We start from the raw sequence: 114,615 nt of genomic DNA, 5'->3' as shown, positions 1-114,615 counted from the left end.
TGGTGCCCGTCGACCGGGTCGGCGTCGGGTGGGCGGTGGCGGCGGGCGCGGTGGTGGTGGCTGTTGTGGTGCTGGGACGGGGCGGTGTCGTGCGGTGGGGCTGGCTGGCGCTCGGCCTGGCGCTGATGGCGACGAGTGCCGTGCGGGCCGCGCCGTGGCTTTTCGCGCTGTGCCACCTCGGAGCCGTCGTGTGCCTGTCGCTGTCCGTCACAGGTGGGTCGGTCACAGGTGGGTCGGTCGCGGGTGGACGGTCGCTCCGCGGGCTCGCGGTGGGCGCGGGCGCGGTGCTCACCGCCGGTGTGCGCGCCGTGCCGTGGCTGGTGTCCGGGGCGTGGGTGGCGGCGCGGAGCAGGCGCGGCGGGCCGCGGATCGGGCGCTCGCTCGTGATCGGGGCCGGGCTGCTGGCGCTGTTCGGGTCGCTGTTCGCGGCGGCGGACGCGGCGTTCGCGGAGCTGGTCGAGGACGTCGCGCCGGACATCACCGGGGTGGCCGCCGGGCCGGGTCTCGTGGTGTTCGGCGTGGCCGCGCTCCTGGTCGGCGGGGTGGCCTTCCTCCGCGAGGCGCCGCTCCCGGCGGACCGCGCGCCGACGGCGTGGCCGCGGGTGGCGCTGGTGGAGTGGGCGCTGCCGGTCGCCGTGCTGGTGGCGCTGTTCGCGGTGTTCATCGGGGTGCAGGTGGCGGCCCTGTTCGGCGGTGACGCGCACGTGGCGCGCACCGCGGAGCTGACCTACGCGGTGTACGCGCGCTCGGGGTTCTGGCAGCTGCTCGTGGTCACCGCGCTCACCCTGGCCGTCATCGCGGTGACCGCCCGGGTCGCGCCGACCGGCACGGTCCTGGAGAGGGTGTGGCTGCGGGGGCTGCTCGGCGCGCTGACCGTCGCGACGCTGGTCATCGTCGCCTCGGCACTCGGGCGCCTGTGGCTCTACCAGCAGACCTACGGCTTCACCGTGCTGCGGCTGCTGGTGGGCGTCGCCGAACTCTGGCTCGGCGTGGTGTGTCTGATGATCTTGGCGGCCGGGCGGCGGCTGCGGGCGGGCCTGCTGCCGCGCGCGGTGCTCGGCAGCGGTCTCGGCGTGCTGCTCGGACTGGCCGTCCTCAGCCCGGAGGGCTTCGTCGCCGAGTGGAACGTCCAGCGCCACGCCGAGACCGGCCGCGTCGACGCCGACTACCTCGCCGGGCTCTCCGCCGACGCCGTACCCGCCCTGGCCGGGCTGCCCGACCCGGTCCGCGGCGACGTCCTCGCCGAGCACGCCGCGAGGATGACCGGCGACGGCCCCGCCGAGTGGAACTGGGGCCGGGCGCGGGCCCGCGCCATCCTCGCCGCACGGGAATTCACCGGGTAGCGGCCTTTCCCGGTCGAAACAACCGTTCTGCGCGCGCGGTGGGCGCCACGTACGATCGCCGGCAACCACCCAGGGGCCCTGACGTGACGACGATGGCGATTGTCGGCTCCGGTTCGGTGGGCACGATCTTCGCCCACGCCGCCCACGCCGCCGGTCTGGACACAGTGGTCTGCGCACGACGCGCGACACCCGGTTTGGCGCTGCGCGTGGACAATGTCCGCCGAGAGATCCCCGTCCCGGTGCTCACCGACCCACGCCACGCCTTCGGCGAACTTCTCGGCGGCTCCGGCCTCGCCGTGCGCCAGGTCGCCGACTTCCCCACCGCGGCCTGGCGGAAGCTGCTCGGCAACGCCGCCGCCAACCCGATCACCGCGCTCACCCTGCGCCGCATGGAGGTCATGGGGTCCGCGGGGATACCGGACCTGACCGAGGCCCTGCTGCGCGAGGTCGTCGCCGTCGGCCGCGCCGCGGGCGCCGACCTCGGCCCCGCCGACATCACCGCCACCCTGGACTTCTACCGCGGCTTCGACGGCGCGGACGGCACGTCCATGCTCTACGACCGGCTCGCGGGCAGGCCGATGGAAACCGACCTGATCACCGGCGTGGTCGTCCGCCTCGGCCGCGCGCACGGCGTCCCCACCCCGGCCACCACCCTGGTCCACACCCTCCTGGACGCCTGCGCCGCCGGTTGACGGTTGACACGGCAACCGAACGGGGCCAATCTGGGAGCGCTCCCAGAGAAGGCAGGAGTACGACATGCGACGAGGCATGCGCGCGGCGGCCCTGACGGCCGTCCTCATCGGCACCGCGGCGGTGGCCGCCCCCCAGGCGGGCGCCGCGCAAGTGGGCGCCACCCAGGCAGGCGCCACTCAGGCGGGCACCACGCAGGCGGACCTGGCGAACCTGGCCGTGGAGACGACGCAGGTCGCGTTCGGACTCAACCGGCCGACCGCGATCGCCGCCCCGGACGACGGCAGCGGCAGGCTGTTCATCACCGAGAAGGTCGGCACCATCCGGGTGTACCACCCCGACACCGGCCTGGCCGCGCAGCCACTGGCCGACATCACCGCCGCGGTCAGCATCAGCGGCAACGAGCGCGGCCTGCTCGGCATCGCCCCCTCCCCCGACTTCCGCACCGACCAGGCGCTGTACCTGGCGTACACCAGGATCAGGGACAACGCCGTCACCCTGGCGCGCTACACCCTCGGCAACCGCGTCCTGACCGAGCTGCTCAGCCAGGACCACGCCACCTATTCCAACCACAACGGCGGGCAGCTCGCCTTCGACAACGACGGCCTGCTGTACTGGGGCATCGGCGACGGCGGCAGCGCGGGCGACCCGTTCAATGCGGGCCAGCGGGTGGACACGCTGCTCGGCAAGATCCTGCGCCTGGACGTGAGCTGCCCGACCTACTGCGTCCCCCAGGACAACCCGCTGGTCGGCGTCGCGGGCGCGCGCCCGGAGATCTGGGCCCACGGCCTGCGCAACCCCTGGCGCTTCTCCTTCGACCCGGCGGACAACTCGCTGTGGATCGCCGACGTCGGCCAGGGCACCCTGGAGGAGGTCGACCACCTGCGCGCCGACCAGGGCGGCGCCAACCTGGGCTGGTCCTGCCGCGAGGGCACCGCGGTGTTCAACGCCAGCCGGTGCGACGCCACCAAGTCCTATGTGGACCCGGTGTTCACCTACCAGACCTCGGTCGAGGGCTGCGCGGTCATCGGCGGGCACGTCTACCGGGGCGCCCGGTTCGCCGACATCGCCGCGGGCGTCTACATCGCCTCGGACTACTGCACCAACCCCGCCTTCGCCATCCGCGCCAACGCCGACGGCACCCACACCAGCGCCCGCGTCGGCGAGTTCCCCATCCAGGTGACCAGCTTCGGCACCGACGCGGCGGGCGAGATCTACCTCGTCAACGACCTGCCGGGCCAGCTGCACAAGGTGTCCTTCCGGTCCACCGCGCCGCAGGCGGCGTGCACGGTCACCTACCGGGTGTTCAGCCAGTGGGGCACCGGTTTCCAGGCCGAGGCCACGCTCACCAACACCGGCGCCACCCCGGTCGCGGGCTGGTCGGTGGGCTGGACCTACGCCGACGGCCAGCGGGTCACCCAGGCGTGGAACGCGACGATCACCCAGCAGGGCGCCGCGGTCACCGCGACCAACGCCGACTGGAACCGCGTGATCGCCCCGGGCGCCTCGGTCCAGTTCGGCTTCCTGGGCGCCAAGGGCGCGGCGAACACCGCGCCCACGGCCTTCACCCTCAACGGCCGGGCCTGCCGCTGACTCCGTGCTCGGCGGGCACACCCGCCACCACGTCGGCCCCTCGACGATGGCGCGCCCGCCGAGCACGGCGAACCCGAGATCAGGACCCTCCTCAATCAATTGTTGAACAATCCTACGGCGATGGTTCGTAGGATTGTTCAACACGCCGAAGGCGGAGCATCCGACCTTCGGCGCACGAGGGTGGGCGCGGGCATGTCAAGATCTCTCTGATGAGCGCCACCGACAACCGCACCGAACGCGCCCTCGCCGCCGCCACCGCGGCCGGGCGCGCGCTGGGCATCGAGTCCACCGACCCGACCGTGCTGCACGACGTCTTCTCCGTCGTGGTGCACCTGGCGCCCGCCCCCGTGGTGGTCCGGGTGCCGACGGTGCTGGCGCCGTCGAGCCGGCCCCACGTCCAGGCCGAGCGCCAGCGCGCGGAGCTGGCGGTGGCGGCGTGGCTGGCGGAGATCGGGTTCCCGGTGGTGCCGCCGAGCCCGCTGGTGCCGAGGGAGCCGGTGGCGCGCGACGGGTTCATGATGACGTTCTGGCAGTGGGTGCCGACCCTGGCCACCGAGCCGGACTACCTGGCCCAGTGCGCCGAGTCCGCTCGCCTGCACGCCGCGCTGCGCGACTACCCGGGCGAGCTGCCGTTCATGACGTCGATGGACGAGTCGGTGACCGACAGCCTCGACCGGGTGGCCGAGCGCCCCGACCTGCTGCCCGCCGACGACCTGGCCAGGGCCCGCGCGGAGTGGGCGGCGCTGCGCCCGGTCCTGACCGACCGGGCCGCCTTCGCCGAGGCGTTCCCGGAGGCGTCGGTGCAGCCGATCCACGGCGACTCCCCGGCCTACAACCTGCTCCACACCGCCGACGGCCCGCTGTTCTCCGACTTCGAGCTGGTCACCGCCGGTCCGGTCGAGTGGGACCTGGCGCTGATGCCGCCCGACCACATCGCCGCCTACGACGAGCGCGCCACGGCCCTGGGCCTGCGCGCCACCGACCCGCGCGCGCAGAAGGTGATGGACGCCGCCCGAATGCTGCAGGTGGTCTCCTGCCTGGCGCTCGTCCCGCAACTGCCGGTGCTCACCGAGGGCCTGGCGCCGTCGCTGGCGCACTGGCGCACCATGCCGTTCGCGGGCGACCTGGTCTAGCGGGTCCGGTAGTGCGCGTAGACCAGTCCGCTGGCGAAGGCGCGCTCCTCGACCAGGTCGAGGTCCAGGCGCACGCCGTCGGGGAAGAACCGCTTGCCGCCGCCGACCACGCTCGTGGTGATGAATAGGTGGTACTCGTCCACCAGGCCAGCCGCGATGGCCTGCGCCGCGAGGGTGGGGCCGTCGACGGTGAGGTCGTGATCGGCCTCGGCCTTGAGCGCGCGCACCGCGTCCGGGTCGAAGGTCCGCTCGATCCTGGTCTTCGCGCTGGACACCGACTCCAGCGTCGTGGAGTACACGACCTTCTCCGCGGCCTGCCAGTCGCGGGCGTACTGCAGGATGTGCGGCGGCTGGTCGGGCTCGGTGTGCGCGGTCTCCCAGTAGAGCATGGTCTCGTACATCCGCCTGCCGTAGAGGTACGTGCCGACGGGGCGGAAGAGGTCGTTGATGAAGGTGTGCACCTCCGGGTCGTCGGCCCCGGTGCCGAGGCCGCCCTCCGCCGCCTCGGCGTAGCCGTCGAGCGAGGTGACCATCGAGTAGATGAGCTTTGCCATGCGTCTCCTTGTGCGTGTGCCCGCCCGGCGCTCAGGTGAACCGGACCCCGACGTCCTCGATCGAACCGTGGCGGAGCATGGCCACGTCGCGGGGGTAGTTCTGGTGCAGCCGCCAGGGCGCCGCGTGGCCCTGGCGGGGCAGCTTGTCGAGGTCGCGCGTGACGTAGCCGGACTTGAGGTCGATGAACGGCTCGGTCGGCAGGGCCGGGTCCGGGGCCAGCGGGGTCACCTGGCGCAGCCCGCGCGAGCGCATGTGCCGCAGGAGCCTGCACACGTACTCGGCGACGAGGTCGCACTTGAGCGTCCAGGAGGCGTTGGTGTACCCGATGGCGACGGCCAGGTTGGGGACGCCGCTGAGCATCATCCCCTTGTACGCCACGGTGTCGGCGAGGTCGACCTTGGTCCCGTCGACGGTCAGCTCCAGGCCGCCGAAGGCGAGCACCGCCAGCCCGGTCGCGGTGACGACGATGTCGGCGTCGACCCGCGCCCCGGACTCCAGTGCCAGCCCGGTCTCGGTGAACCCCGCCACCGCGTCGGTCACCACCTCCGCGCCGCCCTCCTTGAGCACGCGGAACAGGTCCCCGTCCGGCACGAAGCACAGGCGCTGGTCCCAGGGGTCATAGCGCGGCCGGAAGTGGGTGTCGACCGGGTAGCCCGCCGGCAGCCTGCGCCGGGCGTCCCAGCGGATCAGCCCGCGCACGGCGTTGGGCCGCCGCCGCGAGAGCTGGAACAACGCGGTGGCGATCAGGGCGTTCTTCCAGCGGATCAGCGGGTAGGCGACGCGGGCGGGCAGGAACCGCCGGGCGAGGTCGGCGATGGGGTCGCGCGAGCCGAGGGACAGGACGTAGCTCGGCGAGCGCTGCACCATCGTCACGTGCGCGGCCTTCTCGGCCAGCGCCGGGACGAGCGTGACGGCTGTGGCCCCGCTGCCCACGACCGCGACGCGCTTGCCGGTCCAGTCCAGGTCCTCGGGCCAGTGCTGGGGGTGCACGACGGTCCCGGCGTAGCGGTCCCGGCCGGGGAAGTCGGGGGTGTGGCCCTTGTCGTAGCGGTAGTAGCCGGTGCAGGCGAAGAGGAAGCCGCAGGTCAGCTCGACGGCCTCCCCGTCGCGGTCGACGGAGACCGTCCAGCGGGCCCGCTCGGAGTCCCACGCGGCGGCGGTGACGCGGTGGTTGAACCGCACCTGCCGGTCGACGCCGTGCTCGCGGGCGGTGTCGCGGATGTAGTCGCGGATGGCGGGCCCGTCGGCGATCGTCCTGGCCTGGGTCCAGGGGCGGAAGGAGTAGCCGAGGGTGAACATGTCGGAGTCGGAGCGCACCCCGGGGTAGCGGAACAGGTCCCAGGTCCCGCCGATCGCCGAGCGCGCCTCCAGGATGGCGAGCCGCACCCCCGGCACCCGCTCGCGCAGGTGGCAGGCGGCCCCGATGCCGGACAGACCGGCGCCGACGATCAGGACGTCCACGTGCTCCACCGGCGTACCCACCCTCCCGAGATCCTTGCCGGACGGTACCAAGCCGGGGCACGGCCCCGGGCCAGGCGACAGCCCTCATCACCACCAGGACGGGGGCGCGTCACGTCAGGCGGCACACAGTGTTTCCGTGGCGGGCGCGGTGTTTTCGTGGCGGGCGCGGGCGTCCTGAGTCAGGTCATCGGGGGTCGGGGCGGTTGACCCAGGAGTCGAAGACCAGCACGAGCAGGGCCAGGAAGATCAGGACGAGGGCCACGGGCAGCAGGCCGCCGACGATCATGATGACCGCGGCCAGCGTCATCGGGACCACCGCGAACAGGCAGAACAGATCGATCCGGCCGAAGGCGAAGGCAGGCCGGGCGGCCGCGCGGTCATGGGGGTCTTGGCTGCGCACGACCGGAGCGTAGCCGGTGCGGGTCCGCCGGTTCCGGCCACCGGGGACGCGCGCGAGCCTACCGGTGAGTAGATTGCCGGGGTGAGCACCGACCCCACCCGCGTACCGTTCGGCTCACGGCTGCTCGGGCCCCTGGGCGAGGACCGCAGGGCACTGCGCACCCGGGTGCAGGTCCTGCTGACGGTGACCCTGGTGGTGGCCAACCTGATCGGCGCCGCGGTGGTCGCCGTGCTGTCCACGGTGGTGATCCCCGGGCCGGGGCTGAGCGGCCGGGCCTGGGTGGTGACGGTGGTCGCGGTGCCCGCCTACGTCGTCGTGGCGGTCGCCGTGGGCGGGGTGTGGGGCACCCGGTGGGCGCTGCGCGACCTGCGCTGGGCGCTCGACGGCGCCCCCGAGCACGACCCGCGCGACGACGAGCGGGCCCGCCGGGCCGCGCTGCGGGTGCCGATGAACCTCACTCTGATGCAGGCGTTCCTCTGGGGACTGGCCACGGTGCTGTTCACCGCGCTGTTCGCCGTGCTCCAGCCCGAGCAGGTGACCACCGTCGGGTTCACCGCCGGGTTCGCGGGCATCGTGGTGTGCGCCAACGCCTACCTGCTCAGCGAGTTCGCGCTGCGCCCGGTCGCGGCGCGGGCGCTGTCGGGGCACCCGCCCGCCAGGGTCACGGGCGCCGGGGTGCTGGTGCGGACGCTGCTGTTCTGGGCGCTGGGCACCGGGGTGCCGGTCGCGGGGCTGGTCGTGGTGGCCATCTTCGCCATGGTCCGGGGGTACTCCACCGCGCAGCTGGCGGTGACGGTGCTCGTCCTGGGCGCGGTCGCGCTGGTGACCGGGCTGCTGGTGATGGTCTTCAGCGCCCGCAACACCGTCGCCCCGATCCGCTCGGTCCGCGCGGGCATGGAGCGGGTGCGGCGCGGCGACCTCGACGCCGAGGTGCCGGTGTACGACGGCACCGAGCTGGGGATGCTCCAGGCCGGGTTCAACCAGATGGCGGTGGGGCTGCGCGAGCGCGAACGCCTCCGCGAGCTGTTCGGCCGCCACGTCGGCCAGGAGGTCGCCGAGGTCGCGATGGCGGGCGGGGACCGCCTCGGCGGCGAGGTCCGCCCGGTCGCGGTGGTCTTCGTCGACATCGTCGGCTCCACCACGCTGGCCGCGACCCGCCCGCCCACCGAGGTCGTCGACCTGCTCAACCGCTTCTTCGCCGTCGTGGTGGACGAGGTCGACACCCACGGCGGGTTCGTCAACAAGTTCGTCGGCGACGCCGCCCTCGCCGTCTTCGGCGCCCCGGTCGAGCTCCCCGACGCCCCCGGCGGCGCGCTCGCCGCCGCCCGCGCCATCGCCGCGCGCCTGCCCGTCGAGGTGCCCGAGTGCCGGGCGGGCATCGGCGTGGCCGCTGGCCCCGCGGTGGCGGGCAACGTCGGCGCCGCCCGCCGCTTCGAGTACACCGTCATCGGCGACCCGGTGAACGAGGCCGCCCGGCTGACCGAGCTGGCCAAGTCCGTGCCCGGCAACCTGGCCGCCTCCGCGGACGCCGTCGCCGGGGCCTCCCCCGGCGAGCGCGCGCACTGGCGGCCCCACCAGTCGGTCGTCCTGCGAGGACGCACGGCCGAGACCACGGTCCACGTCCACATCCCCTGATGGAACCATGGCGCGGTGCGCACCTTCTTGGATCGGCACGGACGCCAGGTCACCCTTGTGGCGTCACTCGGCGCGGTGTTCCTGGCAGGCTGCTGGGCCGCCTGGTTCTTCACCATCGACGACGCGTTCATCACCTTCCGGTACTCCGAGAACCTCGCCGAGGGCAGCGGCCCGGTGTGGAACCTCGGCGAGGACCCGGTCGAGGGCTTCACCAATTTCGCGTGGATGCTCTGGCACACGCCGTTCGCGTGGCTCGGCCTGCCGCTGGAGACGGTGGCCAAGGTGACCTCGCTGCTCATCGGGCTCGCGGTGGTCGCCCTGCTGGCGACCCAGCCGGGCGGCAGGCTCGGCCGGCTGGTCGCCGCGGGCGCCTTCCTGCTGTTCGTGCCGACGTACTTCCACGTCACCGGCGGCCTGGAGACCGTCGCGTTCGCCGCGGTGCTGCTGCGCGCGGTCGTGGTGGGGCTGCGGGTGCTCGACGGACGGCCGGTGCGCGTGTGGGAGCCGCCCGCGCTCCTGCTGTTGGCGGGCATGCTGCGCCCGGAAGGGGCGGTGGCCGCGCTGCCCGCGCTCGCGGTGTGGCTGTGGCACAACAGGCGTGAGCGGGCCGCGTGGGTGTGGACGGCCGCGGCGGCCGTGGTCGGCGGCGCGTACTTCGCCTGGCGGTGGTCGTTCTACGGGCACCCGTTCCCGAACACGTTCTACGTCAAGTTCGGCAACGTGGCCGCGGGCGGGCTCTGGCTGTGGGCGACCGCGATCGCGCTCGCCCCGCTGCTCGTGCTCACCCTGTCCCTGCTCGCCCGCTCCAGCACCCGCCGGGCGGGCGCGCTGATCGTCTCGACCGTCGCGGCGGCGTACCTGACGTACGCGGTGTCCGGCCCGACCATGGACTACGTGCACCGCTTCGCCTTCCACGCGTTCCCGGTGCTGTGCCTTGGCGCGGGCCTGGCCGTCTCGGGGTGGCGGCCCCGGTGGCTCGCGGCGGTGGCGGGCGTGGCCGCCGTCGTCGGGGTGGCGGCCGCGGGCGTGCGGGTGCCGGACCTATCGGTGATCGCGGTCTACGGCCCGGACTTGCAGCGCGCGCACGTCGCCATCGGCCGCGGGCTGGCCCAGGCCGGCGTGCCCGCCGAGGCGAGGACGATCGCGGTGAGCGACGCGGGCGCCATCCCCTACTACAGCGACTGGACCACGATCGACTACATAGGACTGAACTCCGAACCGATCGCGCACGGCGCCAACCCCACCGACGTGGTCACCGCCGCCCGCCCCACGGTCGTCGTGGTCACCAACCACAGCCCGAACGTCCGCGGGAACGCCTACGGCCTGAACATCGCCCAGGCCACCGACGGCTACGTGCGGATCGCCAACGTGCGCATGCGCGAGAACTACTGGCAGGCCGTGTTCGCCCTGCCCCAGTACGCCGACCGCATCGCCGGACCCCTCGCCGCGAGCGTCGCCACCGCCCAGGCGACCTACGACCCCGACCGCTGGGACATCAGCCTCGACCGCTGGCTGGACCGCCTGCGGACCCAGCTCCCGTTCTGAGCGGGGGCGGGAAACGGCGACGGCCGCCGGTGGGATCGCCACCGGCGGCCGTACCTGTGCGGAGGGACATCTATCCGCAGGCTGAACCATTCACCGTGAAGGCGGTCGGCGACGGGTTGGCCCCCGAGTGCGAGCCGTTGAAGCCGATGCTCGTCGACGAGCCCGGGGCGAGGGCGCCGTTCCACGACAGGTTCTTCGCGGCGACGGTCTTCCCGGACTGGGTCCAGGTGGCCGACCAGCCCTGGGTGACCTTCTGGTCACCGGGGAAGGCGAACCCGAGGTTCCAGCCCGACCACGCGGTCGTGCCGGTGTTGGTCAGCGTCACCGTGGCGGTGAAGCCGTTGTTCCACGAGGAGGCCGTGTAGACGACCTTGCAGCCCGCCGCGGAGACCGGCTTGGTGCGCAGGGTGACCGGCGCCGACATCGGCGATGACTGCCCGATGGTGTCCTTGGCCCGCACCCGGTACGTGTAGGACGTGTCCGGGGTCAGGTTGGTCAGGGTCGCGGTCGGCTGGGTGACGGTGGCCACGACCGAGAAGGCGTCGCCCTGCACGCGCAGGACCTCGTACCCGGCGACGCCCTTGTCGTCGGTGGACGCGGGCCAGGTCAGGGTCGCGCCGGTGGTGGTCACCGCGGAGGCGACCGGCGTGCCGGGAGCGGTCGGCGGGGTGTCCCCACCGGGGGTGCCCCCGGCGTGCTCGGCCGACCAGCCCGCCAGCCAGGCGAACGCGGAGTTCCAGTTGACCGTGACCTCGTTGAGCGAGTACGCCTCGATGTGGTCGACGAAGCACTTCTGCGGCGCGCAGCCGGGCAGCAGCCGGGCCGCGATCGGGTCCTGCAGCCCGCTGTTCGGCCCGCCCGACATCACGCCGGGGGGCGCGATCGGGGTGGAGGCGTCGAGCTGGTTGGCCCAGTGCCGGTGGTGCACGTTGCGCACCGGGCGCTCGCCGTAGCCGGTCACGTAGGAGTAGTCCATCGGGTTGCGGCCCAGCAGGTAGCCCAGCGTCTCGAAGACCCCGTCGCGGTACTTGGCGTTCTTGGTGAAGTCGTACGCCAGGCCCAGGATCACGGCGTTGTTCGCGATGAGGCCGTTGGAGCCCCACACGTACTCGCCGTTGCCCTCGCGGTACGGCGCCGGGTAGCCCATCTCGGCCATCTGGGTCAGGTGGGCGTCGGCGGTGCGGGTGATCACCGACCTGATCGCGGTGATGTCCGCGGCGGGCAGGCCGTTGGGCACCAGCGCGAGGGTGAGGTCACCGGCGGGGGCGGTGGCGCCCCAGTCGAAGCCGCGGGCGGTGATGCTCGCGCCCTTGAAGTGCGTCGAGGAGGTGACATCCGTGCGGTACCCGGCCTCGCCGGTGGTGGCGAACAGCTCCGCGGCCGCCCAGTAGAACTCGTCGGACACCGTGGCGTCGCTGTAGGAGCCGCCGCCGGTGCCGTCGTCCGGGCTGGCGATGCGGACCGGGTTGTTCTTCGCCGTGGCGTACGCGGTGCGGGCCGCGCTCAGCGCCTGCGCGGAGAACGCCGGGTCGATGCCCGCCCAGATGCGGGCGGCCTGCGCCGCGACGGCGGCCATGTTCAGCGTGGCGGCCGTGCTCGGCGGGGCCAGGTGGCGGGCCTTGTCGTCCAGGTGCGGCATGGTCGGCAGGGCGGTCCACGCGTTGTCGTGCATCTTGTGGTGCACCCAGCCCGCGTTCACGCTGCCCGCGGGGGCCTGCATGCTCAGCAGGAACTCGACCTCCCAGCGCGCCTCGTCGAGCAGGTCGGAGACCCCGTTGGCGTTCTCCGGGATCGCCAGGCTGCCGTCGGCGAAGGCGCCGATGTCGCCCTGGGTCTTGGTGCGCTCGTAGAGGTTGAGCAGCTGCCAGGCCGAGATGCCGCCGTTGACCACGTACTTGCCGTGGTCGCCCGCGTCGTACCAGCCGCCGCTGACGTCGAGGCTGTAGGAGCAGCCGGTGTTCGGGCGGCACGGGACCGAGGTGTCGCCCTTGTTGGGCGCGACGCCGATGTGGCCCGCGGGCCTGGCGTGCTCCGCGCCGACGTACTGCGCCTTGATCTCGATGCCGCTGCGGTTGTGGTAGAAGAAGGCCAGCGACGCCTCGCGCAGGGACTCGATGTCCTCGGTGCCGATGTCGAAGGGCTTGCTCACGTCCGCGCCCACGGCGAGGGTGTAGCCGGCGCCCGGGGTGGTGTAGGTGGAGAAGTCGATGATGTGCGTCGACTCGCCCGCCAGCGCGTCGGCGCCCTTGGGCCTGGTCTGGCCGGTGGCCACCGACGTGCCCGCCGCGTTGCGCAGCGTCCACGGCAGCGCGGTGGCGGAGTCGGAGGTCAGGGTGGCCCGCTTGGCCGCGGTGGGCACGTAGGCGACCTGGTTGACCTTGATCGGCGGCGCGGGCTCGGGGCCGGGGCCGCCGGGCGGGATGACGCCGCCGACGAGGGAGACGTTGTCCAGGCAGACGGTGTTCGCCGCGGCCTGTCCGCCCAGGTGGAAGGACACCTGGCCGCTGCCCGCCTCCGGGAAGTCCAAAGTGGAGTCGAACGTGAAGGTGAAGGTCTGCTTCACCGACGTCACGTTGAAGCTCTGGCGCGCGATCTCGCGGTAGGGCGCCACGCCCTCACCGGCGCCCGCGCCCACCGGCTGCGGGTTGGTGGCGTGGGCGTCGAAGGTCAGGGTGTAGGACTGGCCCGCCTCGAACGGCACGCCGTTCTGCCCGACCAGGGCGTCCCACGGGTTCGCGGTGCCACCGGGGACGTTCGTGCAGAACTCGCCGTTGACGACGCGGCCGGTGGTGCCGGTGCCGTTCCAGAACGGGTCGGGGGTGCTGCCGGTGAACTGCCCGCCCACGACGCGCTCGTAGGGCGGGTCGGCGAACGCGGACGGGGTGGTCACCACGGTGCCCGCGACCAGCGTCGCCGCCGCGGCCACGCCCACCCGCAGGGCCTGCCTGCGTGGTCTGTGCCTCTGGCTCGAAACCATCGACGAAACTCCTTGCCTAACGACACGTCAGCGTGCCGTGCCGTCCACTCCGACGGCTTGGGACTTGGCGTTGGGAGCGCTCTCAGTTTCGAGAGCATAGGGGCACTGACACGCGAATGTATAGGGGGTGTTACCGCCCGGAGTCGTCGATCCGCCTGCCCAGCAGCGCCGCGACCTGCCGAATCCGCGGGTCGAGCATCAGCTCCCCGATTGTCGGCCGCACCCGGATGCGCCAGTTCGGGTACTCCTTCACCGTCCCGGGCAGGTTGGGCTGGCGGACGTCGCCGAGCACGTCGGTCGGCGCCGCCAGGACGAGGTCGCACGGCGTGCGGGCGAGCAGCCGGTGCAGGGCGAGGACGGGGTCGTCACCGGGCTCCAGCAGCCCCTCCGCCGACAGCAGCCCCAGCAGCGCCGCGCGGTCGGCCGCGGCGGCGCGCGCCTCGGCGGCCGCGTCGTCGAGCAGGCCGAGGTCCGCCCGCACCCGGACGTGTTCCCCCGACAGGAAGCCCGAAGCGGTCGGCAGGTCGTGAGTGGACAGCGTCGCCACCGCGCGCGCGGGCCACTGTCGCGGCGGGACGGGCGCGCCCTGGGCGTCGCGCTCGAACCACGCCACCGCGCAGCCCAGCGCGCCGCGCTCGCGCAGCTCGTCGGAGACCTCCTCGGGCACGGTGCCCAGGTCCTCCCCCACGACCACCGCCCCGGCCCGCTGCGCCTCCAGGGCCAGGACGCCGAGCATCGCCGCGCCGTCGTAGCGGACGTAGGTGCCCCGGTCGGCGGACTCGCCCGGCGGAATCCACCACAGCCGCCACAGCCCGGCCACGTGGTCGACCCTGATGCCGTCGCCGTGGGCGAGCACGGCGCGGATCATGTCGCGGAACGGGGTGTACCCGCTCTGGGCCAGGCGGTCGGGGCGCAGCGGCGGCAGCGCCCAGTCCTGGCCCTTGGGGCTGAACGCGTCGGGGGGCGCGCCCACGGTGACGTCGGCGGCGAGGACGTCCTGCAGCGCCCAGGCGTCCGCGCCGCCGGGGCCCACGCCGACCGGCAGGTCGTGCAGGATGCCGACGGCCATCTCGGCGGCGCCCGCGTGCGCGTCGGCGAGCTGCCGCGCGCACTCGCGCTGCACCCAGGCGTGGAAGGCGACCCGGTCGGCCAGCTCGCGGCGGGCGGCGGCGACGTCCGGGGAGTCGGGCCTGCGCAGCCCAGCGGGCCACCTCCGCCAGTCCCGGCCGTGGCGCTCGGCGAGGGCGCAGAAGGTCGCGAACTCGGCCAGGGACCCCTCGGGTTCGGGGATGTCGTCGGGCGTGAGCAGGGCCAGGGCCCTGGACTTGGCGTGCCAGACGGCGTCGTAGTCGATCAGCTCGGCGGTGTCGTCGGGGCGCAGGGCCAGCACTTCGGCGCGCAGGCCGGGGGACGCGGCGCGGAAAGCCTCGGTCTCGGTAACGGCGAGCAGCAGGGGGTTGTGGAAGCGCCTGCTGGACGGGGAGTAGGGCGAGGGCTCGACCGGGTCGACGGGGGTGATCGCGCCGACCGGGCTGACCAGCAGCGCGCCCGCGCCGTGCGCGGCGGTGCCCGCGGCGAACGCGCGCAGGTCGGCGTAGTCGCCGATGCCCCAGGACGTCGCCGAGCGCAGGGCGTAGAGCTGGACCATCCAGCCCCAGGTCCTGGGCACCGGGGCGAGGCGGGCCGGGGTGACGGCCAGCGGGGACTCGGTCCCGCCGCGGCGGAACCGGTGCCAGCCCAGCGGGGTGTCGGGGGGCAGGACGCCGTCGACCGCCACGGTGCCGCCGTCCTCCAGCAGCAACTCGCCCGCGCCCAGGTCGACCGGGTCCCCCTGGCGGACCACCGTGGGCAGCACCTGCCCCGGGACCGCCGCCAGGCTCGCCCGCACCTCCTCTGCGGTGGCGGCGGACACACCGAGCTGCGCCAACACCGCGACGACGACCTCGGCGTCGACGTCCTTCCACCTCCCGGCACCGTCCTCATAGCCCACTGCGACGCCGTAGGCTGAGGCGAGAGCGGCCAGCTCACTAGTGATCACGTTGTCACCGTAGGGACTCCACGGTCGATCCGCACTCGCACGAAGGGGGGCACATGCGCGTCACCATCGCCGAGATCGCTCGGCGCGCGCGGGTCAGCAAGACGACTGTCTCCCGGGTGCTCAACAACAAGGAAGACGTCGACGCCGCCACCGCCATCCGGGTGCGCGAGGTCATCGCCGCCACCGGCTACACCCCCAGCGCCCGCGCGGTGGGCCTGGCCCGCGGCCGCACGCAGACCGTGGGCATGTTCGTGCCCGGCCTCACCTGGCCGTGGATGGGCGACGTGCTCCAGGGCGTCGCCGACGTCCTGGAGGCCCGCGGCTACGGGCTGCTGCTGAACACCATGAACCGGGGCGAGGCGTCGCTGACCCAGTTCGCCCGGCACGTCTCGGCCAGGGCGTTCGACGGGCTGCTGCTGATCGCCCCGCCCGGCACCCTGGACTACATCACCGGCCTGCACGAGTCCGGCCTCCCGGTGGTGATGATCGACGACCGCGGCGACAACCCCGGCTTCCCGTCGGTGGCGACCAGCAACCGCGACGGCGCCGCCGAGGCCGCCCGCCACCTGCTGTCACTGGGCCGCACCCGGCTGGCCCTGCTCACCGGCCCCCCGGAGTTCGGCTGCACCCGCGACCGCGTGGACGGCTTCTGCGCCACCCTGGCCGAGCACGGCGTCGCCTTCGACAAGGCCCTCTGCGCCGAGGGCGACTTCACCCGCGAGGGCGGGCGCGCCGCGGTGGAGTCCCTGCTGTCCGATGGCAAGGTCTTCGACGGCGTCTTCGCCCACAACGACCTCATGGCCGTCGGCGTCCTCGACGGCCTGCGCGGCGCGGGCCGGGCCGTCCCGGCCGACGTCGCCGTGGTCGGCTTCGACGACATCACCATCGCGGGCCACACCCGCCCCACGCTGACCACCGTCCGCCAGCCGTCCCACGAGATGGGGGAGGAAGCCGCCCGCCTCCTGCTGGCCCTCCTCGACGGCGAACCCGCCCCGCCCGGCCCGCTCGTCGTGCCCACCTCCCTCGTGGTCCGCGAGTCCGCCCCCGCCTTCTCCTGAGACGCCCTCCCGTCCGTGCTTTTGTTCAGTCCCACCGAATAGTTCGATATCCGGTTCCCGTCGACCCCGGTTGTTTCGACTGTTTCTTGTTATCTTGATAGTCGATAAATTATAGCTAGTTGAAAGATGAACGCAGTGGGGTTTCCGGCGGCCGGCCGTGCAACTGGCCCTTGACGTGGGCGTTTCAGCTCAGTTAAATCCAACCCAACCGCTCCGGAACCGGTTCCGGCACCGGTTCCGGAGCGGGAACCAGCCACATCCCCGGAACCCGGCTGACCTGTTCGTCCCAGCCCCGTCGTCCCACTCCCGACAGGCAGGACCATGACACCCCACCCTGTGCGATCCCGTCCCCGCCGCTGGCGCGCGCTGCTCGCGGTCACCGCTGTGGCACTCAGCTCCGTCACCGCCCTCACCGCCGTCCCGGCGCAGGCCGCGCCCACCCTGCTGTCCCAGGGCAAGCCCGCCACCGCCTCCTCCGCCGAGAACGTCGACCTCAACGCCGCCGCCGCGGTGGACGGCAACCCGAGCACCCGCTGGGCCAGCACCGCCGCCGACCCGCAGTGGCTGCGGGTCGACCTCGGCGCCACGTCCGCCATCACCCAGGTCGTGCTGCGCTGGGAAGCCGCCGCCGCGCGCGCCTTCCAGATCCAGGTCTCCCCCGACGGCGCCGCCTGGACCACCATCCACTCCACCGTCGACGGCGCCGGCGGCACGCAGACGCTGAACGTCAGCGGCACCGGCCGCTACGTCCGGATGTACGGCACCACCCGCACCACCACCTACGGCTACTCCCTCTGGGAGTTCCAGGTGATCGGCGAGGGCGCCGCGGCCGCCTGCGGCACGACCAACGTCGCCCAGGGCAAGCCCGCCACCGCCTCGTCGCAGGAGAACGCCGGGACCCCGGCGAGCGCCGCGGTCGACGGCAACGCGGGCACCCGCTGGGCCAGCGCGTTCAGCGACCCCCAGTGGCTGCGCGTCGACCTCGGCAGCAGCCAGTCCATCTGCCAGGTCGTCCTGCAGTGGGAGGGCGCCTACGCCCGCGCGTTCCAGGTCCAGGTCTCGGCCAACGGCGTCGACGGCTGGACCACGCTGTACTCGACCGCCGCGGGCACCGGCGGCACGCAGACGCTGAACGTCAGCGGCACCGGCCGGTACCTGCGGGTGTACGGGACCCAGCGGGCCACCGGCTACGGCTACTCGCTCTGGGAGGCGCGCGTGTACAGCGGGACGAGCGGCCCGACCGACCCGGTCCCGCCGACCGACCCGCGCAACCCGGACCTAGGCCCGAACACCTACGTCTTCAGCCCGTCGACCCCCCAGGCCGAGATCCAGTCCAGGGTCAACGCCATCGCCGCGCAGATGAAGACCAACCAGTTCGGCACCGAGCGCCACGCGGTGCTGTTCAAGCCGGGCAACTACACCGCCGACATCGACCTGCGCTTCTACACCCAGGTCGCCGGGCTGGGCCGCCTCCCGGGCGAGGTCAACATCAACGGCCACGTCCGCGTCGAGGCCGACTGGCTGCAGCAGGGCGACAACCCCGACAACAAGGGCAACGCCACGCAGAACTTCTGGCGCACGGCCGAGAACATGGCCGTCACCCTGCCCGCGGGCCAGGTCGAGCGGTGGGCGGTCTCGCAGGCGGCGCCGTACCGCCGGATGCACCTGCGCGGCAGCCAGATCCAGCTGTGGAACGGCGGTGACGGCTGGGCCTCCGGCGGTCTGATCGCCGACTCCCGGATCGACGGGCTGACCGTCTCCGGCTCGCAGCAGCAGTTCCTGACCCGCAACAGCGAGCTGGCGGGCGGCTGGGCGGGCTCGGTGTGGAACATGATGTTCACCGGCACCACCGGCGCGCCCGCCAACAACTTCCCGAACCCCTCGCACACGGTGGTCCCCCAGACGCCGAAGATGCGGGAGAAGCCGTTCCTGTACTTCGACGCCTCGGGCAACTACAACGTGTTCGTCCCGGCGCTGCGCACCAACAGCGTGGGCACGAGCTGGGGCTCGGGCAACCCGGCGGGCCAGTCCATCTCGCTGAGCCAGTTCTACGTGGCCAAGCCGTCATCGCCGGTGTCGACGATCAACGCCGCGCTGGCGCAGGGCAAGCACATCCTGTTCACCCCGGGCGTCTACCGCCTCAACGACAGCATCAACGTCACCAACCCGAACACCGTCCTGCTGGGCCTCGGCCTGGCGACGCTGATCCCGGAGACCGGCAGGCCCGCGGTGCGGGTGGCCGATGTGGACGGCGTGAAGCTGGCCGGGTTCCTGGTGGACGCGGGCGCGGTCAACTCCCCGTCGCTGATCGAGGTCGGCCCCGCGGGCTCCTCGGCCGACCACGCCGCCAACCCGACGTCGCTGCACGACGTGTTCTTCCGCATCGGCGGGGCGCACGCGGGCAAGGCGACGGTCAGCCTGCTGGTGAACAGCGACGACGTCATCGGCGACCACATGTGGCTCTGGCGCGGCGACCACGGCGCGGGCATCGGCTGGACGGTCAACACCGCCGCGAACGGCCTGGTGGTCAACGGCGACGACGTGACGATGCACGGGCTGTTCGTCGAGCACTACCAGGAGTACAACACGATCTGGAACGGCGAGCGCGGCAAGACGTTCTTCTACCAGAACGAGATGCCCTACGACCCGCCGAGCAACGCGGCGTGGTCCTCCGGCGGGGGCAACCTCGGCTGGGCCTCGTACAAGGTGAACGACGCCGTCACCGACCACGAGGGCGTGGGGATGGGCGTGTACTGCTTCTTCAACGTCAACCCCGCGGTCACCGCGGCCCGCGGCTTCGAGGTCCCGAACCGCCCGGGGGTGCGCTTCCGCAGCCTGGTCACGGTTTCCCTCGGCGGCGTGGGCACCATCAACCGCGTCATCAACAACACCGGCGGCACGGTGAACATGGCCACCCAGCAGGCCTACGTGCCGTCCTACCCCTAAGACCACGGGTGGGCCCGGGTACGCCGAACCCCGGGCCCGCCCGTGCTTCACAGCTGGTCCTATGAGGAAGCGCGCACCACCAGGGTCGGGTCGAAGATGACCGAGGTGGGGCGCTGACCGGGATCGTCGATGTGCTCCAGCAGGAGGCGGGCCATCTCCGCGGCCATGTCCTCCACCGGCTGCCGGACCGTGCTCAGGGTCGGCCGGGCGGAGCGGGCGGCGCCGCTGTCGTCGAAGCCGACGACGGAGACGTCGCCGGGCACCGAGCGGCCGTGGTGGCCCAGGGCGAGCAAGGCGCCCTGGGCCATCAGGTCGTTCGCGGCGAAGACCCCGTCGAGGTCGGGGTGCTCGGCGAGCAGGCGGGTCATGGCGGCCTCGCCGCTGTCGAAGGTGAAGTTGCCCTCGGCGATGGGGATGTAGGGGTGGCCGCCGCGGGCCATGCCGTCGCGGAAGCCGGTGAGGCGGTCCTGGCCCGCGGGGACGTCCAGGGGCCCGCAGATGGTCGCGACGCGGCGCCTGCCCCGGGCCAGGAGGTGCTCGGCGGCCAGGGCGCCGCCCGCGGTGTGCGCGAGGTCGACGTAGCTGATCGGGAGGGGGCGCGCCGGGCGGGCGAACCGCACGGCGGGCACGCCCGCGGCGACGAGGTCGGCGGCGAGGGTGTCCTCGGCGTGGGTGGAGACCAGCAGGGCGCCGTCGGCGTCGCCTTGGCGCAGGTGGTTCACCACGTCGCGGTGGGCGTCGGCGCTGTCGGCGAGCATCAGCAGCGGGTGGGTGCCCCGCCCGCGCAGGTGCCCGACGACGCCGTCGGTGACCCGGCCGAAGAACGGGTCGGCGAACACCGGCCCCTCGCCCGCGCCGCAGACGACGAGCGCGACCGTGCCCGTGCGGCGGGTCACCAGTGAGCGGGCGGCGCGGTTGGGGGCGTAGCCGGTGGCGGCGACGGCGTCCCGGACGGCCTTCTGGATGTCGGCGTCGACGTTGCGGACCCCGTTGATCACCCGCGAGACGGTCGCCCGGGACACGCCCGCGGCCCTGGCCACGTCCTCCAGGGTGGGCATGCGCGCGCGCTCGACGGTCATGCGCGCGATGATACTGACCGGAGAGCGCTCTCTCACGGGCCCGGCCAGGAGTCGGGCAGCGTGACCTCGCCCCACACCTCACCCGCGGACGGCCCGGCGGTCACCGTGACCGGTCCGGGGACCGGCCGCCAGCCTCGGGCCGTCCACCGCCGCTGGCCCGCCACCGGGACCACCGCGGTCGCGGTCTCCCCCGGGCCCGCGGTCACTGCGGCGTGCCCGGCCAGCCGCCGGGTCTCGCCGGGGCCCGCGGCGTAGAGCTGGACGACGTGCCTGCCCTCCCGGGCGCCCGTGTTCCGCAGGTCGACCCGCACACCGCCGTCGGCGAGGGAGACCGACCGGCATTCCCAGGTCGTGTACCCGAGGCCGTGGCCGAACCAGTACGCCGGGGTCCGGCCCGCCGCCGCCCAGGCGCGGTAGCCGATGTCGGTGCCCTCGGCGTAGACCAGGGCGCCGTCGACCGGGGTCGTGTCCAGGACGGGCACGTCCGCCTGGTGGGCGGGCCAGGTCGTCGGCAGCCTGCCGCCGGGCTCGACCGCGCCGAGGAGCACGTCGGCCAGCCCGTGCCCGGCCTCCTGGCCGGGGAACCAGGCCAGGAGCACCGCGGCGACCTCGTCCCGCCAGGGCAGCAGCACCGGCCCGCCGGAGTTCACGACCACGGCGACCCGGGGGTTGGCCGCGGCGACGGCGCGCACCAGGTCGTCCTGCCGTCCGGGCAGGGCGAGCGAGACCCGGTCGACGCCCTCGCCCTCGGCCTCCTCGGTGGTGCCCACCACGACGACAACGGCGTCGCACTCGCCCGCGACCCGGGCCGCCTCGGCGATCAGCGCGTCGTCGTCGGCCCGGGGCGCGTCGGCGGCCAGCACGACGGCCCGCCCGTCGCCGGGCCCCAGCGCCCGCGTCGCGGTGACCCGCACGTCCACCCCCGCCTCCAGCGCCACGTCGACGCACCGGTACGGCGGCGACAAGTGCACCGTGGCCGGGTCGTCGGTGTCGCGCTCCACCACGTCGGACAACACGACCCGCCCGTCCACCGCCAGCCGCACCGCGCCCCAGCCCGCCACCGCCAGCCGCCACCGCCCCCCGACAGCGGGCCGCAGCACCGCCTCGACCTCCACCGCCACCGCGTCAGGCACCACGGCGGGCTCCGGCAGCCACCCGGTCAGCCGGTGCTCGGACACCAGCACCGCCCCCTCGGACGAGAGCGCCCGAACCCGCACCCCCGACGCCCCGGACTCCGGATCACACCCGAAGTCCACCGCCGTGGGCCGCTCCCCGACACGGCAGCCAACGGCGTGCCGGACCTCCCCCGCGAACCCCGCGACGATCCCCGCCAACGGGGTGACCACCCGCTCGGGGTACACCCCCGCACTCCCCCCACCCTGCACCCGCACCCCCACCGCACCCGGCCCCACCACCGCGAGCCGACCCACCCCGGCAAGCGGAAGCAACCCGTCGTTGCGCAAGAGCACCGACCCCGCCGCCACCGCCCGCCGCAACAACAACCGCCCCACCTCCCGATGCGCCCCAGCCCCCTCCCCGCCCACCAGTTCCTCCCCCACAACCGCATCGATCCCCACAGCACCACCCACCCCCTGTGCCCCAGGCCATCCCTCCCCCGCCGCCTCAGACGCGCCTTGCGGGCCGCTCTGGGTCGGCTGGTTGGGTTCGCCGGTGTCCGCGTGAGGTGTCTCGGGCCCCAGGTGGCTCGGCCACACCCGTCTCGCCAGGCGCAGGAGGCGGTGGACCTTGTCCGTCACCGCGGGCTCCGGCACCTCGCCCGCCTCGACCGCGGCCACCAGGGCCGCGCCCCACGGGCCGTCCGGGCCCGGCATCGCCAGGTCCTGGCCCGAGCACGCCGCAGGTGCGGTGGAGCGGACGGCGCCCCAGTCGGACAGGACCAGGCCGGTGAAGCCCCATTCGGTCTTCAGCGGGGTCTCCAGCAGCGGGTTCTCGGTCATGGTCGCGCCGTTGACGCCGCCGTAGGCCGACATCACCACCCACACCCCAGCCCGCACCGCGGCCTCGAACGGGGCCAGGTAGACCTCGCGCAGGGTGCGCTCGTCGACGCGGACGTCGACGGTGAGGCGCTCGGTCTCGGCGTCGTTGGCGACGTAGTGCTTGGCGGTGGCGGCCACCCCGCGGGACTGGATGCCCGCCACCATCGCCGCGCCGAGCTGGGCGGTGAGCAGCGGGTCCTCGCTGAAGCACTCGAAGTGCCTGCCGCCCAGCGGCGAGCGGTGCAGGTTCAGCGTCGGGGCCAGCACCACGGCCACCCCGCGGGCCCGGGCCTCCTCGGCCAGCAGCTCCCCCAGCTCCCGGGCCAGGTCCAGGTCCCACGCGGCGGCCACGGCGGTCGGCGACGGCAGGGTGAGCGAGGTGCGCCGCTCGTCCCAGTCCGGCCCGCGAACCCCCGCCGGTCCGTCGGAGAACACCAGGGACGGCAGCCCGACCTCCGGCGCCGCCCGCGACGACCAGACGGTCGCGCCGGTCAGCAACGCCACTTTCGCGGGCAGGTCGAGCTTGTCGGCCAGCCGGGCGATCTCGTCGTCCCGATCATCGGGAGAGCGCTCTCTCACCGTCTCAGCGTCGAGCCCGGCGGCCCTGGCTGTCAAGGATCAGCCCGCGCGGCCGACCGGGCGGGGCGCACGGACGGGGTCGGCGCCCTCGTGCAGGAGGTCGGCGACCGGGAGGGTCGCGGCGCCGACGGCCACGGCGTCCGGGCCGAGGCGGCACAGCTCGATGGAGGTCTGGTCGAACGGGTGGCGCAGGGCGTTGGCGGCGGTGGCGGAGCGGATCTCCGGGAGCAGCCGGGCGCCGAGGGCCAGGCCCGCCCAGCCGCCGAGCACGATGCGCTCGGGGTTGAACAGGTTGACCAGGTTGGCGATGCCCGCCCCGAGGTAGCCGACGGTCTCCGCCACCACGCGGGCAGCGGCGCCCGGCCGCTCGGCCGCGGAGAGCAGGAAGTCCAGTTGGGACTGCTCGTCCGGGCGGGGGATCGACTTCCCGCCGCGGGCGCGGCGGTAGCGGTCCAAAATGCCCTCCGCGCCCACGTAGGCCTCCAGACAGCCGCGGGCGCCGCAGCGGCAGAGGCGGTCGTTGTAGATCAGGGTGGTGTGCCCCCACTCCCCCGCGCTGCTGGTCGCCCCGCGATAGGTCACCCCGTCGGTCACAACGGTGGCGCCGACCCCGGACCCGATCAGCGCGACCACCACGTGCCCGGCGCCGCGCCCCGCGCCGAACCACATCTCGGCCTGCCCGAGGGTCTTGGCGCCGTTCTCCACGTACAGCGGCACGGTGACCCCGGCGGCGCGCAGCAGGTCGGCCAGCGGGACAGCGTCCCAGCCGATGGTCTGGGCGTGCACCCGGACCACCTCGGTCTGCTCCACGGTGCCCGGCACGCCGATCCCCACCCCGAGCACCGACTCCGGGGCCACCCCCGCCTCGGCGGTCACGGCGGTCAGCCCGAGCACCACCAGGTCCACGACCTGCGACGGCGCGGGGTGCGCCGAGGGCAGCGGGAGGTCCACCGCGGACAGCCGCTGCAGGGCGAGGTCGAACAGCTCGACCTTCACCCCGGTCTCCCCGACGTCGACGCCCACGACCGCGCCGTAGTGCGGGTCGACCCGCAGCAGCACGCGGGGGCGGCCGCCGTCGGACTCGACCTGGCCCGCCTCGACCACCAGGCGCTCCTCGACGAGTTCGCCGGTCAGCGTGCTGACGGTGGCCCCGGAGAGCCCGGTCCGCCCGCCCAGCGCCTGCCTGCTGAGCGGGCCGTCGAAGAACAGCGTGGTCAGCAGCGCCGACCGGTTGCGCCGCCGCAGGTCGCGGACGGTGGCGCGCTTGGGCTCCATGTGCTCTCTCCCCGGCCCGCTCGATCAGGCCGCTGTCACTCTACTTCCGGGGACGCGGAGCCGATCGTACCCATATTTCGAGACTTAAACTAAGACTAAATTCGTTACCTGCGTGTTATTGACCTCAGTCGGCGCACAGGGCTTGACTCAGCCCCCAACAGCCCGCTCCCTTCGAGAAGCTCCCCACTGTCGAGGAGGACAGATGCGCGTCCGACGTCCCGTCGCACTCGTCATCGCAGCCTTACTGACCCTGACCGCCTGTGGCGGCGGCGCCCCAGCCGAGCAGGGCAACCCCCAGGCCGTACTGAACGTCGGCATGCCCAACGGACCGCAGACGGAGAACCACAACCCGCTGCTGACCTCGTCCGCGGCGTCCTCGCTCGGCTACCGCTTCATGATCTACGAGCCACTGGTGATGACCAACGAGGTCAAGCCCGCCGAGGACGGCAAGCCCTGGCTGGCCACCGAGTGGGAGTGGGCCGACAACTACAAGACCCTCACCCTGACCGTGCGCGACGGCGTGAAGTGGTCCGACGGCACCGCGATGACCGCCAAGGACGTCGCCTACACCTTCACCCTGCTCAAGGACACCCCGGCGCTGAACATCAACGCCATCCCGTTCACGTCCGCCACCGCCGAGGGCGCCAAGGTCACCCTGACCTTCGACACCCCGCAGTTCGTCAACCAGGTGAAGATCCTGCGCCAGGTCGTGGTGCCCGAGCACATCTGGTCCACGTTCGCCGACCCGGCGACCGAGACCAACAAGACCCCGGTCGGCACGGGCCCCTACCAGCTCAAGACGTTCACCCCGCAGACGACGACGCTGACCCTGCGCGAGAGCTACTGGCAGGACCTGCCGAAGGTCAAGGAACTGCGCTACACCTCCTACAACGACAACAACTCCCAGACCACCGCGCTGGCCAACGGCTCGTCGGAGTGGAGCTTCGTCTTCATCCCGAACTACAAGGCCGTCTTCGTCGACAAGGACCCGGCGAACCACAAGATCTGGTTCCCGCCGACGCTGGCGGTCCACGGCCTGTTCCTCAACACCGAGCTCAAGCCCTTCGACAACCCGGCGCTGCGCAGGGCGATGAGCAAGGTGGTCAACCGCGAGGACATCTTCATGCAGGCCGAGGCGGGGTACTTCTACCCCAAGCTGGAGAACGTCACCGGCATCCCGACCCCGGCCGGTGAGGAGTTCATCGCCGAGGAGTTCAAGGGCAAGAACTTCGCCGTCGACGTCGACGCCGCCAAGAGCGAGCTGACCGCGGCGGGCTTCACCCTCGACGGCACCACCCTGAAGGACCCGGCGGGCAAGCCGGTGAAGATCACCCTGTCGAACCCGTCCGGCTGGTCCGACTACATCACCACGCTGGAGATCCTCAAGGACAACCTGTCCCAGATCGGCATCGCGGTCACCGTGGACAAGGCCAACGCCGACACCTGGACCGAGAACGTCGACACCGGGCAGTTCGAGGGCGCCATGCACTGGACCAACTCCGGCGCGACCCCGTACGACCTGTACGCGTCCATGATGGACGGAGCGCTCTACAAGCCGGTCGGCACCGGCGGCGTCAACGGCAACTGGGGCCGGTTCAAGAACGACAAGGCCACCGCCGCGCTGAAGGCGTACGCCACCGCGGAGGACGAGTCCGCCCGCACCGCGGCGATGGACGAGCTCCAGCGGATCATGGTCGAGCAGATGCCGATCATCCCGACCGGCGCCGCCAACGCGGGCGGGGCGTTCAGCAGCAAGAACTGGACCGGCTGGCCCAGCGCCGACGACCAGTACGCCCCGGCCCAGCCCACCCTGCACAACTCCCTCGACATCGTGCTGCACCTGCGGCCCGCCTAGCCATGACGACGACAGACGACCCCGCCGCCTCCGACATCGTGCTGGAGGCGGCGGGCCTCGCCAAGCACTTCCCGGTGCGCCGCACGGGCCGCGACCTGCTCAGGGGCACGCGACGCGTGGTGCACGCCGTCGACGGCGTCGACCTGGTCCTGCGCCGCGGGAAGGTCACCGCCATGGTCGGTGAGTCCGGCTCGGGCAAGTCCACGGTGGCCCGGCTGCTCGCGCAGCTCTACCCGCACACCGCCGGGGAGATCCGGCTGCACGGCAAGCCGGTCGCCGTGCACGGCGGCAGGCGCTTCCGGGCGTACTGCAGGCGGGTCCAGATGGTCTTCCAGGACCCGTTCTCCTCCCTCAACCCGGTGCACACCATCGAGTACCACCTCACGCGCGCGCTGAAGGTGCACGGGCGCAAGGGGTCGGCCGGGGAACTGGCCGAACTGCTCACCCGGGTGCAGCTGACCCCGCCGGAGCGCTACCTGCCGAAGTTCCCGCACGAGCTCTCCGGCGGCCAGCGCCAGCGGGTGGCCATCGCCCGCGCCCTGGCCGCCGACCCCGAGGCGCTGCTGGCCGACGAGCCGGTGTCCATGTTGGACGTCTCCATCCGGCTCGGCGTGCTGAACCTGCTGCGGGACCTGCGAACCCGGCTCAACCTGGCCATCCTCTACATCACCCACGACATCGCCTCGGCGCGCTACTTCGCCGACGACGTCCAGGTGATGTACGCGGGCCGGGTGGTCGAGGGCGGCGACGCCGAGACCGTCACCCAGAACGCCGCGCACCCCTACACCCAGCTGCTCATCGACTCCGCGCCCGACCCCGACCGGCTCGCCGACGGCGGCCAGGGCGGGCGGGGCGAGCCGCCGAGCCTGCTCGACCCGCCGTCGGGCTGCCGGTTCCACCCGCGCTGCCCGCACGCCATGGCGCGCTGCTCCACCGACACCCCGGTCCCCCTCGACGTGGGCGACGTGCCGGGGCACTGGGCGGCGTGCTGGCTGTTCGACCGGGAGGACGCGCGGTGAACTACCTCCTCAAGCGGATCGCCTTCTACCTGTTCACCGCCTGGGCCGCGGTCACGATCAACTTCTTCGTGCCGAGGATGATGCCCGGCGACCCGGTGCAGGCGCTGATCAACCGCACCCAGGGCCGGGTCAGCACCGAGGCCACGCAGTCGCTCTACGTGCTGTTCGGGCTGGACCAGGACGAGTCGCTGCTGTCGCAGTACGGCGACTACTGGGGCAACCTGCTCAGCGGCGACCTCGGCCTGTCGTTCAGCTTCTTCCCCACCCCGGTGCTGGACGTGCTCACCGACAGCCTGCCGTGGACCCTGCTGCTGGTCGGCGTCACCACCGTCGTCAGCTTCCTGCTCGGCACCGCGCTGGGCATGGTCGCGGGCTGGCGGCGGGGCACGTGGGCGGACCTGGCGCTGCCGGTGACCACGTTCCTCTCGGCCATCCCGTACTTCTGGCTCGGGCTCATCGCCATCGCGCTGTTCGCCGGGCCGGGCGGGGCGTTCCCCGCCTCCGGCGGGTTCGATCCCGGCGTCACGCCGTCGTGGGACTGGGCCTTCATCACCAGCGCGGTCGAGCACAGCCTGCTGCCCGCCATCACCATCCTCATCTCGTCGATGAGCGGCTGGGTGCTGGGAATGCGCAACATGATGGTGACCGTCTCCGCCGAGGACTACGTCACCGTCGCGCACGCCAAGGGCCTGTCCGAGCGGCGGGTGATGTTCTCCTACGCCGCCCGCAACGCCCTGCTGCCCAGCGTGTCCGGCTTCGCGCTGTCGCTGGGCCTCATCGTCGGCGGCACCCTGCTCGTGGAGATCGTCTTCTCCTACCCCGGCGTCGGGTTCCAGCTGTTCCAGGCCGTCGGCGCGAAGGACTACCCGCTGCTGCAGGGGATCTTCCTCGTCATCACGCTGTCGGTGCTGGTGGCCAACCTGCTCGCCGACGTCGCCTACCTCGCGCTCGACCCACGAACCAGGAGGGAGGGCTGATGGCCGTCACCACAGCCGACGCCACACCGGTCGCGGCGCCCGTCGTGACCCGGCGCCGCAGGCGGTTCCGGTTCCTCAGCGGCTGGAAGTCCAGCACCGGCCTGGTCATCTTCAGCGCCTTCGGCGTCCTGGCCGTGATCGGGCCGTGGATCGCGCCCTACGACCCGTCCGCGCGCAGCAGCGACCTGCTGATGGGCCCTTCCGGCGCGCACTGGTTCGGCACGACCCACCTCGGCCAGGACATCTTCAGCCAGGTCCTGGTCGGCACCCGCGGCGTGCTGCTCGTCGGGCTGGTCGCGGGCATCGTGGCGACCGTGCTGGCGGTGCTGGTCGGGGTCACCTCCGGGTACCTCGCCGGACCGGCGGCCGAAGGGCTCTCGGCGCTGTCCAACGTGTTCCTGGTGATCCCGGCGCTGCCGCTGATCATCATCGTGGCGTCGATCCTGCCCGAGACCACCGACCTGACCGTCGCGCTGCTCATCGGGTTCACCGCGTGGGCGTGGGGCGCGCGGGTGCTGCGCGCGCAGACGCTGTCGCTGCGGCGGCGCGACTACGTCGAGGCCGCGCGCGCGACCGGCGAGCCGACCTGGCGGATCATCGGGTTCGAGATCCTGCCCAACCTCAGCGCGGTCATCGCCGCGGGGTTCGTCGGCACGGTCGTCTTCGCCGTCCTCACCGAGATCACCCTGGCGTTCATCGGCGTCACCGGTGTCTCGGAGTGGAACTGGGGCACCATCCTGTTCTGGGCGCAGAGCCAGCAGGCGCTGGCCCAGAACGCCTGGTGGTGGTTCGTCCCGGCGGGCCTGGCGATCGCGCTGCTGGGCACCGCCCTGGCCCTGCTCAACTTCGGCATCGACGAGTTCGTCAACCCCCGGCTGCGCGGCGGTGGCGGCACCGTGCGCGACGCCCGGGGCCGCAAGGTGCGCATGCGGGTCGGCTTCACGCCGGTCATGCGCGGGGAGGAGTCACCGTGAGCGCGCAGCCCGTCCTGGAGATCCGCGGCCTGACCGTGGACTACGGCGTCGGCGATGAATCAGTCAGCGCCGTCCGCGACGTCGACCTGACCCTGCACCGCGGCGAGGTCCTCGGGCTGGCCGGGGAGAGCGGCAGCGGCAAGTCGACCCTGGCCTACGGGATGCTGCGGCTGCTGCCCCCGCCCGGGGTGATCCGCGGCGGCAGCGTGCTCTACCACCCGCGCGACGGCGAGCCGGTCGACGTGCTCTCGCTCAGACCCCGGCAGCTGCGGGCGTTCCGCTGGGCCGAGGTGGCGATCGTGTTCCAGGGCGCGATGAACTCGCTCAACCCGGTGCACACCGTCGCCGCGCAGCTGTGCGACGTGATCGCCGCGCACGAGCCGCGCACCCGTCCCGCGGCCCGCCGCGCGCGGGCCAGGGAGCTGCTGGCCCTCGTCGGCATCAACGCCGAGCGGCTCGACGCCTACCCGCACCAGCTCTCCGGCGGGATGCGCCAGCGCGTCATGATCGCCATGGCGCTGGCGCTGGAGCCCAAGGTGGTGGTGCTCGACGAGCCGACCACCGCGCTGGACGTGGTGATGCAGCGCCAGATCCTGACCCAGCTGGTGGCGCTGCGCGAGCGGATCGGCTTCTCGGTGCTGTTCATCACCCACGACCTGTCGCTGCTGGTCGAGTTCGCCGACCGCGTCGCGATCATGTACGGCGGGCGCGTGGTGGAGACCGCGGCGGCCAAGGACATCCACCGCGACGCCCTGCACCCCTACAGCGTGGGCCTGCTGTCGTCGTTCCCCTCGCTGCGCGGGCCCAAGCGCGAGCTGACGGGCATCCCCGGCTCCCCGCCGGACCTGCGCGCCATGCCCACCGGCTGCGCCTTCCACCCGCGCTGCCCCCGCCGGTTCGAGCCCTGCGCCGACCTCGTCCCCCGCTTCGGACCCCCGGACGGGCGCTCCGACGCCGACCGGGGTGTGGCCTGCTGGCTGCACTCCCCGGCCTGACCGATCCATCACACACTGGAGGAACGATCTTGGACACCACTGCCGCACTGGCGGGACCGGAACCGGATGTGGACCCGATCGCGGGTCTGCCGTCGACGTTCCGGTGGGGGGTGGCGACCTCGGCCTACCAGATCGAGGGGGCGATCGAGGAGGACGGCCGCGGCAAGTCCATCTGGGACACCTACAGCCACACCCCCGGCATGGTCGACAACGACGACCACGGCGACGTCGCCTGCGACCACTACCACCGGATGCCCGAGGACGTCGCGCTGCTGGCCGAGCTCGGGGTGGACACCTACCGGTTCTCGGTGGCGTGGCCGAGGGTGCAGCCGGGCGGGCGCGGCCCGGCCAACGAGGCGGGTCTGGGCTTCTACGACCGGCTGGTCGACGAGCTGCTCGGCAAGGGCGTCGACCCGTGGGTGACGCTGTACCACTGGGACCTCCCCCAGGAGCTGGAGGACGCGGGCGGCTGGCCCAACCGCGACACCGCCTACCGATTCGCCGACTACTCGGCGCTGGTCTTCGACCGGCTCGGGGACCGGGTGCGCAGCTGGACCACGCTCAACGAGCCGTGGTGCTCGGCCATCCTCGGCTACCACATCGGCCGCCAGGCCCCGGGCCGCCAGCACTTCCCGGACGCCACCAAGGCCATCCACCACCTGCTGCTCGGCCACGGCCTGGCCGCGCGGCGGCTGCGGGAGGCGGCGACGACGCCGATCGACATCGGCATCACGCTGAACATGGCCACCACCCTGCCCGCGACCGACAGCGAGCCCGACCACGACGCCGCCCGGCACGCCGACGGGCTGGCCGTGCGGGTGTGGCTCGACCCGCTGCGCAAGGGCGCCTACCCGGCCGACCTGCTCGCCGACTTCGACGCCCGCGGGGCGTCGATCCCGGTCGAGGACGGCGACCTGGAGATCATCGGCACGCCGATCGACGTCCTCGGGGTGAACTACTACTTCGGCAACCTCGTCTCGGGTGTGGACGAGGCGGGCCGCACCCACGACGACGACGGCGTCCCGGTGGTCCGCGAGGTGCGGCGCCCCGACCGCCCCACGACGTACATGGACTGGGAGATCGACGCCGCGGGCTTCACCGACCTGCTGGTCCGCCTCGGCAACGACTACCCGAACCTGCCCATGGTCATCACCGAGAACGGCTCCGCCTTCGTCGACGTCCCCGACGAGGACGGCTTCGTCGAGGACACCGAGCGCGTGCGCTACTTCGCCGACCACATCGGCGCGGTGGCCATCGCCAGGGAGATGGGCGCCGACGTCCGCGGCTACATCGCCTGGTCGTTCCTGGACAACTTCGAGTGGTCCTACGGCTACGACAAGCGCTTCGGGCTCATCCGGGTGGACTACGAGACCCAGAAGCGCACGATGAAGCGCTCCGCCGTGTGGTACCGGGACACGATCCGCCGGGTGCGCGGGTCCTGATCGGACGAAAAGAGCGGGGAGTGGGCTTTCGCGCCCACTCCCCGCTCTTTGTCGTGCTACCGGCGATAGACGCCGAACTCGTAGAGCGCGTAGCCCCAGCCGGTGCCGCGCTGGGTGCCGGTGATCCGGACGTAGCGGCCGGAGCCGGTGACCGGGATGTCGTCCACGCCGCCGTCGGCGGTGGTGGTGGCGTAGACCTGGCGCCAGGTGGTGCCGTCGTCGGAGGCCTCGACGCGGTAGGCGCGGCCGAAGGCGGCCTCCCAGACCAGCTGGACGTGCTGGAAGGGCTGGACCGAGCCCAGGTCGACCCGCAGCCACTGCGGGTCGCTCCAGTCACTGGCCCAGCGGGTGGCGTTGTTGCCGTCGGTGGCGTTGGCGGGCGGGAACGGGGCGCCGTCGCCGACCTGCTGGTGGGACGAGGCCGTGGTGGGCCTGCCGCGGGCGATGTTGGTGCCCGCCACCGGGGGCGGGACGACCCGGACCGACCTGCTCTCGATGCCGATGTTGCCGCGGCCGTCGCGGACCAGGACGTAGACCTTCCACACGCCGAGCCTGCCCGGCGCGGTGACGGTCAGGGTGCCCGCGCCGGAGAACTGGGCCGGGACGAGGGCGCCGTTGTTGTCGATGTGCTTGCTGCTGTGGCGGACGTCGTAGGTCAGCGGGTCGCCGTCGGGGTCGGTCACGTCGACGGCGATGGTGTACTGCCCGCCCGCGGGGACGTCGGCGGTGCGGCTGGGGCGCATCCCGGTGATGACCGGCGGCTGGTTGCCGGTGGTCTGCCCGCTGTAGGCACGCCGGACCGCGTAGTACGACAGGCGCTTGTCGCCGCCGGGGCGCAGGTTGAACCAGACGCCGCCGAAGTCGTTCTCCAGCCCGTAGTGGAACAGGGTGGCGCCCAGGCCGACGCCGGTGTGCCCGACGACGCAGTTCCACGCCGCGGTGTACCCGTCGCGCTTGGCCACGTCGGAGGGCTCGGCGGGCACGCCGTTGGCGTCGTTGGGGACCTCCCACTCCCCCGCGGGACCGGCCTCGGTCACGATGTAGGGCTTGGTGTAGCCGCCATCGATCCACCGCTGCCGGATTCCGCACGCGTCGTTGTAGGCGTTGACGGCGAGCAGGTCGAGGTCCGGGGAGTTGGCCTTGTAGTACGGCCAGGCGCCGGTCCACGCGTCGGTGGAGGTCACCGGGTGGTTGGGGTCGATGGCGTGGATGGCGCGGGCGGCGTCGTTGACGTAGCGGGTGTAGGCGTTGCGCTGGGTCTCCAGTTCCGCGCCGGAGTAGCAGTTCTGCAGGCCCAGCACGGACTCGTTGCCGACGTTCCACATCAGGACCGCGGGGTGGGTCTTGTAGGTGTTCACCCACCGCTGGATCTCGCTGAGCATGGTGTTCTTGTACGTGGCGTCGGTGACGTAGTTGACGCAGCCGCCGCTGCCGGGTCCGCCGCCGGGTTGCAGCCAGAACCCGTTGATCACCTTGACGCCGTGCGCCGCGGCGGCGTCGAGCAGCGGCAGCGAGTTGGCGTCGGTGCCCCAGGTGCGCACGGTGTTGACGCCCATCGACGCCACGTCGGGCATGTACTGGGCGGCCTGGTTCAGCGGCGGGCCCCAGGTCAGGCCCTTGACGGTGAACGGCTGCCCGTCCACGGTCAGCCGCCAGTTGCCCTGGGTGCCGGTGACCTTGGTGACGCCCGGCCCGCCGGGGTTGCCGCCGCCCATGGTGCCCAGCACCTGGAACTCCCACAGGGAGTAGCCGTAGCCGTTGGCCCGGGCGGTGCCGTGCACGCGGACGTAGCGGCCGGTGCCGGACACCGGCAGCGTCTGGACGCCGCCCGCCGACGTCGTGGTGCTGTAGGCGGTGCGCCAGTCCGTGCCGTTGTCGGAGAGCTGGATCTGGAACGCGGTGGCGTAGGCGGCCTCCCAGCGCAGCACGACCTGCTCGACGGTGGCGGTGGCGCCGAGGTCGACGCGCAGCCACTGCGGGTCGCTGAAGGCGCTGGACCAGCGGGTGTTGGGGTTGCCGTCGACCGCGGCCGCGGCGGGCTTGCCGACATCCTCGACGGAGGACGCGGTGACGGGCTTGCCCTGGGACAGCAGCTCGGCCGCGTGCGCGGGCGCGGCGCCGAGCGTGGCGGCGAGCCCGGCCAGCAGCGCGGCGGCCGCGGCGAGGGCAGGGGCCCGCCGGGGGGAGCGAGTGGATCGCATGGGTTCATCTCCTGCGAGTGGGACAGGACCGGAGAGCGCTCTCCCACCACCGGAGTGTTACGAGTGCGTGGCGGGACTGTCAAGCGATCCGCCGACGCGGTCCTTGACAGCGGGTCCACTCGGGGACCACGCTGAATGGGAGAGCGCTCTCCCACGGCCGTCCCCACCGTCGAGGAGGCAAACCCTGTGCCCCGAAACCTCACCCCACTGCTAGCCGTCGCCACCATGCTCGCCGCCACCACCGTCGTCGCGCTGGGCCAGATCAGCGCCCAGGCCGACGACTACGTCAGCCACCGCGAGTTCCAGGCGAACTGCTCGGTCACCCACAACCGCGGCGACGACCCGATCGTCTTCCCCAGGCTGCCCGGCGCGTCACACGACCACACCTTCACCGGCAACCCGAGCACCAACGCCCACACCACGCTGGCGTCGCTGCGCGCGACCGGGGTCGGCGGCACGTCCTGCACCGCGCCGGACGACCTGTCGGCGTACTGGTTCCCGACCATCTACAAGGACAACCAGCCGAAGTTCCCGACCGGCAGGCAGGTCATCTACTACAAGTCCGGCATCCTGGACCACAGGCAGGTCCGGCCGTTCCCGCCGGGGCTGCGCTTCGTCGTGGGCAGCCCGTCCGCCACCGCCGACCAGTTCCGCACCGCGCCCGGCGCGGTCGAGGGCTGGGAGTGCGGCAACAGCTACCGGAACTGGGACTTCCCGGCCACCTGCCCGTCCGGCAGCCAGCTGAACATCCGCTACCAGGCGCCGAGCTGCTGGGACGGCGTCAACCTGGACTCGGCCAACCACCAGTCGCACATGGCGTACCCGGTCAGCGGGGTCTGCCCCGCGAGCCACCCGCGCCCGGTGCCGATGCTGGAGTTCAAGATCGCCTTCCCGGTGGACGGCAACATGTCGACGGTGCGCCTCTCCAGCGGGCGCGGCCACTCCTGGCACTACGACTTCTTCAACGCCTGGGACGAGCCCACCCTCGCCGCCCTGGTCTCGCACTGCATCAACGGCGGCCTGCAGTGCGACAGCCGCGGCTACGACCAGTACAAACCCCACCGCGGCGCCGCCCTGGGCGCGAACCACCGCCTCCCCGGCCGCCCCTGACCCCGCCCGCGCGGCCGTCCGGGGACCTCGGACGGCCGCGCGGCCCCCTGACGCCACTTTCCGGACCAGTGCGGGCTGTTTCCTGTTTGGGCCTCCCCGGACGGGAGCCTTGCCCACCTCCTCCCGGTGTGCCGATCATGGTGGGAACCGCCGCCCGCGGTTCACGGCCTGGCCGCCGACGAACTCCGACCCGGCTGTCGGGGTCACGCCGTTCACCAGTGGAACGGAAAAGGGGCACGCTGTGCGCACAACCCGGGGGATCGCCGCGGTGATCGGACTCGTGCTGGCCACCGCGGGCCTCGCGCGGGCGGAGGTCGCTCCCACCATCGTCGGCGGGCGGGACGCGACCGGGCCGTACCCGTTCATGGCCAGCATCCAGAACTCCGGCGCGCACCTGTGCGGTGGCGCGCTCATCGCGCGGCAGTGGTTGGTGACAGCCGCGCACTGCGCTCCCCATATCCACCCGGGCGGGTCAACAGCTCGGGTGGGCTCACTCGACCGCACCGCGGGCGGGAGCGTGACGGGCATCGATCTCGTCGTCCCCCACCCGCGCTACGACGTGGACAGGCCCGGGTACGACATCGCCCTCGCCCGCCTGTCGAGCCCGGTGCCGCAGACCCCGATCCGCGTCGCCGCCCGCGCGGGCGGCCCCGGGACCGCCACCCGCGTCCTCGGCTGGGGCATGACCTGCGACCGCAGCCTCACCGACCCGGCCTGCCTCCAGCGTCCCGCGCACCTGCAGGAGCTGGACACCGTCCTCGTTCCCGACCACCGCTGCGGGTTCTTCGACCCGGCCCGCGAACTGTGCGTCGTCTCCCGCGACGGGCACCCCCGGATGGCCTGCTACGGCGACTCCGGCGGCCCCCAGATCCGGCGCGCGCACGGCGAATGGCAGCTGGTCGGCTCGACGACCGGCGACGGCGACGACTACCAGTGGCGCCCGCACAACTGCTCCACCGCCCCGGACGGCAGCCCTGGCACCGGTATCTGGCAGGACGTCCCCACCTACCGCGGGTGGATCAACGCCGTCGTCCACTCGCGAGGCGCCTAGATCGGGCAATCTAGGGGCGCTTCTCCGCCAGGTGGGCGCGCAGTGCGTTCAGGGCGTGGTGCTGGGCGAGGCGGACGCCGGAGGGGGACATGCCGACCTCGGCCGCGACCTCCTCGGCGGAGAGGCCGTCGATGAGCCGCAGGCGCAGGATGAGCCGCTGGGCGTCGGGGAGGACGGCGATGGCCGCGCGCACGTCGGGACGGGTCTCGTCCGCCGGGTGCGAGCGGGGTCCTGGGATCGCGGCGCGCCCGCTCCGCGACAGTCGGCTCTTCCGCATGTGATCGAGACGTCCGACGTCCGTCCCCATGACGGGGGATGCGCGGCTTCTGTTCGAAGAGTTTCCCGCCATACCGGGGCGGGCGGGTCACGGGTGGCCCGGCGGTAGGGTTGGCCCGTGAGCGGACCCCTCGTGTTGCTTGACTCGGCCAGCCTGTACTTCCGGGCGTTCTACGCCGTCCCCGAGTCGATGACCTCCCCCGACGGGGTACCGGTCAACGCGGTGCGGGGGTTCGCCGGGATGGTCGCGCAGATCATCGCCGAGCGGCGGCCGTCGCGGCTCGTGGCGTGCCTGGACGCCGACTGGCGGCCCGCCTTCCGGGTGGCGGCGATCCCGAGCTACAAGGCCCAGCGCCTGGCCGACCCGGCCAACAACGTCGAGGAAGTGCCCGACACCCTCACCCCGCAGGTGCCGATCATCATGGACCTGCTCGCCGCCGCCGGGATCTGCGCCGCCGAGTCGGCGGGGCACGAGGCCGACGACGTCATCGGCACGCTCGCCGCCCGGGAGGATGCCGACCCGGTGGAGATCATCACCGGCGACCGCGACCTGTTCCAGTGCGTCCGCGACGAGCCCACTCCCGTCCGCGTGGTCTACGTCGGCGCGGGCTGGCGCAAGGCCACCGTCGTCGGGCCCGCCGAACTGGGGGCCAAGTACGGGCTGCCGCCCGTCGGCTCCGCCTACGCCGACATGTCCGTGCTGCGGGGCGACCCCTCCGACGGGCTGCCGGGCATCGCCGGGATCGGCGAGAAGACCGCGGCCAAGCTGATCACCAAGTTCGGCTCCCTGCAGGCCCTCCTCGACGCCGCGGCCGCGGGCTCGGCCGAGGTCCCCCTGCGAGTGCGCACCGCCTTCGAGCACGACGCCGACTACCTGGCCAAGGCCCCGCTCGTGGTCAAGGTCAACGAGGACGCGCCGATCGTCGCCAGCGGGCCCGACGCCCTCCCCGGCGACATCGACGTCGACCGCATGCGGGAGCTGCAGGCCCGCTGGGACCTCGGCTCCTCGGTCGACCGGCTGATCGAGGCCCTGCGGCCCACTCAGTGAGAACGGCCCAACTGGTGAGCGGCTAGAAGAACGTCCCGGTGAACGCCGCCCGGTCCACGGCGAACAACCGGTCCAACCGCGGCAGCGCGGCCGGGTCGCGCACCCGGACCCGGCCCGTCTCCGCCAGGGCCGACCACGACCACGAGCCCAGGTAGAGCATCGAGAGCACGTCCACGGGCAGCGACACCGCCGCCGGGCCGTCGCAGCGCGCGGCGGAGTCCGGGCCGATGCGGTAGTGCCCGGAGTTGGCGGGCAGGAACGGGTCGGCGACCTCGACCACCACCGGGTCACCGTCCTGATAGGACCGGCAGGCCAGCGCGGCGGGCACGTCGACGAGGCGGACCCACAGGTCGTCGGTCAGCGCCTCCACCGTGATCGCGCGCGGGTCGACGACGGCGGCCGAGAGCGGGTCGTCTACCGGGCGCAGCCAGGAGCGCACGCACTCGACCAGGTCCGCGCCGAACAGGAAGCGCCACAGGGCGAACGCCGCCGACGGGGTCGCGGCGACGAAGTCGTCCACCGCCAGCGTGACACCCGCGCCGGGGTCCTCGACCGCCGACGGACGCCAGGCCACGAAGCCGTCATCGCCGTCGGGTCCGGTGTGGACGGCCACGACGAGGTTCTCGCCGACACCCAGCGAGCGCTCGTAGAAGGTCGCCCACCACGCCCGCGGCCGGGCCATCGAGCCGAGCCTGCCCGCGCGCGCCCTGGCGTACACCTCCGGCAGCGACACCTCGTCCGCGTCGACGATCCGCACCGAGCCGGTGGCGGGCACCTCCGCGCGCAGCAGGGCGCGCCGGGCGGCGACCCGGTGGGCCCTGGTCCCGATCCCGTAGCCGAAACGGCCGTAGATCCCGGGTTCACTGGCGTGCAGACCGGCCAGCACGTCGCCGCGGGCGGCCAGGTCGTCCAGCTGCGCGCGCATCAGCGACCTCAGCACACCGCGGCGGCGGTGGTCGGCGCGCACGCCGACCCGGGTCACGGCGGCCATCGGCAGCACCGCGCCGCCCGGCACCACCAGGTCCGATGACCACGCCAGCGCCGTGCCGACCATCCGGGCGCCGTCGAAGGCGCCCAGGGTCCGCCCCGGCTCGAAGGAGTGCCGGGTGAACTCCCACTGGTCGGCCGACATCGGACCGCGGTGCAGGGAGGCGCGGAACAGCGTGTGCGCCGCCCTGACCTCGTCGTCGGTGAGGGCGCGTACCTCGGGGGACAGCGTCAGCTCGGCAGGTTCGGGTTGGCCACCTCGTACTGGCCGTTGGACTCGTCCCGGACGGTGATGTCGACCTTGAACTCCTGGCCGTCGTACTTGAGCTGGCAGGTGAAGCGGTGGTCCTTGGTGACCGGCTCGCCCTCGGGGCAGGTCACCGACTCGATCTTGGCCGAGTCCGCCTTGTAGTCGTTGACCAGGACGCGCTGCACGCCGTCCTGCACCGCGGTGTGGTCGAAGACCCGCTTGGTGAACCAGCCGGGGGTGACGAAGCCGAGCACGAGCACCGCGCCGACGGCCAGCACCAGGACCGCCACCACGGCCCAGAGCAGTCCGCTGGACTTCTTCTTCTGCGGCGGCGCCTGACCGGGATAGGGCTGCTGCTGCTGGCCGTAGCCAGGGTAGGGCTGCTGCTGGTGCTGCTGCGAGGGGTCGCCGTAAGGGTTGTGGTGCTGCTGCTGCGACGGGTCGCCGTACTGCTGGGGGTAGCCGCTGGGGTACTGCTGGGTCGGCTGCGGCTGCTGCGGGTAGCCGTAGGGCGGCTGGCCCGGCTGCTGGTGCGGGTACCCCTGGGCCGGGAACCCGCCGGACGGCGGACCGGGGACCTGGCCGCCACCGTAGGGCTGCTGCCCCCACGGCTGCTGCGGGTCCTGTCCGCCGGACGGCCCGTAAGGGCTGCTCATCGTTCGCCTCCGCCTGGTGTCGCGCGCGACCGCCCGGGACTCCACCGCCCAGACCTCGCCGCGATCAAACCACAGCGCCGACCTCCCGCGCCTGGCGACCCGCGCTCATGTCGAGGCGAGTGCGATGACCCCGCGCCTGATCGCCTTCACCGCCGCCGCGGCGGCCGCCCCGACGGGCTCCTCGCGGCCCACGACGTCGCGGATCTGGTCGAGCAGGTCGACGACCTGCCTGCACCAGCGCACGAAGTCCCCCGCGGAGAGCTCCTGCCCCGCCGACTCGGCCGCGGTGATCACCCGCTCCAGCGTCTCCCCGCGCACCCAGCGGTAGACCGTCCAGGCGAACCCGGCGTCGGGCTCGCGCGTGCGGTCCAGGCGGTGGTGGCGCTCGTCGGCCTCCAACTCCGCCCACAGCCGCGCGGTCGCGGTCAGCGCGTCGGTCACCGCGCCACCGGGCACCCGCGCCTCCATCGGGCCGTCCCGGCGCGCTTCGTACACCAGCGCCGAGACCACCGCGGCCAGCTCGGCGGCGTCCAGGCCGTCCCACACCCCGTGCCGCAGGCACTCCGCGGCCACCAGGTCGGACTCGCTGTAGAGGCGGGCCAGGCGCTTGCCGTGCTCGGTCACCACCTGCTCGCCCGGCTGCTCCGGGTCGGGGGCCAGGTAGCCGCGCTCGCCCAGCAGCGCCCGGATGCGGTCGAACTGGCGGGCCAGCGAGTGCGTCGTGGCCGCGACCTTGCGCGAGACCTGGTCGGTCTCCGAGCGCAACCGGTGGTAGCGCTCCGCCCAGCGGGCGTGCGCCTCCCGGTCGTCGCAGCCGTGGCAGGGGTGCGCGCGCAGCGCCCGGCGCAGCGACAGCAGCTCGCTGTCCTCATCGGCCCCGGAGCGCCGCCGTCCGCGACCGGGCGCCTCGATCCCGGTCTCCCGCAGCGCGGCGGCGAGGTCGCGGCGCGACTTCGGCGAGCGGGTGTCGACCTGCTTGGGCAGCCGCACCCGGCCCAGCGCCTCCACCGGCGCGGGGAAGTCGGCCACCGACAGCCGCCCGGCCCAGCGGTCCTCGGTCACCACCAGCGGCCGCGGCTCCCCCATCGGGTCGAGGCCGGGGTCGATCACGATGGCCAGCCCGGAGCGCCTGCCCGCGGGCACCGCGATGACGTCGCCCTTGCGCAGCGCCTCGAGCGACTGGGCCGTCTCCGAGCGCCGCGCGGCGCTGTTCTGCCTGGCCAGCAGCTTCTCCCGATCGGTGATCCGCTTGCGCAGCTCGGCGTACTCGGCGAAGTCGCCCAGGTGGCAGACCATCGACTCGGCGTAGCCCGCCAGCGCCTCCTCGTTGCGGTCGACCCGCCTGGAGAGCCCCACCACCGAGCGGTCGGCCTGGAACTGGGCGAAGGACTGCTCCAGGATGTCGCGCGCCTGCGCCACCCCGAGCCGGTCCACGAGGTTGATCGCCATGTTGTAGCCGGGCTTGAACGACGAGCGCAGCGGATAGGTCCTGGTGGAGGCCAGCCCGCCGACCGCCTTCGGGTCCATCCCCGGCTGCCACAGCACAACCGCGTGGCCCTCGACGTCGATGCCGCGCCGCCCCGCCCGCCCGGTGAGCTGGGTGTACTCCCCCGGGGTCAGGTCGACGTGGGCCTCGCCGTTGTACTTGACCAGCCGCTCCAGCACGACGGTGCGGGCGGGCATGTTGATGCCCAGCGCCAGCGTCTCGGTGGCGAAGACGGCCTTGACCAGGCCGTGCACGAACAGCTCCTCCACCGTCTCCTTGAAGGCGGGCAGCAGCCCGGCGTGGTGGCCCGCGAACCCGCGCTCCAGCGCCTCGCGCCACTCCCAGAACCCCAGCACGGTCAGGTCGGCGTCGGGCAGGTCCTTCGTGCGCCGCTCGACGATCCGGCGCACCTCGGCGACCTCGGCCTCGTCGTTGAGCCGCAGCCCCGAGCGCACGCACTGGGTCACCGCGGCCTCGCACCCCGCCCGGCTGAACACGAACACGATCGCGGGCAGCAGCCCGGCCGCGTCCAGCCGCCCGACCACCTCCACCCGCGACGGCGGCCGGAACCGCGAGCGCGGCGCCCGCTCCGGGCGCCCGCCCCGCTGGCGGGGGCCGCGCCACGGCGCGTGCTGGCGGCTGACCTCCTCCACCCGGCGCAGCAGCTGCGCGTTGATCCGCGCGTCACCGCCGGGCTCGCCGTCGGCGAAGATGTCGAGCATCCGGTTGCCGACCAGCATGTGCTGCCACAGCGGCACCGGCCGGTGCTCGTCGACCACGACCGCGGTGTCGCCGCGCACCTCCACCAGCCACTCGCCGAACTCCTCGGCGTTGCTGACCGTCGCCGACAGGCTGACCAGGGTGACCCACTCCGGCAGGTGCAGGATCACCTCCTCCCACACCGCGCCGCGGAACCGGTCGGCGAGGTAGTGCACCTCGTCCATGACCACGTACCCGAGGCCGTCGAGGGCGGAGGACTCCGCGTAGAGCATGTTGCGCAGCACCTCGGTCGTCATGACGACGATGGGCGCGCTGCCGTTGATCGCGGTGTCCCCTGTCAGCAGGCCGACCGACTTGGCCCCGTAGCGGGCGGTGAAGTCGGCGAACTTCTGGTTCGACAGGGCCTTGATCGGGGTGGTGTAGAAGCACTTGCGGCCCTCGGAGAGCGCCAGGTGCACCGCGAACTCGCCGACCACCGTCTTGCCCGCGCCGGTCGGCGCGCACACCAGCACCCCGTGCCCGTCCTCCAGGGAGGCGCACGCCTGGTACTGGAAGGGGTCGAGCTCGAAGGACAGCTCACCGGTGAAATCGGTGAGCTTGGGGTGGCTCGCGCGGCGCCGGGATGCGGCGTACGCCTCGGCCGGGGAGGGGGTTGCACCAGCGGACACCCCGCAAGGCTTTCACACCTGGCCGACGTCCGTCGTGTCCGTGCTACCCGACCACGGACAACGCCCCTGGCACGCACTCCACCGTGACCGGCAGCGGCGCCATCGGCTCCCCGTCGGCGTAGGCCATCCACCCGGTGTCCCCGCCGAGGGCCACCCGCCGCGCCCGCAGAGTCCGCACCGCCGGGTGGGCCACGTGCCTGCCGGTGCGCAGGCTGGGCAGGATGCGCAGCAGGTCCAGCCGCGACACCCGGCCCACGACGGTGATGTCCAGCAGCCCGTCGGCCGGGTCGGCGTTCGGGCACACCGGGATGCCGCCGCCGTAGTACGCCGTGTTGCCCACCGCGACCAGCACGGCGTCCAGCTCCACCCGGCCGGTGTCGGTGTCGGCGACGAGGCGCCGGGGCCGCAGCGCCGCCAGCTCGGCCACGATCGCCAGGTCGTAGCGGCGGCGCCCGTGCGGCCACCGCATCCGGTTCACCCGCTCGTTGACCGCCGAGTCGAACCCCGCGCACAGCACGGTCGCGAACCACGGCCCGCCCTCGACGCGGCCCAGGTCCAGCTTGCGCACCGCGCCCGTGCCGATGGCGGCGACCAGCGCGTCCGCGGCGGCCAGCGGCTCGCCCGGCCCGCCCAGCGCCCGCGCCAGGTCGTTGCCGGTGCCCGCCGGGACGACCGCCAAGGCGACGTCGTGCTCGGCGCAGAACTGCACGCCCTGGTGCGCCGACCCGTCGCCGCCGAGGACCACGACCAGGTCCAGACCGGCGTCGCGGGCGCGCAGCATCAGAACGCGCGACTCCTCGACGCTCGCCGCCGAGACCACGGTCAGATCGTCCACGACCGCGCGCAGTCTGCCCGCGACCGCATCGGCCACCCGACCGGCGACCCCGTGCCCGGACGCCGGATGCACGGCCAAAGCCACCCGCATGAGCCCTCCCTCTACCGGAGGGGCAACTCCAGCAGACCGGCCGGGAAGACTCAAGGGGCTCAGGTGACGTCGTCGAGGTTCCGCACGGGCTCCACCGGCTCGGGCGCCAGGTCCAGCCGCGACGGCGCGTCCACGTCGGTGGCGTTGGCCTCGTCTTCCAGCGCCTCCCGCTTGGCCTTGCGCTTGTCGTGGAACCGGGCGATCTGCACGGCGACCTCGAACAGCACCGTCATCGCGACGCCCAGCGCGATCATCGACACCGGGTCGGTGCCCGGCGTGGCGAACGCGGCGAAGATGAACAGCGCGAAGATGATGTAGCGCCGCCAGCGCCTGAGGTTCTCGTAGGGCAGGACGCCGACCATGTTGAGCATCGTGATCAGCAGCGGCAGCAGGAAGCTCACGCCGAAGATCATCAGCATGACCAGGACGAACGAGATGTACTCCGTGGCGTTCAGCGCGGTGATGAACACCCCGCCGCCGAAGCTCATCAGGACTTCCAGGCCCTGCGGGATGACGAAGAACGCCAGGAAGCCACCGGCGGCGAACAGCACCGACCCGATCATCACGAACATCAGCGCCAGGCGGCGCTCGCGGAGGTAGAGACCAGGGGTGATGAAGGCCCACACCTGGTACAGCCAGGCAGGCGCCATCACGACCATGCCGACGGCGATGCCCACCTTGAACTGCACCATGAACGCCTCGAACGGCTTCGTCTGGAGCAGCTGGCAGTCCCCGGGCACCGGTTCGAACCGGATGTCGGTGGGCAGCGCGCAGTACGGCTTGAGCAGGATGTCGCCCAGCGAGGGCACCGGGCCGATCGGGATCAGGAACCAGACGAAGCCGAATACCGCGCCCAGCATGACGAACAGGACGGCCAGGCCGAGCCGGTGCCGCAGCTCGTAGAGGTGCTCGCGCAGCGACATCGTGCCGTCGGGGTTGTGCCGACGGCTGCGCAGCTTCTTCTTCTCGCGGCGACCGGACCGGCGGGGCGGATCTTGCACCACCGTATCCGCCCGCTCAGCTGGCGTTCTTGCGCGCGGCGTCCGCGTCCTGCTGCTCCACCTTGCGCTGCAGCTCGTCGAGCCTGCGCTGCAGCTCCTCCGGCGTCTGCTCCGCCTTGGCGGGAGCCAGCTGCTGCGGCGGCACCGGGGCGGGGGTCTCCGCCTTCGCCTGCGCCACCGTCTCGGGGTCCTCGTCCTTCATGACCTTGGTCTCGGCCTTCAGGATGCGCATGGACTGCCCGAGCGACCTCGCCATCTGCGGCATCTTGCGCGCCCCGAAGAGCAGCACGATCACCACCGCGATGATGAGGATCTCCCACGGTCCCAGGTTCACGGCCGTCCTCCTGTCTCGCCTCGCTGCATCGATTCTACGTGCCCGGCTGACATCTTTCTGTCGCCGATCGCCACGCGAAGCGCCGCGGCCCTGGCTCGCAACAGGCCCGACCGGTCGGCCAAGCCCGAACTCACCGCGCCCAGCGCGGCCCGTGCGCGGCCTGCCCGGCGGAGCACTCCGACCCCGACCACGGCGAACAGCACCAGCACGACTAGCACGGCGGCGCTGAGCAGGAACGGCACAGCCCGAACTCTACCGGTGCGCGGATGACCGGGAAACCAACCGGGGCGGACCGACCACGTTGCGCAGAGGTGACCGTCCGGCGTCAGGGCTGGACCAGGTCGATCCGGCGCACCGCTGCGGCCGCCCGCGCCCGCAGCGCGGCGGCCAGGCCCTCGGGCTCCTCCACGCGCACGTCGCCGCCGAGGCCGAGCAGCATCCTGGTCATCCACGACTCGTCGGCGTAGCGCATGACGACCCGCTGACGTGCGCCGGGAAGCTCCTGGACGTCGTCGACGGGGTAGTACTCCGACACCCAGCGGGCGTCGGGCTCCAGCACCAGCCGGGCGACGCGCTGGTTCGGCTCGGGCTGGAAGAACCCCTCGGTCAGGTCGGTGGGCCGCGCGTGCGGGGGCGGAGCGGAGGGCTCATCGAGCACGACCACGTCGTCGATGCGGTCCAGCCGGAACAGCCGCACCGCCTCGGCGCGCCTGCACCACGCCTCCAGGTACCCGCGGCCCTGCACGATCATCACCCGCATCGGGTCGACGACGCGCTCGGTCATCTCGTCCTTCGAGGCGGTGTAGTACGACATGCGCACCGCCCGACCGCGCAGCAGCGCCGACTGGACGACCTCGCGGACCCCGGCCGTCGCCGCGCCCTCCCGCACCCCGAGGCCCACGGCCACGCCCGCGGGCTCGGCCTGCCCCGCGGCGGCCTCGATCTTGGCCAGCGCCCGCCGGATCGCGTCGGCGTCGGCCACCCCCGGGGTGTCGACCAGGGCGCGCAGGGCCACCACCAGCGCGGTCGCCTCCGCGCCGGTGAGCCGCAGCGGCCTGCGCATCCCGGCGTCGAAGGTGACCGTGACGGTGTCCTCGTCGAAGGAGATGTCGATGAGGTCGCCGGGGCCGTAGCCCGGCAGCCCGCACATCCACAGCAGCTCCAGGTCCTTGCGCAGCTGCTTGGCCGTGACCCCGAAGTCGGCCGCCGCCTCGTCGATCTGGATGCCGGGGCGGGCGATCAGGTAGGGCACCAGCGCCAGCAGCCGGGGCAGGCGCTCCTGCGCGGCGGTCACCGCGCGTCCTCGGCGACGGCGAGCAGCCGCTCGCGCACGCCCTTGGCGAGCACGTCCGGCGACAGCACCACCACGTCCGGCCCGTACCCGGCCAGCCACTTGGCCGCCGAGTCCGGGTAGGCCAGGTCCAGCTCCACCACGTCCCCCGGTGTCCCATCGATCTCGCGGGCGCCGATCACGGTGGCCCGCCTGCGCACCCCGGCCGCGCGCCCCTCGGCGACCCACAGCCGCACGGGGGTGCCGGGCCGCTGCTCGTGGTCGAAGGAGGCGACGAACGCCATCAGGTTCACGCCCTCGGGCCTGCGCACCTGCCCCGCCCTGCCCACCTTGCGCACCTCGCCGACGACGCGCGAGAGCCGGAAGCACCGCGGCGCGCCCCGGTCGCGGTCCTGCCCGACGACGTACCAGCGCCCGCGCCAGGACACCACGCCCCACGGCTCCAGGGTCCGGGCGCGCAGTTCCGCGGAGGACGGCCTGCGGTAGTCGAAGGCCACCGCCTGTCCGGTTTGGACGGCGCCGAGCAGTGGCGCGAACGCCGGTTCGGTCGTGCGCACCTTCGGCTCGACGATCGCGGGCGCGCCCTGGTCGACGTCCACCCCGGCCGCGCGCAGCTTCAGCAGCGCCCCGTGCGCCGCGCCGGTCAGCTCGGGGGAGTCCCACAGCCGCACGGCCAGCGCGACGGCCGCGGCCTCGTCGGGTTCGAGGTCGATCTCGCCGAGTTCGTAGTCGCGGCGGGCGATGCGGTAGCCGTCCACTGTGTCGAACATCGAGTTGCGCCCGACCTCCAGCGGAATCCCGAGTTCGCGCAGCTCGGTCTTGTCGCGCTCGAAGGTCCGGAAGAACGCCTCGTCGGAGGGCGCGTCGTTGTACCCCGGCACGATCCCCCGGACGCGGTCCGCACTGAGGAACTGCCGGGTGGACAGCAGGCACAGCACCAGGTTCACCAAGCGCTCTGCGCGGGCAACGGACACCAGCGCACCCTAACGCCCCCGCCACCGGCCCCGACACCCAACACACCGAACATGTGTGCGAACGCGGGGCGTAGGCTGGCCGGTCGCGTGGCCTCTCCCCCAGGCCCTCACGTCGCTGCGCTTGTCACCGAGCCCCGGAGTCGCGAGTCGCTTCCACCCGCTGGGTGCGCCCTCACTCGCGCGCTCTCCTCGGCAGCACTCTTCTCTAATATCTTGATAGCGCATAGCTGATAGCACGGTCCTGTTGTCGGTGCTGTCGCGCGTGGACAACGCGGAGCCTGGAGCGGCGTGGCGCGTCGGCACGCGCGCCAATGACCACAAAGGGCCGGGCCCTGTGCGAGGAGTCCTCGCACAGGGCCCGGCCCTGATCTCACATCCGGAGTCTCACCGGGAGCCTCGCTGGGAGCCTCACAGGGAGGCGATCAGCCGCTCCACCCGCTCGTCGACGGCCCGGAACGGGTCCTTGCACAGGACCGTGCGCTGGGCCTGGTCGTTCAGCTTGAGGTGCACCCAGTCGACGGTGAAGTCGCGGCCCGCCTGCTGCGCCGCGGCGATGAAGTCGCCGCGCAGCTTCGCGCGGGTGGTCTGCGGCGGGGTGTCCTTGGCGGCCTCGATCTCGCCGTCGTCGGTCACCCTGACCACCAGGTCCTTGCGCTGGAGCAGGTCGAAGATGCCCCGGCCGCGGCGGATGTCGTGGTAGGCCAGGTCCAGCTGGGCGATGCGCGGGCTGGACAGGTCCAGGTCGTGCTTGCCGCGGTACCGCTCGATCAGGCGGTGCTTGATCGCCCAGTCGATCTCCCGGTCGATGCGGCTGAGGTCCTGGGCCTCGACGGCGTCGAGCACCCGGCCCCACAGCTCGATCACCCGGTCGGCCAGCGGGTCGGGCGAGCGGCGGGCGACGTGCTCGACGGCCTTGCTGTAGTACTCGCGCTGGATGTCCAGGGCGCTGGCCTCGCGCCCGCCCGCGAGCCGGACCAGGCGCTTGCCGGTCAGGTCGTGGCTGATCTCGCGGATGGCGCGGATGGGGTTGTCGAGGCTGAAGTCGCGGAACTGCACGCCCTCCTCGATCATCTCCAGCACCAGGTTGGCGGTGCCGACCTTGAGCAGGGTGGTCGGCTCGGCCATGTTCGAGTCGCCGACGATGACGTGCAGGCGCCGGTAGCGCTCGGCGTCGGCGTGCGGCTCGTCGCGGGTGTTGATGATCGGGCGCGAGCGGGTGGTCGCGCTGGAGACGCCCTCCCAGATGTGCTCGGCGCGCTGGGACAGGCAGTACACCGCGCCGCGCGGGGTCTGCAGGACCTTGCCCGCGCCGCAGATCAGCTGGCGGGTGACCAGGAACGGCAGCAGCACGTCGGCGATCCTGGAGAACTCCCCGGCCCGGGTGACCAGGAAGTTCTCGTGGCAGCCGTAGGAGTTGCCCGCCGAGTCGGTGTTGTTCTTGAACAGGTAGATGTCGCCGCCGATGCCCTCGTCGGCCAGCCGCCGCTCGGCGTCGACGAGCAGGTCCTCCAGGATCCGCTCGCCCGCCTTGTCGTGGGTGACCAGCTGGACGAGGTCGTCGCACTCGGCCGTGGCGTACTCCGGGTGGGAGCCGACGTCGAGGTAGAGACGCGAGCCATTGCGCAGGAACACGTTGGAGGAACGCCCCCACGACACCACCCGCCGGAACAGGTAGCGCGCGACCTCGTCCGGAGACAGCCTGCGCTGTCCGTGGAACGTACAGGTCACGCCGAATTCGGTCTCGATGCCGAAGATCCGCCGCTGCATTCCCACAGCCTAGGTGCTGGGACCGACTAAAGCCGTGCGCCGTTCGGGGATGTGGCGATCCGTGACCATTTCACGAGGGCTGCTTCGGCGTGTCCACCCGTGGTCGGGTTCAATCGGCGATCGTGATGCGACACGTTCGACGCTCGGCGCGCCAGGTCAACCGGGTCGACCGGGAGCTGGTGGTGCGCAGTGGCGCGCTGCGCCCGACCGTGGCGGACTCGTGGCTGATGGCGCTGTCGCGCTCGGCGAACAAGGGCAGGCTGTGGTTCGCCCTGGCCGCGCTGCTGGCGGTGCGGAAGGGGCCGACCCGGCGGGCGGCGGTGCGCGGGGTCGGCGCGATCGCCTTCGCCAGCACCTCGGCGAACCTCGTCGCCAAGAACCTGTTCCCGCGCAGGCGCCCGGCCGCCGAGCTGTTGCCGCTGGCCAGGCGCCTGGCGCGGCGGCCGACGAGCTCGTCCTTCCCCTCCGGGCACGCGGCCTCGGCCGCGGCGTTCGCCACCGCGGTCGCGCTGGAGCACCGCGGCCTGGGCAAGGCCATCGCGCCGCTGGCGGGCGCGGTGGCGTACTCCCGCGTGCACAACGGGGTGCACTGGCCCACTGACGTCATCGCGGGCGCGGCGATCGGGGTGGGTGCCGCCTACGCGACGCTGCACTGGTGGCCGGGCACCCCCGAGGGCCCCGCGCGCACCGCGCACGCCGCCGAGGTCGCCGCGCTCGAGGCGGGTGACGGCCTGCTCGTGCTGGTCAACCCCAACGCCGGGATCGCGGGCGAGGACGCCACCGACCTGGTCAAGCAGCGCTGGCCGCGGGCGACGGTCGTCCACCCGCGCCCCGGCGCCGACCTGGTCGAGCAGCTGTCCGACGAGCTGTCGGCGGGGCCCGCGGACATCCGCGCCATCGGCGTCGCGGGCGGGGACGGCACGGTGGCCGCGGTCGCCGCGGTGGCGGCGGAGTTCCGCCTGCCCCTGGTCGTGGTGCCCGCCGGGACGCTCAACCACTTCGCCCGCGACATCGGTGTCGACGGCATCGACGCCGCCGCCGCGGCGGTCACCGCGGGTGAGGGCGTGATCGTGGACCTGGCCGAGGTGGACATCGACGGGGAGAGCCACCGCTGGTTCGTCAACACCGCGAGTCTGGGCGGCTACCCGGAGATGGTCCGCCTCCGCGAGCGCCTGGAGGCCCGCGGCTGGCCCCGGTGGCCCGCCGCCGCGGTCGCCCTGCACCGCAGCCTCCGCAGCGCGACCCCGATCCGGATGTCGGTGAACGGCAAGCCGCACCTGGTGTGGTGGCTGTTCGTCGGCAACGGGACGTACTCCCCGAAGGGCTTCGCCCCCACCCACCGCCCCGCCCTGGACTCCGGCCTGCTCGACGTCCGCTACCTCCGCGCCGACGTCTCCCACTCCCGCCTGCGCTTCGTCCTGGCGACGATCACCCGCACCCTGCACACCAGCCACGTCTACCGGCAGTGCGACATCGCGGACCTGGAGATCCGCCTGCTCGACGGCATGGAGCGCCGGGTGGCCACCGATGGCGAGGTCGGCCCCGTGGGGCACCACTTCCGCTTCCGCTCCCGGCCCCACGCCCTGTCGATCTACCGCCCCGCCGAGGACGTCACCGGGGCTGGGTGACCTCGGGTTCCACCGGGCTGTCCTTGTTCTCCGCCCACCAGGCCGCGAACAGGGGGTTGGTGTCGGTCAGCTGGCCGTAGGCGGCCAGCAGCGATTCCGGGGCCTCCTTCGCCGCGCCCGCGAGGGTGCTGTCCTCGTGCCACACCAGCACGATCTCCTGGCGCATCGGGTTGCCCGCGAGGCTGCGGATCACCAGGCCGTTGCCCTCGCGGGCCACGGGTTTCGCCAGGGTGACCGCGCCCGCCTGCACCAGGGCGCGGGTGGTGGTGGAGTCCGACATCTGGTGCTTGATGCGGGGGGTGAACCCCCGGGCGGCGCAGGCCCGGACGAAGGCCAGTTGCTCGGTGCCCTCGGCCACCGGCGGCATCACCCAGTTCTCGTCGGCCAGCTCCGCCAGGTCGATGTCGTCGCGCTGGGCCAGTCGGTGGTCCTCCGCGAGGGCGACGAACAGCGGGGCGCGGAGCATGACCCGGGCGTAGAGGTGCGAGGGCAGCGGGGTGCGGAAGCCGGGGTTCTCCTCCAGCACCGCGAAGTCGAGTTTGCGGTCGGCGAGCTTGCGCAGCAGCTCGGTGGGCTGGGTCTCGATGTCGATGGCGGCCTCCGCGCCGCCGAGGCGGTCGGCGATGGCGGTGGCGAACAGCGGGACGATCAGGCCGGGCGGGCCGCCGATGCGGACGACGCCCGCGGCGGTGGTCGTCTGGGTGCGCTGCTTGATGCCCGCCATCAGGTCGTCCACCTCGCCCAGCAGGAGCCGGGCGGTGGTGAGGACGTAGCTGCCCAGGTCGGTGGGGACGACCCCGGTCCCGGTGCGGGCGAAGAGCAGGCCGCCGACGCGGCGTTCGAGGCGTTGGAGCTGGGCGGTCAGCGCGGGCTGGGACACCCCGAGCTGCACGGCGGCCTTGGACAGGCTCCCGGCGTCGGCGACGGCGCAGATGACTCGGAGATGACGCAACTCCAGCTCGTTCACACCAGTGTTATGCCCCCTTCGCCGACGTTATGCAAATCCCGGTCGCCCTTTGGGAACAGCGCCACATTTCGGCGCGGCGGCGTGTCGAAACGGCTCCGGGGGCGTCGTATGGGGACGACGCCCCCGGAGCACGGGGTGGATACCGCGACGCGAGGCCCGCTCGCGCCGCGGCGCTCTGTTACGACACCGTCACCAGCGAGGTGTCGTCGACGGCGAAGGTCGTCTGCAGCGAGCTGTCCTCGGTCGCCACCCAGGCCAGCCGGATCGTGCGGCCCTTGTAGGCGAGCAGGCTGTACGTCTTCTGGACGTAGCCGGTGCCCGCGTCGAGGTTGGAGACCGTGCCGAGGGTGCCCAGCACGGCGCCGTTGGTGTCGAGGACCCGCAGGCGCAGGGTGTCGTAGGCGCGGGTGGCGCTCTGCTCGGCGGTGTCCACCCGCACCCAGTACGACGCCGTCGCCGCCGTCGCCGTGGCCGGGACGGCCACCTGCTGGTACAGCGTCTCGGTGGCCGCCCTGCCGGTGCCGCCCAGGTGCGCCCACCACGCCCCGCCGCGCGCCGGGCGCGCCGTGCCGCTGGTGATCACCGAGGTCGCGCCGCTCCAGTTGGCGGCGCCGGACTCGAAGCCCGGGTTCCGCACCAGCTGCTGCGGCACGGTGACCGTCCAGGTGAACGCCACCGTGGCCGACCCGCCGCGGCCGTCGGCGACGGTCACGCTGACCGATGACGCGCCGCCGCCGGTGGGCGTGCCCGAGACCAGGCCGGTGCCCGCGTTGATCGACAGCCCGGCGGGGAGCCCGGTGGCCGCGTAGGCCAGCGGGTCGCCGTCGGCGTCGGTGGCCTGGATCTGCAGGCCCACCGCGGCGCCGCGCTCGGTGGAGCGGTTGCCGGGGTTGGTCACGACGGGGTTGGCGTTGCCGGGCACGCCGAACGCGGCGTCGGTCACCAGGGCGTAGCGCTGCGGGCCCGCGGGGACGTTGTGGCCGCGCACCCGCACGGTCCACTCCCCCGCCGCCGGGTTCCGGAGGTGGACGTTCTCCAGGTTGTTGCGCCGGTCCGCGGCGCCGCCGGCCGCCGACCAGCCGCCTGAGAACACGTTGCCGCGGTAGAGCACGCCGCTGGGCGAGACCACCTCGAGGTCGAGGTCGTTGACCAGGCTGACCGCCGAGGTGGTGGCGGCCTCCTTGTCGGAGTACGCCAGCGTGATCTTCAGCGGGCTCCCCGGGACGACGTTGTGACGCGTCTCGGACACCCCGCCGGTGGCCAGGCCCGCGGCCTCGTCGGCGAAGCGGGCGGTGCCCGCGGTCGCCTTGTCCAGGTTCACCAGGCCCCAGCCCTCGTGGGCGTTGGGCACCGGCAGGTCGTTGTCGTCGGCGCCGTCGCCGTTCTCGTCGAGCAGGTCGGTCGCGCTGTTGACGAGGGTGCCCTTCACCAGCGCGGCCGAGGCGTCGGTGGAGTGGTGCTCCTTGTAGAAGTCCCGCACCACCGCGGCCCCGCCCGCCGCGAGCGGGTTCGACATCGACGTGCCGCTGAAGTACTTGTAGTCGTCGTTCAGCGGGAAGCCGTAGCCGTCGTGCTGCGCCACGCCGGTCGTCGGGTTGACCGTGCCGTCGTACTGCTGCTGGTGCGCGTCGGAGTAGCCGGACACGATCCAGGAGCCGGGCGCGACGACGTCGGGCTTGATGCGCCCGTCGTCGGTCGGGCCGCGGCTGGAGAAGGCGGCCACCTGCTGCGGGTTGCCCGTCTGCGGGTCGGACCGGATCGGGTTGGCCGGGTAGTCCGACGACCACCAGTCACCCCAGGTGGGGATGACGTTGGCGCCGCCCGCCTGCAGGCACGACCGGTTGCCCATGGTGGTGCGCTCGTTCGCGCCCTGCGCCTGGTAGGTCAGCGACGGGTCGCAGGGCGATGTGGCCTTGCCGTTCTCCGACGCGCCGACGGACAGCACGTTCTTCGCGGTGGCGGGGGCGCCGGTGGAGTCGGTGTCGATGACCCCGTCGCCGTTGGCGTCGGCGCCCGCGTTGCCCGCGGAGAAGGTGATGAGCATGTCGCGGTGCTCGTTGACGAACTTGTCGGCATAGCGGGAGTCCTCGGTGTAGACGCCCGCCATGTCCGAGCCCCACGAGTTCGCGTGGATGCGCGCGCCCCCGTCGTAGGCCTGCTGGAACAGCTGCCCGAGGTCGGTCGGGATGCCGAGCAGGTAGTAGCCGTCGCTGTACTGCCACGCGCAGTCGCCGACGAAGTCGACGTAGTCCTCGATCGCCTGGAACACCAGGCGGGCCGAGGACGCCGCCGCCCTGCCCCGGCCGTCGGCCATGCCGTCGCCGACCGCTGAGACCGCCACGTGGGTGCCGTGGCCGCTGTCGACGTCCTGGGCGCCATCGGGCCGCACGTCGTAGCAGCCGGTGGCGTCCGCGCCCGCCCAGGCGTGGATGGCCTGGACGCGGGCGGTGGGGATGTCCGGGTGCCCGGTGGCGGCTGTTCCGCCGCCGAGCCCGGTGTCGGCGACCGCGACGACCTGGGTGGAGCCGTCGTAGCCGCGCGCGTTGGCCTGTCCGCCGCGCATGATGGTGCCCGCGGCGTGCTCGTTGTGCTTCTCGTGGACGCGGAACCGGTCGATGACGGCCACGCCCTCGATCCCCGCCACGCTCGTGGCCTGGTCGGGGGTGGCGGCCAGCAGCAGGGTGGCCTCGCCCGCCAGGCTGACCACGGCGCCGGTCGCCGTCGCGGCCTCGCGGACCTCGGCGAGGTCGGCGTCCTTCTCGGCGCGGACCTCGTAGACGGCGGGCTCACCCTGGGCGATCTCGGCCCTGGCCGCCGCCGTCACCTTCCAGGCCGCCTGGTAGCGGCCGACCCAGCGCACACCGGGCAGGGTCGCCGCCCGCCGCGCCTGGCCCGGGTTCATCCGGACCTTGAACGCGAGGTCGGGCACGTACTCGACGAGCCGCGCGCCCAGCGCGGTCAGCCCCGCCTTCCAGTCCTCGCGGACCGGTCCGGCGAACTGCACCAGCCAGGAGCCGCGCTCGGTGGCGCCGAGGCCGTTGGCCTGGTTGGCGGACACCGTGCTCGGGTGGAACTCCCCGCTCACGAGGCGGATCGGCGCCTCGGCGGGCTCCGCGGCCTGGCCCGCGGCACTGCCGCCCGCCAGGGCGGCGCCGACGAGCGCGGGGACAACGGCGAGAACGGCGAGCCGTCTCGGCCTGGAACGCGGCATGGTGCTTCCTCGGGTTACGCAGGGTGGTCCGGACACCCGATATATCACCCGATCGAGCGAATCCGTTGACGGGCACTATGGCCCGTCCGCACCCCGCCGATCCCATCCCGGATGCCCATAACATCTACGCGACCTGCGGAAACAACAGCTTTCTTGATCCAGACGTAACGTAGCGCCAGTGAGCGGCACCACTGCTTGCCCCTACTCCTCCGGAGCAGGCGGGAGCTCCACGTCCTCGATCGGCTTGGCCGGGGACTCGGCGGCGCCCTCCACCGGTGTGTCCGTGGGCAGCAGGGCGGTCAGGGCCGCGCCGGTAATCCGCCGGAAGGCGCGCGTCGGGCGGTGGCGGTCCAGGACCGCGACCTCCAGCTTGTCCACCGCGAGCGGGGTGCCCTGGCCGTTGGCCCCGCCCGCGCTGAAGGCCTTGATCGCCGTGGCGACGGCGTCGCCGAGGGCGATGCCGTCGGTGAAGGTCTCCTTCAGCGACGCGATGATCGGGTCGGTCTGGCCGCCCATCACCAGGAACTGGGGCTCGTCGACGATGGAGCCGTCGTAGGTGAGGCGGTAGAGCTGGTCCTGGGCCGGGGTCGTGCCGACCTCGGCCACGCACAGCTCGACCTCGAGCGGCTTGACCTGCTCGGTGAAGAAGGTGCCGAGGGTCTGGGCGTAGACGTTGGCCAGCTGCCGGGCGGAGACGTCGCGGCGGTCGTAGGAGTAGCCCCACAGGTCCACGTGCCGGATGCCGCCGCGGCGCAGGCTCTCGTACTCGCTGTAGCGGCCCGCGGCGGCGAAGCCGATGCGGTCGTAGATCTCGGAGACCTTGTGCAGCGTGGCCGAGGGGTTCTCGGCCACGAACAGCACGCCGTCGGAGTACTTGAGCGCGACGACACTGCGGCCTCGGGCGATGCCCTTGCGGGCGTACTCCGAGCGGTCGCGCATCAGCTGCTCGGGGGAGGCGTACAGCGGCATCGTCACGACAGTGGGCTCCTTGTCTTACGGGAGAAGGGTCTTACAGGAGAAGGGGAACGATCGGGTCAGCCGCGCGGGCGGTCGGACCGCTCGGTGACCACGGCCTGGGCGACCGCGGCCGTCTCGGCCTCGGCCAGGCGCACCGCGCCCTGCTCGGCGGTGATGGTGACGATGCTGGGGTAGATCCGCCGGGCCAGGTCCGGGCCGCCGGTGGCGGAGTCGTCGTCGGCGGCGTCGAACAGGGCCTCGACGGCGATGCGCACGGCCCGCTCGCGGTCGCTGTCGGGGTCGTAGAGCTTCTTCAGCGCCGACTTGGCGAAGTTCGAGCCCGAGCCGACGGCGTGGAAGCCCGCCCGCTCCTCGTACCGGCCGCCGGTGACGTCGAAGGACACGATCCGGCCCGCGTGCGCCGGGTCGGCGGCGTCGACGTCGTAGCCGACGAACAGCGGGACGACGGCCAGGCCCTGCAGGGCGACGGGGAGGTTGTTGCGGACCATGCTGGCCAGCTTGTTCGTCTTGCCGTCCAGGGACAGCGAGACGCCCTCGATCTTCTCGTAGTGCTGCAGCTCGACGGCGTAGAGGCGGACCATCTCCACCGCCAGGCCCGCCGTGCCCGCGATGCCGACCGACGAGTAGGCGTCGGTGACGTACACCTTCTCGATGTCCCGCTGCGCGATCAGGTTGCCCGCGGTGGCCCGCCGGTCACCGGCGATGAGGACGCCGCCGGAGAAGGCGACGGCGACGATCGTGGTGCCGTGCGGGATGTCCGGCGGGGCGGTCCCGACCGCGCGGTTGCCGGGCAGCAGCTCCGGGGCCTGGACGCGCAGGAAGTCGGTGAACGACGACGTGCCTGCCGAGAGGTACGCGGCGGGCAGTGCCGTGCCGGACTGCCCTCGGGACGAGGTGTGATCCATGCCTGCTTTCGTTTCGGTCGCGGGGCGGGGCCTGGCGGGGAGCGGCTACTGGCCGCCCTTCTGGACGTACGCGCGGACGAAGTCCTCGGCGTTCTCCTCGAGGACGTCGTCGATCTCGTCCAGGATCGCGTCGGTGTCGTCGCTGAGCTTTTCCCGGCGCTCCTGGCCCGCCGCGGTGGTGTCGTCGGCACCCTCGTCGCCGTCGCCGCCGCCCTGGCGCTGCGTCTGCTCCTGGGACATCTCGCCTCCCGGTCATCTGGCCTATACCGAACAGTACCCAGCAGGACCGACTTTCGTCGCGGTCCCCGGCGGGACCGAGATCGAAATTCGCCCTCAGTGAACGCCGCTAGCGACGCGCTCCGGTGAGCGCGTCGACCAGTTCCTCGGCGGTGTTGGCCGCGTCGAGCAGAGCCCCGACGTGGGCCTTGGTCCCGCGCAGGGGCTCCAGGGTCGGGATGCGGACCAGGGACTCGCGGCCGAGGTCGAAGATGACCGAGTCCCACGACGCCGCCGCGATCGCGTTCGGGTAGCGCTCCAGGCAGCGGCCGCGGAAGTAGGCGCGGGTGTCCGAGGGCGGGGTGGTGATCGCCGCGCGCACCTCCTCCTCGCTGACCAGGCGCTTCATCGAGCCGCGGGCCACCAGGCGGTTGTAGAGGCCCTTGTCCAGGCGCACGTCGGAGTACTGCAGGTCGACCAGGTGCAGCCGGGGCGAGGACCAGGCCAGGCCGTCGCGCGAGCGGTAGCCCTCCAGCAGGCGCAGCTTGGCGGGCCAGTCCAGCCGGTCGGCGCACTCCAGGGGGTCGCGGGCCAGCGCGTCGAGGATCTTGCCCCAGTTGTCGAGGACGTCGAGGGACACCCGGTCGATGTCGGCGCGGCCCAGCTTCTCGGCGACCAGCTCGTGGTAGGCGAACTGGATGTCCAGGCCGGAGTACTTGCGGCCGTTGGCCAGCTCGACCTTGGTCTTGAGGGTGGGGTCGTGGCTGATCTGGTGGACCGCGCGCACCGGGTCGGCGAGCTTGAGGTGGTCGAAGCGCACGCCCGCCTCGATGAGGTCGAGCACCAGCGCGGCCGTGCCCACCTTGAGGTAGGTCGACATCTCGGCCAGGTTCGCGTCGCCGATGATCACGTGCAGGCGGCGGTACTTGTCGGCGTCGGCGTGCGGCTCGTCGCGGGTGTTGATGATGCCGCGCTTGAGGGTGGTCTCCAGGCCGACCTCGACCTCGATGTAGTCGGCGCGCTGGGAGAGCTGGAAGCCCGCGTCCTCCCCCGCCACGCCGAGCCCGACCCGGCCGGAGCCGCAGATCACCTGCCGGGAGGCGAAGAACGGGGTCAGCCCGGCGATCACCGCGGTGAACGGGGTGTTGCGCGCCATCAGGTAGTTCTCGTGGGTGCCGTAGCTGGCGCCCTTGCCGTCGACGTTGTTCTTGTAGAGCTGCAGGCGGGGCTGCCCCGGCACGGTGGCCGCGCGCATGGCGGCCTCCTCCATCACCCGCTCCCCCGCCTTGTCCCAGATCACCGCGTCGCGCGCGTTGGTCACCTCGGGGGCGGAGTACTCCGGGTGGGCGTGGTCGACGTAGAGCCGGGCGCCGTTGGTGAGGATGACGTTGGCCGCGCCGAGGTCCTCGACGTCGGGGTCGGAGGGGGCCAGTCCGGGCGCCCCGAGGTCGAACCCGCGCGCGTCCCGCAGCGGCGACTCCACCTCGTAGTCCCATCGTGCCCGCCGCGCGCGGGGGATGTCCGCCGCCGCGGCGTAGGCCAGCACGACCTGGGTCGATGTCAACACCGGGTTGGCCGTCGGGTCGCCCGGCACGGAGATGCCGTACTCGACCTCGGTTCCCATGATCCGCCGCATACCGCCACCCTACGGTGCCGGCCCGGCACACCGGTGGTGAGCCGGGCCGGGAAGGGCAGGATGGGAGAGGTGAGCGCGCGGGAGTTGGTGGCTTTGTACGACGCCGCAGGCCAGGCGGTCGGGTCGGCGACCAGGGCGCGGATGCGCGCCGAGGGCCTGTGGCACGCGGCGACGGCCGTCCTGGTCCGCTCCGGCGACGGCGAGCGGGTCTACGTGCACCGCCGCACCGACACCAAGGACGTCTTCCCCGGCCTGCACGACTGCGCGGCGGGCGGCGTGGTGGGCGCGGGCGAGGACCCGGCGGCGGCCGCGGAGCGGGAGCTGGCCGAGGAGTACGGCGTGCGCGGGGTGGAGCTGACCCCGGTGTTCACCATGCGGGTCGAGCTGCCGCCGGTGCGCACGCACCTCCACGCCTACGAGACCCGCTGGGACGGCCCGATCGTCCCGCAGGCGAGCGAGATCGCCGAGGGCTGGTGGATGCCGCTGGAGGAGCTGCGCGCCCGGCTGGCGGGCCGGGAATGGCCGTTCGTGCCCGACAACCGCCTCGTGATGGAGCGCTGGTTCGCGCTCCAGGGGTGAGCCCTGACTACTCCCGGTCCAGCGCGGCCGCCGCGAGCGGGGCGATCCTGGTGATGGCCGCGCCCGCCCGGTCGGTGCTCGCCGCCTTGACCACGATGACGGTCAGCAGGCCGTCCTTGGCCACGGCGGCCCCGCAGCCGGGGTCCGCCGCGGCGACCACGCACCAGCTGTACCGGTCGTCGCCCAGCTCGCCCAGCTCGGGGCCATCGGAGAGGGTGGAACCCGGCTCGCCGACGCAGGTGCCCGCCGCGCGCATCTCCACGATCCGCTCGGCGGCGTCGGGCAGGACGTGCACCGTCTGCTCCATGGTCGACCCGCTCGGGTAGGCCCAGGAAGCGCCGGTCTCGGGAGCGCAGGCGGGCGCGGCGTCGGAGGAGTAGGAGGCGGACTCGACGCCCTCCCCGGCCAGGTCCTGGGGGCCGAGCAGCGCGCTCGCCGCGTCGACGCTGGGCGCCGCCGAGGTCGTCGTGGCCACCGGGGGCGTGGTTGTCGTGGTGACCGCCGCGGGCGCGGCTTGGCCCCCGGTGAGCTCCGCGGGCGCGGTCGTGCCCTCGGTGGTGGGGTCGTCGTAGTAGGTGTAGAGGTTGTTCGCCCGCCCAGAACAGGCGGTGACCAGCAATAACACCGCGGCGGGCGCGAGCGCTCGGCGGAGCACGGATCTCCCGGAGATCGACAGCGACACGGCAGCGAAACTTACCGGTGCCCGGTGTCGGCCGGTGAGCCGGGACCGGCGCGCCTGTCCCCGTCAGTCCTGTCCCCGTCAGTCCTAGCCCCGTCAGTCCAGACCGGTCAGTCCAGACCGGTCAGTCCCAGACCAGCCGGGACCGGTCGGTCCAGTACCGGCGGGCGTCCTGGGACAGGTCGGGCAGGTCGAGAGTGGCCGGGAGGTCCAGCGCACGCAGGTTGGCGCTCAGCTGGGCGAGGCTGGTCGGGCCGAGCAGGACGCTGTCGGCCCAGGGCTGGGCCGCCGCGGCGGCCAGGGCGACCGCGTCGGGGCCGACGCCGTGGCGGTCGGCGACCTCGCGGACCGCCGCGGGCGGGGTCGCCGCGAGCCTGCCGTTGGCCAGGGCCTCCTTGACCGTGACGTGCGCGCCCCCGGCGTGGGCCTCCGCCAGGGCCTGCCCCGCCGAGGTCTCCAGCAGGTTCCAGGTGGACTGCACCGCGGTGAAGACCCGCACGCCCGCCCGCTCCAGCGCCACGCCGCGGCGGATGGCCTCGGGCTGCGCGGGACCGGAGGTCGAGAACCCCAGCCGCTGCCCGGAGGCCGCCAGCTCGGCCAAGGCGTCGAGCAGCGCGTCGTCGGTGAACAGCGGGCTGTCCGGGGTCAGGGAGTGCACCTGGTACAGCGCCACGTCCAGCAGGCCGCGGTCTCGGCGAGCTGGGTCCGGAACCGCTGGAGGGTGTGCTCCTTGACCTCGTGCACCGCCGCGTCGACCCGCCACTGCCCGACGTAGGCGTAGCCCCACTTCGAGGAGACCTCGACGTCGGAGCGCCCGCGCGAGGCCAGCCAGCCCGCCAGGAACTCCTCGGCGAGCCCGTACGAGCGGGCCACGTCCACCCGGCGCACACCCGCGGCGTGGGCGGCGTCCAGCACCGCCCAGGTGAGCGCCCGCAGCGACAGCACGCCGCGGTCGGCGGGCAGGTCGCGGCCGAGGTTGAGGTAGGCGGGCCTGCCGAGCGCGGCGAGGCCAAGGCCGAACCTGCTGATCGAGGGCACGGGGACAGATTATGCGCGTCGGCCCCGGGAACCGCTGGGGTTCCCGGGGCCGACGCGTGGGGTGCCTAGAGGTACTGGCCGGTGTTGCTGGCGGTGTCGATCGCCCGGCCCGCCTCCTGGTTCTTGCCGGTCACCAGGGTGCGGATGTAGACGATGCGCTCGCCCTTCTTGCCCGAGATCCGGGCCCAGTCGTCCGGGTTGGTCGTGTTGGGCAGGTCCTCGTTCTCGGCGAACTCGTCGACGATGGCGTCCAGCAGGTGCTGCACGCGCAGACCGCGCTGCTGGGTCTCCAGCACCGCCTTGATCGCCGACTTCTTCGCCCGGTCCACGATGTTCTGGATCATGGCCCCGGAGTTGAAGTCCCGGAAGTACAGGATCTCCTTGTCACCGTTGGCGTAGGTGACCTCCAGGAACCGGTTGTCCTCGGTCTCCTCGTACATGCGCTCGACGGTGTGCTGGATCATGGCGTCGAGGCAGGCCCGGGTGTCGCCGCCGAACTCGGCGAGGTCGTCGGCGTGGATGGGCAGGGTGGCGGTGAGGTACTTGGAGAAGATGTCCCGTGCCGCCTCGGCGTCCGGCCGCTCAATCTTGATCTTCACGTCGAGCCTGCCGGGTCGCAGGATCGCCGGGTCGATCATGTCCTCGCGGTTGGAGGCGCCGATGACGATGACGTTCTCCAGGCCCTCGACACCGTCGATCTCACTGAGCAACTGCGGCACGATCGTGGTCTCGACGTCGGAGGACACGCCGCTGCCGCGGGTGCGGAAGATCGAGTCCATCTCGTCGAAGAACACGATCACCGGAGTGCCCTCGGACGCCTTCTCACGCGCCCGCTGGAAGATCAGCCGGATGTGCCGCTCGGTCTCGCCGACGAACTTGTTGAGCAGCTCAGGGCCCTTGATGTTGAGGAAGTAGGACTTGGCGTCGGCCGGAGAGGAGTCACCGCGCGCCGCGGCGACCTTCTTGGCCAGGGAGTTCGCCACGGCTTTGGCGATGAGCGTCTTGCCGCAGCCGGGCGGGCCGTAGAGGAGCACGCCCTTGGGGGGACGCAGCTCGTACTCGGCGAAGAGGTCCTTGTGCAGGAACGGCAGTTCGACGGCGTCGCGGATCTGCTCGATCTGCCGGAACAGGCCGCCGATGTCGGCGTAGTCGACATCGGGCACCTCTTCCAGCACCAGGTCCTCGACCTCCGCCTTGGGCACCCGCTCGTAGGCGTAGCCGGACTTGGCGTCCACCAGCAGCGAGTCGCCCGGCTTGAGCGGCGCGCTGAACAGCGGGTCGGCCAGCCAGACCACGCGCTCCTCGTCGGCGTGGCCGACGACCAGCGCCCTGGTCGGCTGTTGCTCGCCGTCGATGGTGAGCAGCTCGCGCAGCGCGCAGACCTCGCCCGTGCGCTCGAAGCCACCTCCCTCGACGACCGTGAGCGCCTCGTTGAGCCGCACCGACTGGCCCCGGCGCAGGTCCTCGCCCTCGACCGCGGGAGACACGGAGACCCGCATCTTGCGCCCCGCGGTGAACACGTCGACCGTGCTGTCCTCATGACGCTCGAGGAAGACGCCGTACCCGCTGGGCGGTTGCGCCAAGCGGTCGACCTCCTCGCGCAGGGCGAGCAGTTGGCCGCGGGCTTCCCGCAGCGTGTCGACCAGCTTGGTGTTCCGCTCTGTGAGCTGGTTCACCCGCTCCGTCGCCTCGGCCAACCGTTGCTCCACCAGCCGCGAATGCCGCGGCGATTCCGTCAGTTTCCGGCGCAGCAGGGCGACTTCCTCTTCCAGGAATCGGACCTGCGCGGCGGTCGAGCGGTCTTCGCGCTCGCCATCAGGGCCGGGCATGTCACCATGCTGATCGTCGGCATCTTCAGGCCGACTGCCGGGACGATCGTGCTGCATGTCGGCACCTCCTCCCGAACTCGTACCCACTACGGTACCGGCGATCACCGTCAACAACAGAGCATCCTTGGGCCGGAACCGGCGTGTCACCGGACCGCAACACCCGCTCGGCGGCAGCCACTGGGCCGTTCCGGTACGAGGGGGAACCCGGGGACCGCTACCGTGCGTCGGTGTATTAGGCCACTTGCGCCGCCGTTTCGCACTCCCATTCACCGCGATCGACCGGGGACGACGTGACCGGCGGCGGTGTCGGGGGCCGCGGACGCGACCCATACGATGACCACACCACCAGACGAGTCCAGAGGCCGAGCATGACCTACCCACCCCAGCAGCCGGGTCCGTACGGGGGGCCACCGCCGCAGGGCTACGGTCACCACCCCTGGCAGGGCCAGCACCCCGGCGGGTACCCGCCACCTCCTCCCCCGGAGGAACCGCAGCGCAATGTGGGCAAGATCGTCGCGATCGTCGCCATCGCGGTGCTGCTTGTCGGCGGCGTCGGGGCGGGTGTGTACTTTCTCACCCGCGAGGCGGGGCCGACCATGTCGGCCGACTCCACCGCGCCGGGACCGGCGTCCACCTCGGAGGCCGAGCAGGAACCGGCGGTCGGGCCCGAGGCCGTCGTCGAGGAGTACATCACCGCCTACGAGACCAAGAGCTTCGCCGCGGTCACCGAGGAGGCGTGCGCGGCCTACAAGAAGAAGTACGGCATGAACACCGCCCAGCTGGAGAGCCAGCTGGCGAAGTACGCGATCACCGGCACCGCCCAGGGCGCGCCCGTGATCAAGGACGAGGTCGCCACCGCGCGCATCGCCCTCGAGCTGGCCGACGGCGCCGACGTGAACAACGTCGACATCGAGATCAAGATCGTCAAAGAAGACGGCGAGTGGCGGTTCTGCGGGGAGGAAACGGCCTGACCGCGCCACCCCTTCGCACCATCTCCACACACCCTGAGCGGCGATCCGAGGAGTCGGGCCCCATGACCACCCCACCCCAGCAGCCTGGCCCGTACGGCCAGAACCCCTACGGCCAGCAGCCCGACCCGTACGGTCAGCCGCAGCCCGGCTACCCGCAGCCCGCGTACGGCCAGCAGCCCGGCTATGACCCCAACCAGCCCTACGGCCAGCAGCCCGGCTATGACCCCAACCAGCCCTACGGCCAGCAGCCCGGTTACGACCCCAAGCAGCCCTATGGCCAGCCCGGCTACGATCAGACCCAGCAGTACGGCTACGGCCAGCAGCCCTACGGCCAGCCCGGCTACGGCGGCGAGCCGCCCAAGAACAACACCGGCAAGGTCATCGCCATCGTCGCGATCGCCCTGCTGGTCCTCGTGGGCGCCGGGGTCGGGGTCTACTTCCTGACCAAGGACAGCAAGCCGACCGCGGGCGGCGGCACGAGCACGACGGCGCAGCGCACCACGGAGCGCACGACCGAAGAGGAGACCACGACCCGGGAGACCTCCACCGAGGAGACGACCACCGGGTCCGGCGGCGGCGGTGGCGGCAGCGGTGGCGGAGGGGGCGGCGCGGACCTCGCCGCCGCGGCCGAGGAGTACGCCCAGGCGGTCAACGACCAGGACGAGTCCGCGGCCAAGGCCCTGACCTGCGAGGGCAAGGAGCCGGGCATCATGTACACCAGCGTCGTCCCGGGCGACGGCAAGGTGGAGATCACCGGCGAGCCCGACGTCTTCGGCGAGAACGGCAGCGTTGACGCCGAGGTCACCATCCCCGGTGGCGGCGCGCCGATCCCCTTTCCGATGCTGTTCGAGAAGAGCGCCTCCGGCTGGTGCATCTCGCTCTGAGCAGAGCGGCAGTGGTACGACCTGTGGCGGCCCGTCCGGTGGACGGGCCGCCACAGGCGTCTCTCAGCCCTTGCTCGGCCTGCGCTGCGGCCGGGGCGCGGTGACGCCGTCGGCCAGGCGGCGGGTGGTCAGCAGGAACGCGGTGTGGCCGATCATCCGGTGCTCGGGGCGCACGGCCAGCCCGACCACGTGCCACGGGCGGATCAGCGTCTCCCAGGCGGTCGGCTCGGTCCAGCACTGCTGCTCGCGCAGCGCCTCGGTGACCTTGGACAGCTGCGTCGTCGTGGCCACGTAGGTCACCAGGACCCCGCCGGGGATGAGGTTGGCCGCGACGGTGGGCAGGACGTCCCACGGGGACAGCATGTCCAGCACGATCCGGTCGACCTCGCCGGTGTGCGTGACCAGGTCGGCGACGGTGAGCGTCCAGTTCGGCGGGTGCTCGCCGTAGAACTCCACGACGTTGCGGACGGCGTGGACGGCGTGGTCCTCGCGGACCTCATAGGACGTCACCGTCCCCTCCGGACCGACCGCGCGCAGCAGCGAGCAGGTCAGGGCGCCGGAGCCCGCGCCCGCCTCCAGCACGCGCGCGCCGGGGAAGATGTCGCCCTGCATGACGATCTGGGCGGCGTCCTTGGGGTAGATGACCTGCGCGCCGCGGGGCATGGAGAGCACGTAGTCCGACAGCAGGGGCCGCAGGGCGAGGTAGCCGGTGCCGACGGCGGAGGTCACGACCGAGCCCTCGGGCAGTCCGATGAGGTCGTCGTGGGCCAGGGCGCCGCGGTGCGTGTGGTACTTCTCCCCCGGGGCCAGCACCAGCGTGTAGTGCCGTCCCTTCGGGTCGGTGAGCTGTACCCGGTCCCCTGCCCGGAAGGGACCGCTGATCCTGCGCGTCACCCGGCGTCCTCGCTTTCCGCGACTACAAAACCGGGCCATGCTCGCAGAGCGCGACCCGGGCCCGTCAGGCAGCCCCGTCAGCCAGCCCCGTCGAGGGCGGCGCGCAGGTCGTCGCGGTGCAGCACTCCTGATGGCCTGCCCTCGTCGTCGACCACCACGAACTGCCACGCCGCGGTCTCGCGGACGCGGTCGATGATCTCGTCCACCGGCTCGGAGGCCAGCAACACCGACTCCGGCCGGATCGGCTCGGCGGCCAGCTCGGCCGGGGAGAACGGCGAGGTGGCGGCCAGCCGCTCGGCGGCGGCCTGGTCGAGCAGCCCGGCGGCCACCCCGTCGGCGCGCACCAGCACGACGCCGCGCCCGGCGGAGGCGGCCAGCGCGTCGGCGACCGGGCTCTCCGCGGGCAGCTGGAGGATCGGCCGCACCAGGTCGGCCAGGCGCAGCCCGTCGGGCCAGTCCCGCCGTTCGGCGGCCAGCTCCCCGCCCGCGCCCGCCACGACGAACCACGCGGTGAACAGGCAGATCCCCAGCCGCAGCCAGCGGTCGGGGGCGTCGTCGACGACACCCCACAGCGCCCAGGCGACCAGCAGCCCGGCCACGACCCAGCCGCCGACCGCCGCCGCCTTGGTGCCGGTGGCGCGGCGGCCGGTGATCGCCCAGACGCCCGCGCGCAGCATCCGGCCGCCGTCGAGGGGCAGTCCCGGCAAGAGGTTGAACACGGCCACGGCGATGTTGGCGAAGGCGCACTCCAGCACGAGCAGCCACAGCGCGCCGCGCCCGGGCACGACGAGCACCAGCGCGCCGAACACCATCGCGAGCAGGATCGAGACCGCGGGGCCCGCCGCGGCGACGATGCCCTCGTGCGCGGGGCGGCGCGGCGCCCTGGCGATCTCGGAGAGCCCGCCGAGCAGGAACAGCCGCAGCCGCCGCACCGGCAGCCCGATGCGCAGCGCGGTGACGCAGTGGCCCAGCTCGTGGGCCAGCACGGAGAGCCCCAGCAGCACCGCGAACGCCGCGGCCAAGGCGATGGAGGACACGGCGGTGGCGCCGGGCAGCAGCCTGCCGACCAACGGGGCGTAGAGCACGATGATGGCGACCGCGCCCAGCCACCAGGACGGTGCGAGCACGACGGGGACGCCGCGGTAGCGGAACAGCAGGAGTCCGCCGCCGGGCGGGGCGAACAGCGCCGGGCTCGACATCGCCGCCAAGGGTACGGCCGGGGGTGTGGGATGGCGGTGATCCGCCCACCGCCACAGGAGCCGGGCACACGAGCCGGGCCGGACACCGTCGGTGGTCGACTATATGGTCGGGCCATGGTTCCCGAAGTCGCCTCCGGGCAGAGCGCAGGCCCCACGCCCACCACGGGGGTCTCCGGCGCCGTGGCCCCCGGCGCCGCGCCGCGCAGGCCCGCGCTGTCGCCTTCGCGCGCGGGGGACTTCAAGCAGTGCCCGCTGCTGTACCGCTTCCGCGCCATCGACAAGCTGCCCGAGACGCCCAGCCCGGCGCAGATGCGCGGCACGGTGGTGCACGCGGTGCTGGAGCGGCTCTTCGGCCTGCCGAGGCAGGAGCGGTGCCCGGAGCGGGCGCGGGAGCTGGTGGCGCCGACGTGGGCGCGGCTGCTGGGCGAGCAGCCGGAGCTGGCGGAGCTGTTCGCCGAGGACGCGGGCTGGCTGGACTCGGCGGGGACCCTGCTGGAGGGGTACTTCGAGCTGGAGGACCCGCGCAGGCTCGAGCCGGAGGCGTGCGAGCTGCTGGTGGAGACCGAGCTGCCCAGCGGCGTGCTGCTGCGCGGCTACATCGACCGGCTGGACGTGGCCCCGACCGGCGAGATCCGGGTGGTGGACTACAAGACCGGCGCGGCCCCCCGGGAGATCGGCGAGGGCAAGGCGCTGTTCCAGATGAAGTTCTACGCCCTGGCCCTGTGGCGGCTGCGCGGCGTCGTGCCGAGGCAGCTGCGGCTGATGTACCTGGCCGACCGCCAGTCCCTGGCCTACACCCCGGACGAAGCGGAGCTGACCCGCTTCGAGCGCACGCTCGACGCCATCTGGCAGGCCATCCTGCGCGCGGGGCGCACCGGCGACTTCCGCCCCAACCGGTCCCGGCTGTGCGGCTGGTGCTCGCACCAGGCCCACTGCCCCGAGTTCGGCGGCACCCCGCCCGCCTACCCCGGCTGGCCGGAGCCCGACCCGGGCGATGAGTCCCTTGTGGACAGGGCGGACTAGTGGGCGGACCAGTGGGCGCGGCGTTCTACGAACCCCTCGGCGACGGCCGCTTCGCCTCCACCGCCCACACGGCCGGCCCGTGGGCGGCCGAGAGCCAGCACGTCGGCCCGCCGTCGGCCCTGCTCGTCCGCGCGCTGGAGAACCTGCCCGCCCCCGCGCCCATGTCGATCGGCCGCGTGACGGTGGAGGTCCTGGGCCCGGTCCCGGTCGCCGACCTCACGGTCACCGCGTCGGTGGTCCGGCCCGGCCGCTCGGTCGAGCTGCTGCGCGCTGAACTCCACGCCGGGCTCCACGCCGGGGACAGGCCGGTGGCCACCTGCTCGGCCTGGCGGATGGCGTGCTCGGACACCGCCTCGGTCCGCACTCCCGACGGCGTTCCCCTGGCCCCGCCCGAGCAGGGCGTGCCCACCGGCCGCCCGGACGGCTGGGGCCCCGGGTACCTCGACGTCCTGGAGTGGCGCGCCCTCGTGGGCAACCTGGGCGAGCCGGGCCCGGCCACGGTCTGGGCGCGTCAGCGGGTGGACCTGGTGGCGGGCGAGACCCCCACCGGCCTCCAGCGCCTGATGGCCGTGGCCGACTCGGGCAACGGCGTCTCCGGCGTCCTGGACCCGCGCGAGTGGTACTTCATCAACACCGAGCTGACCGTCCACATCCACCGCGCGGTGCGGGGCGAGTGGGTGGGGATGGCCGCGCACACCGTCATCGGCACCGCGGGCACCGGCGCCGCGCACACCGTCCTGCACGACCTGGCAGGCCCCGTGGCCCGCGGCGCCCAAGCCCTGCTCGTCCGGCCTCGGTAGGCCGTGTTTCAGGTGTGGGGCGCGGCTATGACGTGCTCCACACCTGAAACACGGCCCAGCCAACGCGGAGCACCCAGCCGCTCCCGTGAGGAGCGACTGGGTGCGGTGTTCGCTTGGGTCAGAGCCTGCAGGAGCGGATGTCGGAGGCCAGCACGGCTTTCGCGCCCAGGGCGGCGAGGTGGTCCATGGTGCCGTTGACGTCCTTCCTCGGCACCATCGCCCGCACCGCCACCCAGTCGGCGCTGGCCAGCGGGGCGACCGTGGGCGACTCCAGGCCCGGGGTGATCTTGATGGCCGCCTCCAGCAGGGACTTGGGGCAGTCGTAGTCCAGCATCATGTACTGCTGGGCGAAGACCACGCCCTGCAGGCGGGCAGTGAGCTGGTCGCGGGCGGCCGACGGCGGGGCGGTGCCGCGCTCCACGAGCACCGCCTCCGACACGCAGATCGGGTCGCCGAAGGCGACCAGGTTGTGCTGGCGCAGGGTCCGGCCGGAGCCCACCACGTCGGCGACGGCGTCGGCCACGCCGAGCTGGATGGAGATCTCCACCGCGCCGTCGAGGCGGATCACCTCGGCGGTGAGGCCGTGGCGGGCGAGGTCGTCGGCGACGAGCCGCGGGTAGCTGGTGGCCAGGCGCTTGCCCGCCAGGTCGGCGACCTTCCAGTCGTGGCCCGCGGGCCCCGCGTAGCGGAAGGTGGAGCCGCCGAAGCCGAGGGCGAGGCGCTCGGTGACCGGGGCACGGGAGTCCAGGGCCAGGTCGCGGCCGGTGATGCCCAGGTCGAGCTCGCCCGAGCCGACGTAGATGGCGATGTCCTTGGGGCGCAGGAAGAAGAACTCGACCTCGTTGTTGGGGTCGATGACGGTCAGGTCGCGGGGCTCGTGGCGCCTGCGGTAGCCGGCCTCGGCGAGCATGTCGGACGCGGCGGCGGCGAGGGCGCCTTTGTTCGGGACTGCGACGCGCAGCATGGGGTGCTCCAGCGGGAGGGGTGGGACAGGACGGCCGGGACCACCTCAGAGATGTCGGTACACGTCCCGCAGGCTCAGGCCGCGACCGAGCATGAGCACCTGCACCCGGTACAGCAGCTGGGAGACTTCCTCGGCCAAGCGCTCATCGGACTCGTGCTCGGCGGCGATCCACACCTCGCCTGCCTCCTCGAGCACCTTCTTGCCCTGGGCGTGCACACCCGCGTCCAGCGCGGCCACGGTGCCCGAGCCAGCGGGCCGGGTCGTGGCGCGGTCGCTGAGCTCGGCGAACAGCTCGTCGAACGTCTTCACGTTTGCCAATCCTTCCATCCCCGCGCCCGGCTCACCCCACCAGGGCCACCGCGGCGCCCAACCCGCCGAGCAGCAGGCACAGCGGCGAGTACAGGCGCACGTCCCAGCGCGCGAACTCGGTGTCCCCGCCCGCCGACGCCGCCAGCCCGCCCAGCCCGCGGGCCAGCAGCACCGCGGCCACTCCCCCGGCGCCGACGGCGGCCGCCCACCACGGGCCCGGCGCGTCGAGCAGACCGCCGCGCGCGGCCATCAGGTACGCCGCGACGGCCAGCAGGACGACCACGCCGAAGGTCATCGCCCTGCTCGGCAGCCGCTCGACCCCCACCCCGACGACCCGCCGGGCGAACTCCTCGGGCGTGCGCAGCGGCCACGGCGAGAACATCCACACCACGTGCAGAGCACCGACCAGCACCAGCGCGATCACGACCACCCACACGACGACGGTCATCAGCCGACTCCTTCCATACACCCCTGTATGGTCATCCGTACAGTACTGTATGGAGATGCCCAAGCCCAGGTTGAGCCGGGAGAGCTGGATCACCGCCGCGCTACAGGCGCTGGCCGCCGGTGGGGTCGGCGCGGTCGCCGTTGACCCGCTGGCGACCCGGCTCGGGGTGACCCGCGGCAGCTTCTACTGGCACTTCGCCGACCGGCGGGCCCTGCTGGAGGCCGCGCTCGACTGGTGGGAGCGGGAGGGCACGACCGCGGTGATCGAGCAGGTCGAGGCGATCGCCGACCCGCGCGCGCGGCTGGCCCGGCTGTTCCGCGTCGCGGTGACCGAGGACCCGACCGACGGCCTGGAGGCCGCGCTGGTCGCCCACGCCGACGACCCGGTCGTCGCGCCCGTGCTGCACCGCGTCACCGAGCGCCGCGTCGCCTACCTGGCCGGGGCGTACGCCGCCGCGGGCGCCGAGGACGCCGAGGACCGCGCGCGGGTCGCCTACGCCACCTACGTCGGCTGGATGGTGCTGCGCCGCGCGGTCCCGCCGTCCACTCCCGACACCGCCGTCGACTACCTGATCGGCGCGCTGCTGCCCTGACGCACGGCGGCCAGCACCGCGATGTCCACCCCGACAAGGCTTTCCCGCAGCACCCGCCGCTCCCCCGGCTCGACGTCCACATCGCACGGCACCACGAGCACCGCGCAGCCCGCGGCCACCGCCGACGCCGTCCCGGTCGGGGAGTCCTCGACCGCGACAGCCGCCGCGGCGTCCACTCCGAGCAGACGCGCCGCCCGCAGGTACGGCTCGGGCAGCGGTTTGTTCATGCCGTCGACCTCGTCGCCGCACACGGTCACGTCGAAGTGCTCGCGGCCGATGAAGTCCAGCGCGATCTCCGTCAGCGCCCGCTGTGTCGAGGTGACCAGCGCCGTGGGCACGCCCGACTCGCGCACGGCGCGCAGCGCTTCGACCGCGCCGGGCCGGAACCGCAGGTCGGTGGCGAACAGGTCCGTCATGCGCCGGTCGATCCAGGCCATCGCCTCGCGCACCTCGGCCTCGCCCGGCTCGATGCCCGCCGCGCCGAACAACAGCGCCATCGTGGTCGGGATGTTCGAGCCGACCATGGCGCCGCGCGTCTCCTTCGACAGCGGCGCGCCGAGCTTGTCGGCGTACTCGTAGAGCGGGATGTCCCACAGCTTCTCGGAGTCCAGCAGCGTGCCGTCCATGTCCCACAGCACGGCGGCGGGCGTGGTCAACCGGTCCTCCATCAGATCAGCCAGGCACAACTGCCCGCCACGGTACCCGGGTCGTAGGCTTGCCCGGTGAACCACGAGGACCCGCCCCAGGCCGACGCCCGACTCGACCGCCCGGACCTGGACGAACCGGTACTCGTGGCGGCCTTCGAGGGCTGGAACGACGCCGGGGACGCCGCCACGACGGCCGTCGAGCACCTGCAGCTGACCTGGGACGCCACCCCCCTGCTCGAACTGGACCCGGATGACTACTACGACTTCCAGGTCAGCAGGCCCACGGTCCGGATGATCGACGGTGTCACCCGCAGGGTCGAGTGGCCGACCACCCGGCTGTCGGTGTGCCGCCCGCCGGGCTCGCGCCGCGACGTGGTCCTGGTGCACGGCATCGAGCCGAACATGCGCTGGCGCAAGTTCTGCGCCGAACTGCTGGGCCACGTCGAGGATCTCGGTGTCACGACGGTGGTGACCCTGGGCGCGCTGCTGGCCGACACCCCGCACACCCGTCCCGTCCCGGTCACCGGCACCGCCTACGACGCCGAGTCCGCCGCCCGCTTCGGGCTGGAGCGCTCGCGGTACGAGGGCCCGACGGGCATTGTCGGCGTCTTCCAGGACGCGTGCGTGCGCGCGGGTGTTCCCGCCATCTCCATCTGGGCCGCGGTGCCGCACTACGTCTCCCAGCCGCCCTCCCCCAAGGCGACCCTCGCGCTCCTGCACCGGGTCGAGGAGGTGCTCGACGTCGAGGTCCCGCTGGGCACCCTGCCCGAGCAGGCCGAGGAGTGGCAGCGCACGGTCAGCGAGATGGCCGAGGAGGACGAGGACGTCCGCAACTACGTGCGCGCCCTCGAGGAGCGCGGCGACGCCGAGGACACCCTCGGGGAGACCAGCGGCGAGACCATCGCCGCGGAGTTCGAGCGCTACCTGCGCCGCCGCGGTCCGGGCCGGGGCCAGTCCGGCCCCGGCCCCACCGGCATCTAGACCCGGGCAGCCAAACCACCCGGCAGTTAAGTCACCCGGCAGCCAGGTCACCTGACAATCAGGTCACTTAGAGCGTCACCCCGACCAGGGCGTCCACCGCGACGCGGACCAGGGCGGGCGCTTCGGGGTCGGAGCCGACGCCGCGCAGCGCCTGCCCGGCCCACGCGTCCACGGCCGCGAGCGCGCCCGGGGTGTCGAGGTCGTCGGCGAGGTGATCGCGCAGGCGGGCGACGAGCGCGGCGCCGTCGGGCCCGGAGTCCCTGGCCGCCGCCGCGCGCCAGCGCTCCAGCCTGGCCACGCCTTCGGCGAGCAGGTCGTCGGTCCAGGCGCGGTCGGTGCGGTAGTGCCCGGACAGCAGCGCCAGCCGCACCGCCATCGAGTCGACCCCGTCGGCGCGCAGCCGGGAGACGAAGACGAGGTTGCCCCGCGACTTCGACATCTTCTCCCCGTCCAGCCCGATCATCGCCGAGTGCGTGTAGTGCCGGGCGAAGGGGTGCTCGCCGGTCAGGCACTCGGCGTGCGCGGCGCTGAACTCGTGGTGCGGGAAGATCAGGTCCGAGCCGCCGCCCTGCAGGTCGATCCCCATGCCGAGGCGGTTCAGCGCGATCACGCTGCACTCCACGTGCCAGCCCGGCCGCCCGGCGCCCAGCTCGCTGTCCCAGCTCGGCTCGCCGGGGCGCGCCGAGCGCCACAGCAGCGCGTCGAGCGGGTGGCGCTTGCCCGGCCGGTCCGGGTCACCGCCGCGCTCGGCGAACAGCGTCGCCATGGTGTCGGCGTCGTAGTTGGACTCGTAGCCGAAGTGCCCGCCCGCGGTGTGGTCGAAGTAGACATCGGGGTACTCCGGGTCGTCGGCTCGGTAGGCGCTGCCGCCCGCCATCAGCTTCGCCACCGCCTCGACGATCTCCGGGACGGCCTCCACCGCGCCGACGAACTCCCGCGGCGGCAGCACCCGCAGCGCTTCCATGTCCTCGCGGAAGAGCGCGGTCTCGCGCATGGCCAGGACCACCCAGTCGTCCTGGTCGCGGGCGGCGCGCTCCAGCAGCGGGTCGTCGACGTCGGTGACGTTCTGGACGTAGTGCACGTCGTGGCCGTTGTCGAGCCAGAGCCGGTGCACGAGGTCGAAGGCGAGGTACGTCGCCGCGTGGCCGAGGTGGGTGGCGTCGTACGGGGTGATCCCGCAGACGTACATCGTCGCGGTGGGCCCCGGCGCGGTGGGCCGGACCTCACCGGTCGCGGTGTCGTGCAGCCGGAGGGGCCGCGGTGCCCCCGGCACCCGCGGAACCGGCTGGGAGAGCCAAGTCTGCATGGTCCCGACAGTAAACGTCCCTCGTCTGTTCGGGGTGGCCTGGCCGAATACCGGAACAGCCATGCGTCCATTTGTGTGATGCCCATTACATTGACAGGCCGTCGTGCGACCTAATCAACAGGTGGGGCAGGAACGTCCAAGGAATCGAGGCGGGAACATGACCACGGCGGAGAATGACGTCACCGGCCGATACCTGGTGCTGCTGGAGGACGACTCGGTCGCGGCGGGCACCAAGGCACTCAGCCAGGTCGCGGGCATCACCGCGGCCAGCACCGCGGACGCCGGTGTCGACATGAGTTTCGACGCGAGCCAGGGCGTGGTGCTGCACCAGCTCGGCGTCGCGGTGGTCAACGCCGACGAGGACCAGGCCATGGCGCTGGCCAGGGCCGCCATCGGGCCCGGCCCGATCGCCGTGCTCGAGCAGGAGCGGCGGGTGTACGCCATCGCCGCACCCGCCCCGGCCGGGAACTCCGACACCCTCGACGAGTCGGTGTTCACCTGGGGCCTGCAGGCCGTGTGCGCGCAGCTGAGCACGGCGACGGGCAGGGGCATCCGGATCGCGGTGCTCGACACCGGGTTCGACCTGGCCCACCCGGACTTCGCGGGCCGCGAGGTCGAGTCCAGCTCGTTCGTGCCCGGCCAGGAGGTTCAGGACGGGCACGGCCACGGCACGCACTGCGTCGGCACCGCGTGCGGGCCGCGGGAGCCCGCCGAGGGCCCCGGCTACGGCGTGGCGTACGAGTCGGAGATCTTCGCCGGGAAGGTGCTCAGCAACGAGGGGTCCGGCTCCGACGGCGGCATCCTCTCGGGCATCGCGTGGGCGCTGGGCAACAACTGCCCGGTCGTGTCGATGTCGCTCGGCGCGCGCACCCGGCCCGGGGACCCGTACTCGCGCACCTACGAGCGGGTCGCGGCCAGGGCGCTCGCCCAGGGCACGCTGATCATCGCCGCCGCGGGCAACGAGTCCAAGCGGGAGGACGGCGTCGTGGCCCCGGTCGGGCACCCCGCGAACTGCCCGTCGATCCTGGCCGTCGGCGCGACCGACGTGGCCTCGCGGCTGGCCTGGTTCTCCTGCGGCACGGTCGACACCATCGGCGCGGTGGACCTCGCCGCGCCCGGCGTCGACGTGCACTCGGCCTGGCCGATGCCGCTGCGGCACAACCGGATCAGCGGGACGAGCATGGCCACCCCGCACGTCGCCGGGATCGCCGCGCTGATCGCGCAGGCCACCGGCGCGCGCGGCCTCGAGCTGTGGGCGCGGCTGGCGCAGACCGCGCGCCGGATGCCGCTGCCCTCCACCGACGTCGGCTGTGGCCTGGTGCAGGCTCCGTGACCGATCCCGTCGAGCGGGTGCTCGTCGTCCTGGCCGACTCCGGACTGGCCCGGCTGCCCGAGGTGGTGGCCGGGCTGGAGGCCGCGGGCCTGCTGGTGGAGGAGATCCTCGACGCCGTGGGGGTGATCACGGGCACGATCGAGCACGGCGCCATCAGCGCCCTGCTGGCGATCGACGGGGTGGACGACATCGAGCCGGTCACCACGGTCCAGCTGCCCCACCCCGACAGTGAACTCCAGTAAGCGACCTCCAGCAGCGAAACCACCGCGGGCTAGAGACCCGGTGGCGACGGCTCGGGCAGGTCGCGGTGGTCGCCCGCGCGCACGGCGCCGCGGATCTGGTCGATGTTCTCCCTGAGCATGTCGCTGATCAGCTCGTCGGTGCGCGGGTCGGCGAGGATCTCCAGGAACACCCGCAGCACGGCGTCGGTCACGGTGCCGAGGATCTCGTCGTGGAACGGGAGGATCGAGAGCCTGCCCACCTGCCGGTCGTGCTTGATCTTCTCCAGCACCATCGCCCGGATCTCGGCCCGGTTCTCCTCAAGGGCAGCGGAGATGTTGCGGGCGTAGTGGCCGGTGCGCAGCACCGAGACGACCTCCTCGAGGACCGCGACCGTCAGCGGCTTCTTGATCAGGTCGACCACCGGGTCGATCAGCGCGCCGCCGAAGCGGCCGAGGGCGCGGTAGGCCAGCTCCTCCCCCACCGACCGGTGCACCGGCCTGCCCACCCGGGTGAGCAGCACGGCGATGCGCACCACGCGCAGCAGGCGGAAGGAGCGCAAGGCCAGGTGCGCGACCGGGACCATGCCGACCACGTCGTACCAGTTCACGCGCAGGAACCGGGCCTGGAACCCGGTGGCCCGCCAACGCCAGAGGAACTCGACCAGGAACACCGCGCAGAAGCCCCAGTCGACGCGCACGATGATCGCCGCCACCTCGGCGGGCGGGTCGAAGAACGTCCGGTACACCAGCAGGCCGACCGAGACCACGGCGAGGACCATCATCAGCCAGTCGTCGAGGCTGACACGGAGCTTCTTCGGCGAGCCCGCCAGGGAGACGACCATGGTCCGACACGATCGCACGGCCGGGGAACGCGGGCCACACCGGACAGGTCGCAGCGGGTCGCCGCTTTGGGTACCCTGGCGTCGGTCGTCCGGGGCCCCCGAGCCCGGCCGATGCGGAGGACGCCCCATGACCGCACGAGGATTCGCGCACCAAGCCCTCGTGTACACCGACACCGCTGACCTGGTTTCCGGGTCGGTGTCGTTTCTGCGCGCCGGTCTCGCCGAAGGCGAGTCGGTGTTCGCGCTCGTCCCGCCCACCACCGCCGAGCCATTACGCGCGGCCTTGGGCGATGACGCGCCCTCGGTGCGCATCCTGAACATGGCCGAGGTCGGCGCGAACCCGGCGAGGATCGTCCCCGCGCTGCGCGAGCTCGCCGACACCGCCGAGGGCGGGCGCGTGCGCGGGATCGGCCAGTCGTGGTGGTCCGAGCGCAGCGCCGCCGCCGCCGCGGAGGTCATGCTGCACGAGGCGCTGCTGGACATCGCCTTCGCCGACACCGCGGACTTCCAGCTGCGCTGCCCGTACCCCGTCGGCGCGCCGCGGTGGATGGAGTCCTGCCACCGCACCGTGGTCGAGGCCGATGGCGAGCGGCCCGGCGTCGGCTACGACCCCGACCTGGCCGCCGACACGTTCTGCGCCCCGCTGGACGACGACCCGGTCGCCTCGGTCGACATCGCCCACTTCAGCCTGGACGACCTCCCCGAGCTGCGCGACCTGGTGACGATCCGGGCAGGCGCGGCGGGCCTGGACCGCGACCGCGCCCTCGACCTGACCCTGGCGGCCAACGAGATCGTCACCAACAGCGTCTGCCACGGCGGCGAGCGCGGCACCCTGCGCCTGTGGACCGAGCCGGAGGCGGTCGTCTGCGAGGTCAGCGACAGCGGCCACCTGGACTCCGCCCTGATCGGCCGGATCGCCCCGCTGCCCTCGGTCCGCGGCGGCCGCGGCGTCTGGCTGGCCAACCAGCTGTGCGACCTGGTGCGCATCCGCTCGTGCCCCAAGCGCGGCACGGTCGTGCGGCTCTACATGATGTTCTAGAGCGCCGTCCTCATGTTCCAGGGTGCCGTCCTCTGGGGCACCGTCTTCTGAGGCGCCGCGTTCCAGGGCAGCGCGTTCTAGGGCGTCAGCTCGGCGATCGCCGTGTGGACGCGCTTGTCCGAGACCGGGCCGCTGGTGCCGAGGGTCTGGGCGAAGTAGCTGATCCGCAGCTCCTCGATCATCCACCGCACGTTCCGCACCCGGTCGCTGTCCTGGGCCCACTGCGGGAGCTTGGCCAGCAGTTCGTGGTAGGCGTCCTCCAGGTCCTGCACGATGTGCATCCAGGTCCGGTCGCGGTCGGGGCGCTCGGGCAGCTTGTCCAGCCTGCGCTCGATGCCGCGCAGGTACCGCTCGACGTCGCCGAGGCGGGCCAGGCCGGTGGCGGTGACGAAGCCGGGGAACACCAGGCCCGCGACCTGCTCGCGGACGTCGGCGAGCGGCTCGGTGAAGATCGGGCCGCGGGTGGCGCCCAGCCTGGCGGTGACCGACTGCCAGGCCGCGACCACGGCGCGGACCTGGTCGAGGGTGTCCATCACCGTCGCGACCATGCCCTTGCGGACGGACTCGCGCAGGCGGGTGAACCCGGGCTCGTCCCACGCCGGGCCGCCCGCGGCGGTGACCAGGTGGTCGGTCGCGCAGTCGACGCAGTCGGCGAGCAGGGCGTTCACGCTGCCGTGCGGGTTGTGCGACAGGGTCAGCTTGGCCTGGTTGGACAGCGCGCGCACGACCGGCTTGACCGGCGACGGCACGCCGAGGCGCACCAGCCGCCTGGTGCCGAGCCACATGGCCTGGCGCTGCTCGGGCTCGGTGTCGAACATCCGCACCGACACCGACGTGCCCTCGTCCACCAGGGCCGGGTACGCGGTGACGGCCATGCCGTTCTGCTCGGTGCGCGCCACCTTCGGCAGCGCGCCGATCTTCCAGTCGGTCAGGCCGGTGCGGGCCAGGTCGGCCGACGCGGCGGTCAGGGACTCGCGCAGGCGGGCCTTGAGAGTGCGCTTGAGCGCTTCGAGGTCCTTGCCCGCGGCCAGCGTCCTGCCGTCGTCGACGACCTCGAACGTGGTGCGCAGGTGGTCGGGGACGGCGTCGAGGTTCCAGGCGTCGCGCGGGACCGCGACGCCGGTGAGGGCCTTCAGCTCGCGGGCGACGGCGTCGGGCAGGGACGGCTCGTCGGGGGCCAGCCGGGCGACGACGGCCTTGGCGAAGTCCGGCACCGGGACGAACGCGCGGCGCAGCGGCTTGGGCAGCGAGCGGATCAGCGCGGTGACCGCCTCGGCGCGCAGTCCCGGCACGGTCAGGGAGAACCCGTCGCCGGTGAGCTGGTTGAGCACCGCGATCGGCACCGTGGCGGTGACGCCGTCGTCGGCGCGGCCGGGCTCGAAGCGGTAGGTCAGCGGCAGCGTCAGCCCGCGCTGGGTCATGGTGTCCGGGAACGACTCCGGGGTGACGTCGCGCGCGGAATCGTTGACCAGCAGCTCTTTGGGGTAGGTCAGCAGGTCGGGCTGCTCGTGGCGGGTCTTCTTCCACCAGGTGTCGAAATGGCGCGCGGAGACGGCGGTGGCCGGGATGCGCTGGTCGTAGAAGGCGAACAGGGTCTCCTCGTCGACGAGGATGTCCCGCCTGCGGGCCCGGTGCTCCAGCTCCTCCACCTCGCGCAGCAGTTCGCGGTTGGCGTGGAAGAACCGGTGCCGGGTCTGCCAGTCCCCCTCGACCAGGGCGTGCCGGATGAACAGGTCGCGGGACAGCACCGGATCGATCCGTCCATACTGGACTTTCCGGGAGACCACGATCGGCAGCCCGTAGAGGGTGACCTTCTCCATCGCCACGACCGAGCCCTGCTTGGCCTCCCAGTGCGGCTCGCTGTGGGTGCGCTTGACCAGGTGCTCGGCCAGCGGCTCGATCCACTCCGGCTCGATGCGCGCGGCGATGCGGCCCCACAGCCGCGAGGTCTCCACCAGCTCGGCGGCCATCACCCAGCGCGGCGGCTTCTTGGCCAGCGTCGACCCGGGGAAGATGGCGAACTTGGCGTTGCGGGCGCCGAAGAACTCCCGGCCCTGCGGGTCGCGGAAACCGACGTGCGACAGCAGCCCGGCCAGCAGCGCCGTGTGCACGTTGCGCGGCTCGGCCGGGGTGTCGTTGACCGCCATGTCGAGCTGGCGCACGACCTGGCGCAGCTGGGAGTGGATGTCCTGCCACTCGCGCACCCGCAGGTAGTTCAGGAACTCCGCCCTGCACGTCTTGCGGAACCGGTTGCTGGACAGCTCCTTCTGCTGCTCCCGCAGGTGGTTCCACAGGTTGAGGTAGGACAGGAAGTCCGAGTCGGGGTCGGCGAAGCGGGCGTGCTTCTCCGCGGCGGCCTGCTGCTGCTCCTGTGGGCGCTCGCGCGGGTCCTGGATGGACAGCGCGGCGGCGATGACCATGACCTCGGCCACCGCGCCGGTCCTGCCCGCCTCGACCACCATGCGGCCCATGCGCGGGTCGACCGGGAGCTGGGAGAGGGTGCGGCCCACCGGGGTGAGCGCCTTGCCGTCGGCGGTGAGCGCGCCGAGCTCGTGCAGCAGGTTGACGCCGTCGGCGATGTTGCGGCGGTCGGGCGGCTCGAGGAACGGGAAGTCGGCCATGTCGCCGAGGTCGGCGGCGGTCATGGCCAGGATGACCGAGGCCAGGTTGGTGCGCAGGATCTCCGGTTCGGTGAACTCGGGGCGGGCGAGGAAGTCGTCCTCGGTGTAGAGGCGGACGCAGATGCCGTCGGAGGTCCGGCCGCAGCGGCCCTTGCGCTGGTTGGCCGAGGCCTGCGAGACCGGCTCGATCGGCAGGCGCTGCACCTTGAGGCGGTTGCTGTAGCGGGAGATGCGCGCGGTCCCGGGATCGACCACGTAGCGGATGCCGGGCACGGTCAGCGACGTCTCGGCGACGTTGGTGGCCAGCACGACCCGCCTGCCGCGGTGCGCCTGGAAGACCCGGTGCTGCTCGGCGGCGGACAGGCGGGCGTAGAGCGGCAGGATCTCGGTGTCGCGGAGTTTGCGCGCGGTCAGCGCGTCGGCGGTGTCGCGGATCTCGCGCTCACCGGAGAGGAACACCAGGATGTCGCCGGGGCCCTCGGCGCACAGCTCGTCGACGGCGTCGAGGATGCCCTGCACCTGGTCGCGGTCGGGGTCGGCGTCGGGGTCCTCGGGGTCGACCAGCGGCCGGTAGCGCACCTCGACGGGGTACGTGCGGCCGGAGACCTCGACGATCGGGGCGTCGCCGAAGTGGCGGGAGAAGCGCTCGGGGTCGATCGTCGCCGAGGTGATGACGACCTTCAGGTCCGGGCGCCTCGGCAGCAGCCTGGCCAGGTAGCCGAGCAGGAAGTCGATGTTGAGGCTGCGCTCGTGCGCCTCGTCGATGATGATCGTGTCGTACTGGCGCAGCAGCCGGTCGCTCTGGATCTCGGCGAGCAGGATGCCGTCGGTCATGATCTTGACGAGGGTGTTGGGCCCGACCTGGTCGGTGAAGCGCACCCGCCAGCCCACGACCTCGCCGAGGTCGGTGCCCAGCTCCTCGGCCACCCGCTCGGCCACCGTGCGCGCGGCGATCCGCCGGGGCTGGGTGTGCCCGATGTGCCCGGTGACCCCGCGGCCCAGCTCCAGGCACATCTTGGGGATCTGGGTGGTCTTGCCCGAGCCGGTCTCGCCCGCCACGATCACCACCTGGTGATCGCGGATGGCGGCCATGATGTCGGCCCGCTTCGCGCTGACCGGCAGTTCCTCGGGGTAGCGCGGCACCGGCACGACGGCCCGGCGGGCGGCGACGCGGGCCTCGGCGGCGGCCACGTCGGCGGCGAGGCGGGCCAGGACCGCCCGGCGCTTGTGGGGGTCGCGCAGCTTCCGCAGGCCCTCGAGCCTGCGGCCGAGCCGGTCGTGGTCGTGGGCCATCAGCCCGGCCAGCCGGTCGCGCAGGTCCGCGGGCGAGGCGTCGAGGTCAGTGCTCATCTCGACACCAGCCTAAGCAATGCCCGGCTGAGAGTTCATCCGGTTTCCGATGGCGGCGGCCCGCGGCCCCGCCGACGTGGGCGCGCCCGCCGCACAGACCGCTGACCTGCGGGCCGTCCGCGTCGGCCGCCCCCGCCGCTGTCGAACATGCGAACGGGTGTTCTAATTCACTCCGGTCCAGCAGGAGTCTGAGAGGGAGTGGATGGTGTCCACCGATACCGAGACCGTGCCCGTGGAGCACGCCCCAGCGCTGAACGGGGTGTCCGCGGGAGCTGACCCAGCCCCGGCGGCCGAGCCCGAGGCGCAGGCCGCCCCGGAGCCCGAGGCCCCCGCGCCCGCCCCGGCGAAGAAGCCCCGGGCGGCCAAGGCGCCCGCCAGCACGGCCAAGAAGACCCGCACTGTCGAACTGACCCTGACCGTCACCGGCACCGCCGACGGCGAGTGGCAGGCCGAGCTGAGCCAGGGTGGCAAGCGCGTCGTCCAGGGCCTCGCCGTCCCGGCCGCCGCCGTCTCCCGCGCCGCCGCCGAACTCCACACCGACATCTCCGAGGCCATCGAGTCGGTCCTGGAGACCGCCCGCGAGCAGCACCGGGTCCGGATGGCGGAGCTGGAAGCCGAGCTGAACAAGGTCAAGGCCGCCCTGGCCGATCTCCAGGAGGGCTGAGGTCCACAGCCGTACCCGCCCGTCGCGCCCGGTGCGCGGCGGGCGGTTCCCTGTCCGGGATCTCCCGCTGTCCGGGATTTTCCCCAGGCCAGGATCTTCTACAGTGGGGCCGCACAAGAGACGTCTAGGCAGGGACCACATGACAGCCACATTCGAGGACACGGTCGACGCGGGCGAAGCGGGCATCGACGCCGAACGGCTGCGCACCTGCCTCGACGTGCTCGCCGAGGTCGAGGCCCTGCCCGACGACCACCCGCACGCCGTGGCCGTGCGCAGGGCCACCGCGGGGATCTACAAGGCCGTCCGCAAGCAGCGCAAGGCCACCAAGCGGGCCGCCGTCCAGGCCAACGACCGCGCGGTGATCGCCGCGACCGCGACCGGCTCGCCCCAGCGCATCGATGACGAGACCCGCGGCATCCCGCTGATCTCCAACGCGCCCGGGGCCGTCGCGGGCAGGCTGCTCAAGGCGGGCGCCTGCTACGTCTGCAAGCAGCGCTACACCCTGGTCGACGCCTTCTACCACCAGCTCTGCCCCGACTGCGCGGCCCTCAACCGCGCCAAGCGCGACGCCCGCACCGACCTCTCCGGCCGCACCGCCCTGCTCACCGGCGGCCGCGCCAAGATCGGCATGTACATCGCCCTGCGCCTGCTGCGCGACGGCGCCCACACGACCATCACCACCCGCTTCCCCACCGACGCCGTGCGCCGCTTCGCCGCCGAGCCCGACAGCGCCGACTGGCTGCACCGCCTGCGCGTCGTCGGGATCGACCTGCGCGACCCCGCCCAGGTGGTGGCCCTGACCGACCTGGTCGGCGGCAGCGGCCCGCTGGACATCCTGATCAACAACGCCGCCCAGACGGTCCGCCGCTCCCCCGCCTCGTACGCCGCGCTGGCCGCGGCCGAGAGCGCCCCGCTCCCGGCGGGCCCGCTCCCGGAGGTCATCGCCCTGGGCCGCGCCGACCGCGCGCACCCGACCGCGATCACCGGGATGGTCGCGCCGGACGAGGTCACCGCGCGCGCCCTCACCGCGGGCACCGGGGACGGCATCGACGCGGGCGGCCTGATCCCCGACCCGCACCCGGAGAACAGCTGGACCCACCGCGTCCACGACGTCGACCCCGTGGAGCTGCTCGAAGTCCAGCTGTGCAACCAGACCGCGCCGTTCATCCTCGTCAGCAGGCTGCGCCCGGCGATGACGCGCTCCAGCGCGCGCCGCAAGTACGTGGTGAACGTCTCGGCGATGGAGGGCGTCTTCGCCCGCGGCTACAAGGGCGCGGGCCACCCGCATACCAACATGGCCAAGGCCGCCCTCAACATGCTCACCCGCACCAGCGCCGAGGACCTGCGCGGCGACGGCATCCTCATGACCGCCGTCGACACCGGCTGGATCACCGACGAGCGCCCGCAGCCCACCAAGGAACGGCTGGCCGACGAGGGCTTCCACGCCCCGCTGGACCTCGTCGACGGCGCCGCCCGCGTCTATGACCCCATCGTGCGCGGCGAGGGGGGCGAAGACCTCTACGGCGTCTTCCTCAAGGACTTCGCCCCCGCCGCGTGGTGATCAGGGCAGCTTGACGACCGTCACGAAGAACTCGTCGATCTTCCGGATGACCTCGATGAACCGGTCGAAGTCGACGGGTTTGGTGACGTAGGCGTTGGCGTGCAGCTCGTAGCTGCGCTCGATGTCCTCCTCCGCCTCGGAGGTGGTGAGGACCACGACGGGGATGGCGCGCAGGGCGGCGTCGGACTTGATCTCGGCCAGTACCTGGCGGCCGTCGAAACGGGGCAGGTTCAGGTCGAGGAGGACCAGGTCCGGGCGGGGGGCGTCGGCGTACTCGCCCTCGCGGCGGAGGAACTGGACGGCCTGCTCGCCGTCGCGGACGACGTGGAGCTCGTTGCGGATCTTGTAGTGCTCGAACGCCTCGCGCGTCATCAGGACGTCGCCGTCGTCGTCCTCGACCAGCAGGACGTCGATGATCTTCATGTCCGCTTCGGTCACCGGGATTCCTCGCTCTTTTCAGTGTTTCCGGGCGATTCGCCGTCGTTCTCGGGCGACTCGGCGTCGACAAGGGTATCCGCTGCCGGGAGGGTGAACCGGAAGCGCGTGCCCCCAGTGTGCTCCTGGTCCAGCCAGATGCGGCCACCGTGGTACTCGACGATCTTGCGGCACATGGACAGGCCGATCCCCGTCCCGGGGTAGTCCCCCTTGGCGTGGAGCCGCTGGAAGATCACGAACACCCGCTCGGCGTACTCCGGCTTGATGCCGATGCCGTTGTCGGTGACCGAGAACTCCCAGGTGTCACCCTCGCGGACCGCGTCGACCCGGATGCGGGGGGCCTGCGGGCCGCGGAACTTCACCGCGTTGCCGATGAGGTTCTGGAACACCGCGGTCAGCAGGGCGGACTCACCGCGGACGGCGGGCAGCTCGCCGGTCTCGATCACCGTCGCCGACTCCTCGATGACGGTGGCGAGGTTGGCGGTGGCCTGCCCCACCATGTCCGCGGTGGAGACGGTCACGTGGTCGTTGACGTGCCTGCCGACCCGGCTGAACGCGAGCAGGTCGTTGATCAGTCCCTGCATGCGCTTGGCGCCGTCGACGGCGAACCCGATGTACTGGTCGGCGCGGTCGTCCAGCTGCCCCTTGTACCGGCGTTCGAGCAGCTGGCAGAAGCTGGCGACCTTGCGCAGCGGCTCCTGCAGGTCGTGCGAGGCGACGTAGGCGAACTGCTCGAGCTCGGAGTTGGAGCGGGCGAGGTCCTCGGTCCGCAGGTCGAGTTGGGCGTTGACGCGGCGCTGCGCGGCCAGTTCGTCCAGGATGCGGGTCCGCATGGAGTCCACGTGCCCGGCGAGGGTGACGATCTCGCGTGGACCCCCGACTGTCGGCGCGTGTTGGAAGTCGCCGTCGGAGACCCGGCGGACTTGGTCGGCCAGGCTGGTCAGGGGGCCGACGACGGCGCCGCGCAGGACCAGGATGAGCAGCACGAACACCAGGAGCAGGATCACGGCGAAGCTCACCGACACGGTCACGAACCGGTTGGAGGCCAGGTCGAGCTGGGTGCGGGCCCGCTCCCGGAAGATGCCCAGGTCGCGCTGGAGCCGCTCGGATGCGCCGCGGACGGCGTCGAAGCGCTGCTTGGCGTCCTCGGTGCGCTCGGGCAGTGGCTCCTTGATGCCCCGCTGGACCAGGCCGATGACGGGCGTGGCGTACTCGGTGCGCCAGGCGTTGACCTGCGCTTCCACCCGCTCCAGGCGGATCAGGATGCCCGGGCGCCCGTCGGAGTGCGACCGCAGCGCCTCGGCGGCGCTCACCTGCCGGTCGACCCCCTCGACGTAGGGCTCCAGGAAGGTGTCGTCCCCGGTGAGGACGTAGCCGCGCACCCCGCTCTCCTGGTCGAGCAGCGCCGCGTCCAGCCGCAGGGCCTCCTGCACGGCCGGGTCGATGCGGTCGACCAGGTCGGTGCGGTTCGCCGACAGCGACGCGATGGCCAGCGCGCCGACCACGAGGGCGGCCAGGCACATCGTGACGGCTACGCCAATGGTGACGGTGATCCAGCGTCGCAACGGCCAACGGCCTCGGCCGCGGTCAAGCATCGGCGATCCTGGTCAGCATCAGAGCGGCCACGTCGTCCACAAGGTCTCCCTGGTTGAGCGCGCACACCGTGCGGATGAGGTCGTCGAGCAGGGTGACGCGCCAGCCGCCCCCCGCGGTGGCGAACTGCCCCGCCATCTCCGCGAGGCGCTCGGGGCCCAGGCGTTCGGCGCCCGCGCCGATGCGGCCCTCGATGAGGCCGTCGGTGAACATCAGGACCGACCACTGCGGACCCAGCTTCACCGTGCGGGCCTCCCACTTGGCGGAGTCGAGCACGCCGAGCGGGACGCCGATCGGCGCGGTGAGCAGGGAGGCGCCGTCCGGGGTGAGCACGACGGGCGCCGGGTGGCCCGCCATCCGCAGGTCGGCGGTCTCCCGGTCGGGATTGACGGAGAGGGTGCAGACGGTGGCGAAGAGGCCGTCGAGGTGGCGTTCGTGGACCAGGACGCGCTGCATGGTGTTGAAGACCTCGTCGACAGGGCGCCCGGCCAGGACCAGGGCCCGCCAGGCGACGCGCAGGTAGACGCCCAGGGCGGCCTCGTCGGGGCCGTGGCCGCAGACGTCGCCGACCATGCAGTGCACGGTGCCGTCGTTGCCCTGGACGACGTCGTAGAAGTCGCCGCCGAGCAGGGCGCGCTGGCGGCCCGGCTGGTAGCGGAAGTCGGCCTGCAGGCGCGGGTCGTCCATCAGCGGCGAGGGCAGCAGGCCGCGCTCCAGGCGGGCCTTCTCCATCGCGAGCAGGCGTTCCTCGCGCAGCTGCCGCTGCATCTCCTCGGCCCGCACCCGGCCGACGGCGTAGCGGATGACGCGGGCGAGCAGGTCGCCGTCCACCTCGCCCTTGAGGAGGTAGTCCTGCGCGCCCGCGGCGACGGCGGCCACGCCGAGCTGGGCGTCCGCCCGGCCGGTGAGCACCACCACGGCCACCCCGTCGGGGTTGTCGAGCAGGCGCAGGCCCTCCAGCCCCGAGGCGTCGGGCAGGTCGAGGTCGAGCAGGACGCAGTCCTGGCCGCTCAGGTGCTGCCTGGCCTCGGCAACCGATCGCACGGTGGTGAGCCGGATATCCGCCCCGCTGTCGACGAGCAGCTCGCGCACCAGCAGGGCGTCACCGGGGTCGTCCTCGACCAGCAGAACGCTGACGACGTCGCGTGCGGCCACGGACACATCCATGTAACCGGCTCCATGGTGACTGACGGGGTCTGACAAGGCTTTGCGATCGTAGTCGCACGCGAGCCCGGTGCCACCACGGGACGCGCGATGGTCACCGGCCCAGGGTGGCGGCACGCTCGCGGTGCGCGCAACCGCGGGCTGTGACGGTGCGCCGAGCGGTCATCGGCCAGACCGGGACGGTGTTCTCCGACTGGCTCATGGCCGCGGACCGGCTGCGCGGCAAGGCGTCGCCGCCCTCACTGTGGGACTGCTGCCCGACGGTTGACCCGCAGCAGACCCACCACCAGCACGGCCAGCCCGGCGACGCCGAACCCGGCGATCATCCGCTCCACCAACCCGAGCGGGACGAAGCGCCACCAGCTGACGCCGCCCATGGCCATGTTCACCACGCCGACGACGATGGTGCCGAACCAGGCCAGCGACGCCGCGCTCAGCGCGCGGGCGAGCAGGCGCCAGCCCGCGGCGGCGGGAAAGACCGCCCCCGCCGCGACCAGGACCGCCAGCGGCAGGGACACGAAGGCGGCGACGCTCGCGTAGCGGTGGATGAGCCCGCCCACACTCGGGCCCACCGACCAGTTCGTCTTGGTGAAGACCACCACCAGCAGCAGGCTGACCGTCCACACCGCACCCAACAGCACGGCGAAGCGCCCGTGGCCGCGGCGCGCCAGCTCGGCGAACACCAGGGCAGAGCCCGCCGCGATCAGGATGACCGCCAGGTCGAAGGCCCACTTGCCGGGGCCGAGGGCGTACTCGCTGAGCGTGCGCCGCACCGGGCTGATGCCGCTGGTCGGCGGCACGACGTGCAGCACGAGGAAGACCGCGACTCCGCCCAGCAGGGCGGACAGTCCCAGTGCGGGCCGGAGGCGATCCACAAGGACAGCGTAGGCAACCACCCTGAAAGAAGACTGTGAACGCCCGGCCTACCGATCCGTCTCGTCGTCGAACTCGCCGAGGATCTCCTCCAGCAGGTCCTCCATGGCGGCCAGGCCGACGACCGCGCCGGAGTCGCCGCGCACCAGGCACAGCTGGGCGCGTTCGGCGCGCATCACCGCGACCGCCTCGGCCGCGGTCTGCCCGGCGGGCAGGACCAGCGCCTCGGTCATCAGCTCGCGCGCGGTGGCGCGGCGGCCCGACGACGCGGCGCGGACGGCCTCGCGGACGTGGACGATGCCCAGGGGGTCCCCCGACGGGTCGGCCGGGTCGAGGACGACGAGGCGGGAGCGCCCGCTGTCGCGGCTGACCGCCTCGATCTCGGCGGTGTCGGCGCCCACCGGGACGGCGACGAGGTCGGCACGGGGGGCCATGACGTCGGTGACGGTGATCCGGCGGACGTCCAGCGCGCCCGCGAGCATCCGGGCCTGCTGCTCGGGCAGCAGGCCGTGTTCGCGGGACTCGCGCAGCAGGACGGCGAGGTCGTCGGGGCCGTGCGCCTGGGCGAGGGTGTCCTGCGGCTCCACGCGGGCCAGCCGCAGTGTCGCGTTGGCCACCTTGTTCAGCGCCAGCAACAGGGGCTTGGTGAAGGTCGTGAACGCGCGGAAGGGCAGCGCCAGCATCATCGCGGACTTCTCCGGGTGCGAGATGGCCCACGACTTGGGCGCCATCTCGCCGACCACCATGTGCAGGAAGACGACGATGACCACGGCGAGCACCAGCCCCACCGCGCCCGCCCAGCCCTCGGGCAGGCCGACCATGGCGAACAGCGGAGACAGCAGCTCGGCGAACGCGGGCTTGGCCAGGGCGCCGAGGCCCAGGGTGGCCAGGGTGATGCCGAGCTGGGCGCCCGCGAGCATCAGCGACAGGTTGCGGCTGCCGTGCACCGCCGCGCGCGCCGCCCGGCTGCCCGCGGCCGCGTGCTCCTCGAGCCGGTGGCGCTTGCTCGCCACGAGGGCGAACTCGGCCGCGACGAAGAACGCGCTGCCCACCAGCAGGAACAGGGAGACGACGAGGGACCAGCCGACGCTCACGCGCTCACCTCCGCGTCCCGGACCCTGATCGTCACGTTGGCGGGCACGTGCCGCGCCACGTCCACGACCTCGATCACCGCGACGTGGCGCCGCGGCGGCTCGTCCTGCCCGCCGTCGGACTCCTCCGGGAGCGCCGCGGGGACCTCGACCCGGTCCCCCGGGCGGGCCGTGCGGCCCAGCCGCTCCAGCACGAGCCCGCCGACGGTGTCGTAGGACGGGCCCGCGGGCAGCTCGATGCTGGTCGCCTCGGCGATCTCGTCCACGCGCCAGCGCGCGGGCAGCGACCACGAGCCGTCGGGGTGGGCGACGGCGGCGGCCTCGGCGGTGTCGTCCTCGTCCAGGATCTCGCCGACGACCTCCTCGGCGACGTCCTCGAAGCTGACCACGCCCGCGAACCCGCCGAACTCGTCCACGACGACGGCGAGCTGGCGGTGCTCGGCGCGCAGCCGCTCCAGCACCTCCGGCAGGGGCAGGCTGTCGGGCAGCAGCAGCGGCGGGGCGGCGATCGCGCCCACCGGCACCGACCCGCGCTCGGCGACCGGCACCGTGAGGAGTTCGGCGATGCCGACCACCCCGACGACGTCGTCGACGTCCCCGCCGATCACCGGGAACCGCGAGCGGCCGGTGTCGAGCAGCTCGACCACCCGGCTGGCGGGCTCGTCGGCGAGCAGGGTGTGCACGTCCACCCTCGGGGTCATGACCTGTCCCGCGACCAGGGTGCGGAAGTCGAGGCCGCCTTCGAGCAGCCGCGAGGTGCCCTCGTCCAGGTGCCCGCCGGTGCGCGACTCGTCGATGATGCCGCGCAGGTCCTCCGCGGTGGCGCCGGTGGGCAGCTCCTCGACGGGCTCGATGCCCACCGCGCGCAGCAGCCGGTTGGACGCGCTGTCGAACAGCCGGATGACCGGCCCGAAGACGGCCAGGTAGATCAGCGTCGAGCGGCTCAGCGAGCGGGCCAGCGCCTCGGGCTTGGCGATGGCGAGGTTCTTCGGGGCCAGCTCGCCGAAGACCATCTGCACGCCGGTGGAGAACAGCAGTGCCAGCACGACCGACAACGCGGTCGTCACACCCGCGGGCAGGCCGCCCGCCCCGATCAGCTCGGCGATCCCCCGCCCGAGGAACGGCTCGGACACGTAGCCGACGAGCAGCGCGGTGACGGTGATGCCGAGCTGGGCGCCGGAGAGCATGAACGACAGGCGCTCGGTGACCCGGTGGGCGCGCTCGGCGGCCTTGTCGCCCGCCGCCGCGGCGGTGCGCAGCTTGCTGCGGTCGACGGCGACGTAGGCGAACTCCTGCGCGACGAAGTACCCGGTGGCGACGGTGAGCAGCAGGATCGACGCGATGCCGAGCAGGATCAGCACGGCGGACCCGCCGCGGGAGGCCGGGCGCTACCCGGCGCGGGACTACAGCCCTCGGAACTCATGCGCCTCACGCTAACACGACGAATCGGGCGGCGCCGCGTTCGGCGGACCGCGCGCCGACCCGGGAGCGCACCCGTCCCCACACGTATAGTGATCATCACAAGCAGGTCACGGCGACGGACGGAGCTGTCGAACGATCGGCGTCAATACAGATCACCCCGCGCACCGCGGGCGCGTATTCGCCAAATTGCCATTCAGCGCAGCAATAGTCTGGAGCAACTGAGAGTAACCGATTGGGCCGTCATAGCACAGAAACGGCGAAACGGGCAACATTACATTCCTTTGTCGTAATCTCTCACCCTCGGTGATGAGCGGTGAGGGGGAGATCACCAGCTTGGCGGGTGGTGAGGCTTGCGCGTCACCCGTACGTTTGCTGACGGACGTCGGCCAGTCGTGTGCACAATCCTGGAGTCATGATGCGTGGGAAAACGCTCGGTGAAAACGCCGACGCCCAATTATCGGCGCTCGGCGACGCCATCGGCTTGGGGCCGACCACCGACGAGGTGCGCGCACTGGTGCGGGAACTGCTCGGGGAGTCCGGGCACTGGCCGCTCGACCACCCGCGCTGGCCCTCCGAGGTCGCCGACGACCACTCGCCGCTGGAGTACTCGGTGGCCTTCGACGCCCAGGGCGTCCCCACGCTGCGCGTCCTCGTCGAGTGCCTGGCCGAGCAGCCCTCGCCGAGGGCCAACCAGCAGGCGGCGCTGGCCGCGATGGCCCGCCTGGGCAGCACGCTGCCGCTGGCCCTGGACCGCTTCGCCGCGGTGTCGGGCCAGTTCCTGCCCGAGGACCCCGTGGGCCCGTTCTCGGTCGGGTTCTCCGTGGTCGCCCGCCCGGACAGCACACCGGTGCTGAAGGTCTACCTCAACCCGAACGCGCGGGGACCGATGCAGGCGCCCACCCTGGTGGCCCAGGCGCTCGACCGGCTGGGCTTCACCGGCGGGGAGCAGCAACTGCGCTCCAAGATGCGCGGTCTGCACACAGTGGACCGCTACTCGTTCTTCGCCCTGGACCTCGACGACCGCCCGGCCGCGCGGGCGAAGGTCTACATCTCGCACTACCACGCCACCGGCGCCGACATGCGACGCGCCGCGACCGCGAGCCGGGAGGGCAACGCGGTGGAGGTCAGCGAGTTCTGCTCGCGCGCGGCGGGCACCGACGGCCCGCTCGACGGGCGCCCACTGGTGTCGGCGTACACGTTCCTGGAAGGCGACGGCGCCACGCCCAGCGGCTATTCCCTCTACGTCCCCGTGCGCGACTACGTCGCCGACGACACCGTCGCCCTGGACCGAACCCTGAACCTGGCCCGCCGCTACGGCATCACGCCCGACGCCGTGCGCGGGGCGGTCGAGGCGGTCCGCGGCCGCGACCTCGCGGCCGGGCCGGGGCTGATCGCCCACCTGTCGCTGCGCACCGGGCCGCCCCGGCCGGGCATGACCGTCTACCTCTCCGCGGAGGGCTACGGCATGGCCCAGCCCAGCGCGGCGAGCCGCGTCGGCGCCGCCTGACCTGTCGTCGAAGTCCACTCGAACAAAGGATCGTCGTCCATGCCGCTCATGGAGCCCTACCGGATCAAGGTGGTCGAGCCCATTCCCGTGCTGACGCGGGACGAGCGGACCGCCGCCATGCGGGCGGCGGGCTACAATCCCTTCAACTTGTCGGCCGACCGGATCACAATTGATCTGCTCAGCGATTCGGGAACGGGCGCCCTATCAGCGGCCCAGCAGGCCGCGGCCGCCATCGGGGACGAAACATATGCGGGGGCGCGTTCCTTTTTCCGATTCCGTGACGCGGTCGCCGATATCACCGGCTTCCCGCACATCATGCCGGTGCACCAGGGCCGCGCCGCCGAGCGGATACTGTTCGGGGCACTGCTGAGGCCGGGTCAGGTATCGGCGTCGAACATGCACTTCGACACCACCCGGGCCAATGTCGAGCTGCTGGGGGGGCGCGCGGTCGACCTGCGCTGCGCGGCGGCGGCCGACCTCGACAGCGACGACCCCTTCAAGGGCGACATCGACCTCGACGCCCTGGCCGCGCTGCTGGCCGGTCCCGAGGACGTCGGCATGGTGGTGCTGACGATCACCAACAACGGCGGCGGCGGGCAGCCGGTGTCCATGGCCAACATCGAGGCCACCGCGGCCCTGTGCCGCGAGCACCGGGTGCCGTTCATCCTCGACGCCGCCCGGTTCGCCGAGAACGCCTGGCTGGTGATCCAGCGCGAGCCCGGCTGGTCGGGGCGCACCCCCGCCGAGGTGGCCCGCGCCGCGTTCGACCTCGCCGACGGCGCGGTGGGCAGCCTGAAGAAGGACGCGATCGTCCACATCGGCGGCTTCCTCGGCCTGCGCGACGCGGAACTGGCCACCCGGTGCGAGGCCATCCTGGTGGCCACCGAGGGCTTCCGCACCTACGGCGGGCTGGCGGGCCGGGACCTGGAGATGATCGCGGTCGGGCTGCGCGAGGTCGTGGAGCCGGACTACCTGCGGGCGCGGGCGGCGCAGACGGCGTACCTGGCCGAGCTGATCCAGGCCGCCGGGGTGTCGATCGTGCGCCCGCCGGGCATCCACGCGCTGTACGTCAACGCGGGCAGGCTGCTGCGGCACCTGTCTCCCGCGCAGTTCCCGGGCCACTCGCTGGCCTGCGAGCTGTACGTGGCGGGCGGTATCCGCTGCGCCGAGGCGGGTTCGCTTTACATGGGCGAGCTGGACGAGTCGGGCGCCCTGACCAGGCCCGCCGCCCAGGAACTGGTCCGCCTGGCCATCCCGCGCCGGGTCTACACCCAGAGCCACCTGGAGTACGTCGCCGAGGTCATCGCCGAGATCGCGAAGGAGCCCGAGCGCGTCCCGGGCCAGCGGGTGGTGTCCTCGCCTCCCCTGCTGCGGCACTTCCACTGCCGCACGGAGCCGATTGCCCAGGGGCCGCTCACCTAGAGAGTGTCCGCGCGCGCTCGGCACGGCCGGCGCGCGCCGGGTGCGTCAGGCCCGGGTCAGGCCGGGGTGCTCTCCAGGCGCCGCATCGTGTGGTGGACCAGTTCCACCAGCACGAGCTTGGCCGACTCGCGGTCCCGGGCGTCGCAGGGCACCACGGGGACGGCCGAGTCGATGTCCAGGGCCTGGCGCACCTCGTCCAGGGTGTGCGGCCACGAGCCGTCGAACTCGTTGACCGCGACGATGAACGGGATTCCGCGGCGCTCGAAGAAGTCGATCGACGGGAAGCTGGAGTCCAGGCGGCGGGTGTCGACCAGGACGATCGCGCCCAGCGCCCCGCGGGCCAGCTCGTCCCACATGAACCAGAAGCGGTTCTGCCCGGGGGTGCCGAACAGGTACAGCACGACCTTGGTGTTGATCGTGATGCGCCCGAAGTCGAGGGCGACCGTGGTGGTCTCCTTGCCCGCGACCATCTCGTCGACCCCGACGCTGGCCTCGGTCAGGATCTCCTCCGTGCGCAGCGGGGGGATCTCGCTGACCGCGTTGACCAGCGTGGTCTTGCCGACCCCGAACCCGCCCGCCACCACAATCTTGATCGAGGTGGGGATCAGCGGCGTGTCACTCACCTGTTCAGATCCTCCGAATGCCATCGAGAACGGCTTGCAGCAGCGTGATGTCGTTGATGTCGGAGGTCTGGAACATCGTTCCGGCGACCACGTGGCCACGCTCGATCAGGTCGCCGAGCAGGACCTTGACCACGACCAGCGGGACATCGAGGTAGGCCGCGACCTCGGCGACCGAGAGCGGCACGGCGCAGATCTCCAGGATCTGCAGGTGCTCGGGGTTGAGCGCGGCCGGGTCGGCCGGGACCGCCGAGGCCCGGACCTGGGTGACCAGGTTGAGGTTGGGCGCGTTGGGCCGCGTCCGCCCCCTGGTCATCGCGTATGGGCGGACCAGGGGGCCGGCCGCCTCGTCGTACCACCAGTCCTGGTCAGGGGTCATCTCCACGACCTCACGACGGGCGTCGGCCAGGAACCGCCATCGGCGGCTGGGTGCTGCCCGAGCCGGAGCGCGGCGCCGAGGCCAGGTGCGCGCCGACCCGCTTGACCAGCATGTTCATCTCGTAGGCGATCATGCCGACGTCGGCGTCCTCCTCGGCGAGCACCGCGAGGCAGGCGCCGCGGCCCGCCGCGGTGACGAACAGGAACGCGTGGTCCATCTCCACGATGGTCTGGCGCACCTGCCCGCCGCCGAAGTGCCTGCCGGTGCCGCGGGCGAGGCTCTGGAACGCCGACGCCATCGCCGAGAGGTGTTCGGAGTCGTCCTTGGACAGCTCGGCGGAGCGGCCGAGCAGCAGGCCGTCGGCCGAGAGCACAACCGAGTGTCGGATGCCGACCACCCTGCGAACCAGGTCGTCCAAAAGCCAGTTCAGCTGCTGGTCCTGGCCGATCTTGTCGTTCACCTTGCGCGGTCCTTCCCCAAGTAGCCGGACATCGTGGCGGCGATCATGACTCGACCCCGGGATCGGCCTTGCGGGCCTGCCGGGTGCCGCGTTGGAACGCGGACATGGTGTCGCGAACCCGTTCCGCGGTGTCCTCGTCGTCGTCCAGTCCCGGAACGTCGGTCCAGTCCGGAAGCAGTGGCTCCTCGCGCAGTTGCGGGGCCAGGTTCTGCTGGCGCTGCCTGCGCGGCAGTTCCGGGCGCCCGCCGTTCCCGTTGCGCCCGGAGGTCTGCGCTTCCCGCTCGTCCTGGCTGGTGTGATCAGCGCGGTGCTGCGATGGACCGGCTCCGTTCTCAGCAGCGGTCTGGTGCGACCCGGGAACCTCGTCGTCGACGAGGGGCCACTGGGCCTCGAACCGGTCGGCGTCGGCCCACTGGTGGGACCGCCCGGGCGGGGCGTGTTCGGTGAGCACCGACGAGGCGGGCTCGCGGGCGGCGGGCACCACCCCGGGGCGCCGCTCTGTGGACCGGCGCGGGCGCGGGCTGGGCGGCTCGGGATCGACCGGTTCCACGGTCTCGGCGACGATGTCGGCGGGGAGGAAGACCAGGGCCACGGTCCCACCGTACGGGGATTCCCGGAGTTCGACCCGGATCGAGCGGCGCGCGGCCAGCCGGGCCACGACGAACAGCCCGAGGCGGGATTCCCCGCGCAGCGCCATCGCGTCGAACTCGGGCGGGTGGGAGAGCATCCGGTTGGACTGGTCGCGGTCCTCGGCGGGCATGCCCAGCCCGTGGTCCTCGATCTCCACGACCACGCCGCCGGAGACCTGGCTGGTGTACACCTCGACCTGCGAGCGCGGCGGGGAGAACGACGCGGCGTTGTCGACCAGCTCGGCGACCAGGTGGATGGTGTCGGCGACGGCGACGCCGTGCAGCGACACCTCCGGCACCTGGTTGATCCGCACGCGCACGTACTGCTCGGTCTCGGCGACGGCGGCGCGCAGGATGTCCAGCAGGCGCACCGGCTTGCGCCACTGGCGGCCCGGCTGCTCACCGGCGAGGATGATCAGGTTCTCGGCGTTGCGGCGGGCCCGGGTGGCGAGGTGGTCGAGCTGGAAGAGCGCGTCGAGGTGCTCGGGGTTCTCCTCCTCGCGCTCCATCCGGTCCAGGATCTTGAGCTGGCGGTGCACCAGGCCCTGGTGGCGGTGGGCGATGCCGAGGAAGACCCGGTTGACGCCCTCGCGCGCCTGCGACTCCTTCACGGCCGCGGCGACGGCGGTGTACTGCGCGGCGTTGAACGCGTCGGCCACCTGGCCGATCTCGTCGGTGCCGTAGTCCAGCGGCGGGACCTCGGCGGCGACGTCGACCCGGTCGCCCGCCCTGAGCCGGTCGATCAGCGCGGGCAGCCGTTCGTGGGCCAGCCGCAGCGACTCGTTCTTCAGCTTCTCCAGGCGGGTGACCAGCGCCTTGTTGACCAGGCGGCGGGAGACCCGCACCGCGAAGAAGATGCCGCCGATGACGGCGAGCAGGGCGACCAGGCTGCCGACGATCACCTCGACGAACTGGTCGTTGGCCCGTTCGAGGCCCAGCTCGACGCCCGCGCTGGTCTGCTCGATGGACAGCTTGATCAGCTCCTCGGACACCCGGGAGCTGAGGTCCTGCCACTCCTGGCCGCCGACGGGCAGGGTGGGCGCTTCGGCGTCCTCCCCGGTGTTCCCGGTGTCCGGCTCCGGCTCGACCGCGGTGGGCGACGAGCCGATGAGCCGGTTCTCCGCCGCGGTCATCCGCTTCCAGAAGTCGGCCGAGGTGATCTCCGCGTAGTGCGCCCTGACCTGCTGGCTGGAGCCGGGGGCCGTGGTGGCCAGGTCCGTGCGGTAGGCGCCGACGAGCGTGGTGAACTGCACGTGCTGGGCCGGGTCGAACCGGCCCGCGGCGATCGCGGCGGCGGCGAGCGAGGACGCGCGCGACATGCGGTCGGTCGCCTGGAAGAGGGTGACCGCGTTGAGCGCTTCCTGGAGCACCACGGGATCGGGCACGATCCTGGCCTGGATGTCGGCCAGCGCGGTGCCCGCGTCCAGGACGCTGTTGTAGTAGCGGTAGATCTCGGTGGCGTTGGCGTTGCCCGCCGAGACCTCGGCGCGGCGCTGGTCGAGCGGGCCGAGGACGTCGTTGAGCACCTGGATCTTGGCGTTGACCTCGGCGGGCGCGTTCGCGGCCAGGCCGGACATCACCGACTGCAGTTCGGCCATGGCGCGGTCGGTGGCCCGCTGCTGGTTGTCGAGGCCGACGCGGTCGGGGGCCGAGGAGCTGAGCACCGCCATCGTCAGCTGGCGCTCGCGCTGCAGGGCGGAGAAGGCGTTGATGCCGGGCAGCGAGACTTCCTTGACGCCGCCCGCGACCGCCTTGAGGTAGATGCCGTCGAAGACGATGTTGGAGGAGAACGCCGCCCAGATCACCAGCAGGATCACGCTGGGAACGACGACGACGCCCGCGAGCCGGGATCGAATCGTCGTGGTCGCCCGGGTGTCGCCCGCATCGGCGGCCCGCGGACCACTAGTCAGCTTCACGATTCCCTCTCCAGCCGTCCCTCTGTTGGGTGGTCGCCCCATCAGGTGGTCATTGCGCACTCAACATGATCAATATAACGGAGAGCTAATGAACGCCTGCGGTACGCGCATTCGGAGCGTACCGGTTCACCCGATGGCGTACGTGACACCCCCGATTCAGTCGGTACCACCCGAATGGGCCAGAACAGGTGTCCGATAGGGCGACTCGGCGTGACGGTGACGTGGACTTTTGTCCGCGAACGGGCCGCGCGAAGCGTCGTCGACCCACCCCCTCGCGCGAGGCCGTGCCTGGCCCGCCGACGTCAGCTGGACCCCTTGACCGTGCCCATCACCCGGGTGATCGCGATTTCCAGGACCACGCGCTCGGGGTTGGGCCGGGGTTCGCGGTAGCGCAGGGCGTAGCGGCGCACGGCCTCGGCGACGGACTCCGCGTCGTCGCGGACGGTGGCGTGGCCCTCCACTGTGGACCAGCGGCGGCCGTCGAGCTGGCAGAGCGCGACCGCGGGGTCGTTGAGCACGTTGCGGACCTTGCGCGAGTGCCGGGAGGTGATCACCCGGACCAGGCCCCCGTCGAGGGTCGCGTCGAGGGTCGCGCCCACCGGCGCCACGTGGGGCGAGCCGTCCGGGCGGCGGGTCGTCAGGGTGCAGAGGTGGCGTTCGGCCCAGAACGCCAGGAACTCCGCGTCGGGCTGCCACCCGCTCGGCGTTGTCGACACGGTCGGCAAGCGTAATGGCGCGGGCGGGGTCGCGCCCACCCCCGCCCGCGTCACCCTTGCCGGTCGCCGTGTCAGCCGGTCACCCCTCGCCGGTCGCCGTGTCAGCCGAAGGAGGAACGCCTGCCCGCGGTCCGCGTGAGCCACTCGCCGATGTGCGCGGTCCAGTCGGTGCGCTCGGCCTCGGCGTGGCTGACCTGGAAGCGGCCGTAGACGTCACCGCCCTGGGTGAACAGCCCGCCGCGCTTGTCGGCCTCCAGGACCACCACGATGCCCTGGGGGTCGGTGATGAAGGTCAGCTCGACCTGGCTGATGCCGCGGGCGAACTGCGCGGGCGGGATGTACTCGACCTCCTGGTAGAACGGCAGGTGCTGGGTGACACCGTGGATGCGGCCCAGCTCCAGGTCCGCGCCGCGGAAGTGGAAGCCCATCCGCTCGAAGGCGGCCAGCACCGCGGCCTGCGACGGGAGCGGCTCGACGTGCAGTGGGTCGAGGTCGCCCTTGTCGATGGCCTTGGCCACCGCCAGCTCGGTGCGCAGGCCCAGCGACATGCCGTGCAGGCGGTTGCCCCCGATCGCCGTCACCGGGGTCTCCCACGGCAGCGGGACCTGGAAGGGGATCGCGTGCACCTGGCCCGCGCGCAGCGGGAAGCGCCCCGCGACGACGTGGCGGTCGAACTCGACGTGGCCCTGGCTGTCGTCGCTGCGCTCGACGCGGGTCACCAGCGAGAGGGCGACGTAGTCGATGTCGGCGTCCTCCTCGCCGCCCTTCATCCTGACCTCGCCGCTGACCATCCCGCCGGGCACCGCCCGGCCACCGGACAGCACGGTGTCCACTGACGGGCCGCCCACGCCCAGAGCGCGCAGCATTTTCTTGAACACCATCGCGGTTCGTGACTCCTTCGCCGTTTGCCGGTCCCCATTTGCGGTCCCTGCCTCATCAGGACGCGCGGACCGTACCGGGGGTTCCGCCCAGTACGTCGCCGACAGGACGCCCGGCGTGTCGGGGTACGCCCGGGTCAGTCCACCACGGCCAGCGCGTCGATCTCCACGAGCAGCCCCTCGGGCAGTCCCACGTAGACCGTCGTGCGCGCCGGGTAGGGCTCGCTCAGCAGTTCGGCGTACGCGGCGTTCATCTCGGCGAAGTGGGCCACGTCGGTCAGGTACACGCGCAGCATCACCACGTCCTGCTCGCCCGCGCCCGCGGCCTCCAGCACGGCGACGACGTTGCGCAGGCAGGCGCGGGTCTGCTCGGCGACGCTCTCGCCCACCCGCCGCCCGGTGGCCGGGTCGATGGCGACCTGGCCCGCGACCTGCACGATGTTGCCCTTGCGCACCCCCGGTGAGAGCGGCACGGGCGGCGGCAGGGCGCCGGGTGGGGTGATCGCGGTCCTCATCGTCTAGTCCTCTCGGTCGGGGGTCCAGCCGCACGCCACGGACGCGGTGTCGGCGGCGGCGAGCAGGTCGGGCACCAAGGCCAGCAGGCCGGGGCGGTCGAGCATGATCCTGGGCACCGACAGCGACACCGCGGCCAGCACCGTCCCGCCCTGGTCGCGGATCGGGGCGGCGACGCAGTGGATGAAGTCCTCGTGCTCGGAGTCGTCGACGGCGTAGCCGCGCTCGGCGACGGCCGCCAGCTCGGCCAGGTAGGCGTCGGGGGTGGTGATGGTGGTGGCGGTCAGCCGGGAGTAGGTGATCGACCCGGCGATCTCGCGGCGGCGGGGCTCGTCGAAGGCCGCCACCAGCACCTTCGCCACGGCGGTGCAGTGCAGCGCGGCGCGCTTGCCGACGCGGGAGTACATCCGCACCGGGTGCCTGCTCTCGTACTTGTCGATGTAGACGACCTCGCCGCTTTCGTAGCTGGCCAGGTGCACGGTGTGGCCGGTGGCGTCGTTCAGCGCGCGCAGCGCGGGCTCGGCGAGGCGGCGGACGTCGCGCTGGTCCAGGGCGCGCGAGGCCAGGTCGAACAGGCTCGCCCCGAGGCGGTAGTGGCGGGCGTCGGCGCGGTGGACGAACCGGTGCGCCTCCAGGGTCCGCAGCAGCCTCAGCACGGTGGTCTTGTGCACGCCCGCGGCCTCGGCGAGCTGGTCGAGCGTGCGGGGTCCCTCGGCGAGGGCGGTGAGCACGGTCAGCGCGCGGTCGAGGCTCTGGCTCATCGCACCCCTTCGGCGGTCACGTGCGTCGTGGCCCAGGTCGCGGCGTCGGCGTCGAGCAGCCGGGCGACGAGGTCCCTGGGCAGCGGGACCGCCACATCATGCTGGGTGCGCAGCGCCCCCACCGCCTGCAGGTGCCCGGCGCGCAGCCGACGGCTCACCGGCTCGCCCGCCAGGGTGGCCGCGAGGAACCCGGCGGCGAAGGCGTCGCCCGCGCCGACCGGCTCGACGACGTCCACCCGCAGCGCGGGCTCGAACACCGGGTCGCGGCCGTGCTCCAGCACGGTCGCGCCGAGACCGCCCTGCTTGACCACGACAACGGCGGGCCCCGGCAGCACCGCGCGCACGTCGGCGGGCTCGGACACGCCCCACAGCGCCTCGGCCTCGTCCGCCCCGACCAGCGCGATGTCCGCCCGCGACGCCAGCCCGGCGAGGACATCGGCGGCGTTGGCGGCGCCGCCCGCCCAGAGCGCGGGGCGCCAGTTGACGTCGAAGGACACCATCGCGGCGCGGTCGAGGACGGCGTCGAGCAGGGCGAGGCAGCGCGGGGACAGCGCGGCGGTGATGCCGGTCAGGTGCACCAGCCGGGCGGCGGCGACGTCGACCCGGTCGAGCACGTCGGGTCCCATGTCGGAGGCGGCCGAGCCCGCGCGGTAGTAGCGCGTGGGGCTGCCGTGGGCGTTGGTCTCCTTGACGTACATCCCGGTCGGCCTGCCCGGGTCGACGGCGACGCCGGAGACGTCCACCCCGGCCGCGGCGACGGCGGCGACCACGGCCCTGCCGAACGGGTCGTCGCCGACCGCGCTCACCCAGGCCACCGGCACCCCGAGCCCGGCCAGGGCGCAGGCCACGTTGGACTCCGCGCCGCCGACGCCGCGCAGCCAGGTGCGCACCTCGTCCGCCGGGCCGTCCTCGGCGGGCAGGAACACCGCCATGGTCTCCCCGAGGCACACCACTTCGGGACCGCCGACCCGTTCCACGCGCACCCCCACCTCGTCCGCGCTGATGCTACACATCACATATCACCAGGCGCACCACCCGTTGCGCTCCTCGCAACTGTTGGTCTTCACTGGGGTGGTCTGGTCGGATCTGGGGTGTACCCGGCAACTTGGAGGTGGGATGTCGTCCGCGCGTCTGGACAGCGCCGCCGTCGACCGCCTGAAGGACGAGCCGCTGGACTGGCGCTTCCGCCAGGCCCCGGCCGCGTTCGCCGGGCTGAGCGTCGGCGAGGCCGCCGCCAGGAGGCCGAACCTGTTCCGCGACGGGTTCCTCGGCCCGGTGGTCGTGCTGGACGACGCCGCCGTCGAGCACAACCTGACCACCATGGCGCGTTGGTGCGCGGAGACCGGCCTGGCGCTGGCCCCGCACGGCAAGACGACGATGGCGCCCGCCCTGTTCGCCCGCCAGCTCGACCTCGGGGCGTGGGCGATCACCGTGGCGCACGGCGGGCAGGCCCGCGTGTGCCGGGCCTTCGGGGTGACCCGCGTGCTGGTCGCCAACGAGTTCACCGACCCGGGCGCGCTGGCGTGGCTGGCCGCCGAGCTGGCCGACCCGGCGTTCGAGTTCCTGTGCTTCGCCGACTCCGTCGAGGCCGTCGACCTGATGACCGCCGGGCTGGCGGGCGCGCCGCGGCGGCCGGACGTGCTGGTCGAGATCGGCCTGGCGGGCGGGCGCGCCGGGGTCCGCGACCTCGCGGGCGCGACCGCGGTGGCCGAGGCGGTCGCGGCCAGCCCGGCGCTGCGGCTGGCGGGGGTCGGCGGGTACGAGGGGCCCGCGGCGGCGGCGGCGGACCCGGCCGGGCTGGCCGCGGTCTCGGGCTACCTCGACGCCATGCGCGCCGCGGCGGTGAGCCTGCACCCCCTGGTCGAGGCGCCGAGGACCATCGTCTCGGCGGGCGGCAGCGCGTTCTTCGACGTCGTCGCCGAGCGGCTCACCGAGGACTGGCCCATCGACGTCCTGCCCGTGCTGCGCAGCGGCGCTTACGTCACCCACGACGACGGTTACTACCGCGGCATGTCCCCGCTGGGCGCCACCCCGCGGCTGGAGGGCGTCCCGGCGCTGCGGCCCGCGCTGACCGGGTGGGCGCAGGTCATCTCCCGCCCGGAGCCGGAGCTGGCCCTGCTCGCCGCGGGCAAGCGCGACCTGCCCCACGACCTCGGCCTGCCCGTCCCCCGCCTGCTGCGCACCGCCTCGGGCGTCGAGCCGCTGACCGGCTGCCGGGTCACCGCGCTCAACGACCAGCACGCCTACCTCTCCGTCCCCGCCGGGCGGCTGGCGGTGGGCGACTGGGTGGGCCTGGGGCTCTCGCACCCGTGCACCACCTTCGACAAGTGGCCGCTGCTGCCGGTCACCGCCGACGACGGCGAGACCGTGGTCGACTTCGTGCGGACCTTTTTCTAGTGGTCCGCGTGTTCCGGGGCGCCACGGTGGTCGACGGCACGGGCGCGCCCGGGTACCGCGCCGACGTCCGGGTCGCCGGGGGCCGCGTCACCGAGATCGGCCACCGCCTCGGCGCCCCGGTCGTCACCGACGCCGGGGGCCTGGTGCTGGCGCCGGGGTTCATCGACATGCACTCGCACTCGGACCTGCGGCTGCTCGCCGAGCCCGACCACCTCGCCAAGGTCTCCCAGGGCGTCACCTTCGAGGTCCTGGGCCAGGACGGGCTGTCCTACGCCCCGGTCGACGACTCCACCCTGACCGTCCTGCGTGGACAGCTCGCGAGCTGGAACGGCGACCCCGACGGCGTCGACTGGGACTGGCGCACCGTCGGGGAGTACCTGGACCGCCTCGACCGCGGCATCGCCGTCAACGCCGCCTACCTCGTCCCGCACGGCAGCGTGCGGATGCTGGCGATGGGCGCCGATGACCGCGCCCCGACCGCCGCCGAGCTGGACCGGATGCGCGAGCTCACCGCGACCGGCCTCGCCGAGGGCGCGGTCGGCCTGTCCGCGGGCCTGACCTACTCACCCGGCATGTACGCCGACACCGCGGAACTGGTCGCCCTGTGCGAGGTGGTCGCCGCGCACGGCGGGTACTTCAGCCCGCACCACCGCAGCTACGGCGCGGGCGCGGTGCGGGCGTACGCGGAGATGATCGCGGTCTCCCAGGCGTCGCGGTGCCCGCTGCACCTGGCGCACGCCACCATGAACTTCCCGGTCAACGCCGGGCGCGCGCCGGAGCTGCTGGCGCTGCTGGACTCCGCCATCGCCGAGGGCTGCGACCTCACCCTCGACACCTACCCCTACCTGGCGGGCGCCACCTCCCTGTCGGCGCTGCTGCCCGGCTGGGCGTCGGCGGGCGGCCCCGACGCCACCCTGGCCCGCCTCGCCGACCCGGCCACCCGGGAGCGCATCCGGGCCGAGATCGAGGACACCGGCTCCGACGGCTGCCACGGCGTGCCGGTGGACTGGTCGGCCATCGAGGTCAGCGGGGTGCTCCTGCCCGAGCACGGCCACCACGTCGGCACCCGGATCGGCAGCGCTCCCAACCCCTTCGGCCTGTTCGCCGACCTGCTCACCGCCGACCGCCTCGGCACGGCGTGCCTCATGCACGTCGGCCACGAGGACAACGTCCGGGCGATCATGCGCCACCGCGCCCACACCGGCGGCAGTGACGGCCTGCTCGTCGGCGACCGCCCGCACCCGCGCGCGTGGGGCACCTTCCCCCGCTACCTGGGCCACTACTGCCGCGACCTCGGCGTGCTGGACCTGCCCGAGTGCGTCGCCCACCTCACCGGCAGGCCCGCCCGCCGCCTCGGCCTGACCGACCGCGGACTCGTCCGCGCGGGCCACGTCGCCGACCTGGTGCTGTTCGACCCCGACACGGTCGCCGACACCGCCACCCACGCCGAGCCGCGCACCCGCGCGGCGGGCATCCACCACGTCCTCGTCAACGGCGTGCCGGTGATCGAGGACGGCCATCCCACCGGGGCCCTGCCGGGCCACAGCATCCGCCGAGGAAACACGTGATCAACACTGTCTACATCGGAGCGATCGACGGCGACGGCCTGACCGTCGCCACCGCCGACCCCGACACCGGCGCGCTCAGCGTCACCGGCAGGGTGACCGAGGCCCGCGAGCCGTCGTTCCTCGCCTTCTCCGAGGACCGCCGCACGCTTTACGCCGTCGTGGAGGAGAACGAGGGCGCCGTCACCGAGCTCGACACCACCGACCCCGGCGACCCGCGCGTCCGCCAGGTCGTCGCGACCGGCGCCGCGGGCCCCACCCACCTCTGCGTCCACGGGGACCACCTCGCCGTCGCCCACTACACCGACGGCACAGTCACCGCGCACCCGCTCAACAACCTCGCCGAGTCCACCCGCCTGCGCCACGACGCCGACGAGCCGCACGCCCACCAGGTCGTCTCCCACGGCGACTGGCTCATCGCCGTCGACCTGGGCGCCGACGCCGTCTTCACCCACCGCGTCGACAACGGGGCGCTCACCCAACACGCCCGGCTGGACCTCCCCGCGGGCACCGGGCCGCGGCACCTGGCCTTCCACGGCGACAAGGCTTTCCTGCTCGGGGAGCACATCCCCGGCGTGACCCGGCTGGACTGGCTCGCCGGGACCTTCACCATCACCGGCCACAGCCTGGTCACCGCCCCGGACGCGCCGGAGACCTCCCCCGCCGAGATCGTCGTGACCAACCAGCACGTCTACACCAGCAACCGCGGCGAGGACGCCATCGCGCTGCTCGACCACGACGGCGTCCTGCTCCAGAGCACGCCGACCGGCGGCAGCTGGCCGCGACACTGCGCGATCGATCCGTCCGGCCGCTGGATGTACGTCGCCAACCAGCGCGCGGGCGAAGTCGTGTGGCTGCCCCGTGATCCGGCAACCGGAAGGCTCGGCGACCGGGTCGGAAGTGTCACTGTGCGTGGCGCCTGCGTGGTGGCCTTCGCCTGAGCGGAGCCGTCTTGTGCCGGGCAGGCGGCCGTTCTACGATCCTCTCCATTGTCGCCAGTGAAATCCAGGTTGCGTGCCACGCAACAGCGGGGAGGGATCGGGGATGGCCGCCTTCGACACCCTGCTCCCCCGCCCGGTCTCGGCCCGGCAGGCCGGCGGATCGTTCACAGTCGACAGTCCGGCCAGGCTCCTCGATCCCTCCACTGTGGTCATCGACCCGGCCGCCCTGCCACATCCGGGGGCATACCGACTTTCCATCGTCCTGGCGGTCGCGGGCGACGCGGCGGGGGCGTTCCACGCCACCCAGTCGCTGCGCCAGCTGCTGGGCCCGGACGCCTTCCGCGCCGCCGACATCCACAGCGGCGCGTGGACGCTGCCCTGCGGCGAGGTCGCCGACCACCCCCGCTTCCCGTGGCGCGGGGTGCTGCTCGACGTGGCGCGCCACTTCCAGCCCAAGGCCGCGGTCCTGCGGTTCCTGGACCTCATGGCCGCGCACAAGCTCAACGTCCTGCACCTGCACCTGACCGACGACCAGGGCTGGCGCGTCGAGATCCCCGCCCACCCCCGCCTGACCGAGGTCGGCGCCTGGCGCGCCGGCTCCTGGACCGGCAGGCAGGCCGACGGCGACCCGAGCCACGACGGCCGCCCGCACGGCGGCTACTACTCCACCGCCGACCTGCGCGAGATCGTCGCCCACGCCCGCGCCCGCCACATCACCGTGGTGCCGGAGGTGGACGTGCCCGGCCACAGCCAGGCCGCCATCGCCGCGTACCCGGAGCTGGGCGCGGGCGGCGGCCCGGTCGGGGTCTGGCACGCGTGGGGCGTCAGCGACCACGTCCTCGCCCCGACCGAGCACGTGATCGACTTCTACCGGACCGTGCTGGACCACCTCGTCGAGGTGTTCGACTCCCCCGTCGTCTGCCTCGGCGGCGACGAGGTGCCGACCAAGCAGTGGCGGGAAAGCCCGCTCGCCCGCGCCCGCGCCGCCGAACTCGGCCTCGACTCCGTCGACGCCCTGCCCGGCTGGTTCCTGCGCACCCTCGGCGGGCACCTGGCCCGGCACGGCCGCCGCACGCTGGGCTGGGACGACATCCTGGACGCCACCGGTCTCGCGGGCCTGCCGGACGGGGTGATCATCGCGTCCTGGCGCGGGGAGGAGGCGGGCATCGCCGCCGCCGAGGCGGGCCACGACGTGGTCATGTGCCCCGAACAGCACGTCTACCTCGACCACCGCCAGTCCGAGCACCCCGACGAGCCGATCCCGGTCGGCCACGCGCGCACCGTCGAGGACGTCTACGCCTACGACCCGGTGCCCGCCGCGCTGGCGGAGTCGGCGCGGCACCGCGTTCTCGGCGCCCAGGCCCAGATCTGGACCGAGCACCTCGACAGCCCGCGCCGGGTGGACTACGCCGCCTTCCCCCGCCTGGCCGCGTTCGCCGAAGTGGTCTGGACCCCCGCGCAACGCCGTGACCCCACCGGGTTCTCCCGGCGGCTCACCGACCACCACCTGCCCAGGCTGGACGCCCTCGGCGTGGAGTACCGCCCACCGGGCGGCCCGCTGCCCTGGCAGACCCGGCCGGGAGTCCCCGGCCGAGCGCGCTGAGAGGAGCCGCTTTCGACGCGTCGCGAGGAAACAGGCCCGGCCGTGTTCGACCGGGCCGGAAACCGCTTTCCCTATCTCGCCACGCGCGGGGAAAGCAGCGTCGCCACAAACTTGTACCGGTCGCCACGGTAAACCGAGCGGACCCATTCGACGGGCCGTTTCTCGGTGTCGAAGGAATGCCGCGACAACCGCAGCATCACCGCGCCGACCTCATTCCCGAGCAGCGCGGCGTCGGCCGGGGTCGCCAGCGCGGTCTCGATGGTCTCCTCGGCGTGGCCCAGGCTGACACCGTAGTGCTCCCACAGCACGCGGTACAGGGACGTGTCGCCGACGCGCAGCTCCAGACCGGGGAACCGGGTCAGCGGAAGCCGCGACGTCTCGATCGCCATCGGCTCGCCGTCGGCGCTGCGCAGCCGCTTCAGCCGCAGCACGTCGACCCCGACCGGCACGGCCAGCAGGGCGGCCACGTCCGGTTCCGCGGCCTCGATGGCCGCTTCGAGCAGCGCGGATGTCGGGTTCATCCCGTGCGAGCGCATGTCCTCGGTGTAGGAGGACAGTTGCAGCCGCTGGGTCACCTTCCCCGCCCCGGCGTAGGTGCCGCTGCCGTGGACGCGGGTCAGCCTGCCCTCGGCCATCAGCTCGGTCAGTGCCTTTCGGACGGTGGTCCTGGAGACCCCGAACCCCTCGGCCAAGGCCCGCTCGCCGGGCAGCGGGCCGCCGGGACCGGCCGCGGCCACGAGGGCGAGCAGCCGATCCTTCAGCGCCCAATGCTTGGGCGTCCGCGCCGATTTCCGGCCGTTTTCCGCGGTCTCGCCCGCGAGGTTGTCACCCATGTCGTTCCTTGCTCGCGCACTGTTGGGCAGGGTGGGCCGTCGCGGGGGCGAAAGGTCACGGTTCCGCATTTATCTTGACAAGCCCGAGAACTACGGACCACTCTAGCCGCAATGGTCTAAACCACTCAAGCCCTTCGTTCCCCGGACGGGCAGTGCTCGAAAGGATGTACCCAGTGAGAAGTTGGTCGAAGTCGGTGATCGGGGGAGTCGCGGTCGCACTCGCGGTCGCGGGCTGCGCGGGGTCCGGTGGCGACACCGCGAACGAGAGCACCACCACCCCGAGCGGCCCCCGCGAGCTGACCGTGTGGCTGATGAACGGGTCGGCCCCGGACCCCCTCACCACCGCGCTGCACAAGGAGTTCCAGGACTCCAACCCGGGCGTCACCGTCAAGTACGAGGTCCAGCAGTGGAACGGCATCCAGGACAAGCTGACCACCGCGCTGGCCAGCAACGACGCCCCGGACGTCATCGAGCTGGGCAACACCCAGAGCCCCAAGTTCGCGGCTGAGGGCGTCCTGATGGACGTCACCGCCGCCGCCGGTGACTTCAACAAGGACCAGTGGCTCTCCGGCCTGGCCGCCTCGGCGTCCTGGGACGGCAAGTCCTACGCGGTGCCGTTCTACGCCGCCAACCGCGTCGTGCTCTACCGCAAGGACATGTTCGAGCAGGCGGGCATCACCGCGCCGCCCGCCACCCGCGCCGAGTGGCTGGCCGCCATCGAGAAGCTGAAGGCCAAGTTCGGCTCGGACAAGGACTTCCAGGCGCTCTACCTGCCCGGCCAGAACTGGTACACGCTGCTGTCGTTCATCTGGGACGAGGGCGGCGACATCGCCACCAGCGAGGGCACCGCCTTCAAGGCGTCGCTCGACAGCCCGCAGGCCAAGGCGGGCCTGGAGTTCTACAAGCAGCTCGTGGAGTCCTCGGGCACCAAGGCGCCCAAGGACGCCGACGAGCAGACCCCCGAGCAGGCGGGCATCTACGGCGGCGGCAAGGTCGCCATGTTCATCGGCCTGCCGTGGGAGGTCGCCACGGCCGCCAAGAGCGACCCGAAGCTGACGGACCTGACCTCCGCGTTCCCGATCCCGGGCAAGGCGGGCTCCGCGCCGGTCTTCCAGGGTGGCTCGAACCTGGCGATCCCGGCCAACAGCAAGGACCAGGACCTCGCCCAGGCGTACATCAAGCTGATCAGCAGCGCGAAGTACCAGAGCGAGTTCGCCAAGGCCGGCCTCATCCCGGGCACCTCGTCCGACGTGGCCGCCCTGGAGGGCAGCGGCGATGTGAACGCGGCCATGGCCAAGGCGTCCACCAACGGCAAGGGCGTCCCGGCGACCCCGGGCTGGGCCACCATCGAGGCGGGCCAGAACCCCCTCAAGGACATGCTCACCGCCTACCTGACCGGTGCCAAGAACATCGACCAGGCCACCGCCGACGCCAACGCCGCGCTCAACAAGGCATTCACCGGTTGATCGGGACGACATGACGTCGACGACTTCAGCACGGCCCGCGCAAGCCCCGCCGCTTCCTCGGCCTCGGCGAGCGGGCCGTCCCCTACCTGATGCTGGCCCCCGCGCTGGTGTTCCTGCTGGCCCTGCTGGGCTGGCCCGCGCTGCAAGTGGTGGCCATCAGCTTCCGCAAGCTCAACCTCGGCGAACTCGTGCGCGGCGAGGTGGTCTGGATCGGGCTGGCGAACTACGCCGAGGTGCTCTCCGACCCGGAGTTCTGGGCGATCACGCTGCGCACGGCGGTCTTCACCGTCGCGGTCGTCGCGGGCACCATCCTCACCGGCCTCGGCCTCGCGGTGATGATGCGCCACCTCAGCCGTGGCGTGCGGATGGCGCTGCAGGTCAGCCTGGTGCTGGCCTGGGCCACCCCGATCATCGCCACCACCACGGTCTTCCAGTGGATGTTCGACCAGCAGTACGGCATCCTCAACAAGACACTGGTGCTGCTCGGCTTCGACAGCTTCCAGGGCCACTCCTGGTTCGCCAGCGGCACCAGCACGCTGACCGTGATCGGCCTGCTCGTGCTCTGGCAGGCGGTGCCGTTCGTGGCGTTCACCCTGTACGCGGGCCTGCTGGGCGCGTCCAAGGACCTCTACGAGGCCGCGTCGATCGACGGGGCCACCGGCTGGCAGGCGTTCCGCGCGGTCAGCTGGCCCGCGCTCAAGCCGGTGCTGGCGATCGTGGTCTTCCTGTCGGTCCTGTGGGACTTCAAGGTGTTCACCCAGGTCTGGGCCATCCGCCAGGGCGGCCCCGACGGGGAGAGCACGACCCTGCCCGTGCTGCTCTACCTCAAGGGCATCTCCGGCAGCGGGTTCGGCGTCGCCGCCGCGGTGGCGGTGCTGATGCTGCTCGTCCTGATCTTGGTGACCTGGCGGTACATGCGCCTGCTGGTCCGCTCGCAGGAAACGGAGCTGTGATGCACAAGACCCGCGGACAGCGAGTCGGCCTCGCGGCGCTCGGCGTGGTGGCCACGGTGTTCTTCTTCTTCCCGACGTACTGGATGATCACCACGGCGCTGAAGACCCCGGCGCAGATCCTGTCCCCCGACTACGACCTGATCCCGCTGTCGATCACCTTCGACAACTTCACCTCGGCGTTCGGCAAGGACGGGTTCACCCAGTTCCTGACCAACAGCCTCATCGTCACCCTCGGCGCGGTGTCGGTGGCGCTGGTCGCGGGCCTGCTCGCGGCGGTTCCCCTGGCGCGCATGCGGTTCCGCGGGCGCAGGGGGTTCGTCCTGCTCGTGCTCATCGCCCAGCTCGCGCCGCTGGAAGCGCTGTTCGTCCCGCTCTACCTGATCATGCGCGACGCCAACCTGCTCGACAAGCTGCCGTCGCTGCTGCTGGTCTACGTCGCCTTCACCCTGCCCTTCACGGTCTGGACCCTGCGCGGGTTCGTCAAGGGCATCCCGGTGGAGCTGGAGGAGGCGGCGATGGTCGACGGCTGTGGCCGCTGGGGCGTCTTCCGCAGGGTGACGCTGCCGCTGCTGGGGCCGGGGCTGGTGGCCACCTCGGTGTTCAGCTTCGTCACCGCGTGGAACGAGTTCCTCTTCGCCCTGGTGTTCATCCGCGACCAGTCCAAGCAGACGCTGCCGGTCTGGCTGTCGTCCTTCCGCACGGCGTTCGGCACCGACTGGGGCGGCGTCATGGCCGCCTCGGTGATCTACGCCGTCCCCGCCCTGCTGTTCTTCATGCTGGTGCAGCGCAAACTCGTCTCCGGCGCCACCGCTGGCGCCGTGAAGGGCTGATCCGACATGACACTGGCACTGTCCACAACGGACACCCGGCTGCGCGCCCTCGCCGAGGCGGTGCTGCTGCCCGGCTTCGCGGGCACCACCGCCCCGGACTGGGTGCGCGCCAGGGTCGCGGCCGGACTCGGCGGCGTGGTCCTGTTCGGCCGCAACGTCCTCGACGACGGGCAGGTCGCGGCGCTGACCGCGGCCCTGCGCGCCGAGCGCGGCGACGTGGTGGTCGGCATCGACGAGGAGGGCGGCGACGTCACCCGCCTCGACGCCGCGACCGGCAGCGACCTGCCCGGCCCGCTGGCCATGGCCTCGGCGGGCGACCTCGGCCTGACCGCCGAGGTGGGCGCCGCGCTGGGCGCCCGGCTGGCCGCGTGCGGGGTGACGGTCAACCTGGCCCCGTGCGCGGACCTGACCCTCACCCCGCAGGACCCGATCATCGGTGTGCGCGCGTTCGGGTCCGACCCGTACGCCGCCGCCGCGCACGTCGGGGCGTTCGTCCGCGGGCACCAGCGCGGCGGGGTGGCCGCCTGCGCCAAGCACTTCCCCGGTCACGGCGCGTCCACATCGGACTCCCATGTGGCGCTGCCGGTCCTGCCCCGCACCCCGGATGAGCTGCGCGTCACGGAACTGGTCCCGTTCCGCGCCGCGCTGGCCGCCGGGGTGCGGGCAGTGATGACCGGGCACCTGGTGGTGCCCGCGTGGGGCGAGGACCCGGCCACGCTGAACCCGGTGGCCATCAACGAGGTCCTGCGCGGCGAACTCGGCTTCACCGGCGCGGTCATCACCGACGCGCTGGAGATGGGCGCGGTCGCGGGCTCCCTCGGCGACACCGAGGGCCTGACCTCGGCCGCCGTGCGCGCGCTGCGCGCGGGCGCTGACGCGCTGTGCGTCGGCGGGGAGGTCGCGGGCCCCGAGGTGGTCGCCCGGCTCGTGGACCAGATCGTCGCCGCCGTGGTCGGGGGCACCCTGGACGAACAGCGCCTCGCCGAGGCCGCTGAGCGGACACGGTCCCTCGGCGCGCCACCCGAGGCCAGGGCGAACACCGTCCCGTCGCCTGACGACCGGGCGGCGCTCGGCATCACCGTGGCCCGGAAAGCCGTCCGCGCCACCGCCCTGCCCGCACTGCCCGACCCGCTCGTGCTCGACGTCGAGGTCGACCCGACCATCGCCGCCGGGCCTGTTCCGTGGGGTCTCGGCCCGCACCTGCTCGCCCTGGTCCCCGGGGCGAGCGCGCTGCGGGTCGACGCCGCCGACCCCGCCGCCGCGCTGGCCGCGGCCCGCACCGCCGGGGCCGTCGTCGTCGTGACCCGGGACGCGCACCGGCATCCCGCGGTGCTCGCCCTGGTGGCCGAATTGGTTCACACCAATGCGGTCACCGTGCACGTCGAAACCGGCGTGTCCGGCCCCGACCTGGGGGCCGCCGCCCGGATCGACACCTTCGGGGCGTCCCGCCCCGGTCTGCGAGCCGCCGCGGAGATCGTCGCCGCGGCCTGTGACCTCACCGGATGACTACTCCATTCGAGTGAGACCAGTGGTCTAGACCTTGTTCCGTCGTTTGGTCTGGACCAAAGTCAACCCAACACCCCTGCCGATACACCCCTCTCCCTGCGAGGTGACCCACGTGTCCAGAACCCGATGGCATGTGACCGCGGCCCTGGTGGCCGCGGCCACGATCTCCCTCGGACTCGTCGTCGCGTCCCCGGCCAGCGGCGCCCCGGTGCCCACCGCCACGTTCCAGAAGACCCAGGACTGGGGTTCGGGCTGGGAGGGCAAGTACACCATCCGCAACGCTGGTGACACCGCCCTGACCAGCTGGCGAGTCGAGTTCACCCTCGCCTCCGGCGCCATCAGCTCGTCCTGGGACGCCCAGCGCTCCCAGTCCGGCACCCGGTACACGTTCACGAACCTGTCCTGGAACGCCTCGGTCCCGCCGGGCGGCTCGGTCTCCTTCGGCTTCAACGCCTCCGGATCGGCCTCGCCGACCAACTGCACGCTGAACGGCGCGCCGTGCGCGGGTGGCCAGCCGCCCACCTCCACGACGACGCCCACCACCAGCACCACAACGACGACCACCACCACGACCACGACGCAGCCGCCCCCGCCGCCGGGGCAGAAGGTCGTGGGCTACTTCGCGCAGTGGGGCGTCTACGGCCGCAACTACCACGTGAAGAACATCCACACCTCGGGCTCGGCCTCGAAGCTGACGCACATCATGTACGCGTTCGGCAACGTGTCCAACGGCCGCTGCACCATCGGTGACTCCTACGCCGACTACGACAAGGCCTACACCGCCGCGGACAGCGTCGACGGTGTCGCCGACACCTGGGACCAGCCGCTGCGCGGCAGCTTCAACCAGCTGCGCAAGCTCAAGAAGATGTACCCGCACATCAAGGTCGTCTGGTCCTTCGGCGGCTGGACCTGGTCCGGCGGCTTCGGCCAGGCCGCGCAGAACCCGGCCGCGTTCGCCGAGAGCTGCCACAACCTGGTCGAGGACCCGCGCTGGGCCGATGTCTTCGACGGCATCGACATCGACTGGGAGTACCCGAACGCCTGTGGCCTGACCTGTGACACCAGCGGTCCGGCCGCGTTCAAGAACCTGATGCAGGGCCTGCGGGCGCGCTTCGGGGCGAACAACCTGCTGACCGCGGCCATCACCGCGGACGGCTCCACCGGCGGCAAGATCGACGCCGCCGACTACGGCGGCGCCGCGCAGTACGTCGACTGGTACATGCCGATGACGTACGACTTCTTCGGCGCCTGGGCGGCGCAGGGCCCGACGGCCCCGCACTCGCCATTGACGTCCTACCCGGGCATCCCCCAGCAGGGCTTCAACTCCGACGCGGCCATCCAGAAGCTCAAGAGCAAGGGTGTTCCGGCGAGCAAGCTGCTGCTGGGCATCGGCTTCTACGGCCGCGGCTGGACCGGCGTCACCCAGTCGGCCCCGGGCGGCACCGCGACCGGCCCCGCCCCCGGCGCCTACGAGCAGGGCATCGAGGACTACAAGGTCCTCAAGACGCGCTGCCCGGCCAACGGCACGGTGGCGGGAACGGCGTACGCGCACTGCGGCAACCAGTGGTGGAGCTACGACACCCCGGCGACGATCGCGGGCAAGCGCAACTACCGCAACTCGCAGGGTCTCGGCGGCATGTTCTTCTGGGAGCTGTCCGGCGACACCACCAACGGTGAGCTGATCACCGCGATGCGCGGCTGAATGCGTGGCTGACTCGACTCCGGTCGGGACGGGCCGGATGTGGGCGGCCCGCCAGGTTCTCCTGGCGGGCCGCTCACCCGCGTCACGGCCTGTTCACCGGAGACCAGGACGCCGAGCCGTGAACTGACTTCCCGTTGGCGGCCTGCCCACGTGGCCGTGGTCACCCGCCGATCCGATCGTGAAGGAGACGGCCAGGGTGGACGACCTCGACCCCCGCCAACACACCGTCCGGCTGCTGCGGACCATCGCCGCCCGCCTGGACCTCCTCGACGCCCGCTTCGCCGTGGCGCACGACCTGCACCCCACGGACCTGCGCGCCCTCACCCACCTGCTCGAAGCCCGCAGGGCGGGCACCCCGGCCACCCCCGGCTGGCTCTGCGGGCGGCTCGGCCTCAACTCCGCCTCGGTGACCGCCCTGGTGGACCGCCTGGTCCGCGCGGGCATGGTCGCCCGCACCCGCGACGAGCACGACCGGCGGCGGGTGCTGCTCTCCGTCCACGCGCGAGCCGTGGAGCTGGGCGGCCAGGCCGCCGACGCCACCTCCCACGACGCCCTCGGCGCCCTGGACCGCTGCGATCCCGCCGACCTGGCCGCCACCCAGCGCGTGCTGGGCGAGGTGGCGCGGGCGATGTCCGGTGAGCGCCCCGTCGGGGTGAGCGCCGGACATCCCGCCGGAAATCCCGTTGCGCTCGCCGGAGAATCGGAGAGGTGGACACCACAGACACAGCGGTCGAGCTGAGCCCGCTGACCACCGCGAACGCCGAGCGGCTGGTCGCCGCCGCGGTCGCGGCCGCCCATCCCGCCGACGTCATGCCCGCGGGCCACGATTCCTGGAGCCCAGCGGCGCGGGCCGCCTACCGCGCGTTCCTCGACGGCCAGCTCGCCGACGCGGCCACCGTGTCCTACCTGGTCTGTGCGGGCGACGCGGTCGCCGGGGTCATCCGGCTGCGGGGCGTGGACGCGGCGACCGCGGAGACGGGGATCTGGCTGGGACGCGAGGCGCGGGGCCGAGGCATCGGCAAGGCCGCCGTGCTCGCGGTGCTGGAGGCCGCCCGCGGGTTGGGCTATCGCGTCGTCGTGGCCGAGACCACCGCGGACAACGCCGCCGCCGTGGGGCTGCTGGCCACCTGTGGCGCGGCCATCCAGGCCGACCCCGAGGAAGCCGGCACGGGCAAGACTGGCCCTGAGGGTGGCACCGGGAACGCAGGCACTGGGAAAGCGGGCACGGGGAAGGTCACGGCCGAGATCGCCGTGCCGCTGGGCGCCGTCCACGACGCCGGTGGGACGCGGGTCATGGTCTACGCCGCCGACGCGCCCGTGCTGGCACGTGTCGACGATGTGCTGGACAACGTCATCGCGCCGACGTACGGCGCCGCGGTCGAGTGGGTCGCGCTCCCGGTCGGTCGGCTGACGCCGGAGTTCTTCGACCTGAGCACCCGGCTGGCCGGGGAGGTGCTGCAGAAGCTGGTGAACTACCAGCTGGGTGTCGCCATCGTCGGCGACATCGGCGAGCACCTCGCCCGCAGCGGGGCGCTGACCGACTTCGTCCGCGAGAGCAACCGCGGCAGGCACGTCTGGTTCGTCGCCGACCTCGCCGAGCTGCGGCGACGGCTGGGCCCACGGGGCTGAAAAGCCAGAAAGGCCGTTCTCTTACCGGTCCGAGTGATCGGAACTGATAAGAGAACGGCCTTTCTGGTAAAGAAGTCCGGCGGTGTCCTACTCTCCCACACCCTCACGAGTGCAGTACCATCGGCGCTGATGGGCTTAGCTTCCGGGTTCGGAATGGGACCGGGCGTTTCCCCACCGCTAAAACC

At 72.7% G+C, this 114,615-nt stretch carries 95 protein-coding genes, 1 rRNA gene and 2 pseudogenes (1 of these 98 only partly in view); 43 read left to right on the top strand and 55 right to left on the bottom strand.

Features of this window, described 5'->3' with window-relative positions; genetic code table 11:
- From ACTG9Q_RS25280 to ACTG9Q_RS25265, 4 genes are all read left to right on the top strand, one after another.
- Nucleotides 1-1,343, top strand: partial view of a DUF4153 domain-containing protein gene (locus tag ACTG9Q_RS25280; protein WP_455575380.1) — the 3' portion only. It extends 160 nt beyond the left edge of the window; 1,343 of the gene's 1,503 nt are visible here — the last part of the coding sequence; the start codon falls outside the window, past its left edge; the stop codon is at nucleotides 1,341-1,343.
- A 92-nt stretch (nucleotides 1,344-1,435) separates the two neighbouring features.
- Entirely contained in the window at nucleotides 1,436-2,035 is a 600-nt protein-coding gene (locus tag ACTG9Q_RS25275) for a ketopantoate reductase C-terminal domain-containing protein (RefSeq protein WP_455575379.1), read from the top strand.
- Between the two features lie 64 nt (nucleotides 2,036-2,099).
- On the top strand, nucleotides 2,100-3,626 hold the full coding sequence (locus ACTG9Q_RS25270) for a PQQ-dependent sugar dehydrogenase (RefSeq protein ID WP_455575378.1): 1,527 nt from the start codon (nucleotides 2,100-2,102) through the stop codon (nucleotides 3,624-3,626).
- Between the two features lie 209 nt (nucleotides 3,627-3,835).
- Entirely contained in the window at nucleotides 3,836-4,759 is a 924-nt protein-coding gene (locus tag ACTG9Q_RS25265) for a phosphotransferase (RefSeq protein ID WP_455575377.1), read from the top strand.
- Here ACTG9Q_RS25265 and ACTG9Q_RS25260 read toward each other — a convergent pair.
- The 3 genes from ACTG9Q_RS25260 to ACTG9Q_RS25250 form a co-directional block, all read right to left on the bottom strand.
- Entirely contained in the window at nucleotides 4,756-5,313 is a 558-nt protein-coding gene (locus ACTG9Q_RS25260) for a dihydrofolate reductase family protein (protein ID WP_455575376.1), read from the bottom strand. The genes ACTG9Q_RS25265 and ACTG9Q_RS25260 overlap by 4 nt on opposite strands.
- A 31-nt stretch (nucleotides 5,314-5,344) precedes the next feature.
- Nucleotides 5,345-6,796 carry a flavin-containing monooxygenase gene (locus ACTG9Q_RS25255; RefSeq protein WP_455575375.1) on the bottom strand — a complete coding sequence of 484 codons (1,452 nt, stop codon included), beginning with the start codon at nucleotides 6,794-6,796 and terminating at the stop codon, nucleotides 5,345-5,347.
- Nucleotides 6,797-6,959: 163 nt separating this feature from the next.
- On the bottom strand, nucleotides 6,960-7,175 hold the full coding sequence (locus tag ACTG9Q_RS25250) for a hypothetical protein (RefSeq protein ID WP_455575374.1): 216 nt from the start codon (nucleotides 7,173-7,175) through the stop codon (nucleotides 6,960-6,962).
- Nucleotides 7,176-7,256: 81 nt separating this feature from the next.
- Here ACTG9Q_RS25250 and ACTG9Q_RS25245 point away from each other — a divergent pair, with 81 nt between their 5' ends.
- A complete protein-coding gene (locus tag ACTG9Q_RS25245) occupies nucleotides 7,257-8,810 on the top strand; it encodes an adenylate/guanylate cyclase domain-containing protein (protein WP_455575373.1) in 1,554 nt (517 codons plus the stop codon).
- Nucleotides 8,811-8,825: 15 nt separating this feature from the next.
- Entirely contained in the window at nucleotides 8,826-10,355 is a 1,530-nt protein-coding gene (locus ACTG9Q_RS25240) for a hypothetical protein (RefSeq protein ID WP_455575372.1), read from the top strand.
- A gap of 70 nt (nucleotides 10,356-10,425) precedes the next feature.
- Here ACTG9Q_RS25240 and ACTG9Q_RS25235 read toward each other — a convergent pair whose 3' ends face one another.
- On the bottom strand, nucleotides 10,426-13,332 hold the full coding sequence (locus ACTG9Q_RS25235; RefSeq protein ID WP_455575371.1) for a glycoside hydrolase family 9 protein: 2,907 nt from the start codon (nucleotides 13,330-13,332) through the stop codon (nucleotides 10,426-10,428).
- Nucleotides 13,333-13,462: 130 nt separating this feature from the next.
- Complete coding sequence (gene malQ / locus ACTG9Q_RS25230; RefSeq protein ID WP_455575529.1) at nucleotides 13,463-15,367, bottom strand: 4-alpha-glucanotransferase; 1,905 nt, start codon at nucleotides 15,365-15,367, stop codon at nucleotides 13,463-13,465.
- Between the two features lie 56 nt (nucleotides 15,368-15,423).
- Between malQ and ACTG9Q_RS25225 the strand changes: the two genes are divergently transcribed.
- Complete coding sequence (locus ACTG9Q_RS25225; RefSeq protein ID WP_455575370.1) at nucleotides 15,424-16,428, top strand: LacI family DNA-binding transcriptional regulator; 1,005 nt, start codon at nucleotides 15,424-15,426, stop codon at nucleotides 16,426-16,428.
- A 366-nt stretch (nucleotides 16,429-16,794) separates the two neighbouring features.
- Nucleotides 16,795-19,374 (top strand): discoidin domain-containing protein, encoded by a 2,580-nt coding sequence (locus ACTG9Q_RS25220; RefSeq protein WP_455575528.1) that lies wholly within the window; start codon nucleotides 16,795-16,797, stop codon nucleotides 19,372-19,374.
- A gap of 59 nt (nucleotides 19,375-19,433) precedes the next feature.
- On the opposite strand, the gene ACTG9Q_RS25215 is transcribed toward ACTG9Q_RS25220, so the two are convergent.
- The 3 genes from ACTG9Q_RS25215 to ACTG9Q_RS25205 are packed head-to-tail and all read right to left on the bottom strand — an operon-like array spanning nucleotide 19,434 to nucleotide 24,304.
- A complete protein-coding gene (locus tag ACTG9Q_RS25215) occupies nucleotides 19,434-20,453 on the bottom strand; it encodes a LacI family DNA-binding transcriptional regulator (RefSeq protein WP_455575369.1) in 1,020 nt (339 codons plus the stop codon).
- Nucleotides 20,454-20,485: 32 nt separating this feature from the next.
- Entirely contained in the window at nucleotides 20,486-23,029 is a 2,544-nt protein-coding gene (locus ACTG9Q_RS25210) for a glycoside hydrolase family 3 C-terminal domain-containing protein (protein ID WP_455575368.1), read from the bottom strand.
- 39 nt (nucleotides 23,030-23,068) lie between these two features.
- On the bottom strand, nucleotides 23,069-24,304 hold the full coding sequence (locus ACTG9Q_RS25205; RefSeq protein ID WP_455575367.1) for an ROK family transcriptional regulator: 1,236 nt from the start codon (nucleotides 24,302-24,304) through the stop codon (nucleotides 23,069-23,071).
- A gap of 202 nt (nucleotides 24,305-24,506) precedes the next feature.
- On the opposite strand from ACTG9Q_RS25205, the gene ACTG9Q_RS25200 reads away from it, so the two are divergent.
- From ACTG9Q_RS25200 to ACTG9Q_RS25175, 6 genes are read left to right on the top strand one after another with little or no spacing between them, the layout of a single operon-like run.
- Nucleotides 24,507-26,159, top strand: coding sequence for an ABC transporter substrate-binding protein (locus ACTG9Q_RS25200; RefSeq protein WP_455575366.1), 1,653 nt, complete (start codon nucleotides 24,507-24,509; stop codon nucleotides 26,157-26,159).
- A 2-nt stretch (nucleotides 26,160-26,161) separates the two neighbouring features.
- Nucleotides 26,162-27,178 carry an ABC transporter ATP-binding protein gene (locus ACTG9Q_RS25195; RefSeq protein ID WP_455575365.1) on the top strand — a complete coding sequence of 339 codons (1,017 nt, stop codon included), beginning with the start codon at nucleotides 26,162-26,164 and terminating at the stop codon, nucleotides 27,176-27,178.
- The gene (locus ACTG9Q_RS25190; RefSeq protein WP_455575364.1) at nucleotides 27,175-28,155 is read left to right on the top strand and encodes an ABC transporter permease; all 981 of its coding nucleotides are present in this window, start codon (nucleotides 27,175-27,177) and stop codon (nucleotides 28,153-28,155) included. The genes ACTG9Q_RS25195 and ACTG9Q_RS25190 overlap by 4 nt, the downstream gene beginning before the upstream one ends.
- Nucleotides 28,155-29,129, top strand: a complete 975-nt coding sequence (locus tag ACTG9Q_RS25185) for an ABC transporter permease (RefSeq protein WP_455575363.1) — start codon at nucleotides 28,155-28,157, stop codon at nucleotides 29,127-29,129. Before ACTG9Q_RS25190 ends, ACTG9Q_RS25185 begins: the two co-directional genes overlap by 1 nt.
- Entirely contained in the window at nucleotides 29,126-30,124 is a 999-nt protein-coding gene (locus tag ACTG9Q_RS25180; RefSeq protein WP_455575362.1) for an ABC transporter ATP-binding protein, read from the top strand. The genes ACTG9Q_RS25185 and ACTG9Q_RS25180 overlap by 4 nt, the downstream gene beginning before the upstream one ends.
- Before the next feature lie 26 nt (nucleotides 30,125-30,150).
- The gene (locus tag ACTG9Q_RS25175; RefSeq protein WP_455575527.1) at nucleotides 30,151-31,566 is read left to right on the top strand and encodes a GH1 family beta-glucosidase; all 1,416 of its coding nucleotides are present in this window, start codon (nucleotides 30,151-30,153) and stop codon (nucleotides 31,564-31,566) included.
- A gap of 56 nt (nucleotides 31,567-31,622) precedes the next feature.
- Here ACTG9Q_RS25175 and ACTG9Q_RS25170 read toward each other — a convergent pair whose 3' ends face one another.
- On the bottom strand, nucleotides 31,623-33,767 hold the full coding sequence (locus ACTG9Q_RS25170) for a discoidin domain-containing protein (RefSeq protein WP_455575361.1): 2,145 nt from the start codon (nucleotides 33,765-33,767) through the stop codon (nucleotides 31,623-31,625).
- A 186-nt stretch (nucleotides 33,768-33,953) separates the two neighbouring features.
- Between ACTG9Q_RS25170 and ACTG9Q_RS25165 the strand changes: the two genes are divergently transcribed.
- Together ACTG9Q_RS25165 and ACTG9Q_RS25160 are read left to right on the top strand one after the other, a co-directional pair.
- On the top strand, nucleotides 33,954-34,877 hold the full coding sequence (locus tag ACTG9Q_RS25165) for a DUF1996 domain-containing protein (RefSeq protein ID WP_455575360.1): 924 nt from the start codon (nucleotides 33,954-33,956) through the stop codon (nucleotides 34,875-34,877).
- Nucleotides 34,878-35,118: 241 nt separating this feature from the next.
- Complete coding sequence (locus ACTG9Q_RS25160; protein WP_455575359.1) at nucleotides 35,119-35,928, top strand: S1 family peptidase; 810 nt, start codon at nucleotides 35,119-35,121, stop codon at nucleotides 35,926-35,928.
- A 10-nt stretch (nucleotides 35,929-35,938) separates the two neighbouring features.
- Here ACTG9Q_RS25160 and ACTG9Q_RS25155 read toward each other — a convergent pair whose 3' ends face one another.
- Nucleotides 35,939-36,205: a sigma factor-like helix-turn-helix DNA-binding protein gene (locus tag ACTG9Q_RS25155; RefSeq protein WP_455575358.1), complete on the bottom strand. Its 267-nt coding sequence runs from the start codon at nucleotides 36,203-36,205 to the stop codon at nucleotides 35,939-35,941.
- Nucleotides 36,206-36,322: 117 nt separating this feature from the next.
- Between ACTG9Q_RS25155 and ACTG9Q_RS25150 the strand changes: the two genes are divergently transcribed.
- Nucleotides 36,323-37,252, top strand: coding sequence for a 5'-3' exonuclease (locus ACTG9Q_RS25150; RefSeq protein ID WP_455575357.1), 930 nt, complete (start codon nucleotides 36,323-36,325; stop codon nucleotides 37,250-37,252).
- Nucleotides 37,253-37,274: 22 nt separating this feature from the next.
- Here the strand turns inward: ACTG9Q_RS25150 and ACTG9Q_RS25145 are convergent, their stop codons facing one another.
- The 10 genes from ACTG9Q_RS25145 to pafA form a co-directional block, all read right to left on the bottom strand.
- A complete protein-coding gene (locus tag ACTG9Q_RS25145; protein WP_455575526.1) occupies nucleotides 37,275-38,468 on the bottom strand; it encodes a GNAT family N-acetyltransferase in 1,194 nt (397 codons plus the stop codon).
- A gap of 2 nt (nucleotides 38,469-38,470) precedes the next feature.
- Nucleotides 38,471-39,145, bottom strand: a complete 675-nt coding sequence (locus ACTG9Q_RS25140) for a DUF4333 domain-containing protein (protein WP_455575356.1) — start codon at nucleotides 39,143-39,145, stop codon at nucleotides 38,471-38,473.
- 105 nt (nucleotides 39,146-39,250) lie between these two features.
- Entirely contained in the window at nucleotides 39,251-42,019 is a 2,769-nt protein-coding gene (locus ACTG9Q_RS25135; protein ID WP_455575355.1) for a DEAD/DEAH box helicase, read from the bottom strand.
- A gap of 43 nt (nucleotides 42,020-42,062) precedes the next feature.
- On the bottom strand, nucleotides 42,063-42,944 hold the full coding sequence (locus tag ACTG9Q_RS25130; RefSeq protein WP_455575354.1) for a diacylglycerol/lipid kinase family protein: 882 nt from the start codon (nucleotides 42,942-42,944) through the stop codon (nucleotides 42,063-42,065).
- A 59-nt stretch (nucleotides 42,945-43,003) separates the two neighbouring features.
- Nucleotides 43,004-43,945 (bottom strand): twin-arginine translocase subunit TatC, encoded by a 942-nt coding sequence (gene tatC / locus ACTG9Q_RS25125; protein WP_455575353.1) that lies wholly within the window; start codon nucleotides 43,943-43,945, stop codon nucleotides 43,004-43,006.
- 16 nt (nucleotides 43,946-43,961) lie between these two features.
- On the bottom strand, nucleotides 43,962-44,279 hold the full coding sequence (gene tatA, locus ACTG9Q_RS25120) for a Sec-independent protein translocase subunit TatA (protein WP_455575352.1): 318 nt from the start codon (nucleotides 44,277-44,279) through the stop codon (nucleotides 43,962-43,964).
- Nucleotides 44,276-44,521: a bacteriophage holin gene (locus ACTG9Q_RS25115; RefSeq protein ID WP_455575351.1), complete on the bottom strand. Its 246-nt coding sequence runs from the start codon at nucleotides 44,519-44,521 to the stop codon at nucleotides 44,276-44,278. Before ACTG9Q_RS25115 ends, tatA begins: the two co-directional genes overlap by 4 nt.
- A gap of 83 nt (nucleotides 44,522-44,604) precedes the next feature.
- Nucleotides 44,605-45,573 carry a helix-turn-helix transcriptional regulator gene (locus ACTG9Q_RS25110; RefSeq protein WP_455575350.1) on the bottom strand — a complete coding sequence of 323 codons (969 nt, stop codon included), beginning with the start codon at nucleotides 45,571-45,573 and terminating at the stop codon, nucleotides 44,605-44,607.
- Entirely contained in the window at nucleotides 45,570-46,544 is a 975-nt protein-coding gene (locus ACTG9Q_RS25105) for a helix-turn-helix transcriptional regulator (RefSeq protein ID WP_455575349.1), read from the bottom strand. Before ACTG9Q_RS25105 ends, ACTG9Q_RS25110 begins: the two co-directional genes overlap by 4 nt.
- A 408-nt stretch (nucleotides 46,545-46,952) precedes the next feature.
- On the bottom strand, nucleotides 46,953-48,311 hold the full coding sequence (pafA, locus tag ACTG9Q_RS25100; RefSeq protein ID WP_455575348.1) for a Pup--protein ligase: 1,359 nt from the start codon (nucleotides 48,309-48,311) through the stop codon (nucleotides 46,953-46,955).
- A 125-nt stretch (nucleotides 48,312-48,436) separates the two neighbouring features.
- On the opposite strand from pafA, the gene ACTG9Q_RS25095 reads away from it, so the two are divergent.
- Nucleotides 48,437-49,939 (top strand): phosphatase PAP2 family protein, encoded by a 1,503-nt coding sequence (locus ACTG9Q_RS25095; protein WP_455575347.1) that lies wholly within the window; start codon nucleotides 48,437-48,439, stop codon nucleotides 49,937-49,939.
- Here ACTG9Q_RS25095 and ACTG9Q_RS25090 read toward each other — a convergent pair.
- From ACTG9Q_RS25090 to dop, 6 genes are all read right to left on the bottom strand, one after another.
- Complete coding sequence (locus ACTG9Q_RS25090) at nucleotides 49,923-50,906, bottom strand: LysR family transcriptional regulator (protein ID WP_455575346.1); 984 nt, start codon at nucleotides 50,904-50,906, stop codon at nucleotides 49,923-49,925. The two genes, ACTG9Q_RS25095 and ACTG9Q_RS25090, sit on opposite strands and share 17 nt — an antisense overlap.
- A 178-nt stretch (nucleotides 50,907-51,084) precedes the next feature.
- Entirely contained in the window at nucleotides 51,085-54,117 is a 3,033-nt protein-coding gene (locus ACTG9Q_RS25085; RefSeq protein WP_455575345.1) for a S8 family serine peptidase, read from the bottom strand.
- A gap of 201 nt (nucleotides 54,118-54,318) precedes the next feature.
- The gene (gene prcA / locus ACTG9Q_RS25080; protein WP_455575344.1) at nucleotides 54,319-55,092 is read right to left on the bottom strand and encodes a proteasome subunit alpha; all 774 of its coding nucleotides are present in this window, start codon (nucleotides 55,090-55,092) and stop codon (nucleotides 54,319-54,321) included.
- 59 nt (nucleotides 55,093-55,151) lie between these two features.
- Complete coding sequence (gene prcB, locus ACTG9Q_RS25075) at nucleotides 55,152-56,000, bottom strand: proteasome subunit beta (RefSeq protein ID WP_455575343.1); 849 nt, start codon at nucleotides 55,998-56,000, stop codon at nucleotides 55,152-55,154.
- Between the two features lie 45 nt (nucleotides 56,001-56,045).
- Nucleotides 56,046-56,240, bottom strand: a complete 195-nt coding sequence (locus ACTG9Q_RS25070; protein WP_455575342.1) for a ubiquitin-like protein Pup — start codon at nucleotides 56,238-56,240, stop codon at nucleotides 56,046-56,048.
- Between the two features lie 106 nt (nucleotides 56,241-56,346).
- The gene (gene dop, locus ACTG9Q_RS25065) at nucleotides 56,347-57,852 is read right to left on the bottom strand and encodes a depupylase/deamidase Dop (RefSeq protein WP_455575341.1); all 1,506 of its coding nucleotides are present in this window, start codon (nucleotides 57,850-57,852) and stop codon (nucleotides 56,347-56,349) included.
- 60 nt (nucleotides 57,853-57,912) lie between these two features.
- On the opposite strand from dop, the gene ACTG9Q_RS25060 reads away from it, so the two are divergent.
- A complete protein-coding gene (locus ACTG9Q_RS25060; RefSeq protein WP_455575340.1) occupies nucleotides 57,913-58,431 on the top strand; it encodes an NUDIX hydrolase in 519 nt (172 codons plus the stop codon).
- Nucleotides 58,432-58,438: 7 nt separating this feature from the next.
- Here ACTG9Q_RS25060 and ACTG9Q_RS25055 read toward each other — a convergent pair whose 3' ends face one another.
- The 3 genes and pseudogenes from ACTG9Q_RS25055 to arc form a co-directional block, all read right to left on the bottom strand.
- On the bottom strand, nucleotides 58,439-59,086 hold the full coding sequence (locus ACTG9Q_RS25055; protein WP_455575339.1) for a hypothetical protein: 648 nt from the start codon (nucleotides 59,084-59,086) through the stop codon (nucleotides 58,439-58,441).
- A gap of 148 nt (nucleotides 59,087-59,234) precedes the next feature.
- Nucleotides 59,235-60,139 (bottom strand): annotated as a pseudogene (locus tag ACTG9Q_RS25050) (aldo/keto reductase).
- 74 nt (nucleotides 60,140-60,213) lie between these two features.
- Nucleotides 60,214-62,034 (bottom strand): proteasome ATPase, encoded by a 1,821-nt coding sequence (gene arc, locus ACTG9Q_RS25045; RefSeq protein WP_455575338.1) that lies wholly within the window; start codon nucleotides 62,032-62,034, stop codon nucleotides 60,214-60,216.
- Between the two features lie 311 nt (nucleotides 62,035-62,345).
- Here arc and ACTG9Q_RS25040 point away from each other — a divergent pair, with 311 nt between their 5' ends.
- Both ACTG9Q_RS25040 and ACTG9Q_RS25035 read left to right on the top strand, forming a co-directional pair.
- On the top strand, nucleotides 62,346-62,948 hold the full coding sequence (locus ACTG9Q_RS25040) for a hypothetical protein (RefSeq protein ID WP_455575337.1): 603 nt from the start codon (nucleotides 62,346-62,348) through the stop codon (nucleotides 62,946-62,948).
- A gap of 62 nt (nucleotides 62,949-63,010) precedes the next feature.
- Nucleotides 63,011-63,832, top strand: coding sequence for a hypothetical protein (locus ACTG9Q_RS25035; RefSeq protein WP_455575336.1), 822 nt, complete (start codon nucleotides 63,011-63,013; stop codon nucleotides 63,830-63,832).
- A gap of 63 nt (nucleotides 63,833-63,895) precedes the next feature.
- Here the strand turns inward: ACTG9Q_RS25035 and ACTG9Q_RS25030 are convergent, their stop codons facing one another.
- Both ACTG9Q_RS25030 and ACTG9Q_RS25025 read right to left on the bottom strand, forming a co-directional pair.
- Nucleotides 63,896-64,726 carry a tRNA (adenine-N1)-methyltransferase gene (locus ACTG9Q_RS25030; protein WP_455575335.1) on the bottom strand — a complete coding sequence of 277 codons (831 nt, stop codon included), beginning with the start codon at nucleotides 64,724-64,726 and terminating at the stop codon, nucleotides 63,896-63,898.
- A 77-nt stretch (nucleotides 64,727-64,803) separates the two neighbouring features.
- Entirely contained in the window at nucleotides 64,804-65,925 is a 1,122-nt protein-coding gene (locus ACTG9Q_RS25025; protein ID WP_455575334.1) for a site-2 protease family protein, read from the bottom strand.
- A gap of 114 nt (nucleotides 65,926-66,039) precedes the next feature.
- On the opposite strand from ACTG9Q_RS25025, the gene ACTG9Q_RS25020 reads away from it, so the two are divergent.
- Nucleotides 66,040-66,948 carry a RecB family exonuclease gene (locus tag ACTG9Q_RS25020; RefSeq protein ID WP_455575333.1) on the top strand — a complete coding sequence of 303 codons (909 nt, stop codon included), beginning with the start codon at nucleotides 66,040-66,042 and terminating at the stop codon, nucleotides 66,946-66,948.
- Between the two features lie 11 nt (nucleotides 66,949-66,959).
- Complete coding sequence (locus ACTG9Q_RS25015; RefSeq protein ID WP_455575525.1) at nucleotides 66,960-67,748, top strand: thioesterase family protein; 789 nt, start codon at nucleotides 66,960-66,962, stop codon at nucleotides 67,746-67,748.
- Nucleotides 67,749-67,866: 118 nt separating this feature from the next.
- On the opposite strand, the gene hisG is transcribed toward ACTG9Q_RS25015, so the two are convergent.
- Genes hisG through ACTG9Q_RS25000 form a run of 3 tightly spaced genes read right to left on the bottom strand, consistent with a single transcriptional unit; the run spans nucleotide 67,867 to nucleotide 69,469 of the window.
- The gene (gene hisG, locus ACTG9Q_RS25010; RefSeq protein ID WP_455575332.1) at nucleotides 67,867-68,712 is read right to left on the bottom strand and encodes an ATP phosphoribosyltransferase; all 846 of its coding nucleotides are present in this window, start codon (nucleotides 68,710-68,712) and stop codon (nucleotides 67,867-67,869) included.
- A 45-nt stretch (nucleotides 68,713-68,757) separates the two neighbouring features.
- Nucleotides 68,758-69,021 (bottom strand): phosphoribosyl-ATP diphosphatase, encoded by a 264-nt coding sequence (locus tag ACTG9Q_RS25005; RefSeq protein WP_455575331.1) that lies wholly within the window; start codon nucleotides 69,019-69,021, stop codon nucleotides 68,758-68,760.
- 31 nt (nucleotides 69,022-69,052) lie between these two features.
- Nucleotides 69,053-69,469 (bottom strand): DUF3995 domain-containing protein, encoded by a 417-nt coding sequence (locus ACTG9Q_RS25000; protein WP_455575330.1) that lies wholly within the window; start codon nucleotides 69,467-69,469, stop codon nucleotides 69,053-69,055.
- 55 nt (nucleotides 69,470-69,524) lie between these two features.
- Between ACTG9Q_RS25000 and ACTG9Q_RS24995 the strand changes: the two genes are divergently transcribed.
- Nucleotides 69,525-70,061, top strand: a complete 537-nt coding sequence (locus tag ACTG9Q_RS24995; RefSeq protein ID WP_455575329.1) for a TetR/AcrR family transcriptional regulator — start codon at nucleotides 69,525-69,527, stop codon at nucleotides 70,059-70,061.
- Here the strand turns inward: ACTG9Q_RS24995 and ACTG9Q_RS24990 are convergent.
- Nucleotides 70,034-70,729, bottom strand: coding sequence for an HAD family hydrolase (locus tag ACTG9Q_RS24990; RefSeq protein ID WP_455575328.1), 696 nt, complete (start codon nucleotides 70,727-70,729; stop codon nucleotides 70,034-70,036). The genes ACTG9Q_RS24995 and ACTG9Q_RS24990 overlap by 28 nt on opposite strands.
- A gap of 54 nt (nucleotides 70,730-70,783) precedes the next feature.
- Between ACTG9Q_RS24990 and ACTG9Q_RS24985 the strand changes: the two genes are divergently transcribed.
- Nucleotides 70,784-71,689: a PAC2 family protein gene (locus tag ACTG9Q_RS24985; protein ID WP_455575327.1), complete on the top strand. Its 906-nt coding sequence runs from the start codon at nucleotides 70,784-70,786 to the stop codon at nucleotides 71,687-71,689.
- A gap of 67 nt (nucleotides 71,690-71,756) precedes the next feature.
- Here ACTG9Q_RS24985 and mshC read toward each other — a convergent pair whose 3' ends face one another.
- Nucleotides 71,757-72,995, bottom strand: coding sequence for a cysteine--1-D-myo-inosityl 2-amino-2-deoxy-alpha-D-glucopyranoside ligase (gene mshC / locus ACTG9Q_RS24980; protein ID WP_455575326.1), 1,239 nt, complete (start codon nucleotides 72,993-72,995; stop codon nucleotides 71,757-71,759).
- A 157-nt stretch (nucleotides 72,996-73,152) separates the two neighbouring features.
- On the opposite strand from mshC, the gene ACTG9Q_RS24975 reads away from it, so the two are divergent.
- Both ACTG9Q_RS24975 and ACTG9Q_RS24970 read left to right on the top strand, forming a co-directional pair.
- The gene (locus ACTG9Q_RS24975) at nucleotides 73,153-74,328 is read left to right on the top strand and encodes a S8 family peptidase (protein ID WP_455575325.1); all 1,176 of its coding nucleotides are present in this window, start codon (nucleotides 73,153-73,155) and stop codon (nucleotides 74,326-74,328) included.
- Nucleotides 74,325-74,570, top strand: a complete 246-nt coding sequence (locus ACTG9Q_RS24970) for a hypothetical protein (RefSeq protein WP_455575324.1) — start codon at nucleotides 74,325-74,327, stop codon at nucleotides 74,568-74,570. Before ACTG9Q_RS24975 ends, ACTG9Q_RS24970 begins: the two co-directional genes overlap by 4 nt.
- A gap of 29 nt (nucleotides 74,571-74,599) precedes the next feature.
- On the opposite strand, the gene ACTG9Q_RS24965 is transcribed toward ACTG9Q_RS24970, so the two are convergent.
- Nucleotides 74,600-75,391 (bottom strand): ion transporter, encoded by a 792-nt coding sequence (locus ACTG9Q_RS24965; RefSeq protein WP_455575323.1) that lies wholly within the window; start codon nucleotides 75,389-75,391, stop codon nucleotides 74,600-74,602.
- Between the two features lie 127 nt (nucleotides 75,392-75,518).
- Between ACTG9Q_RS24965 and ACTG9Q_RS24960 the strand changes: the two genes are divergently transcribed.
- On the top strand, nucleotides 75,519-76,430 hold the full coding sequence (locus tag ACTG9Q_RS24960; protein WP_455575322.1) for an anti-sigma factor RsbA family regulatory protein: 912 nt from the start codon (nucleotides 75,519-75,521) through the stop codon (nucleotides 76,428-76,430).
- A 77-nt stretch (nucleotides 76,431-76,507) separates the two neighbouring features.
- Here ACTG9Q_RS24960 and hrpA read toward each other — a convergent pair whose 3' ends face one another.
- Entirely contained in the window at nucleotides 76,508-80,401 is a 3,894-nt protein-coding gene (gene hrpA / locus ACTG9Q_RS24955) for an ATP-dependent RNA helicase HrpA (RefSeq protein WP_455575321.1), read from the bottom strand.
- 202 nt (nucleotides 80,402-80,603) lie between these two features.
- Here hrpA and ACTG9Q_RS24950 point away from each other — a divergent pair, with 202 nt between their 5' ends.
- On the top strand, nucleotides 80,604-81,065 hold the full coding sequence (locus ACTG9Q_RS24950) for a DUF6319 family protein (RefSeq protein ID WP_455575320.1): 462 nt from the start codon (nucleotides 80,604-80,606) through the stop codon (nucleotides 81,063-81,065).
- Nucleotides 81,066-81,204: 139 nt separating this feature from the next.
- A complete protein-coding gene (locus ACTG9Q_RS24945) occupies nucleotides 81,205-82,626 on the top strand; it encodes an SDR family NAD(P)-dependent oxidoreductase (protein WP_455575319.1) in 1,422 nt (473 codons plus the stop codon).
- On the opposite strand, the gene ACTG9Q_RS24940 is transcribed toward ACTG9Q_RS24945, so the two are convergent.
- The 6 genes from ACTG9Q_RS24940 to ACTG9Q_RS24915 form a co-directional block, all read right to left on the bottom strand.
- Complete coding sequence (locus ACTG9Q_RS24940) at nucleotides 82,627-83,049, bottom strand: response regulator (protein ID WP_455575524.1); 423 nt, start codon at nucleotides 83,047-83,049, stop codon at nucleotides 82,627-82,629. It abuts the gene before it with no gap.
- A gap of 11 nt (nucleotides 83,050-83,060) precedes the next feature.
- A complete protein-coding gene (locus tag ACTG9Q_RS24935) occupies nucleotides 83,061-84,626 on the bottom strand; it encodes a sensor histidine kinase (protein ID WP_455575318.1) in 1,566 nt (521 codons plus the stop codon).
- Between the two features lie 22 nt (nucleotides 84,627-84,648).
- Nucleotides 84,649-85,809 (bottom strand): PP2C family protein-serine/threonine phosphatase, encoded by a 1,161-nt coding sequence (locus ACTG9Q_RS24930; RefSeq protein ID WP_455575317.1) that lies wholly within the window; start codon nucleotides 85,807-85,809, stop codon nucleotides 84,649-84,651.
- 248 nt (nucleotides 85,810-86,057) lie between these two features.
- Nucleotides 86,058-86,693, bottom strand: a complete 636-nt coding sequence (locus ACTG9Q_RS24925; RefSeq protein ID WP_455575316.1) for a DUF998 domain-containing protein — start codon at nucleotides 86,691-86,693, stop codon at nucleotides 86,058-86,060.
- A 48-nt stretch (nucleotides 86,694-86,741) separates the two neighbouring features.
- Nucleotides 86,742-87,785 (bottom strand): hemolysin family protein, encoded by a 1,044-nt coding sequence (locus ACTG9Q_RS24920; protein ID WP_455575315.1) that lies wholly within the window; start codon nucleotides 87,783-87,785, stop codon nucleotides 86,742-86,744.
- Complete coding sequence (locus tag ACTG9Q_RS24915) at nucleotides 87,782-89,143, bottom strand: hemolysin family protein (protein WP_455575314.1); 1,362 nt, start codon at nucleotides 89,141-89,143, stop codon at nucleotides 87,782-87,784. Before ACTG9Q_RS24915 ends, ACTG9Q_RS24920 begins: the two co-directional genes overlap by 4 nt.
- 473 nt (nucleotides 89,144-89,616) lie before the next feature.
- Between ACTG9Q_RS24915 and ACTG9Q_RS24910 the strand changes: the two genes are divergently transcribed.
- Complete coding sequence (locus tag ACTG9Q_RS24910) at nucleotides 89,617-90,711, top strand: tryptophan dimethylallyltransferase family protein (protein ID WP_455575313.1); 1,095 nt, start codon at nucleotides 89,617-89,619, stop codon at nucleotides 90,709-90,711.
- 39 nt (nucleotides 90,712-90,750) lie between these two features.
- Nucleotides 90,751-92,133 (top strand): tryptophanase, encoded by a 1,383-nt coding sequence (locus ACTG9Q_RS24905; RefSeq protein WP_455575312.1) that lies wholly within the window; start codon nucleotides 90,751-90,753, stop codon nucleotides 92,131-92,133.
- A gap of 56 nt (nucleotides 92,134-92,189) precedes the next feature.
- Here the strand turns inward: ACTG9Q_RS24905 and ACTG9Q_RS24900 are convergent, their stop codons facing one another.
- The 9 genes from ACTG9Q_RS24900 to ACTG9Q_RS24860 form a co-directional block, all read right to left on the bottom strand.
- Nucleotides 92,190-92,780, bottom strand: coding sequence for a GTP-binding protein (locus tag ACTG9Q_RS24900; RefSeq protein WP_455575311.1), 591 nt, complete (start codon nucleotides 92,778-92,780; stop codon nucleotides 92,190-92,192).
- On the bottom strand, nucleotides 92,761-93,132 hold the full coding sequence (locus ACTG9Q_RS24895) for a DUF742 domain-containing protein (RefSeq protein WP_455575310.1): 372 nt from the start codon (nucleotides 93,130-93,132) through the stop codon (nucleotides 92,761-92,763). Before ACTG9Q_RS24895 ends, ACTG9Q_RS24900 begins: the two co-directional genes overlap by 20 nt.
- A 10-nt stretch (nucleotides 93,133-93,142) precedes the next feature.
- Nucleotides 93,143-93,592 carry a roadblock/LC7 domain-containing protein gene (locus tag ACTG9Q_RS24890; RefSeq protein ID WP_455575309.1) on the bottom strand — a complete coding sequence of 150 codons (450 nt, stop codon included), beginning with the start codon at nucleotides 93,590-93,592 and terminating at the stop codon, nucleotides 93,143-93,145.
- Nucleotides 93,593-93,635: 43 nt separating this feature from the next.
- Nucleotides 93,636-96,137: a sensor histidine kinase gene (locus ACTG9Q_RS24885; RefSeq protein ID WP_455575308.1), complete on the bottom strand. Its 2,502-nt coding sequence runs from the start codon at nucleotides 96,135-96,137 to the stop codon at nucleotides 93,636-93,638.
- 302 nt (nucleotides 96,138-96,439) lie between these two features.
- Nucleotides 96,440-96,853, bottom strand: a complete 414-nt coding sequence (locus tag ACTG9Q_RS24880; protein ID WP_455575307.1) for a pyridoxamine 5'-phosphate oxidase family protein — start codon at nucleotides 96,851-96,853, stop codon at nucleotides 96,440-96,442.
- Nucleotides 96,854-96,954: 101 nt separating this feature from the next.
- Nucleotides 96,955-97,734, bottom strand: a complete 780-nt coding sequence (locus tag ACTG9Q_RS24875) for a sporulation protein (RefSeq protein ID WP_455575306.1) — start codon at nucleotides 97,732-97,734, stop codon at nucleotides 96,955-96,957.
- Nucleotides 97,735-97,868: 134 nt separating this feature from the next.
- Nucleotides 97,869-98,246, bottom strand: a complete 378-nt coding sequence (locus tag ACTG9Q_RS24870) for a RidA family protein (RefSeq protein ID WP_455575305.1) — start codon at nucleotides 98,244-98,246, stop codon at nucleotides 97,869-97,871.
- 3 nt (nucleotides 98,247-98,249) lie between these two features.
- Entirely contained in the window at nucleotides 98,250-99,005 is a 756-nt protein-coding gene (locus ACTG9Q_RS24865) for an IclR family transcriptional regulator (protein WP_455575304.1), read from the bottom strand.
- On the bottom strand, nucleotides 99,002-100,018 hold the full coding sequence (locus ACTG9Q_RS24860; RefSeq protein WP_455575303.1) for a sugar kinase: 1,017 nt from the start codon (nucleotides 100,016-100,018) through the stop codon (nucleotides 99,002-99,004). Before ACTG9Q_RS24860 ends, ACTG9Q_RS24865 begins: the two co-directional genes overlap by 4 nt.
- A gap of 103 nt (nucleotides 100,019-100,121) precedes the next feature.
- On the opposite strand from ACTG9Q_RS24860, the gene ACTG9Q_RS24855 reads away from it, so the two are divergent.
- The 4 genes from ACTG9Q_RS24855 (at nucleotide 100,122) to ACTG9Q_RS24840 (ending at nucleotide 105,511) form a co-directional block, all read left to right on the top strand.
- On the top strand, nucleotides 100,122-101,402 hold the full coding sequence (locus tag ACTG9Q_RS24855; protein ID WP_455575302.1) for an alanine racemase: 1,281 nt from the start codon (nucleotides 100,122-100,124) through the stop codon (nucleotides 101,400-101,402).
- Complete coding sequence (locus ACTG9Q_RS24850; RefSeq protein ID WP_455575301.1) at nucleotides 101,402-102,970, top strand: N-acyl-D-amino-acid deacylase family protein; 1,569 nt, start codon at nucleotides 101,402-101,404, stop codon at nucleotides 102,968-102,970. Before ACTG9Q_RS24855 ends, ACTG9Q_RS24850 begins: the two co-directional genes overlap by 1 nt.
- On the top strand, nucleotides 102,967-103,908 hold the full coding sequence (locus ACTG9Q_RS24845; RefSeq protein ID WP_455575300.1) for a lactonase family protein: 942 nt from the start codon (nucleotides 102,967-102,969) through the stop codon (nucleotides 103,906-103,908). The genes ACTG9Q_RS24850 and ACTG9Q_RS24845 overlap by 4 nt, the downstream gene beginning before the upstream one ends.
- Nucleotides 103,909-104,011: 103 nt before the next feature.
- The gene (locus ACTG9Q_RS24840; RefSeq protein ID WP_455575299.1) at nucleotides 104,012-105,511 is read left to right on the top strand and encodes a beta-N-acetylhexosaminidase; all 1,500 of its coding nucleotides are present in this window, start codon (nucleotides 104,012-104,014) and stop codon (nucleotides 105,509-105,511) included.
- A gap of 71 nt (nucleotides 105,512-105,582) precedes the next feature.
- Here the strand turns inward: ACTG9Q_RS24840 and ACTG9Q_RS24835 are convergent, their stop codons facing one another.
- On the bottom strand, nucleotides 105,583-106,344 hold the full coding sequence (locus ACTG9Q_RS24835; protein WP_455575298.1) for a GntR family transcriptional regulator: 762 nt from the start codon (nucleotides 106,342-106,344) through the stop codon (nucleotides 105,583-105,585).
- Nucleotides 106,345-106,517: 173 nt separating this feature from the next.
- Here ACTG9Q_RS24835 and ACTG9Q_RS24830 point away from each other — a divergent pair, with 173 nt between their 5' ends.
- The 7 genes and pseudogenes from ACTG9Q_RS24830 (at nucleotide 106,518) to ACTG9Q_RS24800 (ending at nucleotide 114,430) form a co-directional block, all read left to right on the top strand.
- Entirely contained in the window at nucleotides 106,518-107,810 is a 1,293-nt protein-coding gene (locus tag ACTG9Q_RS24830) for a sugar ABC transporter substrate-binding protein (RefSeq protein ID WP_455575297.1), read from the top strand.
- Between the two features lie 38 nt (nucleotides 107,811-107,848).
- A pseudogene (locus tag ACTG9Q_RS24825) lies at nucleotides 107,849-108,763 on the top strand (carbohydrate ABC transporter permease); the annotation flags it as partial.
- Nucleotides 108,763-109,593 carry a carbohydrate ABC transporter permease gene (locus ACTG9Q_RS24820; protein WP_455575296.1) on the top strand — a complete coding sequence of 277 codons (831 nt, stop codon included), beginning with the start codon at nucleotides 108,763-108,765 and terminating at the stop codon, nucleotides 109,591-109,593. The pseudogene ACTG9Q_RS24825 and the gene ACTG9Q_RS24820, both read left to right, overlap by 1 nt.
- Nucleotides 109,594-109,599: 6 nt before the next feature.
- The gene (locus ACTG9Q_RS24815) at nucleotides 109,600-111,099 is read left to right on the top strand and encodes a glycoside hydrolase family 3 protein (protein WP_455575295.1); all 1,500 of its coding nucleotides are present in this window, start codon (nucleotides 109,600-109,602) and stop codon (nucleotides 111,097-111,099) included.
- Nucleotides 111,100-111,211: 112 nt separating this feature from the next.
- On the top strand, nucleotides 111,212-112,801 hold the full coding sequence (locus ACTG9Q_RS24810) for a glycosyl hydrolase family 18 protein (protein ID WP_455575294.1): 1,590 nt from the start codon (nucleotides 111,212-111,214) through the stop codon (nucleotides 112,799-112,801).
- 178 nt (nucleotides 112,802-112,979) lie between these two features.
- Nucleotides 112,980-113,540, top strand: a complete 561-nt coding sequence (locus ACTG9Q_RS24805) for a MarR family winged helix-turn-helix transcriptional regulator (protein ID WP_455575293.1) — start codon at nucleotides 112,980-112,982, stop codon at nucleotides 113,538-113,540.
- Nucleotides 113,510-114,430, top strand: a complete 921-nt coding sequence (locus ACTG9Q_RS24800) for a GNAT family N-acetyltransferase (protein WP_455575292.1) — start codon at nucleotides 113,510-113,512, stop codon at nucleotides 114,428-114,430. The genes ACTG9Q_RS24805 and ACTG9Q_RS24800 overlap by 31 nt, the downstream gene beginning before the upstream one ends.
- 74 nt (nucleotides 114,431-114,504) lie before the next feature.
- Here ACTG9Q_RS24800 and rrf read toward each other — a convergent pair.
- A 5S ribosomal RNA gene (gene rrf, locus ACTG9Q_RS24795) occupies nucleotides 114,505-114,615 on the bottom strand; the annotation flags it as partial.

The sequence above is a fragment of the Actinokineospora lacus genome (genome assembly GCF_053813445.1).
The sequence above is the reverse complement of the archived record's forward strand: the minus strand, read 5'-3'. Positions and strand labels throughout refer to the sequence as shown.

Excerpts from the sequence above, each read along its gene's own strand:
- ACTG9Q_RS25260 (WP_455575376.1), bottom strand. The coding sequence starts at position 5,313 with ATGGCAAAGCTCATCTACTCGATGGTCACCTCGCTCGACGGCTACGCC.
- ACTG9Q_RS24895 (WP_455575310.1), bottom strand. The coding sequence starts at position 93,132 with ATGACCCCTGACCAGGACTGGTGGTACGACGAGGCGGCCGGCCCCCTG.
- ACTG9Q_RS25205 (WP_455575367.1), bottom strand. The coding sequence starts at position 24,304 with ATGGAGCCCAAGCGCGCCACCGTCCGCGACCTGCGGCGGCGCAACCGG.
- ACTG9Q_RS25130 (WP_455575354.1), bottom strand. The coding sequence starts at position 42,944 with ATGCGGGTGGCTTTGGCCGTGCATCCGGCGTCCGGGCACGGGGTCGCC.
- ACTG9Q_RS25235 (WP_455575371.1), bottom strand. The coding sequence starts at position 13,332 with ATGGTTTCGAGCCAGAGGCACAGACCACGCAGGCAGGCCCTGCGGGTG.
- hisG (WP_455575332.1), bottom strand. The coding sequence starts at position 68,712 with ATGCTGCGCGTCGCAGTCCCGAACAAAGGCGCCCTCGCCGCCGCCGCG.
- ACTG9Q_RS25035 (WP_455575336.1), top strand. The coding sequence starts at position 63,011 with ATGACCACCCCACCCCAGCAGCCTGGCCCGTACGGCCAGAACCCCTAC.
- ACTG9Q_RS25060 (WP_455575340.1), top strand. The coding sequence starts at position 57,913 with ATGGGAGAGGTGAGCGCGCGGGAGTTGGTGGCTTTGTACGACGCCGCA.
- ACTG9Q_RS25265 (WP_455575377.1), top strand. The coding sequence starts at position 3,836 with ATGAGCGCCACCGACAACCGCACCGAACGCGCCCTCGCCGCCGCCACC.
- ACTG9Q_RS24975 (WP_455575325.1), top strand. The coding sequence starts at position 73,153 with ATGACCACGGCGGAGAATGACGTCACCGGCCGATACCTGGTGCTGCTG.
- ACTG9Q_RS24855 (WP_455575302.1), top strand. The coding sequence starts at position 100,122 with ATGTCGTCCGCGCGTCTGGACAGCGCCGCCGTCGACCGCCTGAAGGAC.
- ACTG9Q_RS24840 (WP_455575299.1), top strand. The coding sequence starts at position 104,012 with ATGGCCGCCTTCGACACCCTGCTCCCCCGCCCGGTCTCGGCCCGGCAG.
- ACTG9Q_RS25200 (WP_455575366.1), top strand. The coding sequence starts at position 24,507 with ATGCGCGTCCGACGTCCCGTCGCACTCGTCATCGCAGCCTTACTGACC.
- pafA (WP_455575348.1), bottom strand. The coding sequence starts at position 48,311 with ATGCAGCGGCGGATCTTCGGCATCGAGACCGAATTCGGCGTGACCTGT.
- ACTG9Q_RS25020 (WP_455575333.1), top strand. The coding sequence starts at position 66,040 with ATGGTTCCCGAAGTCGCCTCCGGGCAGAGCGCAGGCCCCACGCCCACC.
- ACTG9Q_RS24910 (WP_455575313.1), top strand. The coding sequence starts at position 89,617 with ATGATGCGTGGGAAAACGCTCGGTGAAAACGCCGACGCCCAATTATCG.
- ACTG9Q_RS25040 (WP_455575337.1), top strand. The coding sequence starts at position 62,346 with ATGACCTACCCACCCCAGCAGCCGGGTCCGTACGGGGGGCCACCGCCG.
- ACTG9Q_RS25070 (WP_455575342.1), bottom strand. The coding sequence starts at position 56,240 with ATGTCCCAGGAGCAGACGCAGCGCCAGGGCGGCGGCGACGGCGACGAG.
- ACTG9Q_RS24870 (WP_455575305.1), bottom strand. The coding sequence starts at position 98,246 with ATGAGGACCGCGATCACCCCACCCGGCGCCCTGCCGCCGCCCGTGCCG.
- ACTG9Q_RS25085 (WP_455575345.1), bottom strand. The coding sequence starts at position 54,117 with ATGCCGCGTTCCAGGCCGAGACGGCTCGCCGTTCTCGCCGTTGTCCCC.
- hrpA (WP_455575321.1), bottom strand. The coding sequence starts at position 80,401 with ATGAGCACTGACCTCGACGCCTCGCCCGCGGACCTGCGCGACCGGCTG.
- ACTG9Q_RS25000 (WP_455575330.1), bottom strand. The coding sequence starts at position 69,469 with ATGACCGTCGTCGTGTGGGTGGTCGTGATCGCGCTGGTGCTGGTCGGT.
- ACTG9Q_RS24950 (WP_455575320.1), top strand. The coding sequence starts at position 80,604 with ATGGTGTCCACCGATACCGAGACCGTGCCCGTGGAGCACGCCCCAGCG.
- ACTG9Q_RS24860 (WP_455575303.1), bottom strand. The coding sequence starts at position 100,018 with ATGTGTAGCATCAGCGCGGACGAGGTGGGGGTGCGCGTGGAACGGGTC.
- ACTG9Q_RS25155 (WP_455575358.1), bottom strand. The coding sequence starts at position 36,205 with ATGCGGAAGAGCCGACTGTCGCGGAGCGGGCGCGCCGCGATCCCAGGA.
- ACTG9Q_RS25195 (WP_455575365.1), top strand. The coding sequence starts at position 26,162 with ATGACGACGACAGACGACCCCGCCGCCTCCGACATCGTGCTGGAGGCG.
- ACTG9Q_RS24865 (WP_455575304.1), bottom strand. The coding sequence starts at position 99,005 with ATGAGCCAGAGCCTCGACCGCGCGCTGACCGTGCTCACCGCCCTCGCC.
- ACTG9Q_RS24900 (WP_455575311.1), bottom strand. The coding sequence starts at position 92,780 with ATGGCATTCGGAGGATCTGAACAGGTGAGTGACACGCCGCTGATCCCC.
- ACTG9Q_RS24990 (WP_455575328.1), bottom strand. The coding sequence starts at position 70,729 with ATGGAGGACCGGTTGACCACGCCCGCCGCCGTGCTGTGGGACATGGAC.
- ACTG9Q_RS25025 (WP_455575334.1), bottom strand. The coding sequence starts at position 65,925 with ATGTCGAGCCCGGCGCTGTTCGCCCCGCCCGGCGGCGGACTCCTGCTG.
- ACTG9Q_RS24820 (WP_455575296.1), top strand. The coding sequence starts at position 108,763 with ATGCACAAGACCCGCGGACAGCGAGTCGGCCTCGCGGCGCTCGGCGTG.
- prcB (WP_455575343.1), bottom strand. The coding sequence starts at position 56,000 with ATGGATCACACCTCGTCCCGAGGGCAGTCCGGCACGGCACTGCCCGCC.
- ACTG9Q_RS24875 (WP_455575306.1), bottom strand. The coding sequence starts at position 97,734 with ATGGTGTTCAAGAAAATGCTGCGCGCTCTGGGCGTGGGCGGCCCGTCA.
- arc (WP_455575338.1), bottom strand. The coding sequence starts at position 62,034 with ATGCAGCACGATCGTCCCGGCAGTCGGCCTGAAGATGCCGACGATCAG.
- ACTG9Q_RS24940 (WP_455575524.1), bottom strand. The coding sequence starts at position 83,049 with ATGAAGATCATCGACGTCCTGCTGGTCGAGGACGACGACGGCGACGTC.
- mshC (WP_455575326.1), bottom strand. The coding sequence starts at position 72,995 with ATGCAGACTTGGCTCTCCCAGCCGGTTCCGCGGGTGCCGGGGGCACCG.
- ACTG9Q_RS24835 (WP_455575298.1), bottom strand. The coding sequence starts at position 106,344 with ATGGGTGACAACCTCGCGGGCGAGACCGCGGAAAACGGCCGGAAATCG.
- ACTG9Q_RS25215 (WP_455575369.1), bottom strand. The coding sequence starts at position 20,453 with ATGACCGTCGAGCGCGCGCGCATGCCCACCCTGGAGGACGTGGCCAGG.
- ACTG9Q_RS24945 (WP_455575319.1), top strand. The coding sequence starts at position 81,205 with ATGACAGCCACATTCGAGGACACGGTCGACGCGGGCGAAGCGGGCATC.
- ACTG9Q_RS25170 (WP_455575361.1), bottom strand. The coding sequence starts at position 33,767 with ATGCGATCCACTCGCTCCCCCCGGCGGGCCCCTGCCCTCGCCGCGGCC.
- ACTG9Q_RS25185 (WP_455575363.1), top strand. The coding sequence starts at position 28,155 with ATGGCCGTCACCACAGCCGACGCCACACCGGTCGCGGCGCCCGTCGTG.
- ACTG9Q_RS25095 (WP_455575347.1), top strand. The coding sequence starts at position 48,437 with ATGCGACACGTTCGACGCTCGGCGCGCCAGGTCAACCGGGTCGACCGG.
- ACTG9Q_RS24965 (WP_455575323.1), bottom strand. The coding sequence starts at position 75,391 with ATGGTCGTCTCCCTGGCGGGCTCGCCGAAGAAGCTCCGTGTCAGCCTC.
- ACTG9Q_RS24995 (WP_455575329.1), top strand. The coding sequence starts at position 69,525 with ATGCCCAAGCCCAGGTTGAGCCGGGAGAGCTGGATCACCGCCGCGCTA.
- ACTG9Q_RS24905 (WP_455575312.1), top strand. The coding sequence starts at position 90,751 with ATGCCGCTCATGGAGCCCTACCGGATCAAGGTGGTCGAGCCCATTCCC.
- ACTG9Q_RS25225 (WP_455575370.1), top strand. The coding sequence starts at position 15,424 with ATGCGCGTCACCATCGCCGAGATCGCTCGGCGCGCGCGGGTCAGCAAG.
- ACTG9Q_RS24960 (WP_455575322.1), top strand. The coding sequence starts at position 75,519 with ATGACCGCACGAGGATTCGCGCACCAAGCCCTCGTGTACACCGACACC.
- ACTG9Q_RS25275 (WP_455575379.1), top strand. The coding sequence starts at position 1,436 with ATGGCGATTGTCGGCTCCGGTTCGGTGGGCACGATCTTCGCCCACGCC.
- ACTG9Q_RS25270 (WP_455575378.1), top strand. The coding sequence starts at position 2,100 with ATGCGACGAGGCATGCGCGCGGCGGCCCTGACGGCCGTCCTCATCGGC.
- ACTG9Q_RS24815 (WP_455575295.1), top strand. The coding sequence starts at position 109,600 with ATGACACTGGCACTGTCCACAACGGACACCCGGCTGCGCGCCCTCGCC.
- ACTG9Q_RS25140 (WP_455575356.1), bottom strand. The coding sequence starts at position 39,145 with ATGAGCAGCCCTTACGGGCCGTCCGGCGGACAGGACCCGCAGCAGCCG.
- dop (WP_455575341.1), bottom strand. The coding sequence starts at position 57,852 with ATGCGGCGGATCATGGGAACCGAGGTCGAGTACGGCATCTCCGTGCCG.